General features: G+C 67.7%; 107 protein-coding genes, 2 tRNA genes and 1 pseudogene (1 of these 110 cut by a window edge). 28 read left to right on the plus strand and 82 right to left on the minus strand.

The window, feature by feature from the left end; genetic code table 11:
* Positions 1–669: 669 nt before the first annotated feature.
* From tyrS to argC, 8 genes are read right to left on the minus strand one after another with little or no spacing between them, the layout of a single operon-like run.
* Positions 670–1,935 (minus strand): tyrosine--tRNA ligase, encoded by a 1,266-nt coding sequence (gene tyrS / locus ACQ260_RS15840; protein WP_432560437.1) that lies wholly within the window; start codon positions 1,933–1,935, stop codon positions 670–672.
* A 10-nt stretch (positions 1,936–1,945) separates the two neighbouring features.
* Positions 1,946–3,436: an argininosuccinate lyase gene (argH, locus tag ACQ260_RS15845; protein ID WP_432560438.1), complete on the minus strand. Its 1,491-nt coding sequence runs from the start codon at positions 3,434–3,436 to the stop codon at positions 1,946–1,948.
* A 13-nt stretch (positions 3,437–3,449) separates the two neighbouring features.
* Positions 3,450–3,977: an arginine repressor gene (locus tag ACQ260_RS15850; RefSeq protein ID WP_432560439.1), complete on the minus strand. Its 528-nt coding sequence runs from the start codon at positions 3,975–3,977 to the stop codon at positions 3,450–3,452.
* Positions 3,978–3,979: 2 nt separating this feature from the next.
* Positions 3,980–4,915 (minus strand): ornithine carbamoyltransferase, encoded by a 936-nt coding sequence (gene argF / locus ACQ260_RS15855; RefSeq protein ID WP_432560440.1) that lies wholly within the window; start codon positions 4,913–4,915, stop codon positions 3,980–3,982.
* Positions 4,912–6,123 carry an acetylornithine transaminase gene (locus ACQ260_RS15860; RefSeq protein WP_432560441.1) on the minus strand — a complete coding sequence of 404 codons (1,212 nt, stop codon included), beginning with the start codon at positions 6,121–6,123 and terminating at the stop codon, positions 4,912–4,914. The genes argF and ACQ260_RS15860 overlap by 4 nt, the downstream gene beginning before the upstream one ends.
* Positions 6,120–7,049 (minus strand): acetylglutamate kinase, encoded by a 930-nt coding sequence (argB, locus tag ACQ260_RS15865; RefSeq protein WP_432560442.1) that lies wholly within the window; start codon positions 7,047–7,049, stop codon positions 6,120–6,122. The genes ACQ260_RS15860 and argB overlap by 4 nt, the downstream gene beginning before the upstream one ends.
* Positions 7,046–8,218, minus strand: coding sequence for a bifunctional glutamate N-acetyltransferase/amino-acid acetyltransferase ArgJ (argJ, locus tag ACQ260_RS15870; protein WP_432560443.1), 1,173 nt, complete (start codon positions 8,216–8,218; stop codon positions 7,046–7,048). The genes argB and argJ overlap by 4 nt, the downstream gene beginning before the upstream one ends.
* Positions 8,215–9,249: an N-acetyl-gamma-glutamyl-phosphate reductase gene (gene argC, locus ACQ260_RS15875; protein WP_432560444.1), complete on the minus strand. Its 1,035-nt coding sequence runs from the start codon at positions 9,247–9,249 to the stop codon at positions 8,215–8,217. The genes argJ and argC overlap by 4 nt, the downstream gene beginning before the upstream one ends.
* A gap of 76 nt (positions 9,250–9,325) precedes the next feature.
* On the opposite strand from argC, the gene ACQ260_RS15880 reads away from it, so the two are divergent.
* On the plus strand, positions 9,326–10,549 hold the full coding sequence (locus ACQ260_RS15880; protein ID WP_432560445.1) for a Pr6Pr family membrane protein: 1,224 nt from the start codon (positions 9,326–9,328) through the stop codon (positions 10,547–10,549).
* 10 nt (positions 10,550–10,559) lie between these two features.
* Complete coding sequence (locus ACQ260_RS15885; RefSeq protein ID WP_432560446.1) at positions 10,560–11,510, plus strand: LLM class F420-dependent oxidoreductase; 951 nt, start codon at positions 10,560–10,562, stop codon at positions 11,508–11,510.
* 85 nt (positions 11,511–11,595) lie between these two features.
* Here ACQ260_RS15885 and pheT read toward each other — a convergent pair whose 3' ends face one another.
* The 4 genes from pheT to ACQ260_RS15905 form a co-directional block, all read right to left on the minus strand.
* Positions 11,596–14,094, minus strand: a complete 2,499-nt coding sequence (pheT, locus tag ACQ260_RS15890) for a phenylalanine--tRNA ligase subunit beta (protein WP_432560447.1) — start codon at positions 14,092–14,094, stop codon at positions 11,596–11,598.
* Between the two features lie 34 nt (positions 14,095–14,128).
* On the minus strand, positions 14,129–15,223 hold the full coding sequence (gene pheS / locus ACQ260_RS15895; RefSeq protein ID WP_432560448.1) for a phenylalanine--tRNA ligase subunit alpha: 1,095 nt from the start codon (positions 15,221–15,223) through the stop codon (positions 14,129–14,131).
* A 110-nt stretch (positions 15,224–15,333) separates the two neighbouring features.
* Entirely contained in the window at positions 15,334–16,311 is a 978-nt protein-coding gene (locus ACQ260_RS15900; RefSeq protein ID WP_432560449.1) for a DMT family transporter, read from the minus strand.
* On the minus strand, positions 16,308–16,841 hold the full coding sequence (locus tag ACQ260_RS15905; protein WP_432560450.1) for a P-loop NTPase family protein: 534 nt from the start codon (positions 16,839–16,841) through the stop codon (positions 16,308–16,310). Before ACQ260_RS15905 ends, ACQ260_RS15900 begins: the two co-directional genes overlap by 4 nt.
* Before the next feature lie 108 nt (positions 16,842–16,949).
* On the opposite strand from ACQ260_RS15905, the gene ACQ260_RS15910 reads away from it, so the two are divergent.
* Complete coding sequence (locus ACQ260_RS15910; protein WP_502219711.1) at positions 16,950–20,312, plus strand: PPi-type phosphoenolpyruvate carboxykinase family protein; 3,363 nt, start codon at positions 16,950–16,952, stop codon at positions 20,310–20,312.
* 7 nt (positions 20,313–20,319) lie between these two features.
* Here ACQ260_RS15910 and ACQ260_RS15915 read toward each other — a convergent pair whose 3' ends face one another.
* The 6 genes from ACQ260_RS15915 to ACQ260_RS15940 all read right to left on the minus strand — a co-directional run bounded on the left by ACQ260_RS15915 (position 20,320) and on the right by ACQ260_RS15940 (position 24,346).
* The gene (locus tag ACQ260_RS15915) at positions 20,320–21,141 is read right to left on the minus strand and encodes a TrmH family RNA methyltransferase (RefSeq protein ID WP_432560452.1); all 822 of its coding nucleotides are present in this window, start codon (positions 21,139–21,141) and stop codon (positions 20,320–20,322) included.
* Positions 21,142–21,144: 3 nt separating this feature from the next.
* Positions 21,145–21,516 carry a 50S ribosomal protein L20 gene (gene rplT / locus ACQ260_RS15920; RefSeq protein WP_432560453.1) on the minus strand — a complete coding sequence of 124 codons (372 nt, stop codon included), beginning with the start codon at positions 21,514–21,516 and terminating at the stop codon, positions 21,145–21,147.
* A gap of 45 nt (positions 21,517–21,561) precedes the next feature.
* The gene (rpmI, locus tag ACQ260_RS15925; protein ID WP_432560454.1) at positions 21,562–21,759 is read right to left on the minus strand and encodes a 50S ribosomal protein L35; all 198 of its coding nucleotides are present in this window, start codon (positions 21,757–21,759) and stop codon (positions 21,562–21,564) included.
* A gap of 82 nt (positions 21,760–21,841) precedes the next feature.
* Positions 21,842–22,561, minus strand: coding sequence for a translation initiation factor IF-3 (infC, locus tag ACQ260_RS15930; RefSeq protein ID WP_432560569.1), 720 nt, complete (start codon positions 22,559–22,561; stop codon positions 21,842–21,844).
* 217 nt (positions 22,562–22,778) lie between these two features.
* Entirely contained in the window at positions 22,779–23,774 is a 996-nt protein-coding gene (locus ACQ260_RS15935; protein ID WP_432560455.1) for an alpha/beta fold hydrolase, read from the minus strand.
* Positions 23,771–24,346, minus strand: coding sequence for an SseB family protein (locus ACQ260_RS15940; RefSeq protein ID WP_432560456.1), 576 nt, complete (start codon positions 24,344–24,346; stop codon positions 23,771–23,773). The genes ACQ260_RS15935 and ACQ260_RS15940 overlap by 4 nt, the downstream gene beginning before the upstream one ends.
* Positions 24,347–24,429: 83 nt before the next feature.
* On the opposite strand from ACQ260_RS15940, the gene ACQ260_RS15945 reads away from it, so the two are divergent.
* Positions 24,430–24,876 (plus strand): hypothetical protein, encoded by a 447-nt coding sequence (locus ACQ260_RS15945; protein ID WP_432560457.1) that lies wholly within the window; start codon positions 24,430–24,432, stop codon positions 24,874–24,876.
* A gap of 4 nt (positions 24,877–24,880) precedes the next feature.
* Here ACQ260_RS15945 and ACQ260_RS15950 read toward each other — a convergent pair whose 3' ends face one another.
* The 7 genes from ACQ260_RS15950 to ACQ260_RS15980 all read right to left on the minus strand — a co-directional run bounded on the left by ACQ260_RS15950 (position 24,881) and on the right by ACQ260_RS15980 (position 30,012).
* Positions 24,881–25,354 (minus strand): PH domain-containing protein, encoded by a 474-nt coding sequence (locus ACQ260_RS15950; protein WP_432560458.1) that lies wholly within the window; start codon positions 25,352–25,354, stop codon positions 24,881–24,883.
* Entirely contained in the window at positions 25,351–26,196 is an 846-nt protein-coding gene (gene hisG, locus ACQ260_RS15955; RefSeq protein ID WP_432560570.1) for an ATP phosphoribosyltransferase, read from the minus strand. The genes ACQ260_RS15950 and hisG overlap by 4 nt, the downstream gene beginning before the upstream one ends.
* 46 nt (positions 26,197–26,242) lie before the next feature.
* Positions 26,243–26,509, minus strand: a complete 267-nt coding sequence (locus tag ACQ260_RS15960) for a phosphoribosyl-ATP diphosphatase (protein WP_432560571.1) — start codon at positions 26,507–26,509, stop codon at positions 26,243–26,245.
* 62 nt (positions 26,510–26,571) lie between these two features.
* Positions 26,572–27,813 (minus strand): cysteine--1-D-myo-inosityl 2-amino-2-deoxy-alpha-D-glucopyranoside ligase, encoded by a 1,242-nt coding sequence (gene mshC / locus ACQ260_RS15965; protein WP_432560459.1) that lies wholly within the window; start codon positions 27,811–27,813, stop codon positions 26,572–26,574.
* A gap of 61 nt (positions 27,814–27,874) precedes the next feature.
* Complete coding sequence (locus tag ACQ260_RS15970) at positions 27,875–28,648, minus strand: SCO1664 family protein (protein ID WP_432560460.1); 774 nt, start codon at positions 28,646–28,648, stop codon at positions 27,875–27,877.
* A 13-nt stretch (positions 28,649–28,661) separates the two neighbouring features.
* Positions 28,662–29,267, minus strand: a complete 606-nt coding sequence (locus tag ACQ260_RS15975) for a DUF3090 domain-containing protein (RefSeq protein ID WP_432560461.1) — start codon at positions 29,265–29,267, stop codon at positions 28,662–28,664.
* Between the two features lie 4 nt (positions 29,268–29,271).
* Entirely contained in the window at positions 29,272–30,012 is a 741-nt protein-coding gene (locus tag ACQ260_RS15980) for a histidine phosphatase family protein (RefSeq protein ID WP_432560462.1), read from the minus strand.
* A 223-nt stretch (positions 30,013–30,235) separates the two neighbouring features.
* Here ACQ260_RS15980 and ACQ260_RS15985 point away from each other — a divergent pair, with 223 nt between their 5' ends.
* A complete protein-coding gene (locus ACQ260_RS15985; RefSeq protein WP_432560463.1) occupies positions 30,236–31,066 on the plus strand; it encodes an undecaprenyl-diphosphate phosphatase in 831 nt (276 codons plus the stop codon).
* Here ACQ260_RS15985 and ACQ260_RS15990 read toward each other — a convergent pair.
* Positions 31,063–32,109, minus strand: a complete 1,047-nt coding sequence (locus tag ACQ260_RS15990; RefSeq protein ID WP_432560464.1) for an LLM class F420-dependent oxidoreductase — start codon at positions 32,107–32,109, stop codon at positions 31,063–31,065. The two genes, ACQ260_RS15985 and ACQ260_RS15990, sit on opposite strands and share 4 nt — an antisense overlap.
* A gap of 121 nt (positions 32,110–32,230) precedes the next feature.
* Between ACQ260_RS15990 and ACQ260_RS15995 the strand changes: the two genes are divergently transcribed.
* A complete protein-coding gene (locus ACQ260_RS15995) occupies positions 32,231–32,656 on the plus strand; it encodes a hypothetical protein (protein WP_432560465.1) in 426 nt (141 codons plus the stop codon).
* A gap of 42 nt (positions 32,657–32,698) precedes the next feature.
* Positions 32,699–33,676: an aldo/keto reductase gene (locus ACQ260_RS16000; protein WP_432560466.1), complete on the plus strand. Its 978-nt coding sequence runs from the start codon at positions 32,699–32,701 to the stop codon at positions 33,674–33,676.
* 47 nt (positions 33,677–33,723) lie between these two features.
* On the opposite strand, the gene ACQ260_RS16005 is transcribed toward ACQ260_RS16000, so the two are convergent.
* Positions 33,724–33,809, minus strand: a tRNA-Leu gene (locus tag ACQ260_RS16005).
* A gap of 137 nt (positions 33,810–33,946) precedes the next feature.
* Between ACQ260_RS16005 and ACQ260_RS16010 the strand changes: the two genes are divergently transcribed.
* Positions 33,947–34,159 carry a DUF5703 family protein gene (locus tag ACQ260_RS16010; protein ID WP_432560467.1) on the plus strand — a complete coding sequence of 71 codons (213 nt, stop codon included), beginning with the start codon at positions 33,947–33,949 and terminating at the stop codon, positions 34,157–34,159.
* Positions 34,160–34,185: 26 nt separating this feature from the next.
* Here ACQ260_RS16010 and ACQ260_RS16015 read toward each other — a convergent pair whose 3' ends face one another.
* Entirely contained in the window at positions 34,186–34,980 is a 795-nt protein-coding gene (locus tag ACQ260_RS16015) for a DUF5134 domain-containing protein (RefSeq protein ID WP_432560468.1), read from the minus strand.
* Positions 34,981–35,070: 90 nt separating this feature from the next.
* Positions 35,071–36,465 (minus strand): MocR-like pyridoxine biosynthesis transcription factor PdxR, encoded by a 1,395-nt coding sequence (pdxR, locus tag ACQ260_RS16020; RefSeq protein WP_432560469.1) that lies wholly within the window; start codon positions 36,463–36,465, stop codon positions 35,071–35,073.
* An 82-nt stretch (positions 36,466–36,547) separates the two neighbouring features.
* Here pdxR and pdxS point away from each other — a divergent pair, with 82 nt between their 5' ends.
* Positions 36,548–37,453 carry a pyridoxal 5'-phosphate synthase lyase subunit PdxS gene (pdxS, locus tag ACQ260_RS16025; protein WP_432560470.1) on the plus strand — a complete coding sequence of 302 codons (906 nt, stop codon included), beginning with the start codon at positions 36,548–36,550 and terminating at the stop codon, positions 37,451–37,453.
* A 48-nt stretch (positions 37,454–37,501) separates the two neighbouring features.
* Here the strand turns inward: pdxS and fumC are convergent, their stop codons facing one another.
* On the minus strand, positions 37,502–38,914 hold the full coding sequence (fumC, locus tag ACQ260_RS16030; protein ID WP_432560471.1) for a class II fumarate hydratase: 1,413 nt from the start codon (positions 38,912–38,914) through the stop codon (positions 37,502–37,504).
* A gap of 33 nt (positions 38,915–38,947) precedes the next feature.
* Positions 38,948–41,989 (minus strand): toll/interleukin-1 receptor domain-containing protein, encoded by a 3,042-nt coding sequence (locus ACQ260_RS16035; protein ID WP_432560472.1) that lies wholly within the window; start codon positions 41,987–41,989, stop codon positions 38,948–38,950.
* Positions 41,990–42,066: 77 nt separating this feature from the next.
* Between ACQ260_RS16035 and ACQ260_RS16040 the strand changes: the two genes are divergently transcribed.
* A complete protein-coding gene (locus tag ACQ260_RS16040) occupies positions 42,067–43,347 on the plus strand; it encodes an MFS transporter (RefSeq protein WP_432560572.1) in 1,281 nt (426 codons plus the stop codon).
* On the opposite strand, the gene ACQ260_RS16045 is transcribed toward ACQ260_RS16040, so the two are convergent.
* The 5 genes from ACQ260_RS16045 to ACQ260_RS16065 form a co-directional block, all read right to left on the minus strand.
* Complete coding sequence (locus ACQ260_RS16045; protein WP_432560473.1) at positions 43,340–43,594, minus strand: MurR/RpiR family transcriptional regulator; 255 nt, start codon at positions 43,592–43,594, stop codon at positions 43,340–43,342. The genes ACQ260_RS16040 and ACQ260_RS16045 overlap by 8 nt on opposite strands.
* Positions 43,595–43,677: 83 nt before the next feature.
* Positions 43,678–44,307 carry a hypothetical protein gene (locus ACQ260_RS16050; protein ID WP_432560474.1) on the minus strand — a complete coding sequence of 210 codons (630 nt, stop codon included), beginning with the start codon at positions 44,305–44,307 and terminating at the stop codon, positions 43,678–43,680.
* 158 nt (positions 44,308–44,465) lie between these two features.
* The gene (gene dprA / locus ACQ260_RS16055; RefSeq protein ID WP_432560475.1) at positions 44,466–45,593 is read right to left on the minus strand and encodes a DNA-processing protein DprA; all 1,128 of its coding nucleotides are present in this window, start codon (positions 45,591–45,593) and stop codon (positions 44,466–44,468) included.
* Positions 45,593–47,125: a YifB family Mg chelatase-like AAA ATPase gene (locus tag ACQ260_RS16060; protein ID WP_432560476.1), complete on the minus strand. Its 1,533-nt coding sequence runs from the start codon at positions 47,123–47,125 to the stop codon at positions 45,593–45,595. The genes dprA and ACQ260_RS16060 overlap by 1 nt, the downstream gene beginning before the upstream one ends.
* Entirely contained in the window at positions 47,125–47,496 is a 372-nt protein-coding gene (locus ACQ260_RS16065) for a YraN family protein (protein WP_432560477.1), read from the minus strand. The genes ACQ260_RS16060 and ACQ260_RS16065 overlap by 1 nt, the downstream gene beginning before the upstream one ends.
* Positions 47,497–47,661: 165 nt before the next feature.
* On the opposite strand from ACQ260_RS16065, the gene ACQ260_RS16070 reads away from it, so the two are divergent.
* Positions 47,662–48,522 carry a fumarylacetoacetate hydrolase family protein gene (locus ACQ260_RS16070; RefSeq protein ID WP_432560478.1) on the plus strand — a complete coding sequence of 287 codons (861 nt, stop codon included), beginning with the start codon at positions 47,662–47,664 and terminating at the stop codon, positions 48,520–48,522.
* Positions 48,523–48,575: 53 nt separating this feature from the next.
* Here ACQ260_RS16070 and ACQ260_RS16075 read toward each other — a convergent pair whose 3' ends face one another.
* The 4 genes from ACQ260_RS16075 to rplS all read right to left on the minus strand — a co-directional run bounded on the left by ACQ260_RS16075 (position 48,576) and on the right by rplS (position 50,856).
* A complete protein-coding gene (locus ACQ260_RS16075; RefSeq protein ID WP_432560479.1) occupies positions 48,576–48,887 on the minus strand; it encodes a DUF2469 domain-containing protein in 312 nt (103 codons plus the stop codon).
* Positions 48,884–49,549, minus strand: a complete 666-nt coding sequence (locus ACQ260_RS16080) for a ribonuclease HII (RefSeq protein ID WP_432560480.1) — start codon at positions 49,547–49,549, stop codon at positions 48,884–48,886. Before ACQ260_RS16080 ends, ACQ260_RS16075 begins: the two co-directional genes overlap by 4 nt.
* Complete coding sequence (lepB, locus tag ACQ260_RS16085; RefSeq protein WP_432560573.1) at positions 49,549–50,352, minus strand: signal peptidase I; 804 nt, start codon at positions 50,350–50,352, stop codon at positions 49,549–49,551. The genes ACQ260_RS16080 and lepB overlap by 1 nt, the downstream gene beginning before the upstream one ends.
* A gap of 153 nt (positions 50,353–50,505) precedes the next feature.
* Positions 50,506–50,856: a 50S ribosomal protein L19 gene (gene rplS, locus ACQ260_RS16090; RefSeq protein ID WP_432560481.1), complete on the minus strand. Its 351-nt coding sequence runs from the start codon at positions 50,854–50,856 to the stop codon at positions 50,506–50,508.
* A 186-nt stretch (positions 50,857–51,042) separates the two neighbouring features.
* Between rplS and ACQ260_RS16095 the strand changes: the two genes are divergently transcribed.
* A complete protein-coding gene (locus ACQ260_RS16095; protein WP_432560482.1) occupies positions 51,043–51,813 on the plus strand; it encodes a hypothetical protein in 771 nt (256 codons plus the stop codon).
* 62 nt (positions 51,814–51,875) lie between these two features.
* Here ACQ260_RS16095 and ACQ260_RS16100 read toward each other — a convergent pair whose 3' ends face one another.
* The 25 genes from ACQ260_RS16100 to rsmD form a co-directional block, all read right to left on the minus strand.
* Positions 51,876–52,628 carry a succinate dehydrogenase/fumarate reductase iron-sulfur subunit gene (locus ACQ260_RS16100; protein ID WP_432560483.1) on the minus strand — a complete coding sequence of 251 codons (753 nt, stop codon included), beginning with the start codon at positions 52,626–52,628 and terminating at the stop codon, positions 51,876–51,878.
* The gene (locus ACQ260_RS16105) at positions 52,625–54,613 is read right to left on the minus strand and encodes a fumarate reductase/succinate dehydrogenase flavoprotein subunit (RefSeq protein WP_432560484.1); all 1,989 of its coding nucleotides are present in this window, start codon (positions 54,611–54,613) and stop codon (positions 52,625–52,627) included. Before ACQ260_RS16105 ends, ACQ260_RS16100 begins: the two co-directional genes overlap by 4 nt.
* Positions 54,610–55,278, minus strand: coding sequence for a succinate dehydrogenase cytochrome b subunit (locus ACQ260_RS16110; RefSeq protein ID WP_432560485.1), 669 nt, complete (start codon positions 55,276–55,278; stop codon positions 54,610–54,612). The genes ACQ260_RS16105 and ACQ260_RS16110 overlap by 4 nt, the downstream gene beginning before the upstream one ends.
* Before the next feature lie 166 nt (positions 55,279–55,444).
* Complete coding sequence (locus ACQ260_RS16115; protein WP_432560486.1) at positions 55,445–56,995, minus strand: polysaccharide deacetylase family protein; 1,551 nt, start codon at positions 56,993–56,995, stop codon at positions 55,445–55,447.
* A gap of 114 nt (positions 56,996–57,109) precedes the next feature.
* Positions 57,110–58,696: an ABC transporter substrate-binding protein gene (locus tag ACQ260_RS16120; RefSeq protein WP_432560487.1), complete on the minus strand. Its 1,587-nt coding sequence runs from the start codon at positions 58,694–58,696 to the stop codon at positions 57,110–57,112.
* A gap of 59 nt (positions 58,697–58,755) precedes the next feature.
* Positions 58,756–59,490, minus strand: coding sequence for a tRNA (guanosine(37)-N1)-methyltransferase TrmD (trmD, locus tag ACQ260_RS16125; protein ID WP_432560574.1), 735 nt, complete (start codon positions 59,488–59,490; stop codon positions 58,756–58,758).
* 11 nt (positions 59,491–59,501) lie between these two features.
* On the minus strand, positions 59,502–60,038 hold the full coding sequence (rimM, locus tag ACQ260_RS16130; protein ID WP_432560488.1) for a ribosome maturation factor RimM: 537 nt from the start codon (positions 60,036–60,038) through the stop codon (positions 59,502–59,504).
* A gap of 93 nt (positions 60,039–60,131) precedes the next feature.
* Positions 60,132–60,407, minus strand: a complete 276-nt coding sequence (locus tag ACQ260_RS16135) for an RNA-binding protein (RefSeq protein WP_432560489.1) — start codon at positions 60,405–60,407, stop codon at positions 60,132–60,134.
* 2 nt (positions 60,408–60,409) lie between these two features.
* Complete coding sequence (rpsP, locus tag ACQ260_RS16140) at positions 60,410–60,877, minus strand: 30S ribosomal protein S16 (RefSeq protein ID WP_432560490.1); 468 nt, start codon at positions 60,875–60,877, stop codon at positions 60,410–60,412.
* A 202-nt stretch (positions 60,878–61,079) separates the two neighbouring features.
* A complete protein-coding gene (locus tag ACQ260_RS16145) occupies positions 61,080–61,610 on the minus strand; it encodes a hypothetical protein (protein WP_432560491.1) in 531 nt (176 codons plus the stop codon).
* A 37-nt stretch (positions 61,611–61,647) separates the two neighbouring features.
* Positions 61,648–62,304 (minus strand): sigma factor-like helix-turn-helix DNA-binding protein, encoded by a 657-nt coding sequence (locus ACQ260_RS16150; protein WP_432560492.1) that lies wholly within the window; start codon positions 62,302–62,304, stop codon positions 61,648–61,650.
* A gap of 31 nt (positions 62,305–62,335) precedes the next feature.
* Positions 62,336–63,508, minus strand: a complete 1,173-nt coding sequence (locus ACQ260_RS16155; protein ID WP_432560493.1) for an amidohydrolase family protein — start codon at positions 63,506–63,508, stop codon at positions 62,336–62,338.
* Between the two features lie 42 nt (positions 63,509–63,550).
* Complete coding sequence (gene ffh / locus ACQ260_RS16160) at positions 63,551–65,173, minus strand: signal recognition particle protein (RefSeq protein ID WP_432560494.1); 1,623 nt, start codon at positions 65,171–65,173, stop codon at positions 63,551–63,553.
* 126 nt (positions 65,174–65,299) lie between these two features.
* The gene (locus ACQ260_RS16165) at positions 65,300–70,834 is read right to left on the minus strand and encodes an ATP-binding protein (protein WP_432560495.1); all 5,535 of its coding nucleotides are present in this window, start codon (positions 70,832–70,834) and stop codon (positions 65,300–65,302) included.
* Positions 70,835–70,952: 118 nt separating this feature from the next.
* Positions 70,953–72,116 (minus strand): signal recognition particle-docking protein FtsY, encoded by a 1,164-nt coding sequence (gene ftsY, locus ACQ260_RS16170; protein WP_432560496.1) that lies wholly within the window; start codon positions 72,114–72,116, stop codon positions 70,953–70,955.
* An 84-nt stretch (positions 72,117–72,200) separates the two neighbouring features.
* Entirely contained in the window at positions 72,201–72,389 is a 189-nt protein-coding gene (locus tag ACQ260_RS16175; protein ID WP_432560497.1) for a hypothetical protein, read from the minus strand.
* 224 nt (positions 72,390–72,613) lie between these two features.
* Complete coding sequence (gene smc, locus ACQ260_RS16180; RefSeq protein WP_432560498.1) at positions 72,614–76,168, minus strand: chromosome segregation protein SMC; 3,555 nt, start codon at positions 76,166–76,168, stop codon at positions 72,614–72,616.
* Positions 76,169–76,171: 3 nt separating this feature from the next.
* On the minus strand, positions 76,172–76,849 hold the full coding sequence (locus ACQ260_RS16185) for a GtrA family protein (RefSeq protein ID WP_432560499.1): 678 nt from the start codon (positions 76,847–76,849) through the stop codon (positions 76,172–76,174).
* A 7-nt stretch (positions 76,850–76,856) separates the two neighbouring features.
* Positions 76,857–77,738 carry a bifunctional DNA-formamidopyrimidine glycosylase/DNA-(apurinic or apyrimidinic site) lyase gene (gene mutM / locus ACQ260_RS16190; RefSeq protein WP_432560500.1) on the minus strand — a complete coding sequence of 294 codons (882 nt, stop codon included), beginning with the start codon at positions 77,736–77,738 and terminating at the stop codon, positions 76,857–76,859.
* Positions 77,722–78,462, minus strand: a complete 741-nt coding sequence (gene rnc, locus ACQ260_RS16195; protein WP_432560501.1) for a ribonuclease III — start codon at positions 78,460–78,462, stop codon at positions 77,722–77,724. The genes mutM and rnc overlap by 17 nt, the downstream gene beginning before the upstream one ends.
* 47 nt (positions 78,463–78,509) lie before the next feature.
* Positions 78,510–78,701: a 50S ribosomal protein L32 gene (gene rpmF, locus ACQ260_RS16200; RefSeq protein ID WP_432560502.1), complete on the minus strand. Its 192-nt coding sequence runs from the start codon at positions 78,699–78,701 to the stop codon at positions 78,510–78,512.
* Between the two features lie 74 nt (positions 78,702–78,775).
* Complete coding sequence (locus ACQ260_RS16205) at positions 78,776–79,330, minus strand: YceD family protein (RefSeq protein WP_432560503.1); 555 nt, start codon at positions 79,328–79,330, stop codon at positions 78,776–78,778.
* 91 nt (positions 79,331–79,421) lie between these two features.
* Entirely contained in the window at positions 79,422–79,910 is a 489-nt protein-coding gene (locus ACQ260_RS16210) for a hypothetical protein (RefSeq protein ID WP_432560504.1), read from the minus strand.
* Between the two features lie 71 nt (positions 79,911–79,981).
* A complete protein-coding gene (gene coaD / locus ACQ260_RS16215) occupies positions 79,982–80,467 on the minus strand; it encodes a pantetheine-phosphate adenylyltransferase (protein WP_432560575.1) in 486 nt (161 codons plus the stop codon).
* Positions 80,464–81,051, minus strand: a complete 588-nt coding sequence (rsmD, locus tag ACQ260_RS16220) for a 16S rRNA (guanine(966)-N(2))-methyltransferase RsmD (protein ID WP_432560505.1) — start codon at positions 81,049–81,051, stop codon at positions 80,464–80,466. Before rsmD ends, coaD begins: the two co-directional genes overlap by 4 nt.
* Before the next feature lie 156 nt (positions 81,052–81,207).
* Between rsmD and ACQ260_RS16225 the strand changes: the two genes are divergently transcribed.
* Entirely contained in the window at positions 81,208–81,651 is a 444-nt protein-coding gene (locus ACQ260_RS16225; protein WP_432560506.1) for a pyridoxamine 5'-phosphate oxidase family protein, read from the plus strand.
* A gap of 9 nt (positions 81,652–81,660) precedes the next feature.
* On the opposite strand, the gene ACQ260_RS16230 is transcribed toward ACQ260_RS16225, so the two are convergent.
* On the minus strand, positions 81,661–83,940 hold the full coding sequence (locus ACQ260_RS16230) for an ATP-dependent DNA helicase RecG (RefSeq protein WP_432560507.1): 2,280 nt from the start codon (positions 83,938–83,940) through the stop codon (positions 81,661–81,663).
* A 275-nt stretch (positions 83,941–84,215) separates the two neighbouring features.
* On the opposite strand from ACQ260_RS16230, the pseudogene ACQ260_RS16235 reads away from it, so the two are divergent.
* From ACQ260_RS16235 to ACQ260_RS16270, 8 genes and pseudogenes are all read left to right on the plus strand, one after another.
* Positions 84,216–84,593, plus strand: a pseudogene (locus tag ACQ260_RS16235) (inositol-3-phosphate synthase); the annotation flags it as partial.
* 104 nt (positions 84,594–84,697) lie between these two features.
* A complete protein-coding gene (locus ACQ260_RS16240; protein ID WP_432560576.1) occupies positions 84,698–85,330 on the plus strand; it encodes an inositol-3-phosphate synthase in 633 nt (210 codons plus the stop codon).
* Positions 85,327–86,235 carry an SCO3242 family prenyltransferase gene (locus ACQ260_RS16245; protein ID WP_432560508.1) on the plus strand — a complete coding sequence of 303 codons (909 nt, stop codon included), beginning with the start codon at positions 85,327–85,329 and terminating at the stop codon, positions 86,233–86,235. The genes ACQ260_RS16240 and ACQ260_RS16245 overlap by 4 nt, the downstream gene beginning before the upstream one ends.
* Positions 86,232–87,119, plus strand: coding sequence for a sugar phosphate isomerase/epimerase family protein (locus tag ACQ260_RS16250; RefSeq protein WP_432560509.1), 888 nt, complete (start codon positions 86,232–86,234; stop codon positions 87,117–87,119). The genes ACQ260_RS16245 and ACQ260_RS16250 overlap by 4 nt, the downstream gene beginning before the upstream one ends.
* Positions 87,116–87,718: an EboA domain-containing protein gene (locus ACQ260_RS16255; protein WP_432560510.1), complete on the plus strand. Its 603-nt coding sequence runs from the start codon at positions 87,116–87,118 to the stop codon at positions 87,716–87,718. Before ACQ260_RS16250 ends, ACQ260_RS16255 begins: the two co-directional genes overlap by 4 nt.
* Before the next feature lie 19 nt (positions 87,719–87,737).
* Positions 87,738–88,619: a TatD family hydrolase gene (locus ACQ260_RS16260; RefSeq protein ID WP_432560511.1), complete on the plus strand. Its 882-nt coding sequence runs from the start codon at positions 87,738–87,740 to the stop codon at positions 88,617–88,619.
* Entirely contained in the window at positions 88,616–89,737 is a 1,122-nt protein-coding gene (gene eboE, locus ACQ260_RS16265; protein ID WP_432560512.1) for a metabolite traffic protein EboE, read from the plus strand. Before ACQ260_RS16260 ends, eboE begins: the two co-directional genes overlap by 4 nt.
* Before the next feature lie 2 nt (positions 89,738–89,739).
* Positions 89,740–91,110, plus strand: a complete 1,371-nt coding sequence (locus ACQ260_RS16270) for an alkaline phosphatase family protein (RefSeq protein ID WP_432560513.1) — start codon at positions 89,740–89,742, stop codon at positions 91,108–91,110.
* 300 nt (positions 91,111–91,410) lie between these two features.
* On the opposite strand, the gene rpmB is transcribed toward ACQ260_RS16270, so the two are convergent.
* The 8 genes from rpmB to ACQ260_RS16310 form a co-directional block, all read right to left on the minus strand.
* Positions 91,411–91,599 (minus strand): 50S ribosomal protein L28, encoded by a 189-nt coding sequence (gene rpmB, locus ACQ260_RS16275; protein WP_432560514.1) that lies wholly within the window; start codon positions 91,597–91,599, stop codon positions 91,411–91,413.
* Between the two features lie 113 nt (positions 91,600–91,712).
* Entirely contained in the window at positions 91,713–93,398 is a 1,686-nt protein-coding gene (locus tag ACQ260_RS16280; RefSeq protein WP_432560515.1) for a ribonuclease J, read from the minus strand.
* 23 nt (positions 93,399–93,421) lie between these two features.
* Positions 93,422–94,630, minus strand: a complete 1,209-nt coding sequence (locus tag ACQ260_RS16285; RefSeq protein ID WP_432560516.1) for a PucR family transcriptional regulator — start codon at positions 94,628–94,630, stop codon at positions 93,422–93,424.
* Between the two features lie 2 nt (positions 94,631–94,632).
* The gene (locus ACQ260_RS16290) at positions 94,633–95,178 is read right to left on the minus strand and encodes a GNAT family N-acetyltransferase (RefSeq protein ID WP_432560517.1); all 546 of its coding nucleotides are present in this window, start codon (positions 95,176–95,178) and stop codon (positions 94,633–94,635) included.
* A 202-nt stretch (positions 95,179–95,380) separates the two neighbouring features.
* Positions 95,381–96,136, minus strand: a complete 756-nt coding sequence (locus tag ACQ260_RS16295; RefSeq protein WP_432560518.1) for an LmeA family phospholipid-binding protein — start codon at positions 96,134–96,136, stop codon at positions 95,381–95,383.
* A 21-nt stretch (positions 96,137–96,157) separates the two neighbouring features.
* Positions 96,158–96,907 carry a 4-hydroxy-tetrahydrodipicolinate reductase gene (gene dapB / locus ACQ260_RS16300; RefSeq protein WP_432560519.1) on the minus strand — a complete coding sequence of 250 codons (750 nt, stop codon included), beginning with the start codon at positions 96,905–96,907 and terminating at the stop codon, positions 96,158–96,160.
* Between the two features lie 106 nt (positions 96,908–97,013).
* On the minus strand, positions 97,014–98,360 hold the full coding sequence (locus ACQ260_RS16305) for a M16 family metallopeptidase (RefSeq protein ID WP_432560520.1): 1,347 nt from the start codon (positions 98,358–98,360) through the stop codon (positions 97,014–97,016).
* Between the two features lies 1 nt (position 98,361).
* Positions 98,362–100,572: a polyribonucleotide nucleotidyltransferase gene (locus tag ACQ260_RS16310; RefSeq protein ID WP_432560521.1), complete on the minus strand. Its 2,211-nt coding sequence runs from the start codon at positions 100,570–100,572 to the stop codon at positions 98,362–98,364.
* 308 nt (positions 100,573–100,880) lie between these two features.
* On the opposite strand from ACQ260_RS16310, the gene ACQ260_RS16315 reads away from it, so the two are divergent.
* On the plus strand, positions 100,881–102,614 hold the full coding sequence (locus ACQ260_RS16315) for a substrate-binding domain-containing protein (protein WP_432560522.1): 1,734 nt from the start codon (positions 100,881–100,883) through the stop codon (positions 102,612–102,614).
* 51 nt (positions 102,615–102,665) lie between these two features.
* Here ACQ260_RS16315 and rpsO read toward each other — a convergent pair whose 3' ends face one another.
* Complete coding sequence (rpsO, locus tag ACQ260_RS16320) at positions 102,666–102,929, minus strand: 30S ribosomal protein S15 (protein WP_432560523.1); 264 nt, start codon at positions 102,927–102,929, stop codon at positions 102,666–102,668.
* A 195-nt stretch (positions 102,930–103,124) separates the two neighbouring features.
* Between rpsO and ACQ260_RS16325 the strand changes: the two genes are divergently transcribed.
* On the plus strand, positions 103,125–103,583 hold the full coding sequence (locus tag ACQ260_RS16325; RefSeq protein ID WP_432560524.1) for a GatB/YqeY domain-containing protein: 459 nt from the start codon (positions 103,125–103,127) through the stop codon (positions 103,581–103,583).
* A gap of 7 nt (positions 103,584–103,590) precedes the next feature.
* Here ACQ260_RS16325 and ACQ260_RS16330 read toward each other — a convergent pair whose 3' ends face one another.
* Positions 103,591–104,313, minus strand: coding sequence for a glycerophosphodiester phosphodiesterase (locus ACQ260_RS16330; RefSeq protein ID WP_432560525.1), 723 nt, complete (start codon positions 104,311–104,313; stop codon positions 103,591–103,593).
* Between the two features lie 123 nt (positions 104,314–104,436).
* Between ACQ260_RS16330 and ACQ260_RS16335 the strand changes: the two genes are divergently transcribed.
* From ACQ260_RS16335 to ACQ260_RS16345, 3 genes are read left to right on the plus strand one after another with little or no spacing between them, the layout of a single operon-like run.
* Positions 104,437–105,435 (plus strand): CPBP family intramembrane glutamic endopeptidase, encoded by a 999-nt coding sequence (locus ACQ260_RS16335; protein ID WP_432560526.1) that lies wholly within the window; start codon positions 104,437–104,439, stop codon positions 105,433–105,435.
* Positions 105,432–106,607 (plus strand): sensor histidine kinase, encoded by a 1,176-nt coding sequence (locus ACQ260_RS16340; RefSeq protein ID WP_432560527.1) that lies wholly within the window; start codon positions 105,432–105,434, stop codon positions 106,605–106,607. Before ACQ260_RS16335 ends, ACQ260_RS16340 begins: the two co-directional genes overlap by 4 nt.
* Entirely contained in the window at positions 106,604–107,209 is a 606-nt protein-coding gene (locus ACQ260_RS16345) for a response regulator transcription factor (protein WP_432560528.1), read from the plus strand. Before ACQ260_RS16340 ends, ACQ260_RS16345 begins: the two co-directional genes overlap by 4 nt.
* Before the next feature lie 111 nt (positions 107,210–107,320).
* Here ACQ260_RS16345 and ACQ260_RS16350 read toward each other — a convergent pair whose 3' ends face one another.
* Positions 107,321–107,704, minus strand: a complete 384-nt coding sequence (locus ACQ260_RS16350) for a hypothetical protein (RefSeq protein WP_432560529.1) — start codon at positions 107,702–107,704, stop codon at positions 107,321–107,323.
* Between the two features lie 237 nt (positions 107,705–107,941).
* On the opposite strand from ACQ260_RS16350, the gene ACQ260_RS16355 reads away from it, so the two are divergent.
* A complete protein-coding gene (locus tag ACQ260_RS16355; RefSeq protein WP_432560530.1) occupies positions 107,942–109,066 on the plus strand; it encodes a cysteine desulfurase family protein in 1,125 nt (374 codons plus the stop codon).
* Between the two features lie 10 nt (positions 109,067–109,076).
* Here the strand turns inward: ACQ260_RS16355 and ACQ260_RS16360 are convergent, their stop codons facing one another.
* The 5 genes from ACQ260_RS16360 to ACQ260_RS16380 form a co-directional block, all read right to left on the minus strand.
* A complete protein-coding gene (locus tag ACQ260_RS16360; protein WP_432560531.1) occupies positions 109,077–109,655 on the minus strand; it encodes a DinB family protein in 579 nt (192 codons plus the stop codon).
* 70 nt (positions 109,656–109,725) lie between these two features.
* On the minus strand, positions 109,726–110,262 hold the full coding sequence (locus tag ACQ260_RS16365; protein ID WP_432560532.1) for a hypothetical protein: 537 nt from the start codon (positions 110,260–110,262) through the stop codon (positions 109,726–109,728).
* Between the two features lie 41 nt (positions 110,263–110,303).
* Positions 110,304–110,380: transfer RNA gene (locus ACQ260_RS16370), tRNA-Val, on the minus strand.
* A gap of 43 nt (positions 110,381–110,423) precedes the next feature.
* Positions 110,424–110,888: a redoxin domain-containing protein gene (locus ACQ260_RS16375; RefSeq protein ID WP_432560533.1), complete on the minus strand. Its 465-nt coding sequence runs from the start codon at positions 110,886–110,888 to the stop codon at positions 110,424–110,426.
* On the minus strand, positions 110,885–111,310 hold the full coding sequence (locus ACQ260_RS16380) for a DUF3052 domain-containing protein (protein ID WP_432560534.1): 426 nt from the start codon (positions 111,308–111,310) through the stop codon (positions 110,885–110,887). Before ACQ260_RS16380 ends, ACQ260_RS16375 begins: the two co-directional genes overlap by 4 nt.
* Positions 111,311–111,507: 197 nt before the next feature.
* Here ACQ260_RS16380 and aceE point away from each other — a divergent pair, with 197 nt between their 5' ends.
* Positions 111,508–114,253, plus strand: partial view of a pyruvate dehydrogenase (acetyl-transferring), homodimeric type gene (gene aceE, locus ACQ260_RS16385; RefSeq protein WP_432560535.1) — the 5' portion only. Its footprint extends 23 nt past the window's final position; the window shows 2,746 of its 2,769 coding nt (coding positions 1–2,746); it begins with the start codon at positions 111,508–111,510; its stop codon lies off the right edge, out of view.

The following is a 114,253-nucleotide window of genomic DNA, read 5'->3' on the forward strand; positions in this document are numbered from 1 at the left end:
GCAGAAAAGGTCCCAAAAAAGTGCATATGACGTAAAAACACGCTGTTGAGTTCTCAAAAACCGTACACACACCGCGCAAACCCACCACACTCAGTGCGATGACCCCGCTTGGGGCAACCAGATCAACTTTACCTTGCCGCTTCGCTGGAGTCAAATCCCGCTCGCTAGCCCGGCCCGGAGTTGTTGACTCTCCGGAAGTCTTCTCATTGCTGGATTACCAGCGCCGAGGCGACTTGCCTTACTTTAGCGGAGAGACTCGCCGGATTCAAATCCTGACTTTGCTCTTTCCGCTGACCTATTCGAGGTTTCCCCCGGACAGGAATTCCTACATTATCCGCCGGTTTCGCCGGAGTCAAACTCGGCATTACCAAGCATTTTGCCAATCCATTAATGGGTCGGCAAAGACCGATTTTCTGGCTATTTGCCAGCCGATCGGTTGCCAGGATTGTGTAGGCAATCCCAGCACCGCGCACGACATTCGAGCCCGACTGAGCGGCTTCAATTGGAAGACACACTCGTCCGACACGATCGTTGTGGTTGGAGGTTGGCCCGGAGGTGCTGTCCGACTTTCGTCGTGCCCCGTTCAGGCCTTGGTGAACATTACGGATTGCCCGAACGCGTGTCAACTCGGGCGCATGTGGGGTGCGTCACAGTGAACTGAGGGCGTCCTCAGCGCGCCAGCTCTACGAGTCCGACGGTCTTCTTCCCCCGTCGGAGCACGGCGAAACGGCCGTGCAACAGGTCGTCGCCGGTGAGCCGCGCCTGGTCATCCGTGACCTTGACGTTGTTGAGATACGCCCCACCCTCCGTGATCGCACGCCGAGCAGCGCCCTTGCTCGGCACCACGCCGGCCGCGACCAGCGCATCGACGACGAGCGGCAGGTCCGCACCCGACTCGAGGACACCGCCGCCAACCTCTTGGCGTACCCCCGACAACGTCGACTCGTTCAACGAACTCAGCTCACCTCGGCCGAACAGCGCCCCGGCTGCCGCCGCCGCAGACTCCCGCTCAGCGACGCCGTGCACCAGGTCGGTGATGTCATCGGCCAATGCCCGCTGGGCGGCCCGCTTGTGGGGCTCCTGCGCCAGCTGTCGCGCGAGGTCGTCGATCTCGTCACGACTGCGGGGCGAGAAGACCTTGAGATAGTCGACCACCTTGGAGTCCTCGGCGTTCAGGAAGAACTGGTGGAAGGCGTACGGGCTCGTGAGCTCCGGATCGATCCACACCGTTCCGCTCTCGGTCTTGCCGAACTTGGTGCCGTCGGCCTTGGTGAGCAGCGGTGTGACCAGGCCGTGCACGGTGGCTGCCTCGGTCCGCCGCGTGAAGTCGATCCCTGCAGTGATGTTGCCCCACTGGTCCTGGGCGCCGGTCTGCAGGGTGCAGCCATAGCGGCGGAACAGCTCGCGGTAGTCCAGCGACTGCAACAGCACATAGCTGAACTCGGTGTACGAGATGCCCGTCTCCAAACGCCGCGCCACCACGTCACGGTCGAGCATCCGGTTGACGCTGAAGTGCTTGCCGATGTCCCGAAGGAACTCGAGCGTCGAGATCTCCGAGGTCCAGTCATAGTTGTTGACCAGCCGGGCCGGGTTGGGCCCGTCGAAATCGACGTAACGGCTCACCTGCTCGCCGAGCCTGTCGACCCAGCCCGCGACGACCTCAGTGCTGTTCATCACGCGCTCGCCGGTCTGCTTCGGATCGCCGATGAGGCCGGTCGACCCGCCGACGAGCAGGATCGGGTGGTGGCCGTGTGCCTGGAGGTGGCGGACGACGATCAACTGGACCAGGTGTCCGATGTGCAGACTCGGCGCCGTCGGGTCGAAGCCCACATAGGACGTGATTGGCCCCGCATCCAGATGCGCCGACAGCGCCTCGGTGTTCGTCGAGTCGGCCACCAGGCCCCGCCAGATCAGTTCGTCCAACAACGCATTCACGGCGCACACCTTATCCGCGACCGGGTACGCCCCAGCTGCCTGCCCATGCCTGTCCTTGCTGCAGCCTGCGGCCGACTTCGTCGAGTTGCTCGGCCACGCGAACAGTCGCCGTTCCCCCGCGCCCGACTCGGCTGTTGACCGAACCCTCCACCGTGAGCACCTCGAGCACTCCGGGAGTCAGCTCGGGCGCGATCCGTGACAGGTCGTCGGCGGTGAGGTCGCCGAGCTCGATCCCCCGTTCTTCGCAATAGCGGACGGTGGCGCCGGCGATCTCGTGCGCGTGCGCGAACGGGACCCGCTCACGCACCAGCCAGTCGGCCACATCGGTCGCGAGGGAGAACCCACGCGGTGCCAACTCCGCCATGCGCTCCGGATGGAACGTCAGCGTCCCCAGCATCCCGGCCATCGCTGGGAGCAGGACGTGCAACTGGTCGATCGTGTCGAACACCGGCTCCTTGTCCTCCTGGAGATCCCGGTTGTAGGCCAGCGGCAGGCCCTTCAGGGTCGTCAGCAACCCCGTCAGGTTGCCGATGAACCGGCCCGACTTCCCGCGGGCCAGTTCGGCCACGTCGGGGTTCTTCTTCTGCGGCATGATGCTCGATCCCGTGGACCAGGCATCCGACAGTGTCGCGAAGCCGAACTCGACGGTCGACCACAAAATGACCTCTTCGGAGATCCGAGAGAGATCGACGCCGACTTGGGCGAGCACGTACGCCGCCTCCGCCACCAAGTCACGCGCAGCCGTGCCGTCGATCGAGTTCTCGGTCGAGGAATCGAAGCCCAGCTCGGCGGCCACCAGCGCCGGGTCGAGACCGAGGGACGTGCCGGCCAGTGCAGCCGACCCGTAGGGGCTCACCGCAAGGCGCTTGTCGAGATCCTGCATCCGCTCGATGTCACGCAGCATCGGCCAGGCGTGGGCCAGCAGGTGATGGCTCAGCAGCACCGGCTGTGCCGACTGAAGGTGTGTGCGCCCGGGCATGATCGTCGGGCGTTCCAAGTGCCGGGTCGCCTGCTCGACCAGGGCGGCGACGACCTCGGCGAGCTCGTCGGCCAGCGTCCGGAGCTCGCGCCGCAGATACATGCGCACGAGGGTCGCAATCTGGTCGTTGCGCGACCGCCCGGCCCGCAGGCGCCCGCCGAGCTCGGGCCCGACGCGCTCGATGAGGATCCGTTCCAGGGCCCCGTGCACGTCCTCGTCGGTGGGCGCGGGCCCGATCGGCTGTGCTCCCTCGCGGCCCGGCTCGAGAACGTCGGCGAGCATCTCACCCAGCCCCGCGGCGAGCCCCGCGTACTCCTCCTCGGTCAACAATCCCGCCGACCGCAACGCCTTCGCATGCGCAAGCGAGCCGCGCAGATCGAACTCGGCCAGTCGCCAGTCGAACTGCGTCGACTGGCTCAGCGCGAACATCGCCTCGGTCGGGCCGCCGGCGAACCGGCCGCCCCAGAGCCGCCCCTCCCCCGCATTCGAGTCGGCAGGGATCTGGTCTTCGTGGTTCTGCATGGGTTCCATTCGGTCAGGGCCGGGGTTCGGACAGGTCGAGCAGTCTGGTGGCCACGTCGTCCCCGCCCTGGGGATCGCGGCTGATGATGAGGACGGTGTCGTCGCCGGCGATCGTACCGAGGATGCTCGGCCATGCCGCCCGGTCGATCGCCGAGGCGAAGTACTGCGCCGCTCCCGGCGGCGTTCGCAGCACGGCGAGGTTGGCGGACGACTCGGCGGAGATCAGCAACTCCCCGCACAGGCGGGTGAGGCGGTGTTCGGCGGCCTGGGACACCCCGGCCTGGGCCGACCGGTCGCCGCCCTCGCCGGGGACGGCGTACACCAGCGAGCCATCCGCCACCCGGATCCGCGTCGCGCCCAACTCGAGCAGATCCTTGGAGACCGTGCCCTGGGACACGCGGATCCCCCGCTCGGCGAGCAGGTCCGCGAGCTCGGTCTGGGAGCGGATGTGACCGGCGATGATGAGCTCGGTGATCGTCGCCTGACGTGCCGTCTTGGTCACCGCGCCGACGGCGCGGGTCGAGGCGACCTCGTCAGACATGGTCATGACCCCCGCGCCGCCCGATCAAGGAAGGTGAGGATCGCCTTCTGGGCGTGGCGGCGGTTCTCCGCCTCGTCCCAGACGACCGCCTGCGGTCCCTCGATGACGTCGGTGGTGATCTCCTTGCCGCGATAGGCGGGCAGGCAGTGCACCACGATCGCGTCCCGGTCGGCCTTGGCGACGAGTGCGGCGTTGACCTGGTACGCGGAGAAGGCCGCCACTCGGGCTTCGTTCTCGGCCTCCAGTCCCATGCTCACCCACGTGTCCGTCGCGACGACGTCCGCACCGTCGACGCACTCGGTCGGCGAGTCCGTCACCAGCACCGATCCGCCCGTCGTCGCGGCGATCTCCGTCGCCCGGGCAACGATCGCCGGATCTGGCTGATAGCCCTCGGGCGCCCCGATGCGCAGATGCATGCCCGCGAGCGCCCCGCCGAGGAGATAGGAGTTGGCCACGTTGTTGGCGCCGTCACCGACATAGCCGAAGCGGATGCCGGCCAGGCGATCCTTGCGTTCGGTGATCGTCAGCAGGTCGGCCAGCAGCTGGCAGGGGTGGAAGCTGTCGGTCAGCGCGTTCACGACCGGCACGGTGGCGTGCTCGGCCATCTTCTCGATGCGTTCGTGGGCTCCGGTGCGCCACACGATCGCCGCCGCATGGCCGCTGAGCACCTTTGCCGAATCGGCGATCGACTCACGGACCCCGATGCCGGCAAGACGACCGTCCACCAGCATCGGGTTGCCCCCCATCTCGGCGACACCGGCGTGGAAGGAGAGTTGGGTGCGCAGCGTCGGCTTGTCGCTGAGGATCGCAACAGAGCGCGGGCCCTCGAACGGTCGGTGCTTGAACGGCTCGGCCTTCATCTCGGCCCCGAGCGCGAGGACCTCCGCCTGTTCGGCGGACGTGAGGTCGTCGTCGGCCAGGAAGTGGCGCAGGGTCATGGGGTGCTCCCGTCGAGGATGTCGGGCAGTGCCGCGACGAACGTGTCGAGTTGTTCGGCGGTGACCACCAACGGCGGCGCGATGCGGAGCACGTCCGGGCGCGGTGCGTTGATGACGAACCCGAGGTCCATCGCCCGGTCATAGGCCCGGGGCGCGATCTCGTCGGTGAGCACGATCGCGCGCAGCAGACCGCGTCCGCGTACCTCCTTGATCCTCGGGTGCCCCAACGCCGCCACGCTCGCGGCCAGGTGTTCCCCCATCGCGGTCACATGGTCGAGCAGCCCGTCGCGCTTGATGATCTGGATGACCGCGAGCGCAGCGACCGACGCCACGGGGTTGCCGCCGAAGGTCGAGCCGTGCGAACCCGGCTGGAGCAGATCCGCTGCCTGCCCGGTCGCGACGCAGGCCCCGATCGGGAAGCCGTTGCCCAGCCCCTTGGCCAGGGTCACGACGTCCGGGACCACACCGTCGTGCTGCGCCGCGAGCCACTGGCCCGTGCGGCCCATGCCGGTCTGCACCTCGTCCAGCCACAGCAGGGCGCCGTGGTCGTGGGCGATCCGCTGGGCGTCGACCAGGAAGCCCTCGGGCGGCACTACGACGCCGGACTCGCCCTGGATCGGTTCGATCAGGACCGCGGCGACCGTGTCGTCGACGGCCGCCTCGAGCGCGGCGGCGTCACCGAAGGGGACCCAGGTGACGTGGCCCGGCAGCGGCTCGAACGGCTCCCGGTATTTCGCCGTGTGGGTCAGCGCCAGCGCCCCCATCGAGCGGCCGTGGAAGCAGCCCTCCATGGCGACGATTCGGGTGCGGCCGGTGCGTCGGGTCAGCTTGAACGCGGCCTCGTTGGCCTCGGTGCCGGAGTTGGCGAAGAAGACCTTGGCCTCCGTGCCCGAGTCCCCCGTCACCAGCGTGGTCAACTGCTCGGCCAGGGCGATCTGGGCCGGGGTGGCGAAGAAGTTCGACACGTGCCCCAGGGTCGAGAGCTGCGCGGTGATCGCGCCGAGGATCTGCGGGTGCGCGTGGCCGAGGGCGTTGACGGCGATGCCGGCGAGGAGATCGAGATAGCGCTTGCCCTCGACGTCCCACACATAGCAGCCCTCCCCGCGGGTGAACACGCGCTTCGGCGGGCCGAAAGTGTTCATCACCGCATGCTGATAGCGCTCGGTGAGCTCCGCCCCGGAGCCGCCGGGCAGGATCAGGTCGCTCATGCGTTCGCCTCCTTGGCCAGGTCGATGGTGGTGAACCGACCGCTGAGGGTGACCTCGCTGCCCATGCCGGAGTCGGTGAAGATGTCCAGCAGCAGCACGTGCGGGACCCGGCCGTCGATCACCGTCGCCCGGTGGACACCGCCCTCGACGGCGGCTAGCGCGGCCTCCATCTTGGGCACCATCCCGGACTCCAGGGTCGGCAGCATCTCGCGCAGCTCGGCCGCCGAGATCGCCTCGACCAGCTCGGGGTTGTCGGGCCAGTTCCGATAGAGCCCCGGCACATCGGTCAGCATCACGAGCTTCTCGGCGCCGAGCGCCACGGCGAGCGCCGCGGCACCGGTGTCGGCGTTCACGTTGTGCACCACACCGAGGTCGTCGGGGGCGATCGACGCGACGACCGGGATCCGGCCGGCGTCGATGAGGTCCACGACGGCGTCCGGTCGGACGTGGGACACCTCACCGACTAGGCCGAGATCCACGTCCTCGCCGTTCAGGACCAAGCCCTTGCGGGATGCCGTGAAGAGGCCGGCGTCCTCACCGGACAGGCCGACGGCGAGCGGGCCGTGGCTGTTGATCAGCCCGACGAGCTCGCGGTTCACCTGCCCCATGAGCACCATCCGGACCACGTCCATCGCCTCCGGGGTGGTGACCCGCAGGCCACCGCGGAACTCCGAGGCGATATCCAGCTTCTTGAGCATCGCCGAGATCTGGGGCCCGCCGCCGTGCACGACGACGGGGCGCACGCCGCAGCGGCGCAGGAACGCGATGTCCTCCGCGAAGGCCTTCTTGAGCTCGTCGTCGACCATCGCGTTGCCGCCGTACTTGATCAGCAGGATCTTGTCGCTGTACTGCTGCAGCCACGGCAGCGCCTCGATGAGGACACGGGCCTTCGTGTCGGGCGTGAGGTCGGCGAGGATGTCGGTCATGACGAGTACTCCGCGTTCTCCTTGACGTAGTCATAGGTCAGATCGTTGGTCCACACCGTGGCCGTGTGGTCCCCGGCATGCAGATCGACGAGGACCGTCACCTCCCGCGGGCCGAGGTCGACCAGCGCACGGTCCTCCCCGATCGCGCCGCCCCGGCAGACCATGACGCCGTTGAAGCTGACGTCGACCTCGTCGGGATCGTACGCCGCAGCCGTCGTCCCGAGTGCGGAAAGGACCCGGCCCCAGTTGGGGTCCTGGCCGAAGATCGCGCACTTGAACAGGTTGCTCGCGGTGATCGACCGGCCGACCGTCACCGCATCCTCCTCCGTCGCGGCGTGGACGACCTCGACGGTGATGTCGTGACTGGCGCCCTCGGCGTCCGTCAGCAGTTGCTGGGCGAGGTCGTGGCACACCGTGGTCAGCGCCTCGGTGAAGGCCGTGGTGTCCGGGGTGACGCCGGAGGCGCCATTGGCCAGCAGCAGCACGGTGTCATTCGTCGACATGCACCCGTCTGAGTCGACCCGGTCGAATGTGACGCGAGTCGCGTCGCGCAGTGCCGCGTCGAGGGTCGCGGAGTCGACGGCGGCATCGGTGGTCAGCACGACGAGCATCGTCGCAAGGCCAGGGGCGAGCATGCCCGCGCCCTTGGCCATGCCCCCGATCGTCCAGCCGTCGGCGTGGCGGGCGACGCTCTGTTTGGACACCGTGTCCGTGGTCATGATCGCGGTGGCGGCCTCGGCGCCGCCGGTTTCGCCGAGCGCCGCCGCGGCGGCGGGGATCCCGGACTCGAGGGCCGCCATGGGCAGGCGTACGCCGATCAGACCGGTCGAGCACACCGCCACGTCGGTCGGGTCGCAGTGGAGCGCCTCCGCCGTCAGCATCGCCATCCGCCGCGCGTCCGCGTACCCTTCGGTCCCCGTGCACGCGTTCGCGCCCCCCGAGTTGAGCACGACAGCCCGGAAAGCGCCCACGTCGACGGTCCGCGACCACTGAACGGGCGCGGCCTGGATGCGGTTGGAGGTGAAGACGGCCGCCGATGCGTACGCGGGACCGAGGTTGTGGACCAGCGCCAGGTCCGGGTTGCCGTTGGCCTTGATGCCGGCCCGGATGCCCGCGGCCGCGAAGCCCTGCGGCGCGGTGACCCCCGTGCTGACCTGTTCCGCGGTCATGGCGCCACACCGATCTTGGGCAGCCCGGTGGTCTCGTCGAGACCGAGCGCAAGGTTCATGCACTGCACGGCACCACCGGCGGTGCCCTTGGTCAGGTTGTCGATCGCGGCGATCGCGACGAGCCGCTGGGCTGCGCGGTCGACGGCGACCTGGAAGTGGATGGCGTTGGAGCCGACGACGTTCTGAGTCTGCGGCCACTGCCCCTCGGGGAGGAGATGGATGAAGGGTTCGTGGTCGTACGCCGCTGCGTAGGCCGTCCGAACCTGCTCGATCGTCGTCTCCGGATCGACCAGCGGCGCCGTGCAGGTGGCGAGGATCCCGCGCGCCATGGGCACGAGGACCGGCGTGAACGACACGGCCGGATGCACCGCGCCCAGCCGCGTCAGATTCTGCCGGATCTCCGGCGTGTGGCGGTGGACGCCGCCGACACCGTATGCGGACGCCGAGCCCATGAGCTCCGAGCCGAGAAGGTGCGGCTTGAGCGCGCGCCCCGCGCCGGACGGCCCGGACGCGGCGACGACCACCACGTCGGTGCAATCGATCAGTTCGGCCGTGACCGCGGGCATGAGCGCCATCGTGACCGACGTGGGATAGCAGCCGGGCACTGCGATGCGGGTCGCGCGGGCCAGCTTGTCGCGCTGGCCGGGAAGCTCCGGGAGCCCGTAGGGCCACGTGCCTGCGTGGGCCGTGCCGTAGAACTCCTCCCATTCCTCCGCGGACTCCAAGCGGAAGTCGGCGCCGCAGTCGAGCACGAGCACGTCATCGCCGAGCTCGGCCGCGATCGGGCCGGACGTGCCGTGCGGAAGTGCCAGGAGGACCACGTCGTGGCCGAGCAGGTTCTCCCGCGTCGTCGGCAGCACCTCGCGGCCCGCGAGCGGAGTCAGGTGCGGCTGATGCTCACCCAGGCGCGAGCCCGCGCTCGACCCGGCGGTGAGTGCTCCGATCTCGACGGCAGGATGCTCCAGGAGCAGTCGGAGCGCCTCGCCCCCGGCGTACCCCGTGCAACCGGCCACGGCAACCTTGAAAGACATGCGCATAACTATGCCATAGATCGAATAACTAGTCGTTCAGGTCCCCTGCGGCACCTCGCACCCTAAACTCACGGCCATGGAGGAGGACCCCACCGGACGGCCGCTCGACGCCCGCGATCTCGATCCGGACCAAGAGCGCACCGAGGCGCTCGCTGCTCTGCTGTCGGCCGAGGATACCGGCATCCAGAACACCGGCCAGATCTCGATGGCGCTCATCGGCATCATCGCCGCCTACCTTCCGGTGTCGCTGTTCGCCGTCTATCAGGGCTATGGCAACGAGATCCTTGCGTACCTCCCGTTGCCCGTCGTCCTCCTCATGTTCTTCCACATGGTGCAGATCGCCGCGATGGCGCGGCGTACCCGCTCGGCGGGACTCGTCGAACACGAACTGATCAAGACTGCGGGACTGGAGGCCGCGTACTCCCGCGGCTGGCTCGGGACGCCCGCTCGCAACCCGATCATCAATCCCTATGCGATCGCCGCCGAGAAGGGCGACCGGTGGATGTCCCGCTATGTCGCGGCGGTGCTGCCGGCGGTCGGGTTGTATGCGATCGGGATCGCCTATACGTGGTTCCTGTGCTCCGAGGCCGCCCGACTGAACCCGGACTATCCGACGCGCTTCTGGGCGGTCATCGTCCCGCTGTTGCTGAACCTGCTGCTGTGGTCGGTGTTCCTGGATTCCGCGATGAGCTATTTCACGCCGCGCTACAAGATCAACATCTGGGTACCGATCGCAGGACTCGCCGGCATCTGGCTGCAGGCGAACTTTCCGACGCTGCAGACCGAGCCGTACATGTATTTCAGCCTCCACAGCGCTGCCCTGCTCACCCTCGCCGCCATCCTGCGGCCGTGGCGCTGGCCGTGGCGCGACGTCATCGCCCGCGCCGGCATCGCGGGCATCGTCGTGTCTACCATCGGGTTCTGGCTGATGATCTTTCCCGAGGACCGATTCCGCTCACCCGAGGCGATGGTGTGGGCCAACATCAGCATGCACTTGGTGCTGCCGGTCGTCGTCCTGCTGGCGGTCTGGTATCGCCGAAGTCCCCTCACCCCACTGTCCTGGCGGCAGGTCGCGTGGGTCCTGGCGTTCCCGGTGGCGTATGGATTGTTGGTGCTGTTCACGCATCTGGGGTTCGGGGTGCCGGTGCCGTACAGCTTCCTCGACCCCAACCGGGACGGGCTGGGTGTCACGATCGCCACCTGCACGCTGACGGTGATGGTCTTCCTCGTGGTCGCGAGCCTGGAGCGGTTCATCCTCGCCGTGCGCGAGCCCGTGGAGGACGAGGCAACGACGTCATAAGCTCGGCACCATGACGCGCCTGGGTTATCAGATCCCGAACTTCACCTATCCCGACACCAACAGCAGCGGGCTGTTCAAGGCGATCAGCCGGCAGGCGATCGAGGCCGACGCCGCCGGCTTCGACACGGTCCTGGTGATGGACCACTTCTATCAACTGCCGATGCTGGGTGCGCCGGAGAACGCGATGTTGGAGTGCTACACCGTTCTCGCCGCATTGGCCCAGCACACCGAGCGGGTGCGTCTCGGGGCCTTGGTCACCGGCAACACCTATCGCAACCCGACGCTGCTCGCGAAAACGGTCACGGCCCTCGACGTGGTGTCCCAAGGCCGTGCGCAACTCGGCATCGGTGCGGGTTGGTATGAACTGGAACACGACTCCCTCGGCTTCGAGTTCGGCACCTTCACCGACCGGTTCGAGCGTTTGGAGGAGGCGCTCCAGATCATCATCGGCATGCTGCGCGGTGAGCGCCCGACGTTGGCCGGGAAGTGGTATCAGGTCAACGACGCCGTCAACTCTCCCGCCCCGGTCGGCCAGATCCCGATCATGATCGGCGGCGCTGGGGAAAAGAAGACACTGCGGATGGTGGCGCAATATGCCGACGAGTCCAACCTCCTGTGCGGCATCGACGACATCCCGCGCAAGCTCGCGGCACTGGATGAGCACTGTGCCCGGCTCGGCAGGGTTCGTGCCGAGATCTCGGTGAGCTATCAGATCAGCGCCTGCATTGCACCGACGAAGGAGCAGGCCGAGCGGGAATACGCCGACGCGATCACTCATATCCCCCAGCTGGAGGCACGCCGACCGAGCGTCGTCCTCGGCGGCCCCGACGAGGTTGCCGAGGCCGCGGCCAAGGCGATCGAGCACGGGGTGGACGGATTCACCGTCAACTTGCCCGCGAACGGTCACATCGAGGGCCGTGTCGCCCTCCTCGGGGAGACGCTCGCACCGTTGCTTGCGTGACGAATACCGCAGGAATTGACCACTCGTTCCAAGAAATCGGCGCGACACGCCGTGTCGGGCGAATCGAGTGGTCAATTCTTGCGCATCACGAGCGGAGAACCGCTCCGCACGCCGCGCCCGCAGCCGCCACCGCGGCGTCTCGGGCCGCGATCGCCTCGGCATCCTTCAGGGTGCGACCGATCGCGCGGAACCGCAACGCGTACGCCAACGACTTCTTGCCCGCCGGGATCTGCTCACCGACATAGATGTCGAACAGATGGATCGACTCGAGCAACTCCCCGGCCCCTGAGCGGAGGGCAGCCTCGACCGCAGCCGAGGGCACGTCGGCATCGACCACGAGCGCAACATCCTCCTTGGCCACCGGGAATGCCGACAAAGGCGCGATGGTTCCCGGCCCGGGCACGCCGGCGAGGATCGCGTCGAGGTCGAGTTCGACGGCGGCGGCACCTTGGCTGAGCGCGAACTCGGCGATGACGTTGGGATGCAACTCACCCGCATGGCCGACAACCTCGCCATTGAGCACAACCTCCGCACACCGCCCCGGATGCCACGGCACCTGGGCTCCACGGCGACGCTCCAGCGTCACGCCCAACGCCTCGGCGAGCGTGTCGACCACTCCCATCGCGTGCCGCCACGTGACGGGTTCGGCGGGCGTGTTCCAGTTCTGCGGGACCCAGTTGCCGCTGAGGAGCACCCCGATATGCCGCGGCTGGTCCGGCAGCGCGGCTGCGAACTGGCCCCACTCCTCGTCGGTCGGTCGCCGGTCAACGGGCGGCATCGGTGCAGCCGGTGCACCGGGCTTGGCGCGATAGACCGAACCGATCTCGAACAGGGCGAGATCGTCCAGGCCGCGGCTGAAGTTCCGGCCCGCGGCAGCCAGCAGACCCGGCAGCATCGTCGTCCGGAGACAGGGCGCGGTCTCCGCGAGCGGATTGGCGAGTCGCACGAACCGGCGCCGGGGGTCATCGGCTGGCACCGCGAGCTTGTCCAGATCCGCCTCTGCGGCGAACGGGAACGTCAACAACTCGACCAGTCCGGTCGTCGCGAGAGCAGTCACGACCGCGCGCCGGCCTCGCTGCGCGCGGGTCAGACCACGCCCTCCGGGAGCCGGGGGGATGATGCCGACGATCTTGTCGAGGCCGACCTTCTGGCCAACCTCCTCGACATAGTCATAGGGGTCACGGAGATCCGGTCGCCACGTCGGCGGCGTCACCGTCAGCCGGTCACCGTCCTGTGTGACTTCGATCCCGGCCCCGGTCAGGCTCCGGATCACGGTCTCCGTGTCGACGGGCATGCCGAGAATGGCCTCGGACAGGCCGGCATCGATTGTTGTGCTCGGTGGGGTCGGGACCTCACCGACCACCGTGACCGCAGGGTCCAGCGCACCTCCGCCCAGTTCGGCAAGGAGACGCGCCGCCCTCAGCGCGGCGGCATAGGACGCCCCCGGGTCGACGCCCCGCTCGAAGCGACGCGACGCCTCCGACGGAAGTTTCTGGCCGCGCGACGTGCGGGAGATCGACGCGGATTCGAACGCCGCCGCCTCGATGACGACCTCGGTGGTCGTGTCGGACAGCTCGGTCTTCGCCCCACCCATCACGCCGGCGAGGCCGATGGCGCCCGAGTCGTCGGCGATCACGAGATCGTCGGGGCTGAGCGTGCGGACCTGATCATCCAGCGTCGTCAGCTTCTCCCCGGGCTTCGCTGCGCGGACCACGATTGCGCCCTGCAGGGTCGCGCCGTCGTAGCCGTGGAGTGGTTGTCCGAGTTCCATCATCACGAAGTTGGTGATGTCCACCGCGAGCGAGATCGAGCGGACTCCGGAGGCGACCACCCGACGCTTCAGCCAGTCCGGGCTCGGCCGGCTCGGATCGAAACCGGTCACCCGAGCCGCGACGAAGCGGGTTCCGCGCGGGTCGTCGAGCCGCACGGGCACGGTGCCGTCGACAGGCTCATGATGCTCGGAAACCGGATCGGTGAACGGCACATCGAGCGCCTGCGCGACCTCGCGAGCCAACCCGCGGATCGAGAGGCAGTGGGGCATGTCGGGGGTCACTTCGAGCTCGAAGATCACGTCGTCGGCACCCAGGAGCGGCATGGCTTCTGCCCCGATCTCCGCCGCGTTCCCGAGCACGATGATGCCGTCGGTGCCATCGTCGGGCAGGCCGAGCTCGGTTGACGAGCAGATCATGCCGTCGGAGACGTGGCCATAGGTCTTTCGCGACGAGATCGCGAACCCACCGGCCAGCACCGAGCCGGGAAGCGCGACCACCACGTGATCGCCCGCGGCGAAGTTGTGCGCACCGCAGACGATGCCGCGGCCAGGACCGCCGTCAACGCCATCGCCGTCGACATTGTGCTCCGGGCCTACGTCGACCTGACACCAGTTGATGGTCTTGCCGTTCTTCTGCTTCTCGGGCTGGACCGCGAGCACGCGACCAACCACGACCGGGCCGGTCACATCCGTGCCTGCCTGCACGCCGTCGACCTCGACGCCCGCCCGGATGAAGGCATCGGTGAGGGTGGCGATGGAGGTGTCGGCGGGGATGTCTGCGTACTCACGGAGCCAGGACAAAGGGGCTTTCATGAAAGACCGCTTCCTTGAGAGTTGTCGGCGCGCGTCAGCGCGCGATGCCGGAGAGGGAACGGGAGAACCGGACGTCGCCCTCGACCATGTCGCGCAGGTCGGTGGCGCCGTTGCGGAACATCACCCCGCGGTCGATGCCCATGCCGAACGCGAAGCCGGAATAGACGTCGGGGTCGATGCCGCAGGCGATCAGGACGCGCGGGTTCACGACGCCGCAGCCGCCCCACTCGATCCAGCCGTTGCCGCCGCAGGTCCGGCACTCGTCGTCCGCGCCACGGCAGATGAAGCACTGCAGGTCCACCTCGGCGCTGGGCTCGGTGAACGGGAAGAAGTGCGGGCGGAACCGGGTGGTCACGCCACCGAACAGCTCGCTGGCCAGGTGGTCGAGCGTGCCCTTGAGGTGCGCCATCGAGATGCCCTTGTCGACGACGAGGCCCTCGACCTGATGGAAGACCGGGAGGTGGGTGGCGTCGAATTCGTCGGCACGGAACACCTTGCCCGGGCACGCGATATAGACCGGCAGGTCCCGCTCGATCAACGTGCGGGCCTGGACCGGCGAGGTGTGCGTGCGCATCACCATGTGGTTCTCCACCGGCTCGACGAACAGCGTGTCGGCCAAATAGCGCGCGGGGTGGTCCGGCGGAAAGTTGAGGGCGTCGAAGTTGAGCCACTCGGCCTCGAGCTCCGGGCCTTCGGCGATCTCCCAGCCCATCGCGACGAAGATGTCCGAGACGAGGTCCAGCATGCCGGTGATCGGGTGGATCGCGCCGCGCGGGGTGAGTTCGCTGGGCAGAGTGACGTCGACGGTCTCCGTTGCGAGGCGCCGCTCGAGTTCGGCCGCGGAGATCTCGGCGTCGCGCTGCTTGAGCGCCTGGTTCACGCGGCCGCGGGCCTTCCCGACACGCGCGCCGGTCTCCTTGCGCGCGGCGGGCGGCAGGGCGCCGATCTCGCGGTTGGCGAGGGCCAGCGGGGAGCGCTCGCCGGTGTGCGCGATCCGGGCCTCCTTGAGTTCCGCCACGGTCGTGGCCTCGGCAAAGGCGCGGATGGCCTGCTCGACCATCCGGTCCACCTCCTCGGCGTTGAGTGGCGTGACCTGGACTGGGTCATAACTCGTATTCGGCCCGGACATGGGCTCCCCTCGGATCGTTGCGTACGCCCGCGATCGGACCGCGAGCACCGGTCAGTCTAGGAAGAACCGAGTCCGACCGCGAACGGGTTCCAGGCTGAGCGGACGTCCTGTCATCCTGCGGACTCGGTCGGGGCTTTCGTGGCGGCGTACGCGGCCCACGCAGCCGCGACCAGGGTGACGACGACACCGACGAGAAGGACGGGGGTGAGATATCTCCGCATCGCCGGATCGAGCGCATCGAACACGAGGGCGCCGCTCATCTGTCCGGCCAGCGTCATCAGCATCAGCAGCAACACGCCGAGATAACGCACCACCACGGAACTGTTGGCGACATAGAGCACGCCGAGGAGCCCCGCCAGATAGGCCCACCACGGCGCCCCGCCCCAACTCGGCCAGGTCATCGCCCCGCTGAGCATCCGCACCACGCAGATGGCGACGAGCGCCACGGTGCCCCAGGTGAAGTTGATCCAGGTCGTGGCCATGAAGTTGCGGCTGGCGACGTTGAGCCGGCCGTTGTACGCGGCCGACATCGCGATGGCGGCACCACCGGCGACAGCCGCCAGGACGGGCACGACGACTGCGGGACCGGTGGTGCCCAATCGGCCGCTGACCGCCAGTGACACGCCGACCAGCGCGAGGAGCACGGCACCGATCCGGGCCAGGGTGACGTGCCGCCGGCCGGCCGGCCCGAGCCCGAACTTGTCGATCAGCAGGGCGGCGCCCGTCTGGCCGCCCACGGCGCCGATCATGAACAGCGCGACCCCGGCCAACGGCACTGCGAACGCCTGCGCCGTCACCCACGATGCTCCGAAGAAACCCGAGAAGAAGACCCACGCCCGCAGGTGCTGGGACCGGAAGGCCCGATAGGTGTTGGCGAGACCCGCTCGCGCGGTGCGCATGAGCAGCCCGAGAGTGAGCAACGCCCAGCCGGACGCGAACGTGAATGTGGCGGCCCACAGGGCGTCACCCGTGTGGCCGGCCATCCGGCCGTTGAGTCGGGACTGCGCCGCCAGTGCCATGCCGCCCAGGAAGGCCGTCAGGCACGAGAGATAGAAGGCGCCCCCGTGGGCCGGCCGTGTGGAAGTCACCGGACCAGTGTGCACCGAAGCCAACGATCACGCTCTCTGCGGGACCTCAGGCGGACTATGCGCAGGTGGGGATGCGCTGCGGCGATGTTCGGCATCAGTTCCCGCAGTTGGTTTCTCGTCCGGATGCCCCACCTGATGATGTGATCGGGATCGGTGAACACCGTGTGCAACGGGGCCTCGAGGTTGCCGTTCCACAGTTCCTCTCGGCGCAGGCGACGGAGGATCGTGCGGCGGGTGAGCTGGGCGAGCGTGACCGCGGTGGGCAGGTCCAGCCACACCAGCGTGTCCGCACGCGCGGCGATCTGCTCCCGCACGAGTCGATATTGCCATTCGATCACCCATTCCCGCCCCGCGAGGAACGCCTCGACCTCGGCTACGAAGTTCGCCCGTGGCTGCCACCCGGGACCATGGAACAGCGCATCGATCTCGACCCGCGGCAGATCCAACCGCTCGGCGATCCTCGTGGCCAGGGTCGTCTTGCCCGACCCGCTGACCCCGGCCACGGTGATCCGCCGGGGATTCCAGTCCACCGGATCGTCCGCGCCCAGGTAACACCCACCTATCCCCCGACCGAACACTCGCGAACAACCTTCCCGGAAATCACCAGTGACGGCGACCACCTTTGGATAATGGGCTCCATGACTCCCCCTGCCGATGTCATCGATGCCATCAACGTCCGTCTCGCGCTCCTCGGACTGCCCCAGACCAACGGCGCCGCCAGCCGGACGACCGACCTGGTCGGTCCGCTGCTCGCGCGCAGCCAGGAGTGGAGCCGCAGGCTTTCCTATCGTCTCTCCCCCGCCGATGCACGCATCGAGCGCTTCGTCGACGATTATCTGTCAGACGTGGGCACCCGCCCCGAGCTGCCCCGGCGCACGCTGATCCTCGACACGGCCGGTCTCGCCCGAGAGCTCTCGCTGCCGGTCGATGCTGACGAGTTCAGTTCGGAGCTGGTTCACAGCTATCGGCTGGCGAACGGTGTGCTGCACAACCCGTTCAACGACCGCCGCACCACCGCGGGCGTCTTCCACATCGCCGAAGGCGGTCTGCCGATTCCGGACGACAAGAAGGCCGTGCCCAAGGAGACCTTCGCGCGCCTGCTCGACCTGGCAACGAAACCGCCGGCGGAGTCGATGGTCCTGCCGTTCACCGCGAACGAGCCCGACCCTGCGCGCTGTTTCGTTTCGTTGCTGCTGCGTCCGCTGGTGATCCCCGGGGTGCCGGGGTTCACGCGCGAGCAGCGCATGGAGATCCGGTTCATCGCACCGGGCGGTCTGGTGTCCAACCTGGACTTCGTCGAAGGCATCTTCGGCAACGCGGGCGACCCCCACCTCCCCGAGCATGATGCCTCGCTCGATCCGGCCTCGTGGACCGGGCACACGGGTTGTGTGATCCTCGCGCCCCACCTCGTGCGGGTCCGCAAGGTCGATGTCGGCCTCCCCCACGTCGCGGACGCGACCGACCGCCAACGCCGGGACGGCATGTGTTGGGAGGACGAGGACGAGCTCTATAACGACGGTCAGGCGTTCAAGATCTGCGCCCGCGACGAGCGTGGGGTCATCGTCACTGTGATCGCCGACAACTATTTCGGCTATTGCAAGAAGGAGGTGAAGACCCAGATCAGCTATGCGGCCAACCTGGCCGGGTTCGCCGAGGAGGAGCACTCCGGTGGTGCGCTGGTCTTCCCTGCCTATGACGAGGGCAGTGAGTTCTATGACAAGTACGCACGGGATGTCTGGAGGATCGCCGAGGTCCTGGCGAACGACCCCGACCGGTGGGACCTCCAATCCGAGGGGCACGCGATCGACCGCACGGACGAACGCCTGATCCTGGTGCCCGAGCACGCCCGCTACAGCCTGAGCGCCCGCACGGTCAGCTGGGGCACGGGTGCGGACGCACGTTCGATCCCCCTGCGTGCGGACCGCCGCTATTTCGGTCCGCACGGCTTCTGCGTCGAGATGCACCAACTCCCGTCCGACCCGACGCAGTGGACCCTCATCGGAACGTCCGCGGGCTCCACGAACTGCCACAAGCCCAGCACCGTCTCCGGCGGCGGCAAGTCGGAGATCTCCAAGGCACTGACCGACGCCATCCTGCCCAGCCACGCCTATGTCGCCGATTTCGAGGCCGACATGGACGCGGTCGCCGAGCTCGTCACCCATGACTATTCCGAGCGGTTCGCCGACCCCGTCCGGAACGGCGTCGATCACCGCGACGTGCTGAGCGACAAGCGCTCGATGGGCAGCGTGGTCAAGCTCCTCACCTGCTCGCCCGACTTCAACGACGACTACAACGCCTGGCTCGAGTCGATCCCGATCCATGTCAAGGAACTGCTGTTCGTCGTCAAGCGGTCCTATCGCCCCGAGTGGGGTGACGACTGGCGCTCCCACTTCTCGGTTCGCCGGCTCAACGGTCGGCAGGGCAACGTGCTCAGGCTCGACAACCAGCGGGTCGTCGTCAGCATGCTGCGCGTCGGATTCCACCCCGATGGAGCTTGGCGGCTGTTCTCCCTGCGTCCGGACTATGCCCCGGCGAGCAAGATCCAGACCGAGGACGACATCACCGCCTCGGTCGTCGTGCCCAGCGAGCCGGACCGGTCGCGCAAGTTCGCCGAGAACTGCGAGCGGCTGCTCTTCCAGCGACCGGACGATGCCGTGCATCGCGGCTATGACGAGCAGGCCGAGGCGGATATCGCCAGCCCCGGCACCTTCCTGTCCAACTTCGAGCCGCTCACCACCGAGCAGGCCCGCGAGATCCGTGCCGATGCGGTCGGCTTCAGCCAGTTCACCCAGCCGATGCAGGACCTCATCACGCATGTCTCGGACAGTGCCGACGCCTCGTGGTTCGTCTGCTCGTCCGAACCGCGGTTGGTCAACGGCAAGCCGTCGAAGAACCCGCGCTATCTGCAGGTCCGACCTGACCTTGCCAACCCGCTCGCGGTCAGGACCGCGGATCTGATGACCCATCTGCGCTACAAGGTCCCCACCGATCAGCCGCTGCCGAGGCCCGTCGAGCTGGTGGCCGCGGGTCGGCGCAACAACCCGCCGGAGGCCGGCGTACCCCCTCTGTGCAGCTTCAACCCCCTCCACTATCTGGAGCTGCCTGAACTCTTCATGGAGTTCATCTCGTCCATGACCGGCAAGTCGCCGTCGACGACCGGTGCGGGGTCCGAGGGCGCGCTGACCAAGAACCCGTTCAACGCGCTGCCCACCGCGCTGGACCTCAACGCGGCCCTGCTGTCGTTCGTGCTGACCGGTTATGACGGCTGGATCTCCGCGGCCGGATGGGTCGGCCCGAAGGTGCGCGTCGACCACGACATCAGCCTGCTCGTGCCCGAGGTGTTCTCGCGGATGAGCAACGCCGAGCGCGAAGCGTCCTCGATGATCGAGAACGGCTTCTTGGAGAAGGTCGAGGACTTCGAGTTCGAGGGCCGCACCGTCCTGGCCAGCCGGCTCGGCTATCGGATGACGCAGCGCTTCGCGAACATCTTCTTCGCCCGGATCTTCATGCATCCCGAGGTGGTGTTCACCGAGGAGATGTTGCGGCCGGAGCTGCAGGACCTCGGCGCATATGCCGAGTCGATGGACACGATGGTGAAGACGCACGAGCGCGTCGCGCAAGCGTACTTCGCCGACGGCACGATCGACCTCGCCTGCCCGCCGCTGAGGGCGCTGCTGGAGATCATGGCCCACGGCGCGACCGCCGACGGGCACACGCTCGCTTCGCCCGAGGTCCGTGCGATGTTCACGCGCGATGCAGTGCTCGAGAGTGACTGGTATGCCGAGCGGCTCGACGCCCAACAGCGCGAAGCCATCCGTCTGGCCGATCAGGGCGTCGCGGCGCTCGAGGACTTCATCAACAAGCCGGACACCGAGCAGGTCGTTGCCCGGTTGGGGCTGAAGGAGCGACTCTCGGCGATGGCGGTCGAGGCGGACCGGGTTGCGACGGCGCGTTATCGGGAGTCGTTGGTGGGTACGCTGGGCCGCCAGCCACTCGGCTGAGCCCGCGTCACCTGCGCTGCGCGGATCCGGTGGCGTAGAGACAGACTGCGGCCGCGGTCGCGAGGTTGAGGCTTTCCGCTGCGCCCCAGATCGGCACGGCGACGCGTCGGTCGGCGAGGGCCGCGTGTTCGGGCGGCAATCCCCACGCCTCGTTGCCCATGACCCAAGCGGTCGGCCGTGCGAGTTCACCGGCGTCCGCCAGCCGGTCGAGTTGGTCGGCGCCGCCGCCCTCTGCGGCCAGCACCTGCAGGCCGCGTCGCTTGAGCTCCGTGATGGCGGCGGCGAGCGGCACGCCGGTGATCACCGGCAGATGGAAGATCGACCCGACGGACGCCCGGACCACCTTCGGGTTCGTGACCTCGACCGAGTCCGCGGACAGGATCACTGCATCGGCGCCGAACGCGTCGGCGCAGCGGATGACGGTCCCGGCGTTCCCGGGGTCACGGATCTGCGCGCACACGACCACGAGTCGCGCGTCGGCCGGCAGGTCCGCCAGGGTGGCCGGGGGCCACGAGCAGACGGCCACCACGCCCTGTGGGTTGATCGTGTCGGTGAGTCGGTTGAGTTCGGGTTCGGCGACTGAGTACGCCGGGATCGCTGCCCGGGCAGCAGCATCCACCAGGTCTCGGACGCGCGGGGACGGCACGACGTACAGCTCGCGGACTCGCGCGTACTCGATCGCCTCACGGACTGCCTGGGGGCCCTCGGCGAGGAACTCACCCGACTCGACGCGATGCTTGCGCTGGGTGAGACGACGAACCGACCGGAGCCTGCCCCCACTCGCTGGTGGGAGCGCTCCGGCCGGTTCGTTCGGTGTGCCAGTGGCCACCGATCAGGCCGCGGCGCCCGCGGCCTGGTTCGCCTTGGCGACCTCGACCAGGGCGTTGAACGCGGGGGCGTCGGTGACAGCCAGGTCGGCGAGGATCTTGCGATCCACCTCGACACCGGCGTTCTTCAGGCCGTTGATGAAGCGGTTATAGGTGATGCCCTCAGCGCGGCACGCCGCGTTGATCCGCTGAATCCAGAGCGAACGGAAGTCGCCCTTGCGCTTGCGGCGGTCGTTGTAGGCATAGACCAGCGAATGGGTGACCTGCTCCTTGGCCTTGCGATAAAGGCGGGACCGCTGCCCGCGATAGCCGGAGGCCTGCTCCAGGATCTCGCGGCGCTTCTTCTGCGCGTTGACCGAACGCTTGACGCGTGCCATGTCGGTTGTCTCCTATGTGTGAAAAAGTCGGTGGTGGGGATGGGCTCAGAGCAGGCCGAGCAGCTTCTTGGCCTTCTTGGCGTCGCCCTTCTCGAGGACCGCGTCGCCGTCCAGGCGGCGGGTGCGACGGCTCGACTTGTGCTCGTTGAGGTGCATCTTCCCGGCACGGCGATGCATCACCTTGCCGGAGCCCGTGACCCTGAACCGCTTCTTGGCACCGGAATGCGTCTTCATCTTCGGCATGCTGCCGCTCCTTCTTGGGCACGGTGGACGTGCCATCGATATGCGTCCCGCGAGGGAATGACCCCGCGGGTGGGACTCACGATCAGAGATCGATGTCCGGGTCCATGTTGTCGGCGGGACCCTTCTTTTTCTTCTTCGGCGGCTCGGCGGCTGCCTGTGCTCGACGCTCGGCCTGGTGCTGGTGCTCGGCCTCCTGGTCGGCCGAGCGCGCCGCGGCGCGCTGGTCCTTTTCGGCCTGGACATCGGCGCGTGCCTCGGTCTTCTTCTTGGTCGGGCCCAGCACCATCAGCATGTTGCGCCCGTCCTGCTTGGGAGCGGATTCGACGAACCCGAACTCCTCAACGTCATCAGCAAGTTTCTTCAGCAGGTTGAACCCGAGCTCCGGTCGGCTCTGCTCGCGTCCGCGGAACATGATGGTGATCTTCACCTTGTCCCCGGCCTTGAGGAAGCGAACGACGTGGCCCTTCTTGGTCTCGTAGTCATGGCCGTCGATCTTCGGGCGGAGCTTCATCTCCTTGATCACGGTGTTCGACTGGTTGCGGCGGGCGCTGCGGTCCTTCTGGGCCGCTTCGTATTTGAACTTGCCGTAGTCCATGAGCTTCGCCACCGGTGGGCGAGCCATGGGCGCAACCTCGACCAGATCAAGATCCGCCTCACGGGCCAGCCGCATGGCGTCCTCGATCCGGACAATGCCGACCTGCTCGCCGGCCGGGCCGACGAGACGGACTTCAGAGACGCGGATGCGCTCATTGATGCGTGGTTCGGTGCTGATGTGTCCTCCAGTTTGAGTCGTTGTCGACAGGGTTTCGCAGCGCCCTGGTCACCCCGGCAACGACAAAGGCCTTCGCCGAAGCGAAGGCCTGAAAACCGGACCGATCAATCGATCAGCCGGTGCCGACCTGCCAACTGCACAAGGCGTCGGAAGGTGGGAGATCAGGTCTCCGCTTTGAAGTGATTCGCGCGCGACGAATCAGTCGGCGGCCATCTTAACCGATGACCGCGCCGGCCACCTAATCCAATCAGGCGGCCGGGGAACCCGGTCGCACGATCCGGAGGTCGGGGCGGGCACTGTCGGCCCCGACCTCGGGGAGGTCGACCACCGTGCCGGGCAGGACTTGGTGGGCATCTGCGTACAGATCCTCCGCCGTGCCCGAATCCAGCGCGCCCGGCAAGCCCTCGGCCAAGAAATCCAGGAGAAGCGCGTGGACCGCCACGGGATCGTCTCGCTGCGCCCAGTGCCCGACCCCGGGCAGGAGCTCGAGCTGCGCGTTCGGGAACAGCCCTGCTGCCTTGACCGCATCATTCGACGGGAAGATCATGTCGTGCTCCCCATGGATGAGCAGGACGGGCTGGGTGATTTCCCGCAGCCGGTCGCTGAAGTCGGTGCGGTTGCCCAGCGGCCCGAGCTCATGCCGCTGGAACTCGTTGAACGTGGCCAACGCCGGCGTTTCCAGCGCCGCGTTCCGGACGCCTGCGGCCAGCTCGTCGGAGATGACCGAATTGGTCAGGACAGCCGTGAGGCCGAAGCTGACAAGGAACGGGTTCCAGGAGGTCCACTGGATCGACTCGATCAGGCCCGGCATCCATGAGCCCATCATCATGAGCGGCTGGGCCGCGAGGGTGCTCTGATAGCCATAGCTCGCCACGAGCGCGAGTTTGCGCACTCGACCCGGACGCGCCAGCACATGGCCGATCGCCATCCCGCCGCCCATCGAGACGCCGGCGAGATCATATTCACCCAGTTCGAGCGAATCGATGAACTCGTTGACGTAGGCGATCTGGTTGGCCATGGTGGCGTAGCACCGCGGGCGGGGGCTGCGGCCGTATCCGGGGTGGTCGGGCGCAATCGCGCGATAGCCCTGCTCCGAGAGCAGCTGCAGCGTCGGCCCCCAGGACAGTGCCGCATTGTCGGCACCGCCGCCATGGAGGAGCACCACGGGATGGCCATCGGCCGGTCCTGCTTCCAACCAGGACACCCGGGTGCCGGACGGCAGCGTGGTCTCGGTGCGAATCATGGCTTCTCCTGTCGATCGGGGACATGGTCAGCGGCCTCGTGGCCGCCGGCCGGCGCGAGCCAGCCGAAAGTGTCATCGGGAAGCCGGACCAGCCGGCGGCCCAGCGCGAGGTTCTCCAGGACGCTGCCCTCGATCACGATCGGGTCAGGACCCGCGAGATCGACGATGACTGTGCCGGCGCTGGACTGGGTCGCCGTGTCGGCGACGACATCCAGCGTCGCCGGCACGGGACGTGCCTCGGGGTTCCACGCCGTGAGCGAGTCGACCCCGGTGAAGGCCAACATCGCACGGCGGCCGTCCCCCTGTTCCAGCAGGACGGCTGCCATTTCGGCGTGGCGTTCGGGATCATGCTGCATGGTTTCGTCTCCCGAGGCGAGCAGCGGCACCAGCAGGCGGGACAGGCACAGTTCGACGACTGCATCGAGATAGACCGCCGCCTCGGGGGATTTCGCGGCTGCCGCCAACGCGTGCCGTGTCTGGGCCGCGGGCCTTCCGTCGTCGTCCGCGAATTCCTCGGAATAGCCACCCAGACTGCGATTCTCGCCGAACCCGGGAGGCAGTTGTGGACTCATGACCGTTGACGGTACACCGAATTCAGGGTGCCCAAGGGGACTTCCCGATGGGTTGGGGTGCCCTCAGATGAAAGGGTAGGTCCATGAACCTCGTCCTTCCCGCCGCCTTATCACTCACTGCGCTGGCACTCGTCGTGGCCATCGTCCTGTGGCTCCGAGGCCGTCGTGGCCGTGCGCTGCAGGCCTTCGGGTTTGCTGCGCTGCCCGTCGGGCTCTATCTCACCGGACTGCTCGGCATGGTGTTCGATGCCGCTGCAGCGCTGGGACGCTGGGCGGGCCAGCTGGTGTTCAATCCCGCCGTCTGGGCCGGACTGGGGCTGCTGGGGCTGGCGGTCGTCCTATGGGTGGTGGGTGGCTTCGTCGCGCGGCGTACGCGGGGTCGCCGACCCGTCGAGAAAGCCGCGGACCGGAAATCGGTGGAGAAGCGGACCTCGGGTCGAACCGCTCCCGCAGCCCGGAGCGGAGGGGCCACCGCGGACAACGAGTTCGACGAGATCGAGGAACTCCTGCGCAAGCGCGGGATCGAGTGAGGTCTCAGCGCCCGCGAAAATGCGCGTGCAGCGCGCGGAGTTCCGCCACGGCCGCGTGGGCGCGGTCCTTGTCCGTGGTCTGGATGCCGATCATTTGACGGCGGACCGGGTCGTCCTCGGTGCCCGCGAGCATTGCGTACGCCCACGGGTCCCCGTGCCGATATTGGATCTCGCCGATCTCATCCCAGTGGAGACGCCGGATGGAGATCGCGTTGCGGATCTTCAGCCCCTTTTCGTCCGCGACCACAACGCTCATGCCGAGCCCCATCATGAACCCGATCAGCACGAGCCCGATGACGATCAGCGTGAGGATCTGGAAGTTGTTGAAGCGGTCGCGGATATGGGCGTCGAGGGAGTACCAACCGAAGATGCTGCCCCCGATGATCGCCAGGGAGAACCCGATGGCCCAGATCAGCAGGTTGCGCGCGCGGTAGGTCTTGGGCAGTTCCGGCAGCCCCGCGGGCCGCTGGCCGGTCACAGTCGGCAGGCGGCGATGTCGGTGACCAGGATCGCGCGGGCGCCGAGTTCCCACAGATCGTCCATCACGGCCTGCGCCTCGGTGCGCTTCACCATCGCCCGCACGGCGACCCATCCATCGCGGGCCAGCGGGGACACCGTCGGCGACTCGAAGCCCGGGGTGATCGCCGCGGCTTCATCGACGATGGCCTCGGGACAGTCATAGTCCATCATCACGTAGTTCTCCGCCACGAGCACCGCCGACAACCGTCGCTGCAGCCGCTCCAAGCCGTTGCGGACCGGGGTGTCATCACGCTTGATGAGGATCGCCTCCGAATGCAGGATCGTCTCGCCGAAGACCTCCATGCCGGCCTGCCGGAGGGTCCGCCCCGTCTCGACGACATCGGCGATCGCGTCGGCGACACCCAGGCGGATCGCGCTCTCGACGGCGCCGTCGAGTTTGATCAGACGCGCCGTGATCCCCCGCCTGCCCAGGTCCGCCTCGACCAGGCCCGGATAGGACGTGGCGATCCGCTGACCCTCGAGGTCGGGGATGTCCCAGTGCAAGTCGGCAGGGGCTGCATAGCGGAAGCGGGTCGCCCCGAACCCGAGCGGCATGACCTCCTGGGCGGCCGCGCCGGAATCCAGCAGCATGTCCCGGCCGGTGATCCCGACGTCAAGGGTGCCTTCTCCCACATAGACGGCGATGTCACGCGGACGCAGATAATAGAACTCGACATGGTTCGCTGCGTCGGTCAGCACCAGTTCCTTGGCGTCGGAGCGCTGCCGATAGCCCGCCTCACGCAGCATCTGCTGAGCGGCTTCCGAGAGCGATCCCTTGTTGGGCACAGCGATCTTGAGCAGTGGCCGGTCGTTCACGGCGCAATCCAATCTGCGGGTGGTGCGGGGATCAGAGGTGGCGATAGACGTCATCGGGCTCGAGGCCCAACGCAAGCATCATCACCTGGAGGTGATAGATCAGCTGGCTGATCTCTTCAGCGGCTTCTTCGGTCGACTGATATTCAGCCGCCATCCAGACCTCGGCGGCCTCTTCGACGATCTTCTTTCCGATCGCGTGGACACCTGCGTCGAGCCGCTTGACGGTCGACGAACCCTCCGGCCGCGTCCGGGCGATCTCGGTCAGCTCGGCGAACAAGCCGTCGAAAGTCTTCACGATGCCCCACCCTAACGCGTGGTGCGCCCGGCGCCGACCGCGTTTCGCGCCGGGACTCGAGTCCGTCAGACGCGCACGCCGAGCAAGGCGTCGGCCAGCGCGGTCACGAGAGCCGGGGCGTCGGTGTCGTCGCCGTCGACCGCCAACGAGGCTGCGGCCCACGTGTCGATCGCGCTCAGCGCACGAGGTGCGTCGAGGTCGTCCGCCATCGCGGTGCGAACCTCGGCGATGACGTCATCGGCCGGGAGCGCGGCGGACAGCCCGGTGGCCTGTCGCCACGCATCGAGACGCTGCTCGGCCTCGACCAGCAGTGCGTCGGTCCACGACCAGTCGCTGCGGTAGTGGTTGGCCAGCAGCGCAAGGCGAATCGCCATCGGATCGGTGCCGGCGGCGCGCAGCTTGGAGACGAGCACAAGGTTGCCCTTGGACTTCGACATCTTCTCGCCGTCGAGACCCACCATGCCGGCGTGGACGAACGCCTCGGCGAAGGGCTCGCCGGTCGCGACCACCGCCTCGGACGAGCTCATCTCGTGGTGCGGGAAGGCAAGGTCGGAGCCACCCCCTTGGACATCGAAGGTCGAGCCGAGGAAGTGTTCGGCGATGGCTGCACACTCGATGTGCCAGCCGGGGCGACCGCGTCCAAAAGGACTGTCCCAGGCGGGCTCACCGTCGCGCTCCAGCTGCCACACGAGGCAGTCGAGCGGGTGGCGCTTGCCGGCGCGCTCGGGGTCGCCCCCGCGCTCCGCGAAGATCTTGAGGGCCGTCTCCTCGTCCAAGCCGGCGACCTGACCGAAGTCAGGGTCGGAGTGCACCGCGAAATACCAATCCCGGGGCTCTTCGGCGAGCTGATAAACGGAGTCGGAGCCGAACTTGTGCAGCAGATCCACCACGAGCGGAATCGACTCGACCGCACCGATGTAGTTCTGGGGCGGCACCACGTTCAGTGCCCGCATGTCGGTGCGGAACAGCTCGGTTTGATCCTCCGCCAGCGCGACCCAGTCGACCCCGGTGGCGTTGGCGCGTTCGAGCAGCGGGTCGTCGATGTCGGTGACGTTCTGCACATAGTGAACGTCGAGACCTTGGTCCCGCCAAGCACGCAGCAGCAGGTCGAAGCTCACATAGGTGTTCGCGTGCCCCATGTGGGTCGCGTCATAGGGCGTGATGCCACACACATAGAGCCGGGCGGTCCCGGATTCGGGTCCGACCACCTTGAGTTCACCGCTGGCGGTGTCGTGCACGCGCACGGGATTGAACCCACTGTCGGGGCGCGGGAGTGAGGGGACCTGGGGAGCGTGCCATGCCTGCATGGCGCGAGCCTAGCGAGCGGCCCGGACAGCCGCACGGCCTCGTGCCGGTGGTCGGTTCGGCTCAGAGCGGGGGCCAAGGGATCGATGGCCAGGCTCCCGGCGGCAGCGGGAAGGTCCCCTCGGTGAGGATCCGGAGGCAGCGCGCTTCGTACGCTTTCACCTCGGCCTCCGTGACCAACTCCGCCAGTTCTTCGCTGGCGACCAAGGCCGCGGCCACGAGGTCCGTTTCCGCCGGGGTGAGCTCGTCCCCGGCCCAGCCCCACAACACGGTGCGCAGCTTGTCCTGGACGTGGAGGCTCACACCGTGGTCGACCGCCCAGATGTGTCCACTGGCGTCGACCAGGATGTGCGCACCTTTGCGGTCCGCATTGTTGATCAGCGCGTCGAACAGCGCCATCAGGCGGAGCTGCGGCTCATCGCGGTGGATCACCGTGACGGGTCGTTCGTGGGCATCGAGGCCGTCGACGACGTCGAACCAGCCCTCCGGTGTGCGCCCCGAGCGCACCAGATCGACGACCGGATCCGCGTCGTCGTCCACGTCGATCCACGCCTGCAGCGACCCCGGACCCATCGGACCGTCGACGAGAACCGTGGCGGGCACAACGTCGAATCCCGCGGCCGCGGAGACGCGATAAGCCGCCACCTCGCGCTCCGCCAGCGTGCCATCGGGGAAATCCCACAGGGGGCGCTCACCACGAACGGGCTTATAGACGCAGGACAGCACCCCCCGCGCGGACGTGAGTTCACCGAGGAACGTCGCATTGGAGGCCTGCACGAGACGGCCTGTCAACTCCAGGTCGCCGTCGGTGAAGATCGCGGGGTCGAGAAGGTCCAAGGCCCGGGGACGCTCAGAAGAGGGGTCGTCGATAGCCATTGGCGCGCGGACAGATGTGCCCATCGGGATCGATCGGCTGCTGACAGAAGGGGCAGGCCGGGCGTCCGGCGGCGACAAGGGCCATCGAACGAGCAACGAAGTCCCGCGCCGCTGTGGGGGCGATCCGCACGATCAGCACCTCGCCCGCGCGCTCCGCCTCTGCCCGCGCGAGCGCCTCCGCCGCCTCATCCGCACCGGCGGTGTCGTCGACCTCGATGTCCAACTCCTCTTCGGAGACGGAAAACATCTCGATGACGATGCGGGAGTCCGACGGGTCCCACGCGATCGTCATGGTGCCGACCCGGAATTCTTCGGTGATCGGGGCATCCAAGGGCTCGTTGTCATAAGCGGTGTCGCGCTCCGGTGGGACTGACACCAGTCCCCCACTGAGTCGGGCGATCTCGGCGAGCACCCGGTCCACGTGTTCGGCCAAGACCGACACCTGTTGCTTCTCACACGTGACGCTGGTCAGCCGGTTGCCCTGGCGGGCCTGCAGAAAGAAAGTCCGATCGCCCGGTTCGCCGACCGTGCCTGAGACGAACCGATCGGGTGCGTCATATCGGTGCTCGACAATGGCCATGAGCTCAGCCTACGCGAGGTTCGTCGGTGCCCTCGGCCGCTCGGGCGCCGGTCTCCGGCCCGCCCGCGACTCCGGCTCCGCCCCCGACCGCTGCGTCGTCCCCGGCCTCAGCCGGCGGCACCAGCTTCGCCAGATCGCCGGACAGGGAGTTCATGGTGACGACATAGGGACGGGCATCGGTATAGCGGATCACCGACACCGACGCAGGATCCACCATGATGCGCTGGAACGCGTCGAGGTGCATGCCGAGCGCGTCGGCGAGGATCGCCTTGATCACGTCACCGTGCGAAACCGCAACCCAGGCCGCGTGGTCCCCATGGCGTGCACGCAACGTCCTGTCCCAATCGCGCACGGCCGCCACGGCCCGCGCCGACAGGGCGGTCATGGCCTCACCGCCCGGAAACACGGCGGCGGACGGCTGCTGCTGGACCGTCTTCCACAGGTCCTCGCCGGCCAGTTCCTTCAGGCTCTGGCCCGTCCAATCCCCGTAGTCGCATTCGGTCAGCCGGTCGTCCACCTCCGTCGGGATTGCTCGATCGCCGAGCATGACCTCCGTGGTCTGCCGGCACCGCAGGATGGGTGAGGCGATCGCCGACACGAGGGGCACCTCAGCCAGGCGTACGCCCGCGGCAACGGCCTGCTCCCGGCCGGTCTCATCCAACTCGACGCCGTCCGAACGGCCCGCCAGAATGCCGGCCGTGTTGGCGGTCGACCGGCCGTGACGCACGAGGAACAATGTCGTCATGTTCGCCACCCTATGCGGGGGTTTCCCGCCGACCCGCCCCCACCCCGCACGGGAACGGCTCGCTGCCTGGGCGCGGCCGTGCGCGACCATGCTTGCCCGCGTGAAGGACGCCGCGCGGACTCAACGATGGCACAAAGGGACGGAATGGACGGCCGACAGGTCTAGTGTGAGCGCGGCTCCATTCACCCTGCGGGAATCCTCCCGCCCACGACTAGGACGGCAGATGAACTGGTTCGACGCGATCGTCCTGGGCATCGTCCAGGGCCTGACCGAGTTCCTTCCGATCTCATCCAGCGCACACGTGTCGATCGTCGGTCAACTCCTGGGCGGAGTGGACCCAGGCTCGGCCTTCACCGCCATCACTCAGCTCGGCACCGAGACTGCCGTGGTGCTCTATTTCGCCAAGGACATCGGCCGCATCATCAAGCACTGGGCCCTGTCGATCGTCGGCAAGATCCCGCGCAACGACCCTGATGCCCGCATGGGCTGGCTGATCATCGTCGGCTCGATCCCGATCGGCGTCCTGGGCCTGCTGTTCGAGAACGCCATCGACCACAACCTGCGCAATCTCTGGATCACCGCGGCCATGCTCGCCGGGTTCGGCCTGGTGATCGGGGTCGTCGACCACTTCGCGAAGAACGAGCGGACGCTCGACAAGCTGACGGTGAAGCACGGCATCCTCTATGGCTTCGCACAGGCACTGGCGCTGATCCCCGGGGTATCCCGTTCGGGTGGCACGATCGCGGGCGGTCTGGCGATGGGCTACAAGCGTGAGGCCGCCGCCCGCTATGCGTTCCTCCTGGCGATCCCGGCCGTGTTCCTGTCGGGTCTGTACAAGCTCAAGGACATCCCCGGCGACCAGACCGCCGCCTGGGGCCCGATCATCGCCGCGACCGTGCTGGCCTTCTTCGTCGGCCTCGCCGTGATCCACTGGCTGCTGCGCTATATCAGCACCCACAGCTTCAAGCCGTTCGTGATCTATCGGCTCATTTTGGCGGCCGCAGTCGTCGTCATGCTGCTCACCGGTGTCCTCGACCCGCTGCCGCAGGGTTAACCGCGACTCAGTCCACGGTGGGCCTCAGCGAGCGTCTCCAGAGCGGCGAGCTTGTCGTCAATGCTCCGGCCGACCGGAGTGGCGGCACACGTCGTCAGCCCGGAGTCCGCGAGCTCGGCAAGCCGGTCGGTCAGACGCGCTCGGTCACCGAGCAGGGACGTCCGGTCGATGAACTCCGTCGGGACCTTCGCCATCGCCTCGCGTTGGCGTCCGCCGAGATAGAGGTCCTGGACCTCCGCGGCCGCGGTCGCGTACCCCATGCGAACCGCCAGGTTGTTGTAGAAGTTGTTCTTCCTGCTGCCCATGCCGCCCACATAGAGCGCGGCGTAGGGCCGGACCGGGTCGGCACAGGCCGCCGCGTCGGGACCCACAACGAGCGGAAATGACGCCTGAACGTCGAAGTCCTCGAGGTCCTTGCCGGCCTTGGCACGTCCCGCGGCGATAGCCGCGAGCTGCTCCGGCGCGAACTGCGGCGCATAGAAGAGCCCCAGCCACCCGTCGAACAACTCACCGGCCAGCTCGAGGTTCTTCGGCCCGACCGCGGCCAGATAGAACGGGACCGGGGCGACCGGGCGCACCATGAGCTTCAGCCCCTTGCCCTCTGAACCGGGCAGCGGCAGCGTGAAGTGCTCGCCGTCGTGCTCGACTACTTCGCGATTGAGCGCTTTGCGGACGATCTCGACATACTCGCGAGTACGCCCCAGCGGTTTCGCGAACGGCACGCCGTGCCACCCCTCCGACACCTGCGGCCCGGAGACCCCGAGGCCGAGGCGGAAACGGCCGCCGCTCAAATTCTGCAGACCGGCCGCAGTCATCGCGGTGTTCGCCGGCGTACGCCCGGGAATCTGCATCACCGCCGAACCCACTGCGATCGTCTCGGTTTGCGCGGCGAGCCAGCTGAGCAGGGTGACGACATCCGCGCCATAGGCCTCGGCAGCCCACACCGAGTCGAACCCGAGTTCCTCGGCCCGTCGGGTGAGGCGCAGTTGGTCCGCCGGGGTTTCGCCGCCGACCATGTAACCGAGATTCAACGCAAGACGCATGCGGGCATTGTGTCAGGGCTCGTGGACTGAGCCTGCTCGACCGGAGCACAGAAGCAGGTTGTTCCCTGACCTCGCAGGCGGCCGACAGAACCAGTCCGCGCCCGACGAGGTCCAGAACAGCATGAAGCGATTCCTCCTGGTTATTGCGCTCGCCGTCGCGACCACGGCGTTCCCGGGGTGTACGCCGGACTCCGCCGGACGGGTCTGGTCCCCCGTCACCGACGTCGACGATCCGGGCGGCCCCGGAACCGGGTTCACCCTGCGCCTGCCGGGAGATGAGCCAGCGGGCATCGTCGAGCGGGTCGACCCGGACGAGTTCCTGCTCGTCGGAGTGCACTATGACGCCTGCCATTGGAGCGATCCGCGCCTGGTTGGTGCCGGTGCGGACAGGGTCGAGGTGCAACTGGTGGAGTTGCCTCGGTACTGCGTTCAACCAATCCCTCGCCTCGCGTGGTTCGCGCTGGCGTGGTCAGATTTGCCCCGAGCGGTGACCCTCGTCGATCCTGCTGGCGAGCAGACCATGCTGCGGGACCGCCGGCGCGTCTGACGACGGATCGAGCCATCGAAGCGATCCGTTAGTGTTCCGAGCATGCGCAGACGGGTGGTCGGGAACAGCGGCCTGGAGGTGTCCGAATTCGGCCTGGGCACCATGACCTGGGGACGCGACACCCCGCCCGAACAGGCACGGCATCTGATGCGCACGTTCCATGAAGCCGGCGGGACGCTGATCGACACCGCCGCTGCCTATGGCAACGGTGATTCGGAGCGCACGATCGGCGCCCTCATGCGTGCCGACGTGGTCCGTGAGGATCTCGTGATCGCCACCAAGGCGGGATTCGTCCTGCGTGATCGGCAACGAGTCGTCGACACGTCCGCGCGGGCGCTGCTGCTGGATCTCGAGGACTCGCTCCGCCGTCTCGGCACGGACTGGATCGACCTGTGGCAGATCCACGCATGGGGTGCCGCTCCGCTTGAAGAGTCTTTGGCCGCGATGGATTCGGCGGTGGCCGCCGGCAAGGTCCGCTATGCCGGGCTCTCGAACTTCATCGGCTGGCAGAGCGCACAGGCCGCCACTTGGCAGCAGGCCTTCCCGGGCCGGACGCCGATCACGTCGAATCAGGTGGAATATTCGCTGCTCGCCCGTCGGGCCGAGGTCGAGGTCCTCCCGGCGGCGCGGGCTCTGGGCATGGGCTTCTTTCCCTGGTCACCACTGGGGCGCGGTGTCCTGTCCGGAAAATACCGTCATGGTGTCCCCCGCGACTCACGTGCCGCCGGCCACTTCGCCTGGTTCGTCGAGGCTTATCTGGAAACACGTTCCCGCGGCATCGTGGAAGCGGTGGCGCGAGCGGCGGAAGGGCTGGAGTTGACTCCGCTGCAGGTGGCGCTGGCCTGGGTCCGGGATGCTCCCGGCGTGACCGCCCCGCTCCTGGGGGCCCGCAACACGGCCCAGTTGGAGCAATGTCTGGAGACCGTCGATGTCGAGTTGCCCGACGCGATCATCGCGGCGCTCGACGACGTGTCCGGCGGGCCCGCGATGGGACGAACAGCGCTGGAAGTCGAGGAGTGATGCCAAAACGGCCCGAATCCCCTGAAGGATTCGGGCCGTTCGTTTTGTGTCCGAGAGAGGACTTGAACCTCCACGCCCTATAACGGGCACTAGCACCTCAAGCTAGCGCGTCTACCAATTCCGCCACCCGGACTCGGGTCTGCCGGTCACCCCGGCACAGCGAGAAACTATAGCAATCTCCTGCCCCGCGCGCGAACTGAGATCCTTCGGCGACCGAATGCCGGGCAACTGCCTAAGATCGTCGGAACATCCGGCTGCGTGAGGAGCGTCGTGACGAGGTACGAGCGGGATCGGCCAGGGGTGGAATACGAGATCGAGCAGGTCCGCATCCCCCACACCTGGTCGCGCAACGCGGTGCGCCGGCTGCTGACCGATCGCGCGGAGTACGGCGGCTGGGAACTCATGCGGCTGCGTCGTTATCGCGACGGCACCCGGGATGTGTGGGTGCGCCGCAAGATCATCCGGGTGCGCGCGACCCTCTGACGCACATCCATGGGAAGGCCGGACCCTCAGAACGAGAGGTAACGGAAGAACGGCAGCAGCGCGACCATCAGACCCGTGCTCATCCAGAACATGCCGAAGTTCATCGCGAAATCCGCGAGCGCGGCCAACCGAGGATTGCCGGCGACATAGTGGCCGTGCCCCGCGGCCTCATGCCCCGCGTGGTCCTGGATGATCCTGCTCGGCGCGATCACGTTCTTGAGGTTCCACAGCGCCGCGGCCAGCAGATAGGTCATGAAGGGGATCCCGATGATCGCGATGAGCATCGCGTTGTCTCCCGGTCCGGCGGTCTGCATCGGCATCGGGCCCGGCGTCGCGACCGCGTGGTCCATGGCGTGCCCACTGTTCCCCATGGCATGTCCGCCGTCGCCCATGGTGTGCCCCTCCCCCATGGCTGGCCCGCTGCTGCCGTGGCCCATACCCATCGCCATGTGGCTGAGCATGGCGGCGAGGTGCCAGGTCATCGCGCCGAACATGGCGGCATGCCCGAGAGCGTGCCAGCCATGTCGACGGGCGGTGCCGCCGGCGGCGAGGCCGCGTACCCCCAAGTAAACGAACCACAGCACAAAGACACCGAAGAAGCCGACCAGCGCGGGCAACGGAATCGCCGACACGAACGGCTGCCACCAGGTCCTGGCAACCATCAGGAGCATCACCACGGACATCGCGAGATGGGCAAGATTGGACACCAGCGTCGGGCCGGTCTGTTTGCGGGCGAGCTGATAGAGCGACCAGATCGTGCTGAACGCGAACAGCAACAGCAGTCCGACGAACTTCACCGGCATGTCGGTCAGGGTGAACATGGGCCTCCTTTTGGCAGTACGCCCACAGATGTCGCGAGAAGCGGTCGATTAGTTCCCACGCGTGATGCAGATCACACGATGGACGCTCGCTCAGCCGCCGCGGAGCACGTCGGCGATGACCGCCAGACCGCGAGCCAGTTCCTCGTCCGCGATCGCGCCGAAGCCGAACACGATGCCGGGCGGTGACTCGGTCGTCGACCAGTACGCCGACAGTCCGGTCACCAACACCCCCGCATCGGCCAGGCGCGCGAGCAACTCGGGCTCGGTCAGGCCGGTGCCGACGCAGTCGACGACTGCGTGCAGACCGCCGTCCATCGGGCGCACCGCCGCGCCCGGCAGCCCCTCCAGCCCCGTCACGACGAGCGCCCGCCGGCGCCGATAGAGATGGCGCATGCGTTGGGTGTGGCGCGTGAGGCCGCCTGCGGTCAAATAGTGGCCCACCGCTCGCTGAGTCACAAGGGACACCGGCATCCCGCGAGCGGTCCGTTCCGCGGCGACGGGGCCGATCAGGGGCCCGGGCAGGACGAGGAATCCGGTGGCGAGTGCCGGGCTGAGCGTCTTGGCGAAGGTCCCGAGCAGGACCACGCGCTCGCGCTCGTCCATGGCGGTCAGCGCGGGCAGGGGCTGGGAGGTATACCGCAACTCCGAGTCGTAGTCGTCTTCCACCACCCAGACCCCGTGTCGGTCGGCCCACTCGAGCAGTGCCTGCCGCCGGTCGATCGGCAGCGAGCCGCCCAGGGGATATTGGTGACTCGGGGTCACCAGCACCAGGTCGGGTGCCCGGTCCGGGAGCAGGTCGGTGATCAGTCCGTCACGGTCGGTCGCCAGGGTGACCAGTTCGGCACCCGCCCTGGCCACCACCTGCCGCAGTGAGGGATAGCCGGGCTCCTCAACGCCGACCCGGCGTACTCCCAGCGCACCCAGCAGAAGCGCCAACCCTTCCCTTCCGCCGGCGGTGACCGCGATCCGGTCCGGCGAGCGCACCACGGCCCGCATCCGGCGCAGGTGCTCAGCGATCGCGTGTCGCAGCGGATCACAGCCGAGCGTCGGGACCGGGACATCCAGTGGCTCGTCCGCCGCCCGGCGCCAGGCCGAGCGCCACGTGGCGTCCACCAGCGAGGACTCCATTGGCCGGCCGGGTCGCAGGTCGATCAGAGTGGGTGCGGAGCAGGTTGCGGGAGGGTGCTCCGGGCGCAGGTCGGCAGCGGGCGGGCGGACCGCGCGCACCTTCGGGTTCACTCGCGTCCCCCGCCCGCCGTGGGCGACGAGCCAGCCTTCAGCGAGGAGTTGTTCGTACGCGGCCACGACGCTGCCCCTCGAGACCCCCGCCCGGGTCGCGAGCGCGCGGGTGGACGGCAGCGGGTCCCCCGCCGTCAGGACGCCTGCGGCCAGCAGTCGGCGGATCTCCGCCACGATCTGGTCGGGCAGCGGGCCTTCTCCGCGCCGGACGCGGATCGGGAGCGCTGTGTCCGGTGTGGTGCGCACGGTCCCCCTTGAAAGTGGTCCATTGATTGTCGCTGCATTGTGGATCTGGATCGGACCATTATCCGTGGCGGATGATCGGGCCGTGACGACTGAGACAACCGACACCGGAACCACACTCATGAAGCGGGAACTCCCGGACGCCCTCAAGGGCGGCGTGATCATGGACGTGGTCACCCCTGAGCAGGCCCGCATCGCCGAAGCCTCCGGCGCCGTGGCGGTCATGGCGCTCGAGCGCGTGCCCGCCGATATTCGCGCCCAGGGCGGCGTGGCGCGCATGAGTGACCCCGACCTCATCGAGGGCATCATCGGAGCCGTGTCCATCCCCGTGATGGCGAAGGCCCGCATCGGGCATTTCGTCGAGGCCCAGGTGCTGCAGCAGCTGCAGGTGGACTGCATCGATGAATCGGAGGTGCTCTCCCCCGCCGACTACACGCATCACATCGACAAGCACGCGTTCTCGGTGCCGTTCGTGTGTGGCGCGACCAATCTGGGCGAGGCACTGCGCCGGATCACCGAGGGCGCGGCCATGATTCGCTCCAAGGGCGAGGCCGGCACCGGGGACGTGTCCGAGGCGACCAAGCACCTGCGCACGATCCGGGGCCAGATCGCGCAGCTCCGCGCGACTCTCGCGGCGAATCCCGACGAGCTCTATGTCGCGGCCAAGGAACTGCAGGCGCCCTATGAACTCGTCCACGAGGTCGCCCGCCTCGGCCGGCTCCCGGTTGCGCTGTTCACTGCCGGCGGCGTCGCGACTCCGGCGGACGCGGCGATGATGATGCAGCTGGGCGCGGACGGCGTCTTCGTGGGCTCCGGGATCTTCAAGTCAGGTGATCCGGCCAGGCGGGCCGCGGCGATCGTGCGGGCGACTGCTCGGTTCGACGACCCGGAAACCGTCGCCGACGCCTCCCGTGGCCTCGGCGAGGCCATGGTCGGCATCAACGTCGCCGATCTCCCGGCTCCGCACCGACTGGCCGACCGCGGCTGGTGAGCCGGCGGTTCGGCCGATTCGTCGTGGTGACGTTCCCGCGGGAACGTCTCACGACGCGTGCGAACCGGTCATGTCAGCCGGCACGACCCAGCGATCGAAGTCCTCTCCCGTGAGCTCGCCGGAGGTGACCGCGGCTTCCCGCAGCGTCGTGCCGTCGGCGTGCGCCTGCTTGGCGATGCGCGCTGCGGCGTCATAGCCGATGTGCCGGTTGAGCGCGGTGACGACCATCAGGTTCTTGTCAAGATTCTCGGTGATCCGCGCACGGTCGGGTTCGATCCCGACCGCACAGTGATCGGTGAAGGCGAGACAGGAATCCGCGAGGAGCCGGATCGACTCCAGCACCGCGTGCGCCATGACGGGCTTGAACACGTTGAGCTGGAAGTTGCCCTGCGAGCCGGCGAACGCGACCGTCGCATCGTTGCCGAACACCCGGACCGCCACCATCGTGAGAGCCTCCGACTGGGTGGGGTTCACCTTGCCGGGCATGATCGAGCTGCCGGGCTCGTTGGCGGGGATCGTGATCTCGCCGATCCCGTTGCGCGGGCCGGAAGCGAGCCAACGGACGTCGTTGGCCATCTTCATCGCCGCACCGGCCAGCGTCCGGAGGGCGGCAGAGACTCCGACCAGTCCGTCATGCGCCGACAGGGCCGCAAAAAGGTTCGGCGCCTGCGTGAACTCCAGTCCGGTCTCGGCACTGATCTTCTCCGCCGCGAGGACGCCGAAGTCGGGATGGGCGTTCAGTCCCGTTCCGACGGCGGTGCCGCCGATGGCGAGTTGGCGTACCCCCTCCTCAGCCTCCCGCACCATCTCCAACGCCTGGTCGAGCTGGGCGACCCACGCTCCGATCTCCTGACCGAGGGTGATGGGCGTTGCGTCCTGCAGGTGGGTGCGACCGACCTTGACCACGTCACCGAACTCGATGGCCTTCGCTTCGAGCACGTCCCGCAGGCGGGTGACAGCCGGATAGAGACGTTCGGTGAGTTCGAGGGCGACGGCAATGTGCATCGCCGTCGGGAACGTGTCATTGCTCGACTGTCCGCGGTTGACGTGGTCGTTGGGGTGCACGGGCTGCTTGGTGCCGAGCGTCCCGCCCGCGAGTTCGATCGCCCGGTTGCTGATGACCTCGTTGGCGTTCATATTCGACTGCGTGCCCGAGCCGGTCTGGAAGACGACGAGGGGGAAATGGTCGTCGAGCGCGCCGGCGATCACCTCGTCGGCGGCGCGGACGACCAGAGCAGCCACATCGTCCGGCAACTCTCCGAGCTCGGCGTTGGCCTGGGCGGCGGCCTTCTTGAGCACCCCGAGCGCGCGGATCATGGGTCTCCCCCAGACGAACGTGTCCCGGCCGATCGGGAAATTCGTGATGCTGCGTTGGGTCTGCGCACCCCAGTAGCGATCGCTCGCGACGGGCATCTCCCCCAGGGAGTCGGTTTCGATCCGGGTGGACTCATTTTCGCTCATGCTGTGACGTTACCCACGCAGACACCTGTCACCTCAGCCGCCGGTGATCATCCAGCCATAGACCTCGTCGGTGAACTGCCATTCGGGTGGCGGCGCGACCATGCGTCGCCACCCGGCGATCCAGCGCTCGCGCACTGCATCAACATCGTCAAGCCACTCGACAGGAGCCGGAGGAATCGGCATGTCAAGGTGATCAAAGACAAAGTCGAGATAGAGATTTTCGCGTTGTCGGTCCTGTGGATCCGAGAACAGGGCGCGGGACTCTTGGGCATAGCTCTTGTCGCCGATGAGTTCTGCGATCGCGACAGCGAACCGTGCCTTGTCCCCCCGGCGCCCGCTACCGTGGCGTTCTCCGATTTCAGTGAGCCGATCCCAGAGCACTTGGGCATCGGCGAATCCACCCGCCACGGCCCACGGACCCACGTGGGAGATCAGGCTAGCCGTCAGCCAGGCAGTGGAATAGCGATCGCGGAAGCGCACCACCTCGTCCAACTCCGGCAGCGCAAGACCTTGACCGGCTCGCAATTGCCGCCAGACAAACTCGGATTGAAGCTCCATCTGGAAGCGGTAAGACTTCTTTGCGGCGATGTGTTGCGCCAATCGGTCCCGGGACCTCTCTGCGGAGACCGTGAAATTCCCGTGCGCGTCTTGGATGGCCGTCCAGCAGTGAAACGAGTCGGGCGGGTCGAACTCAAACAGTTCTCCCCACCGCAGAGCGCTCGTGAGCGTCCCCGCGTGCTGCGCCCGGATGAGCCCTGTCGGCTTGCGCCAATCCCCACAGTTCCGGTCGTACGGATCTGTGAGCAAGGCCTTCCCGAGCGCTACTGCCTCGTCGTAGCGCCGCAGGCTGCGCAGTGCGTACATCGTCCACAGATCAGCCCGAAACCGGACGCGGTCGCTGACGGCTGTCGCAGAGATGTCCTGCAGCGCGGCGAGTCGCACATGGAAATCCTCCACGCCCAGCCATCGGTAGATTTGCACCAATCCATGCAGCTCGCTTCGGCCGGTCGTCCCCTCGAGACTGGGGAGAAGATCCCGCTGGTATTTGTGGGAGGGCGTCGAGAGGAATGCCTGTTTCACCCACTCGATGTCGAGGTCGTGCTCAAGACACACCTGCACAGCGAACGTGTGCAGATGCATCAGTTCTGCATGACGTTGGTGCTGCTTGGCGTCTGAGCGCGCCTCTGCCAAGGCGATCACCAGTCGCTTCGCGGCATCGCGACTGTCCTCTGCATCCCAGCCGCCGTCGACGTCGCTGCCGGCCGCCCGGATCGCATGACGGAGTTCGTCGTGGATTTTGTGCGGAAAGAATGGATCCCCTGTGGGGCCGACGAGGCTGGTTCGAAGCAGGCGGACCACGGAACCATGTCTGATCGCAGGATCGCACATCCGCAGCGTTTCCGGGCTGAAGCTGGCAGTCACTGCGGCCGCTTGCAGAGCAAGCTGCACATCGCTGGGCAGGTGCTCCAAGAGCCGTCGCACCAGCGTCGGGAAGGAGCCACGCAGGTCGCCATAGGTGAGCGCGACCTTCCCGTGCTGGCGCCGTTCGTGGATGAGGTTAATCAGGATTTCAATGTGCAAGGGCCAGCCCTGGGTCCCCTTAGCCAGCCGCGTCAGGTCACCCTCGCCCAGATCCCACTCGACTTGGTCGAGCGCATTGCGCAGGGCGAGTTTCGCCTCGGCGACCGTCAGGTGAGCCAGCAGATGCTGGCGCGGCTCGTCGTCGTCGGGTGCGAATCGCAACAGGGTCGGCCACCGCTCGGGACCGAACCAGCGCAAGTGCCGACTCTCCTCGAGGTGCCAGGTGAGCGGTTCCCGTCCGGTCACCACGAAGAGACACAACGGCAGGTGCACCACGAGCGCGTTGATCATCTGCTCGGCCGTCCGGCCCTGGGGCGTCTGAATCTTCTCGAACGTGTCAATGAACACTGCGATGGTCGGGCGGTCGGATGCCGGCAGGTCTTCCAGCACACGCGTCACGCAGTCCATGATCCGGGGGCTGATGAGTGGCCAGGATTCAGCCTCGGCACCGCGGCGCTCGATGAGGTCGACCAATGCGGCAAGACCGGCGCGGTCACCCAAGAGCCGGCTGTCCAGCATCCTGGCCGCGGCAAGAATCTGGCGCACTGCCGCAATGGACACCATGCTCGGCAGCACGGCCATGTTGAGCTGATGGGCCAGCAATTGGAGACGCTGGACAACCAGCGCCTGCCGGCCCCGCACGGCGGGATCGTCGCCCAGTTGTCCGAGGGTAACCGCGTACAGCGCAGCCACAGCTACATCGAAGGCGTTGAATTCGACGCCGGTCTGAGAGAGGGTCTCCTGGAAACGGAGCAGGAATTCGATCAAGTGCGGCTGGTCACCGTCAAGGTTCCACCGCACCGCATGGGCTGTGCGTGGCGGGACACCCCAAGGATCGTCGCTCGGCAGCACCCCTGATATCCAACGCTGGAGCCGGCGAGACAGTCTGCTCTTGCCCTGGCCCCCCACGCCATAGAAGGTGAGAAGGTTCTCGTTGACGGCCCGTTCGGTTCCGGTGGTGGCCATGGTCCGCAACAGGCGTTCGAGTGACACCCGCAGGGCATCGCGTTCCGGCAGCCGGTTCACGAACAGGGTGACGGTCTCGGTCGCGTCGGGATCGATGGGGAGCGGTTCGGCACCGGACGGTTCCTGCGCCACGTGCAGACGCCGCTCTCCGGCGAGACCCGTGATCAGCCCTGCAGGCGGGTGGTCCGTGTCCGGCCACGGGATGGCCTGAGGCAGCCGGAGGAAGTACTCAAGTCCTCGCGGGCTGTCCGCAGTGATCCGGAGCCAGAGAATAGGTTTGCCTTTTCCGTCGGCAAGCTCAAGCTCGCGCATGACGTGCGGGCTGCGATCAGCGTCCCGCTCGAAGATCAGCACGAGATGGGTGCACCACTCGATCCCGCGCACGATCTCGTCCGGCCAGAACTCGCCGGCGGCGATGGAGTCACGCATGTACCAGAACTCGTGCCCTGCCTCGGTCAGGTAGCCCACCAATCGGTCGGCCACGTCGAGCTGACTGCTGGCAACGCTGACGAAGATTCGCTCCCCCACGGTCGCACGATAGCGAGCACCTATAGTTGAAGGCTGAAGGACTTCGGGACGCGGGGCGGAGGTAAGCGGTGCGCAGCATGTTCGCCTCGCTGGCCGTCCCCAACTATCGCCGCTATTTCTTCGGCATCCTGACCTCGAACACCGGCAACTGGATGGGCCGCACTGCGTTGGCGTGGCTTGTGCTCATGATCCTGACCGACCAGGACGCGACCGCCCTTGGTGCGGTGACCGCGCTGATGTTCCTGCCGTCGCTGCTGCTGAGCCCGGTGGGCGGTGCGCTGGCCGACCGTTTCTCCAAGCGCCGGCTCATGATCACGACGCAGAGCGTGATGGCGGTGAACACCCTCGCGCTGGGACTCCTGATCGTCACCGGCCACGTGGCGCTCTGGCATGTCGCGGTGTGTGCGCTGATCGACGGCACGGCATCGGCGGTCGACGCACCGGCGCGGCAGGCGTTCGTGTCGGAGCTGGTGCCGAAAGAGCACCTGCCGAATGCAATCGGGCTCAACTCGACCAGCTTCAACACGGCTCGCCTGCTTGGGCCCGGCATTGCCGGTGTGCTGATCCTGCTCATCGGCACTGGCGGCGTGCTGTTGTTGAATGCGGTCACCTACGTCGGCGTCATCGTGGCTCTCGCATCCCTCGACCGGTCCGCGCTGCATCGCACGGAACGGAAACCTGGTCAGGGCGGCATCCTGGTGGGGTTGGCGTACATCCGTCGACGCCCGTACATCGTGCTCATCCTGACCATCGCCGCTGCAATGGGTCTGTTCGGCCTGAACTATCAGATGACGAACGTGATGATGGCGGGGATGGAGTTCGGCAAGGGGGCGGGCGAGTTCGGCCTGCTGGGCACGGTCATGGCGGTGGGTACGCTGACCGCCGCTCTGCTCGCGGCACGCAGGAAGCGGCCGCGCCTACTGGTGATCATGGTGGCGATGGGCGTGTTCGTGCTCAGCACGCTGGCGAGCGCGGTGGCCCCGACCTATTGGTTGTTCGCACTGTTGCTCGTCCCGTGCGGGCTGTCCGCGATCACGGTGATGATCACCTGCAATTCGTTGCTGCAGCTCAGCACGGACGCGGCCTTCCGGGGACGCGTGATGTCGGTGTATCTGTTGCTGTTTCTTGGCTCCACGCCCTTGGCCGCGCCCGCGATCGGATGGATCGGGGACACCATGGGTCCCCGCTGGACGCTGGGCATCGGCGGGTTGGCATTGGCGGTGGTGTGGCTGGGCGCCGCGTTCTATCTCGCCCGTGCCGAGGATCTATCGGTGCGGCTCGATCTGAGTCGTTGGCCGTGGCCGCTGGTGGTGCTCCGGGGTGAAATCACCGAGGAACAGGGCCACGAGTTCAGCTGACCGCTTGGTGCTGTGGTTCGCTGATGAGTTCGGCGTAGAGCGCTTCGCGCAGGTCGCCGTAGCCGTCGAAACCCACCGAGTGGCAGAACCTCACCACCGACGCCTCGTCGGTGTCGCACAGGTGTGCCAACTCGGCCACGCGCAGGCGCACGACGGTCGCCGGCTCTGTGACGACGATGCGGCCAACCCGCTGGGCGGACCTCGGCAGGAAAGCCAAGCGGGCCATGATGTCGGATCGGATGCTCACGACTGTTCACCCTTCTCGAGGATGTTTCGACGATAAGCGTCAACAGCAGTTGTCTCCTGTCGGTTCCCGCTGGGCGGCACGGCTCACTGGTGAGGCGGTGAGCGGAGTTCCTGCGGCATCTGCAGACCGTTGGCACGCAATTCCAGGTCGGCGAGCGCCATGATCACCGGCCACTGCTGGGCCCGCCAGTCGCCGATCGGATCCGCGCTGATGCGGGCAAGTTCGTCCACTGGTTGATTCGCCATGGCTCGCAGTGCGAGCAGTTCCAGGTCCGATGAGGAGTCGAGGAGTCTGTCCATCGACGTCGAACGCCGAACGAACCGCAACCGGGCGGGCAACCACACGAGGAGCAACAGCCCGACCGGTGCCACGAACAGCAGGACTCCGCACAGGACCGCGAGTCGTTCAATGGTGCGCACCTGATCCTCCGCAGCAGCCACCACCTGATCGATCGAGCCTCCGGCGGCGTCGAAAGGTTTGCGCAGTTCGCCACCGGCAACCGGGATGCCCCCGGCCGAATCGCCGGCCGATCGGAAGTCCTCTCGCATCCGGGCGGCGGCCGTGGCGGTCCGGCGTGCTGGTTCGGCAACCGCCATGAGCGCGGACCACACCGTGTGCGCGATCCACGCCCAGAGTCCGATCCATGCCACGACGAACACATCGGTGAGAATCTGTCGTGTCCGTCGGCCACCCGACTTGGCATAGAGGGCCATCGCGTCAGCCGTTCCCGTCAGAGCGAACGAGGGCCGCGGCAGGCGTTGGCCCGCGCCCTGACGCGGCCCCGGGCAGGCGGAGATCGTCGTTCGTGACGGTCGCGCGCATCATCAGCATGCGTGCACGCTAATCCATGCTGTGCACCACGGAGCCGTCCTCACCCGACCGATCCCGAGCGGAGCTTCCAGAGCGCACCGTGGCCCTCCTCGACCAGGCCCAGTTCCTCAAGTTCACCAAGTGCCCCCAGCGTGCTCATGAGGTCTCGTCCGCAGGATGCAGCGATCTTGTCCGCGGACAGTCCCTCGCTGCCCGGCACTGCTTCGAAGACTTCGGTGAGTGCATCGCCGAGGTCGTCCACCACCCGTCTCGGCCCTTGTGGGAACTGCAGCGTTTCCTGACCCATCGGGGCGACCAGTTCCATGACCTCGGCCACGTTGGTCACGAGGTTGGCACCCGTGCGGAGTTGAAAATGCGGGCCCTCCGACTGTGCCGAGGTGATGGGCCCCGGCACCGCCATGCGGATTCGGCTCAGCTTCTCCGCCCAACCGAGCGTGCTCTGCGCACCCGAACGAATCCGTGCCTCCACCATCAATGATCCGACCGCCAGGCCGGCGATGACGCGGTTGCGGCCGAGGAATCGCGGCCGACTCGGACGCTCGCCGGGCGGCATTTCCGACAGGAGAATGCCGTTGGCGCGGATCGCCTCGAACACCCGGGCATTGCCCCGCGGATAGGGCTCGTCCAAGCCGCTGGCCAGCACTGCGATCGTGCGACCCCGGACTGCCAGGGCACCCCGGTGGGCGCAGATGTCGATCCCGTAGGCACCCCCGGACACGACCGTCACACGACGCGTCGCCAGTTCGGCCGCCAGGTCCGCCGCAAGCGCCTCGCCGTAGCGCGTGGACATCCGCGTGCCGACGATGGCGACACTCCCGTTGGCCCACTCCGCCAGATGGCCTGGGCCGGCCGCCCACAAGCCGAGCGGGCGTGCGTGCACCTTGTCCTGTTTCACGTGCGTAAGATCGTCGAGCTGCTCAGGCCATTCGGCATCCCCCGGCATGATGAACCGCAGGTGCCGCTGCTGCATCGCCAGCACTATCTCGCGCAGTCTGCCGCTCTCCAATCGCCGTCCCCACCGGGACGCTCGGCGCGGGCCCCACAGCGAATGCCACACCGCCTCGGCGCCCTCCGCCGCCACGAGGTCGGCCAAGGCCTTGTCTCCCGGCTCGCTGACGGAAGCCAGCGCCATGCGCGCCATCCGCTCGTCTCGAACCATGCCGGTCATCACGCCGCCCCTTCCAGACCCGGTTCGCCCCGCCGCAACGCCAGGGCAAGACGAATATCCGTGCGTGTCGGCACGTCCTTCCCGGCCAGATCGGCGATCGTCCAGGCCAAGCGGAGACTCTTGTCGACGCCGCGTGAGGAGAGGCTTCCCCTGCGCACCGCGTCGTCGAGCAACTCCAGCCCATCGGGCAGCGGCAGCACCGAACGCAGTGCGGGACCAGGCACCTCTGAATTGGTCAACCACCCGAGACCCCGGAACCGGCGGGCCTGACGTGCCCGCGCCTCGGCAACGCGGTCCGCCACCGTCCGGCTGGACTCGGAGGCCACCAGATGGCCTTGGATCTGCGACCGGACCAGCGGCATGAGGTGCTGGTGGATGTCGATCCGATCGAGAATCGGGCCGGAGAGCCGCTCCCGATAGTGCCGGATTCTGGCCGGCAGGCACGTGCAGTTCCCGCCCGGAGTCTCCGCGTGCCCGCAAGGGCAGGGGTTGGCGGCCAGGACCAGCTGAAAACGGGCCGGATAGCACGCCTGGTGCAGGCTCCGACCGATGGTGACGCTCCCCTGCTCCAGCGGGGTGCGAAGCGAGTCGAGGACCTTCGGCCGGAACTCGGCGGCTTCGTCGAGAAACAGCACACCGCGGTGCGCCAGGCTGATGGAACCGGGTCTGGCCACGCCAGGTCCGCCACCCACGAGACTGGGGATCGTGGCGGAGTGGTGCGGATCCGAGTAAGGCGGTCTGAGATCGAGATCGGACTGCGACGTGGCACCCGCCAATGAACGCACCGCGGCCACCTCGAGCGCCTCCGCCGGTGTCAGGTCCGGCAGCAATCCCGGCAGTCGCTCGACCAACATCGTCTTCCCCACACCGGGTGCCCCATGCAGAAACATGTGATGGCGACCGGCGGCGGCGACCTCGATCGCCCACTTGGCCTCCGCCTGACCGACCACGTCGGCCAGGTCCGGGCGTTCCGTCTGCAGCCCGCCACGTCGTGACGGTGTCGGCGGCGCGGGCACCGGCCGACCGTGCATGAGGTCGACCAGTTCCGTCAGTGTCGCCACACCGATCACGTCCATGCCACCCACCAGCCGTGCTTCATGCACTTGGCCGGCCGGCACCACCGCACGCGTGAACCCGTTCAGTTTCGCGGCCAACACGCACGGCAGAAGGCCTCGCACCGAGCGCACCCGGCCATCGAGCCCCAACTCCCCGAGGAGGACCGCATCCGCCAGAGAACGGCTCGGCGCCACACCGCTGGCGCCCAGAATCGCGGTCACGATGCCGATGTCATAGTGGCTGCCCGACTTCGGCAGAGTCGCCGGCAACAGGTTGATGGTCAACAACCGATCCGGCCACGGAAATCCGGTGCTGTCCACCGCCGCACGACATCGATCCCGGGATTCATAGAGAGCGGCGTCCGGCAGCCCGACCAGCACGGTCCTCGGCAGACCCCGCCCGGTGAAGGCCTCGATCTCGACCATGTGCCCGTCCAGCCCGGCCAGAGCGACGGAGGTAGCGCTCGCCAGCCCCATCACTCGATCCCCCGCACGTGCGTGACCTCGATGTCCCGGCCCCGGACCGCAAGAATCCCGATGGCGTCCAGGCGGATGCGTCGGGTGGACACCTTGCGTTCCCGCAGCCACATCGCCGCGGCCCGCCGCAACCGTCGCACCTTCTCGTACGTGATGCCCTCCAGCGGCGTGCCGAAGCCCGTCCCCGTCCGATATTTCACCTCGCAGAACACCAGAATGGTTTCCCCGTCGACCTCGTCCACGGCGATCAGATCGATCTCACCCTCCCGACACCGCCAGTTGCGATCGATCACGAACATGCCGGCCTCGGACAGGACCTCTTCGGCCCATTCCTCCCCTTGCGCCCCCAGACGCTGTTTCACACCAGTCATGCCGACACCGTGCGGGATTGACCCGGGTCCGGATCACGGAAGACGCCCTCCTGTGGACAGCGCTCACGAGCACGTCCGGCCTGGGGACAACTTCCCGACCCGGTCCGTCGGATCGCCGGTCGACAGGCCATGATGGTGGGCAAACCCGAAGAAGGAGTTTGCCCGATGCGCATTGCGAATGTTGCCGACCGTGCCCACCTAGTGCTCCCGGCCGGGGACGGCACCGACCGACTGCTCGATATCGCAGAAATCTCCGAGCAGCGCTTCGGTCCGTCCCTGAGCGCGCTCTATGACGCGTGGGACGAGTTCCGTTCGTGGGCGGACGATGCCTCGTTCGACGCCGAGGCAGGTCTTCCGGTCGACCGCACCGCGTTGCAGGCGCCCTCCCCGCGGCCTCGGCAGGTCTTCGCGATCGGCCTGAACTATGACGAACATGCTGCGGAGTCCGGGTTCGAACCCCCGACCGACCTGCCCCCGGTGTTCACCAAATATGTCTCCGCCTTCACGGGTCCCGACACCGAGGTCCAGATTCCGTCCGGCGGCAACGTCGACTGGGAAGTCGAACTGGTCGTCGTCATTGGCAGGCAGGCCCACCGGATCGACGAGGACTCGGCCTGGGGCCACGTCGCGGGGGTCACGATCGGACAGGATCTCTCCGAGCGCATCACCCAGCTGCGAGGACCTGCGCCCCAGTTCGGTCTCGGCAAATCCTATCCGGGCTTCGCACCGCAAGGGCCCTACCTCGTCACCCCGAACGAGCTGCCGGACCGTGACGATCTCGAGATCGGGTGCCGGATCGACGACGAGGTCGTGCAATGCGGCCGCACGAAGGAGATGATTTTCAACGTCCCGGCACTGATCGCAAAGATCTCCGAGAACGTCACTCTCTATCCCGGCGACATCATCTTCACCGGCACCCCTGCGGGCGTCGGGCTCGGCCGCACGCCGCAGCGTTTCCTGGTCGCGGGCGAAACCCTGCATACCTGGATCGAGGGCATCGGCGAAATGACCCAGCGCTTCGTCTGAGAACACACAACGGCCGTCCGGGCAACTCCCGGGCGGCCGTCCTGTGCAGGGGGTCAGGACTGGTCCGGCACCTGCAGATCGCTCTGGACGATCTCCTCGATCGACACGTCCCGAAAGGTCAGCACCTTCGCGCTCTTCACGAACCGAGCCGGGCGATACATGTCCCACACCCAGGCATCACCCATGGATACCTCGTAGTACACGTCCCCGCCCTCGGACCGCACCTTCAGGTCGACGGCGTTGCACAGATAGAAGCGGCGCTCGGTCTCCACGGCGTACTTGAAAATGCCGACAACCGACTTGTACTCCTTGTACAGCTGCAGCTCGAGACCGGCCTCGTACTCTTCCAAGTCTTCGGAACTCATGATTGCCCCACTCTAACCCTGTGATCGCGCACGGTGCGGACCACGTTGTCGAACCGCAGGCGGTGCTCCGGACAGGGTCCGTGCTCATCCAGTGCGGCTTGGTGCACGGGCGTGCAATAGCCCTTGTGCACATCGAATCCGTACGCAGGCCACTGCTCGGCAAGTTGCACCATGATCCGGTCACGGGTGACTTTCGCGACGATCGAGGCTGCTGCGACACACGCCGCGACTCGATCCCCCTTCCAGACCGCCAGACCGGGCGCCCCCAATCCGTCCACCCCGAACCCGTCGGTCAGCACGTAGCGCGGTGCGACATCGAGGCGCAACAGGGCCCGCCGCAAGGCCTGGATGTTCGCCACATGCATGCCGAGCCGATCGCATTCCGCCGGGCTGAGTGCCACCACCGACCAAGCGGCAGCTTTGTCGACGATCTCCGCGTACGCCCGCTCCCGCTGCGGGTGCGACAGGAGCTTGGAGTCCTTGAGCAGCGAGATCCGACGCGACGGCGTATCGGTCAGGACCACCGCAGCGGCCACCAGCGGTCCGGCACAAGCACCACGGCCGGCTTCGTCGGCTCCGGCCACCGGGCCCAGTCCCGCTCGGGTGAGGGCCCGTTCGTAGCCATACAGACCCGAGTCCCGGCGGATCACGAAACGAGCCATCAGCAACCTTCACCGACGTGCACGAGCTGGGCCTCCGCCGGAGCGGGCGCCGCAGGCTCCGGCACTGCGGCGAACACCTCCGGCGTCGTGAACTGCTGGATCCGGCTGATCGGTGCCATGACCAGCGTCACCGTTCCCACGACGGAGTCGACGGGGATGAAGGCAGCAGCACCGGGCGGTCCGCCCTGCATGGAGACATCCTGGAGATGGCAGCGCGAGTCGCCCGAAGCATTGCGGTGATCGCCCAGGACGAAGATGTGCCCGGCAGGCACCACCACCTCGAACGAGACCTCGGCCGCTTTCACCACTCCCGTCTCGTCGGCGAACAGGTACGCAGACTCATCCAGCGGCTGATCGTTGATCGTCATCCGGCCCTGGTCGTCACAACACGCGACGCGGTCCCCCGGCATGCCGATCACCCGCTTCACCAGGTGTCCCTCGGCCGAGCTGGGCAGCACGCCGACGAATTCCAGCGCCCGCCGCACCGCATTGGGTTCCCGCGGAGGGCCCAGCCAGCGATTGGTGTCCTGGAAGACGACGATGTCGCCGCGCTTGAAGTCGATCACCCGCAGCGCCACGATCTTGTCATTGACCTGCAGAGTGTTCAGCATCGAACCGGAGGGGACTTCGAACGGCTGGAACACGAATGCGCGCAAACCGGTGGTCACCAACAGGCCGATCACGACGATCGCGACCAGCTCGAGCAGGAAGGCCCCGAGGCCCTGTTTCGGTTTCGCCGCCTTGCGAGCGCCCTTGGATTTCTCCGCCTGCGCCGAGGTATCGGCATTCGTTGCGTCGTTCAGGCCGACTCCTCGGGGGACTGTCCCGTCCGCTCAACGCGGCATCGGGGGACTGCACTCGTTCGCCACAAACACGATGAGGCGGTGACAACCACCGCCTCATCCTCTCACATGGCCACCGGGATCCCGTTGATCGAAATCCGTCCCGGCAGCGGATCAGTTGTCGCGCTTCTCCTTGATCTTGGCAGCCTTGCCGGAGCGGCCGCGGAGATAGTAGAGCTTCGCCCGACGAACGTCGCCACGCCGGTCGACCTCGATCTTGTCGATGATCGGGCTGTGCAGCGGGAAGGTGCGCTCGACACCGATGCCGAAGCTGACTTTGCGCACGGTGAAGGCCTCCTGGACTCCACCACCGTTGCAGGCGATGACCACACCGGCGAACACCTGGATTCGGGAGCGGTTGCCCTCGACGACCTTCACGTGGACCTTGACGGAGTCGCCCGCGCGGAACTTCGGATGATCGGTCCGCAGCGAGGCTTGGTCGAGATCGGTGATCAGCTTGCTCATAGTTCGTTTCCTTGCCGGTGCCGCAGGTCACCGTCGCTGAAGATTGTGGGAGTCGCAACAACTCGAGCGAATCCCCCCACGGCAGGAGACTCGGCTGAGCAACAGCGAGAGATTCTGCCACACGCCGGTCGAGGTGACCAAATCGCAACGGTACGCGGGGGCCCAGCCCCCGGTTAGGCTCGGTCCATGAAGTCCCGTCTGTTTCCTGCTCTGGCCGTGGCTGCCGTCCTTGCGCTGACCGCATGCTCGGGCGAGCCCGCCGCCACGGAAGCCCCGCGACCGGAGGCTGCGCCCGTCGACACGTCGGTCCTGCCACCCCAGAGCGGCGCGCCGGCCCCTGACGACCCGACGACGCCACCGGCGGGAGCGGTGACCGCGGACAATCTGCCGGTCGCCGAGGACCTCCAGTGGAACGACACCGCTGACTGGCGGACTGCCGAGACCAGCGTCGGTGGAGGCACGGAACAGTTGTCCGTCTGCCAGCAGAACAGCATCGAGTCCCTGGGCGGCAACGCCGTCCAGGTGCGCACGTTCACTCTGTCCCCCGCCGGCGGGCAGGCCGACGGTGAAGCGGTCGCGGTCGCGATGAGCTTCGACAGCAGGGAGTTCGCCGATCAGGGATATGCCACGGCCCAGGAATGGCTGGCCGACTGTCAGCGCGTGCTGGCCGCCCAGGAACGGACCGACGGCCGCCAGGTCATTTCCCCCATTGAGGTGAGCGTCCCCAGCGGTCGCGCGCAGGTGACGGAGTGGTCCTATCAGGCACCCTCGACCGGGGCCGATTCCGGTGAGTTCGAGAGCCAGGGTCTGGTGCAGCAGGGTGACCGCGTGGCGCTCGTGGTGATGCGGACGCCGGGCCAGGACAACAACTGGGATGTTGAGCCGGGCGGCCCGGTGGGCGAGCTGCACCCGATGATCAGGACGCTGCCCGCCGTGGCCGACAGACTCACCCGCTGACGACAAACGGGCGCCGCAGCCCCCCAACAGGGAGGGTGCGGCGCCCGTCGTTGCTTGCTCGCTCAGCCCTTGGTGAGGGCCTTGAACAGATCGCGGTTGAGCCGCGAGATGCTCTCCAGCGGGATGCCCTTGGGGCAGACCGCTGTGCACTCACCGATGTTGGTGCAGTTGCCGAAGCCCTCGGCATCGTGGGTGGCGACCATGTTGAGGACGCGGTTCCACCGCTCCGGCTGGCCCTGCGGCAGCAGGCCGAGGTGGGCCACCTTGGCCGATGTGAACAGCATGGCGGAACCGTTCGGGCACGCGGCGACACAGGCGCCGCAGCCGATGCAGGTGGCGTTGTCGAACGCGTGGTCGGCGTCCTTCTTGTCCACCGGCAGGCTGTTGGCGTCGACCGCCGAGCCCGTGGGCGCGGAGATATAGCCACCCGCCTGGATGATCCGGTCGAAGGCCGAACGGTCGACGACCAGGTCGCGCAGGACCGGGAAGCCCTCTGCCTTCCACGGCTCGACGGTGATGACGTCACCGTCGTTGAACTCCCGCATGTGGAGCTGGCAGGTGGTGGTCTGATAGGTGGTCTGGCCGCGGCCGTGGGCCACGCCGTTGATCACCACACCACAGGTGCCGCAGATGCCCTCGCGGCAGTCCGAGTCGAAGGCCACAGGGTCCTTGTTCTCGGCGGTGAGCTGCTCGTTGAGCAGGTCGAGCATCTCCAGGAACGACATGTGGTCGGAGACTCCGTCGAGTGAGTACTCCTCCATCCGGCCCTGGGTCTCGGTGTTCTTCTGGCGCCAGATCTTGAGGGTGACCTTCACTTGTAACTCCGTTGCTTCATCTCGACGAACTCATATTCCAGCGGTTCCTTGTGCAGGATCGGCTGGCCACCGGTGAACTCCCACGCGGAGACGAACGCGTACTCGTCGTCATGGCGCAGCGCCTCACCGTCTTCGGTCTGGGATTCGGCCCGGAAGTGACCGCCGCAGGACTCACGACGCACGAGCGCGTCGATGCACATCAGCTCACCGAGCTCCAGGAAGTCGGCGACCCGACCGGCGCGCTCGAGGGTCTGGTTCAGCTCCTCGGCCTCACCGGTCACCTTGACGTCGCGCCAGAACTCGTCGCGCAGGTCACGGATGAGACCGATCGCCTTGCGGAGCCCCTCTTCGGTGCGCTCCATGCCGCAGTATTCCCACATGATGTGGCCGAGCTCACGGTGGAACGTGTCGACGGTCTTCGAGCCGTTGATCGACAACAGCTTCTCGACCCGCTCGTTCACGCTGTTGACGGCCTCGACCACGGCGGGTGCGGAATCGTCCAACTGGTCGTGCTTCACGTCCGCCAGATAGTCGGCGATCGTGTTCGGCAGCACGAAGTAGCCGTCGGCCAGACCCTGCATGAGGGCAGACGCACCGAGGCGGTTGGCACCGTGATCGGAGAAGTTCGCCTCACCGGTCACGTAAAGGCCAGGGATGGTCGACTGCAGGTCGTAGTCGACCCAGAGGCCACCCATCGTGTAGTGCACCGCCGGATAGATGCGCATCGGCACCTCGTACGGGTTCTCACCGGTGATCTGGGCGTACATGTCGAACAGGTTGCCGTATTTGGCTTCGACCGCCTTGCGACCCAGCCGCTTGATGGCATCCGCGAAGTCGAGATAGACACCGCGACGGCCCTGGCCGGGCACCTCGGGGCCGACACCGCGACCCTCGTCGCAGACATACTTCGCGGCGCGCGACGCGATGTCGCGGGGCACGAGGTTGCCGAACGACGGATAGATGCGCTCGAGGTAATAGTCGCGATCGGCGTCCGAGATCTGACGGGGATCCTTGGTGCAGTCCGCTGCCGACTTCGGGACCCAGATGCGGCCGTCGTTGCGGAGGGACTCCGACATCAGCGTCAGCTTCGACTGGGTCTCCCCGGAGACCGGGATGCAGGTCGGGTGGATCTGCGTGTAGCAGGGGTTCGCGAAGTACGCCCCCTTGCGGTGCGCCCGCCACGTCGCCGTGACGTTGCAGCCCATGGCGTTGGTCGACAGGAAGAACACGTTGCCATAGCCGCCGGTGGCGAGGACGACGGCGTCGGCGACGTGGGCTTCGACCTTGCCGGTCACCATGTCACGGGTGACGATGCCGCGGGCACGACCCTCGTGCAGGATGACTTCGAGCATCTCGTGACGGGTGTACATCGTCACTGTCTTGGCGTTGATCTGGCGCTCCAGCGCCTGGTACGCACCGATCAGGAGCTGCTGGCCCGTCTGGCCACGCGCATAGAACGTGCGGGACACCTGCACGCCACCGAAGGAGCGGTTGTCGAGGAGACCGCCATACTCACGGGCGAACGGGACGCCCTGCGCGACGCACTGGTCGATGATGTTCACCGACACCTGCGCCAGGCGATAGACGTTCGACTCGCGGGAGCGGTAGTCGCCGCCCTTCACGGTGTCATAGAACAGGCGATAGACGGAGTCACCGTCGTTGCGATAGTTCTTGGCCGCGTTGATGCCGCCCTGCGCAGCGATCGAGTGCGCTCGTCGGGGGCTGTCCTGATAGCAGAAGCACTTGACGTTGTAGCCCGCCTCGCCCAGCGTTGCGGCACCGGCGCCGCCGGCCAGACCGGAGCCCACCACGATCACCGACAGCTTGCGACGGTTGGCCGGGTTGACCAGCTTGGCCTCGAACTTGCGCTTGTCCCACCGCTCGGCGATCGGCCCGGCCGGCGCCTTGCTGTCGAAGATCGGATCGCCCTCGACATAGACGGCGTCCGCGTCGAGGCTGCCGCGGGTCTCGAGTGTCTCGGTCACAGCGTGATCCCTCCAAAGAAGATGGCAATCGGTCCGGCGACGAAGCCCAGGACGATCGCCAGCGCGATGATGATGGCAACGGTGTTCCAGATCGCGCGCGACTTGGGGCTGGTGTTCGCGCCCAGCGTGGCGAACGCGCTCCAGAAACCGTGCCGGATGTGCAGACCCACCGCAATCATCGCGATGAGATAGCTGATCAGGACGAGGGGCTGCTGGAAGCTCTCCACGACGCGCGGGAAGATGCTCGCCGCACCGGGGGCCGTGTCAATCACCGGCACCGTGAAATGCAGGATGTGATAGATCACGAACAGCAGGATCGTCACGCCGCCCCAGCGCATCGTGTAGGACGCATAGGAACGCTGGATCGCCTTCGAATGGGCGTAACGCCGGCTGCCGCCCGAGGCCTTCTTGGCCCGGGACCACAAGGTGAACGCCGACCAGATGTGCACGAGGATGGCCGCGAGGAGGACCACCCGGACGATCCAGAGCAGACCGTTCTCCGGCAGCAAGGGCTCACCCATGACCCGCAGGTGGTGGGCATAGGCGTCATAGGCGTACTCGCCTGTCGCCGTCTTGCCGGCGAACATCTTGAGGTTGCCGTACATGTGGATCAGCAGGTAACCCACCATGACGAGACCGCTGAGGGCCATCCAGAACTTGCGCATAACAGATGAGCGCGCTGCCCTCTGTTGAACTGTGAGTGTTGGTGTAGTTGTCGCCACGGGGCCACCTTAATCCCAACGCAGCACCCGACAGGCCCCATCCCAACAGAATCCATCAGGTCTCGGGATTCGTTACGAATCCTGTTGTCAAGGTCACATTGGCCGGGGCTCACCCTCGGCAGTCGAACCCATTCTGCGCCCGGCTGGTGATGTTGCAGTACGCCCGTCCCGCCTGATAACCCGGACTGCTGTTGAGTGACAGCTCCGACACCGTGACCAAAGTCACGTCCTTTTGCTGAAGCCCGGCGAGGATCTTCGGGGCTGCCGCGACCGTGCTCGGGTGGATGTCGTGCATCAGGACCACCGAGCCCTGCTGCAGTCCCTTGCCGTTGACCACGGCGTTCTCCGTTGCGGCAGCGTTCCGCGTACGCCAGTCGCTGGTGTCCACATCCCACTGGATGATCGCAGCCCCGGTGCTGCGAATCACCTCGTCAACGGTCTTGTTGTGTGCGCCGTAGGGCGGACGGAAGATCATTGGTTTGCGGCCGTAGGCCTCCTCCAGCACCGCCGCGTTCTCGACGATCTCCTTCTGCAGCCGGGCGGCGCCCATCTGCGACAGGTTGGGGTGGCTGAACGAGTGGGAGCCCACTTCGTTGCCGTCGGACGCCACCTGTTTCGCAATCGTCGGATTGGCCTGGACCATCTGACCGAGTTGGAAGAACGTCGCCGGAGCCTTGGCTTCGATGAGCGCGGCGAGGAGTTTCGGGGTCTCGGTTCCCGGCCCGTCGTCGTAGGTCAGCGCCACGCACTTCAGCCGGGTGCAGTCCGGGCCGACCGCCGTGGAAGGCCGCTGCGGCGTCGTTGCATCCGCGGGGGTCGCAGCGGGCGTGGGAGCAGGCGTGCTCGCACCGTCGGTCGTCGGTTCGGTCTCCGGGAGAACGCCGGGCGGCGGAGTGCCATCGAAAGCGGTGGGCGAATGCGACGCACTCTCGGCCCGCTTGCCGAACTCGGAGAGAAGCGGCTGCGCATCCCCGGCCCGCACGGTCACCGCGACCATCTTCTTCTTGTCGAGCACCCCAGGGGCGAACTGGGCGACCAGATTGCCGTCGGGGTCGAACCCGAGCATGGGCCCGTCTCCTTGCGGGGCAGCGTCCGCCGCCAGCGCCGCGGCGAGCTTTTCCTTGTCCACCTTGCGTCCAGCCGCAGCGGCGACTTGTTCGGTGAAGGCGCCCCATGCGGACTCCTGGATGAGCGCCGGTGAGGAGAACACACGTTTGGTCGCCGCGTCATACCACACCATCGAAGGCCTGCTGATGTCTCCGGCTTCGGTGCTCCAGGTCGGCGTGACCACGATGCCCAGGGTTCCTGGACCGGACGCCACGACGCGATAGCCGATGTCGACCTTGGTGGCCTTCGCCCATGCCGCCTCGCGGAGCCCGCGCTCGCGCAGGACCTCCATCGCGGACGTCATCTGGCGGGCGGTCGTCACGACCGGCACCTCGGCCCGAACGTTCCGGGATTCATCCGAATAGACCGTCGGCAGCAGGCCGGCGACCAAATTCGGATCGACTTGGGCGAACTCCGCGACCGCCTCGTCCGCCGCGGTGACCGCGGCGCCTTGAGATGCGGCAGTCCGTTCGGCGGGCTCGGTGCCGCAGGCGGTGAGCGTCAGGCCAAGGACGGCGGCAGACGCAGCAAGCGTGCGCAGGGGGGTACGCAAAACAATGCCTCCGATGCTCGAATCTCGAGCCATGGTAAGTGTCGGAAGGGACCGTTTCCGTGATTGACGCCGCGTGGCGGCACGGGTTTCCGGATGCGCCCCCCGGCGCGCAGGTCAGGCCGGGCCCCACAGATCGATCATGGCGGTGGCCGGCTGGAGCAGCGGACTGACGCCGCCTCGCTCCTCCACCACAGCTATGGCCGCGTCCGGCACCCAGAGCGGGATGACCGGCAGTTCCGTCGCCAGCACGTCGTCGGCCTCCGCGTAGGTATCCCGTCGCTCGGTCGCCACCAGCTGCGAACGGCCCCGGTCGAACAGTCCGTCGAGGTCCGGATTGCAGTAGCCCGACGGCACACCGCAGGCCACCCACTGCCCGACCTGCACGGGATCCGGCACTGCCATGCGATAGCTCTCGATGACCCCGTCCACCGCAGGATCGGCCCACACGGCCGCTCGCTCCCCGACCGGACGGACGGTGATCGTCGCGCGGATGCCGACACGGGCAAGGTCGGCGACGATCGCCTCCCAGGGGCCGGTGGCGAGGTCATCCGTCAACGCCACCAGCGTGAGTGTGCGGTCATCGGACCAACCGGTGGCGGCGAGGAGGTCCTGTGCCGCCGCGGGATCCGACTGCCACCGCACTCGCTCCGGCGAGGTCGCCCAGTCCGGCGAGAACATGACCGAATCGACGACACGGCCATGCCCGCCGAGGTGTTCGTCGAGAATGCGCTGTCGGTCGATCGACTGGATGACGGCCTGTCGGAAACGGATATCGGCCAGAGGACCGCGACCGCTGAGGCCGACCACCCGGTCACCGGGCGCAGTCAGCTCCCGATAACCCGCCGGCAGCCGGTCCAACTGGCTCGATGAGATCTCCAGTGCCAGGTCCAGCTCGCCGCGCTCCAGCGCGGGGACAACCTGATCCGGGGAGACGACACGCCCCACGACTTTGTCCAGTCGGGTGAAGGGCCTGAACTGGGGATTGGGTTTGAGGACAACACGATCGTCGCCTTCCCAGGCATCGAAAAGATAAGCACCGGAGCCGACCCGAGGCGCTCGGAACAACTCCGGCCGACCGAGATCCTGTCCGGCATAGACATGGCGGGGCAGGACCAGCACGCCGGTGAGCTGGGCAATGAAGTTCGGGTCGGAGTCGAGGAGACTGATCACGACACCGCGCGAAGTTTCGGCGACGATGCCCGAGACATGGGACGCTCTGCCCTCGTGAAAGTCCCTGGCGCCCTGAATCCGCAACAGGGCGGGCAGGGCTGCGGATCGGCTGCCGGGCCGGAGATGCTCCTCCAGGGTGAACAGGAGGTCAGCGGCCCCCATCCGGGTGCCGTCGCTCCAGAAGGCATGCTTGATCGTCAACAACACGGTGCGGTCGTCGTGGATGCTGCCCCACCAGTCGGCCATCCGCGGCAGGATCCGTCCGTCGACCGAGCTGACCAACGGCTCGAAATGGGCTGCAGCGAGCAGATGATCCGGCGCGCCGAGCGGGGCGAAAGGGTCGAAGCCGGCCGGTCGGCCGGGCAACTGGAAGGTCATCGGCCCCGTCGGGGCGCTCGTGGCGGCACGTGCCGCGGCCGCTCGCTGGGGGGTCACCGGGCCGCACCCGCTGAGCAGCGCAAGGGTGAGCAGGGTGCCGACGATGGCCACGACCGCCGTGCGGACGCGGGCGCGAGCGGACTGGCCTGACATCAACGCTCTTCCTTCCAAGTCGATCGGGACGACGTGCTGCGGTCGACCTGCCGGACATACTAGGGCGCGGTCCCGAGACTTCCGTCCTGCTCGTTTCCCGGGTCGGACTCCGGCAGCAGATCCGGTCGGCGCGCTCGGGTCAGGGCCAGCGCCTGTTCACGCCGCCAAGCGGCGATCCGGGCATGGTGCCCGGACAACAGCACCTCGGGCACGGCCAGCCCGCGCCAGAGCGGCGGCTTGGTGAACACCGGATATTCGAGCAACCGGTCCTGCCCCTCGGAGTGCGACTCCTCGAGCAACGACTCCGGATTTCCGATCACCCCGGGGATGAGCCGGACGATGGCCTCGATCATCACCAGAACAGCGACCTCTCCCCCATTGAGCACATAGTCGCCGAGGCTCACCTCGCGCACCCGAAGCTGCTGCTTGGCATGGGCCATCACCCGGGCGTCGATGCCCTCGTATCGCCCGCAGGCAAACACCAAGTGGGATTCGCCGGCCAGCTCATAGGCTGTCGCTTGGTCGAACAGATCGCCGGATGGCGTCGGGACCACCAGCACCGTCTCGGGACCCACGAGCGAATCCAGCGCCTCTCCCCAGGGCTCCGGCTTCATCACCATCCCCGCTCCGCCTCCATAAGGAGTGTCGTCGACGGTGCGATGTCGGTCGTGGGTCCAGTCCCGCAGATCGTGTACGCCGACCGTCACCTTCCCGGCGTCGATCGCCTTCCCCACCAGGGACAGCGACAACGGAGCGAAATAGTCCGGAAAGATGCTGACGATGTCGAGCCGCAGGGAGGTGTCGGTCACCGGTCGTCCTCGTCCACCAGCAGACCGCCGACATCAGCCAGCGTCAATGTGCCTGCCTCGAGATCGACCGTCGGGACGAGCGCCTCCACGAACGGCACCAGCCGTTCCTCCCCGGCGGTGGTGCGGACCACGAGCAGGTCCTGGGGACCGTGCTGAATGCGGCGTACCTCACCGCCGACCTGTCCATCGGCGGTAAGCACGGTCAACCCGACCAGATCCCGGTCCCAGAACTCGCCTTCCCCGGCCGGAGGCTCATCCTCGGGGACGTCGGCGAGGAGGACCAATCCGCGCAGGGTCTCCGCCGTGGTGCGGTCGGGCACCTCGTCGAAACGGACAAGAAGTCGACCGGAGTGCCAGCGGGCCGCGTCGACGGTGAGGCGGCGTTGGCCGCCCTCCTCGCGCAGGACGGTGCCCGGCACGAAGCGCCGGTCCGGTTCATCCGTGCGGGGCTCGACGGTGAGTTCGCCACGGATGCCGTGCGCTCGGCCGATCCGGCCGACGACGACCTCGACGCTGGGCTGGGATTCGGTCACTGTGGAACTCCTGGCTGGGTCGAAGCGGAACGGCGCGGGATGGAACGCGAACGCCCCGCTGCTGGGTAGGCAGCGGGGCGTGGAGTGCGCGGGTCAGCGGCGGCCGCGGCCGCGCTGGCCACCGGTGCGCGGGCGACGGTCGACATCGAGGAAATCCACCCGCACCTGATCGCGGCCCGCGAGCGCTGCGACCACCGTGCGGATAGCCTGCGCCGTGCGGCCCTGTCGGCCGATCACCTTGCCGATGTCCTCAGGGTGGACCCGGACCTCCAGCATGCGTCCCCGGCGCAGATCCTTGTCGCGGATGCGCACGTCATCAGGGTTGGCGACGATGCCCCGGACCAGGTGTTCGAGAGCGTCGGCGAGCATGCTCAGGCCTGCTCGGCGTCGGCGGACTCCGCCTCAGTGGCGGCGTCCTCGTCGGCGGACTCGGCCTCGGCCGGGGTCTCTTCCTTGGCCTCGGTCTTCTTGGCCGAGAAGGCCTCGACCGTCGGGGAGCCCTCGCTGTTGGCGAGCGCCTTGTTGAAGATCTCGGTCTTGTTCGGCTTCTCCGCCTGCGGGTCGATGCCCGACGGGGAGTCCTCACCGCTGAACTTCTGCCAGTCACCGGAGCGCTTGAGGATGGCGACGACAGCCTCGGTGGGCTGGGCGCCGACGCTCAGCCAGTACTGTGCGCGCTCCGAGTTGACCTGGATGACCGACGGGTCGTTCTTCGGGTGATAGAGCCCGATCTCTTCGATCGCCCGGCCGTCCCGCTTCTTGCGGGAGTCCATGACGACGATGCGATAGTGCGGGGAGCGAATAGCGCCCATCCGCTTCAGACGAATCTTGACAGCCACGTGGGTGGAATCTCCTGGTATGCGTCCCCGATGCATCGGGGGAGGTCGGGTGAGGCTCGACCACCGTGTGGGGCACAGCGGAGCGGGTCTCGAAGGGATCCGGACCGTGTGGGGTGAGAGGGCACCACACAGCACAGACGCGCCCGCCATTGTGCCACACGGTCGCGGACCCACGGAAATCCGGAACCAGCCGTGCCGTGCCTCAGGACAGCAGGCCCAGACACCAATGGGCGGCCCCGGCGCCTGCCGCACCGATGAGCAGGCTGGTGAACGTCCCCAGGATGAAGCGCTCCGCCGTGCCGTCCGCGGCCCTGAGGTCGGGGTAGCGTGCCAGCCCTTTGACAGCGACGATCGCCGCGATGCCGGCCGGGAATCCGGCGAGCAGGGTGGCGCTGGCCCCAAGCCTCTCGAGCCAGCCGATCGCTCTTCCGCCCCGCAGCCTGGCGCCCGCCGCCTCGATCGGGGACAGCCGTTCGGCCTCTGGCACTGCGACGATTCCGGGTCCCGGCAAGGGGCCTGCCTCCCCGAGATCCGCACCCGCCGCGATCGCTGCGGCGTCCTCCGTCGGCCCGAGCACGCTCGTGTCGCGCTCGGGAGCCTTCGGCGTCTGCGGGCTCATCGCACCGGCCCAGCGAAAGACCCAGCGCACGACCGGGTCGCCGCCGAAGACCGCAAGCAGCGTCCAGGCGGTCACAATCCCCCACCGCGCGAGGGTCCACCAAGGTTCACTCACGACCGCCACCCTAGGAGCAGACACCTCGGAAACGGTCTCATCCCGATCCACCACGGTCCTGGACAGCCGCGAGGAGACTGGTGACCAGCTCAGCCCCGCGTACTCCCTCACGCCACCCCGCCCGACCCAGACGTTGGCTGACCGCCGACTCCGACACGCCCAACCGCTCCGCGACCTGTGCCTGCGTCGCGCCGTCGGCCATCGCGTCGACGACCTCCCAGCCTTTGTCGGTGCGGCGCGTCAGGAGAGTCCGGAACAGGATCAGCGCGGCCTCGGCCAGGTGTCCGGGGGCCACGTCGTCCCTCCGCGCGCTCCGCAGCGCCAGGCGTGCGGGCGCGCGGGCTGCTTCGTCGATGGCTTGGCGTGCTGAGAGGTACGCAGATCCGCGCGCCTCGCGGGTGCTCGCAACGGTCCGGTCCTCCACGTCGCCGAGTCCGATACCGATCCGCCAACCGGGCTCCTCGAACCGACGGGCGGCATCGAGCCGGGCGAGGCCGGCGACCAGGTCGGTGACCGCCGATGGCTCCGCCAGGAGCCCCTGCACCTCGTCTCCGGCGGTCCGTTCGAAGCCGAGCACCACCCCCGCCAGGGAACGGGTCAGGTCAAGGACCTCTTCAACTCGGTCGGGCTCACGTCGGCTGCGCCGTTGATCGACGTTCACCACCCACACGCCAGTTAAGGCATTATCCTTCATATCGCTAGATTAAGGCATTTCCCTGGAACCGTCAGCACACGACGTGTCCGCGAAGGACCACGCGCGACGGCGCCTGCAGGACCCGCAGATCGGCTCGTGGGTCCGACGAGAACACCACGATGTCCGCCGGTGCCCCGTCGGCGATTCCTGCGAATCCGAGCCATTCGCGGGCGCGCCAAGATCCTGCGCCCAGTGCGAAATCGGCGCCGCCGATCTCGGCCAGCATGGCCATTTCGCGACCGATGAGGCCGTGGGGCACGACGCCGCCCGCGTCGGTCCCGGCGAACATGCGCACGCCGGCCTCCAGCGCAGCCCGATAGGTCTCGTGCCGCCGGTCATAGAGCGAGCGCATGTGGTCGGCATAGATGGGGAACTTGTCCTGACCGGCGTCGGCGATGCCAGGGAAGTTCTCGAGGTTGACCAGGGTGGGCACCAATGCGACGCGGCGCTCCGCCATCATCTCGATGGTCCGCTCAGTCAGCCCGGTCCCGTGTTCGATGCCGTCGATGCCCGCCTCGAGATAGGTGTCAAGGCCCTCCTCGCCGAAGTGGTGGGCTGTGACCCGGCATCCCAGTTCATGGGCACGAGCGATGGCTGCGGTGACCTGCTCGGCCGGCCACAGCGGACCGAGATCGCCGGTGTCCCGGTCGATCCAGTCCCCGACGAGTTTGATCCAGCCATCGCCCCGCGCAGCCTGGCGCTCCACCTCGGCGACGAGGCTCTCCGGCTCGATCTCCTCCCCGTAGCCACGGATGTAGCGCCGCGGCCGCGCGATGTGACGGCCGGCGCGGACGACTCGGGGCAGGTCCTCCACATCGTCGATCCAGCGAGTGTCGCCGGGCTGTCCGCAGTCCCGCAGCAGGAGTGCACCCGCGTCGCGATTCGTCAGTGCTTGTGCCTCGGCGGTCTCCGCAGGCACTTCGCCGTGCTGATCGAGACCGACATGGCAATGGGCGTCGACGAACCCAGGCAGCAGGAATGCATCCCGGCAGATCGTCGTGGCGTTCGCCACCGGTTCGAAGCGGATCAGCCCGTCGACCACCCACAGATCACGTGCTTCCCCCTCGGGGAGCAGCACACCGTGCAGGTGGAGCCGTGGCCTTTCCGCGTTCGGGTCGATCCGCAGATGCGGCTGCGGGTGTGCGTGCAGATGTCCGGGACCGTGCGAGTGGAGGTGACCACCCTGGGAGTGCATCGCTGCCATGTCGGCCAGTCTGCCCTGCCCGTCACGTCCGCGGGGCCGGGGTCACTTCCCCTGGTTCTTGAACATCTTCTGCAGTTCGGGCGGCAACTCGAAGTCGGTGGCGGAACCCTTGCCCATGCCTTTGAACTGGTCGGGATCGAACCCGTGCCCGCCGAACGCGGCCGCAGGATCGACAGCGGGTTCCGGCTGAACAGGCTCGGGTGCATTCCGCTTCGCCGGATTGCCGGAGACGCCACGCTTGTTCTTGGCGGCCTTGCGCTGCTGTTGCTTTGCGCGTTTGCTGACGCCACCGGTCGCGCCCGGCATGCCGGGCATCCCCGGCAGGCCCGCGGGCATCTGGCCGGTTGCGAGTGCGGACATCATCTTGCGAGCCTCGAAGAACCGGTCGACCAACTGGTTGACGTCGGAAACCGCTCGCCCGGAACCAGCCGCGATGCGGGCGCGGCGCGAGCCGTTGAGGATGCGGGGATCGTCACGTTCGGCGGGCGTCATCGACAGGATGATGGCCTCGATGCGGTCGACCTCGCGCTCGTCGATGTTGGCGATCTGGTCCTTCAGCTCGCCCATCCCGGGGAGCATGCCGAAGATCTTCGACAGTGGCCCCATCCTGCGGACGGCTTTCATCTGCTCGAGGAAGTCACCGAGACCGAACTCCGTGCCGCCCTTCGACGAGATCTTCGCGGCTGCCTTGCGCGACTGTTCCTCGTCGAACGTCTTCTCGGCCTGTTCGATCAGGGTCAGCATGTCGCCCATGCCGAGGATCCGGGAGGCCATCCGCTCGGGGTGGAAAACGTCGAAGTCCGTCAACGCTTCGCCGGAGGAGGCGAACATGATGGGTTTGCCGATCACCCGCGCGATCGACAGCGCCGCGCCACCGCGCGCGTCGCCGTCCAGTTTGGTCAGCACCACGCCGTCAAAACCGACGCCGTCAGCAAACGCCTGCGCGGTGTTGACCGCGTCCTGACCGATCATCGCGTCGACGACGAAGAGGACCTCGTCCGGATTCACCGCGGACTTGATGTCGGCGGCCTGCTGCATAAGAGTCTGGTCGACGCCGAGGCGGCCGGCGGTGTCGACGATGACGACGTCATAGAGCTTCCGCTCGGCCTCGGCGATGGAGGCGCGCGCGACACGGACCGGGTCACCGATGGTCTCGCCGGACTCCGATGTGTTGCCGGGCTCCGGGGCGAAGCAGTGCACGCCGGCGCGCTGGGCCACGACCTGGAGCTGGGTGACGGCGTTGGGTCGCTGGAGGTCGGCTGCGACCAGCAGAGGTGAGTGGCCCTCGGACTTCAGCCAGGCAGCCAGCTTGCCCGCCAGGGTGGTTTTGCCCGCACCCTGCAAGCCGGCGAGCATGATCACCGTCGGCGGCCTCTTGGCGAACCGGATCGTGCGGGTGTCACCGCCAAGGATCGCGACCAGTTCCTCGTTGACGATCTTGACGATCTGCTGGCTCGGATTGAGCGCCTGCGACACCTCCGCGCCCTTGGCGCGCTCCTTGACCGCGGCGATGAACTCCTTGACGACGCTGAGGTTGACGTCCGCCTCCAGGAGCGCGATGCGGATCTCCCGCGCGGTCGCGTCGATGTCGGCGTCACTCAGCTTGCCCTTGCCACGCAGGTTTCTGAAGGTGGCGGCCAAGCGGTCTTGCAGTGTGTCGAACAAGGTGAATCCTCGGTCAATCGGTCGGCGGATCGGGGGGCGCGAGCGCGCTGCTCGTCAAGGTTACCGGCCCGCACCGGAAACCGCTCCTCACGAGCCCGCCGCGAACGCGCCCGTCCCCGCCCGATCTCACCCGAGTCCGTCCGCCAGCGCCTCGATGATCGCCGGGCGCAACCGGTTGGCCGGAATGACCTCGTCGACCGAGCCCACCTCGACGGCGCGGTGGATCGAGTGGACCCCATCGAATTCGGCGGCCAGCTCGCTGATCTTCTCTGCCCTGATCTCCGCACGCAGGTCGGCCAGCTCCACCAGGAGACCCCCACGCTCGCTCTCGGACGCGGTGGCGATTCGGCTGTCCAGCTCCACGATGCGCGGATGGGCAGCGGTCCTCTTGTTCACCTCGTTGGCGAACACCACGGCGGCCGCCGGGGCTCCACCCAGCACGGAGGCGAACGACCCCTCGACCGCCAACACCCGCAATCCCGGGTTGAGTTGCTTGCTGAAGACCACGAACGCCCCGCCGTGATAACGGCTGATCACGCAGAACACAATCGGTCCACGGAAGTTGACGACGGCCCGGCCGATCTCGGCGCCGTATTCCAGCTGCAGCTCCCGCATGGACTCCGGCGAGCCGTCGAAACCTGACAGGTTGGCGAGGATCACCACGGGGCGGTTGCCCGACGCGGCGTTGATCGCCCGCGCAACCTTCTTGGACGACTGAGGGAAGAGCGTTCCGGCCGTCCAGGTCACCGGGCCGTCCGCCGGCAGGAATCCGTGGCGTGGCACGGGGCGGGACTCGATGCCGAGCAGGCAGACGGAGTGCCCTCCAAGGCGGGTGTCCGCGACCACCGCGGTGTCGGCGTCCGCCATCCCGGCCCAACGCTCGAGGAGGTCGGCATCCGCGTCCGCAACGGCTCGCATCACGGTGCGGATGTCGAAGGGCTTCTTGCGTTCCGGGTTCTTGTCGATCGAGAAGATCTCACCGACGGTCTCGAACTCGCCCTCATGCGGGAAGGGAGAGACATCACGGTCGACCGGGTCCGTGGTCTGCCCCCGTCGTGGCCAGCGCTCCCCCGGCGCCACATAGGTGTGTGCATAGTGTCTCATCAGCACGTCGAACGCGCCCGCCAGATCGGGCACCCAATATTGCGCCTGGCCGTTGGGCCCCATCACCCGGTCATAGCCACCGATGCCGAAGTTGTCCTCGGCGGACACCCCACCGGAGAAATCCAGCGACTGTTTGCCGGTGAGGACCATGGCCGACGCGGGCGTCATCACCAGGATGCCGCGCGTGTGCATCAGCATGGTCGCTTCGGCGTTCCAATACGGTTGGGCCCCCACGTTGATGCCGGCCACGATCACGTTGATCTCACCGCCGGCCTGGGTGAAGTCGACGATCCGCTTGAGCGCGGCGGCAACCCAGTCCATGTTCTCGGTGCCGGATTCCATCGAGACCTTGGCGCCGGCCGAGACCGCAAACCATTCGAGCGGGACCTGCAGACGTTCGGCGAGGTCGATCGCAGCGATGACCCGACGGCACTCTGCCTCCGCCAGGGCCCCCAGGGCCCGGGTGGGATCACCACACAACACCACCCGGGTGATGCCCTCGGGATAGAGCTCGGTCGGCGTCGTCACGACGGCCACAATGAGTCCGGTGGAGTTCTGGCCAACCGGCCGAGCAGTGGGCTCGAGCACTCCTGCCTCGGACAGGTCGTACTCGATGATCGTGCCGCCCGGCCCGGCAAGAACCGGTGCGAGCTCATACGGATACGTCAACCCCCGCCGCCGCGCCCGCAGCGCCCGGGCGGCATAGTCGTCCAACGGCTTGAGCGGCTCGTCCGGTGGCGTGATCACGTCCGCGACCACCCCCCGGCCGGGTCGCTGGTGGAAGCGAATGGCCAGGGGCCGCGGCTGCCCGTCCGGGCCCGTGACGCGGCCGGACGTCAGAACTTCCTCGATCCCGGCCCCTTCGGTCAGTGGCGTGATCTTGGCCTGCAAGCGCGTGAGCTGGGCGAGTTCGACGTCCACCCGGGGCCACACGGTGACCCACACGTGGTTGACGTCGAGACGCGAGCCGGCCGCCCCGCGGGCGGTGCGCACCCGCCGGATCGCCTCGAGGCAGTGCTCGACGGCCCGCTCGGCCAGCGGCAGACCCGTCACGCGGCCCTCGGCATCCCGGACAACCGCGAGTTGGCGCACTTGCGCCATGGCCACCAGCCGCCGGTCCTCGGGGTTGGAGCGGGCCACGGCCTCATAGAGCAGGACGTCTTCTGGTGCGGGCAGGCGGGTGAGGTCGAATTCGGTGAGCCGCCACAGGTCGAGTCTTCGCGCCACCATCGGATGCACGCCCCGGATCAACACATCTTCCACGAGCTCGAACGAGTCCTCCGGCCGGCGGCTGCGCGGCCGGAAGGTCAGATAGTCGACCTCGCGCTCTCCGGCGCGGCAGATCGCGACGCTGACGCGGCGGCTCCGGGCGACGAAGGGATGTGCCGCGAGCCAGGCCCGCAGGCTGCCGGCGGCTTCCTCCGATGCGGCCGGAGCGTCCGGCCAGCGCACATAGAGCTCGACCACGTTGTCGATCGCATCGCTCAGGAGTTCCTCGAGCGCGGCCGAGAGGGTGCTGGCCGGATCCCGGAGTTCCGCGACGTCGGCGACCGTGGAGATGACTCGCGTGGGTCCATGGCCTTCGGCGCGATAGGTCGCGTGCACCAGGGGCCGCATGCGGCCCTGTGCTCCGGGGCTGGCGCTGTTGGTGAGGTCCTGCAGCGCGTACTCCTGATAATGCCGCCGGATCAACACCTCCAACATCGGCTCACGCTCGGGCAGGCCATCGACCAAGCGCTCGGCAAGGAAGCCGACCAACTGCTCGGGAATCGTGGCCAGCGCCGCAACCCGTGCGACCCGGTCGGGAAGGTCGTTGTCGGCAAGCTCCACGATCTCTTCGCGCACGCCCGCGAGCGCAGTGCGCCGTTCGGCGTCGACGACCGGTTGGTCGAACCAACGGAAGCGGATGGACCGAGCCAGATCGCCGATCACCGCGAACCGCCGCTGGGTGGCCTTGATGATGCGCTCCAGGAGCGCCCGCAGCTCGGTCTCCCGCTCTGGGCGGGGGGTTTCAGTGCCCCACAGGCTCAGGATCGCGACGGCCACGTCGAGGTCCCAGCCGCGCTGTTGGGCCAGGGCGATGCGGAAGATCGCTTCTTCCAGGACGGGGTTCCGCTCTAGATCGTTGACCCCGTAGTGCCGCAGGACCCGCTCCAGCTTCCGGTGGAACGGCGAGGGCAGTCCGTCGCGTTCGGGATCCAGCCAGCGCAGATAGGCGTGGAAGTGTTCCTTGGCGCTGTGCACCCGCAATTCGGTGTGATCGTCCTCACCGGGCTGGTTGCGGCTCAGCTCGGCGAAATCCGCATACATCGCGAGGAGGGTCTCTTCCGCAGCCACCACGTCGACCCCGCTGGCGGCCAGCTCCGCACGGCAGTCGAGATAGGTGCGCAGCACCTCCGCGTGGTTCGGTGTGTCGTATCCGCGGATCAGGCCGCGGAGCTGGTGCAGCGCGATCTGCCCGCGGGCAGCGGGAGCGGAGTTCGTCGCGGGCGCGTCGGGCAGGTCGAGTTCGATCGTCGAACCGGTCTGCGTGGTTGTGGTCTCGCCGGTGGGTTCGAGTTTGATCAGGGGTACGCCGGTCTCGACCTGGGTGCCGGTTCGCACGAGAAGTTCCTTCACGCGGGCGGCGAACGGAGCGTTGAGCGCGGTCTCCATCTTCATGGATTCCAGCACTAGGACCGGCGCCCCGGCGGCCACTTCGTCCCCCACCGCGACCGGGGTGGCAACAACCAGTGCCGGCGCGGGTGAGCGCAGCATGCCGCCCTCATCGCGGCTGACGCGATGGGCAACCCCGTCGACCTCGATGAGGTGAACGGTGCCCTGGGCAGCGGTGACCAGCCGATGGCGGCGCCCGTCGACCGTGATCCGGCTGTGCACTTCGTCGATCCGCTGCAGTCGCGCCGCGACGGTCCGCGGCTCGGTGCCCTGACCGGAGACAGTCACGTTGAAATGGCCCGGTCCGGATTGGTGGACGGTCGTGACGAAGGTCGTGGCGCCGAGCTTGAGCTCGACCGCTTGGCCCGTCTCGTGCCGGATCTGGGGACGGCCACCGCTGGCCGTGGCAAGGAAGGTTGTGATCTCGCCGCGCTCGGCTTCGACATAGTTCTGGATCGCTGCGGCAACGAGCGCCACGCCCGCGTGGCGTCCGGACCCCAGCCGGCCTTCCTCCCGGACCCTGTCGATCCACCCCGTGTCCGCCCAGATCGGCTCGCCGCGGGTGACCTCGGGGGCGTTGAGCAGTTCGCTGATGAAGCTCTTGTTGGTCGCCCCGCCGTCGATCACGACGGTCGTCTCGGTGACCGCTCGCCGGAGCCGGGCGAGCGCCTGCTCGCGGCTGTCGCCCTGGGCGATGATCTTCGCGATCATCGAGTCGAAGTCGGCAGGGATGGTGTCGCCCTCCGCGACGCCGGTGTCGATCCGGATGCCCGGCCCGGACGGGAACTCCAACCGTGCGATGCGACCGGGGGCGGGCGCGAAGTCGCGGTCGGGATCCTCCGCGTTCAGTCGTGCCTCGACCGCGTGCCCGCGCTCGATCGGACGCTCACCGGTGAGGGGCTCACCCGCTGCAATCCGCAACTGCGCGGTCACCAGGTCGAAGCCGGTCACAGCCTCGGTGATCGGGTGCTCGACCTGCAACCGGGTGTTGACCTCGAGGAACGCGAATGTCCGGGTCTCGGGCTGATAGAGGAACTCGACGGTCCCTGCGCCCGCGTAACCCACCGCCAACGCCAACCGCTCCGCCGACGCGCGGACCTCCGCGGTCTCCTCATCGGACAACAGCGGGGAGGCGGACTCCTCGATGACCTTCTGATTGCGACGCTGCACGGAGCAGTCACGCACACCGAGCGCCCAGGCGCTCCCCTGTCCGTCCGCGATGATCTGGACCTCGACGTGGCGGGCTCCGGTGACCAGCTTCTCGAGGAAGACCACGGGGCTGCCGAACGACCGTTCCGCCTCGTCGCGGGTGCGCTGGAACGCGTCCGTCAGTTCCTCCGGCGAACCGACCTTTCGGATGCCGCGCCCACCGCCGCCGGCAGTCGCCTTGAGCATCATGGGATAGCCGATCTCCTCGGCACTCGCGAGCGCCGCCGCCAGGGTGTCGACGCCGCCCCGGCTCCACGGCGCGACGGGCACGCCGACCTCTTCGGCGATGAGCTTGGACCCGATCTTGTCGCCAAGCTTGCGCATCGCTGCCGCGCTCGGGCCGACAAAGGTGACGCCGAGGCGATCACAGAGCTCCGCGAACGCGGGGTCCTCGGCGACGAAGCCCCATCCGACCCAGGCGGCGTCCGCCCGGGTGCTCCGCAGCGCGTCCTCGAGGACCGCGTGATTCAGGTAGGGCCGCTCCGCAGCCGGTCCGAGCAGGTGCGATTCGTCGGCCTCGCGGACGAAGGCAGCGTTCGCATCCACATCTGTGAAGAGCGCGATGGTGCGGACCGGAGGTTGGTCGGAGCCGGCGAGGGCTCGCTCCTCATTCAGGTCCCGCACGGCATGGATCAACCTCATGGCGGCTTCGCCACGGTTAACGATGGCGACTCGCCCGATCGCAGACTGCATGACATGGCACCTTGCCACAACATGGCCGCCGCCAACATCCCACCCGCCCGCTCATGGCGGCATCAATCCGACCAATCCTGGCGGGCGCGCCCCCCTTCGAGTCAGAACCCGGCCGGGCTCACAGGCCCAGCAAGGCGTCCACGAAGCCCTCCGCATCGAACGGGGCGAGATCGTCCGCGCCCTCGCCGAGACCCACGAGCTTGACCGGGACACCGAGCTCGCGCTGGACCTGGACGATGATGCCGCCCTTGGCAGACCCGTCGAGTTTGGTCAACACGATGCCCGACACGTCGACGACCTCCCGGAAGATGCGGGCCTGGGTCAGCCCGTTCTGCCCGGTGGTGGCGTCGATGACGAGGAGGACTTCGGTGACCTCGGCCTTCTTCTCGATGACGCGCTTGACCTTGCCGAGCTCGTCCATGAGGCCGGTCTTGGTGTGCAGGCGACCCGCTGTGTCGATGATGACGCAGTCGACCTCCTGCTCGACACCCGCCTTGACGGCCTCGAACGCGACCGAGGCCGGGTCCGCTCCCTCTGCTCCCCGCACCGTCGGCACGCCCACCTTGGCGCCCCATGTTTCCAACTGGTCCGCCGCAGCGGCGCGGAACGTGTCCGCCGCCCCCAGCAGAACGTCCTGATCCTCCGCCACCAGGACGCGCGCGAGCTTGCCGACCGTCGTGGTCTTGCCCGTGCCGTTGACGCCGACCACCATCACCACAGCCGGGTTCTCACCTCGACGGGTGGTGTCGAGGCTGCGGTCCATGGTGGGGTCGACGAGCGCGAGGAGTTCCTCGCGGAGAATGCTGCGGGCCGTCTGCGGGTCCTGGACACCCTCGATCTTGAACCGGTTGCGGAGCTTGTCGACGAGTTCGGTGGTGGGCCCGACCCCGAGATCGGAGGTGATCAGGGTGGCTTCGAAGTCGTCCCAGGTCTCCTCGGTGACGGTGCCGCCCGACAGCAGGTTCAGCAGGCCACGAGCAAGAAGGTTGTTCTGTCCAGCGAGCCGTTCCCGGAGACGTCGGAGGCGCGTGCGGGGGGCCTCCGGCCGCTCGACCCGTTCCTCGACGAGGGGTCCGGCGCCCGCGCCCAAGTCCGGGTGCTCCAGGGTTGCGGTGCCTGCACCCGCGCCTCCGGACCCACCGCCTGCGGGACCGGCCCCGAGCTCTTCACGCCGCTGGCGCTCGACGGCACGTTTGCGACTGACGCCGACACTGATGCCGACGCCGATGACCAAGAGGGCGACGACGGCGCCGATAATGATGCTGAGCAAGACGGGATCCACACGCCCATCCTAGGGAGGACCCAAGACAACTCCCCGTCGATCCGAGGAGTGGGGCGAGTCGACGAGACTCACCTCACGGCGATCTCAGCGAAACAGCTTTTCCAGCCGCTCGGGCACTTGGCCCTCGCCGTTCAACGCCTGGGCCGCGCGGGCGAAGCGGTGAGCCAGCGCAGGGTGCTTTTCCTTGCCCTTGCCAGCCATGCCCATCGCGACCACTCCCCAGACGCCGAAGGCAACGACGAGGGCGATGACGGTGAAAATGATCACGCTCATGAGCGAGCCTCCGGAAAAGTTCTGCGCGGGAAGTGCATGTCCGGTTGCCCTGACATGCCACTCAGTGTGACAAATGAGACTGAAGCAACCAAGGCGTGTCGGTCACGATCGAGTCACGCACGTGTGATTCCGCACACGTGCGACCCGGGTGGGGCAGGCGACATCCTAGGGAGCGGGGCTCCCCTCCCGCGCCGTTCGTGCCGTTCCGCGTGACGCGGTCCGCGTCAGGCGCGCAACCGCTGCGAGATGACCGTGGACACGCCGTCACCGCGCATCGTCACGCCGTACAGCGCATCGGCGATCTCCATCGTGCGCTTCTGATGAGTGATCACGAGCAGCTGCGAGTTCTCCCGCAGTTGCTCATAGATCTCGAGCAGACGGCCCAGGTTGACGTCGTCCAGGGCGGCCTCCACCTCGTCGAGGATATAGAAGGGGCTCGGCCGGGCGATGAACAGCGCCACGAGGAAGGCGACGGCGACCAGCGAGCGTTCTCCGCCCGAGAGCAGCGACAAGCGCTTCACCTTCTTGCCGGGCGGCCGCGCCTCGACGTCGACGCCGGTGGTGAGCCATTCCCCCGGCTCGGTCAACACGAGTCGCCCCTCACCGCCGGGGAACAGTCGCGCGAAGACGTGTTCGAAGGCGACCTCCACATCCGCGTACGCCTCCGCGAACACCTGCTGCACGCGGTTGTCGACTTCAGCGATGATGTCCATGAGGTCCTTGCGGGTGCGCCGGATGTCCTCGAGCTGCTCGGACAGGAACTGGTGGCGCTCCTGCATCGCGTCGAACTCCTCGAGCGCAAGCGGATTGATCCGGCCGAGCTGTTTGAGGCCGCGCTCTGCCTTGATGAGGCGCTTCTCCTGGTCGGCGCGGACGAACGGGACCGGGTCCGGACGTTCGTCGTCCTCGGTGAGAGCGGTCCCGTCGCGCTTGGTCAGCACGGGGATGAGGACCTCTGGGCCGAACTCGGTGGTGAGCGTTTCGGGATCGAGACCGAGCTCGGTGAGCGCCCGCTCGGCCAAGGCATCGACCTTCATCTGCTGCTGGGCTCGTGCGAGCTCATCCCGATGGACGGTGTCGACGAGCTTCTGCAGCTCGTCATTCAGTTCCCGGGTGCGGCTGCGTGCGCTCCGCACCGTCTGGTCCGCCGCGTGCCGGGCGGCTTCGGCGCGCTCCCGTTCGTCGGCCGCTGCGGTCCGTGACTCGGCCACGTGGGCCGCGAGGCGTTCGGCGCCCTCTTTCACCGCGCGTGCAGCGGCGGCCTCGATCGCGAGCCGTCGGCGGCGTTCCTCGGCTCGGGCGCGGGCCTGCCGTTCGTGGTGGGCAGCACGCCGCAGGGAATCGGCGCGTCCGGCGAGGGCGCGGACGCGTTCCTCGGACGTGCGCAACGCCAAGCGGGAATCCAATTCCGTCTGTCGTGCGGCCCGCGCCACGTCACCGAGCCGGTCACGCTCGCGGGGGTCGACGTCCTCGTCGATCTCCTCCGTGGACGCTGCGGTGAGCCGTGCCTGGAGATCCGCCAGTTGGGCCGTCGCGCTGTCTCTCGACTCCTCGGCCTTCGCCATCGCGATAGTGAGCCGATCGGCCTCGCCCGCCGCCTGTGTGGCGTTCGACTGCAGGTGCCCGAGTTCCTCGGCGAGGGCAGCCATCACGGCATCGGATTCGTGGAGACGGGCCAGGGTGCGCTCCACCTCGGCCCGCGCGTCCGCGTGGCGACGCTCGCGTTCCCCGATGGTGAACCGCAGGCGTTCGACGGCGTGGTTGGCCGCGACAAGTTGCTGCTCGGCGTCATCGACCGCCGCCTGCACCTCGATCAACGACTGGGCGCCGGACGACCCCCCGGTGGCGAACCACACCGACAGCAGGTCACCGCCACGCGTGACCGCGGTGACTTCCGGGAGCTCACCGATGAGCCGACGGGCCATGGGAATGTCATCGACGACAGCGACCTTGCGCAGCACCCTCGCGAGCGGTGCCCGCAGGTGCTCGTCGCAGGTGACGGCGTCCATCGCATAGCGCGCCCAGGGCGGCAGCGCGGGCCAGGCCTCATCGTCGCCGACAGATCCCCGCAGCACCAGCCCGGCGCGGCCCAGGTCCTCCGCGTGCAGCAGGTCGAACGCGGCGACAGCGGCGTCGACGTCGGTGACGGCGACCGCGTCGGCAGCGGAACCCAGCGCGGCCGCGACCGCTGTCTCGAAGCCCTGCTCGACATGCACGAGCGCTGCAACCGACCCCAGCAGGCCGCTCATCCGGTCCGTCGCCGCCAGGAGTGCCGCGGAGGCGTCCTTGCGTTCGAGACCGAGCCGCAGAGCCTCCAACCGGGCGGTGGCCGCAGCGCGGTCTGCGTTCGCCGCCTGCTCCTCCTGTCGCAGCCGGGCCAGTTCGTCCTCAACCCGGGCGAGTTGGCTCTCGGCGGCTTCGTGGTGTGCGTCCAGGTCTCCCTCACCCGCGTCGAGGCCGGCCACCTTGGTCTCCTGAGCGGTGAACTCTCGCCGGGCGCGGTCGGCGCGCTCGAGGGCAGCGTCCCGGGCGTCCGCGAGGCGGCCCAGTTCTGCGACGACGGACTCCGCCCGGGTGCGGGCCGAGGCGACCTGTCCCTGGAGTCGCGCGAGGCCCTCCCGTCGGTCGGCGATCGCACGCAGTTGGACGTTGATCCGTTTCTCCTCTGCGGCGTGGGCCTCCTCCGCCGCAGAACGCGCCTGTCCGGCCTCCGCCAACTCGGCTGCGCGGCGTTCGGTTTCGACCTGCAGCCCTCGCTCCTCCTCCGCCACCTTGGCGGCATCCGCGTCGAGCTGGTCGGGATCGCGGCCCTGACGCACCTCTCCGGGATCGGCGGATGCACTGCGCAACCGTTCGGTGGCGACTTGGATCGTGGTGGTGACCCGTTCGGCGAGACCGGCGAGGGCGTACCACGTCTCCTGAGCCGCGGTGACCGCGGGCTGAGCGTCCCGCGCGGCTTCCTCGGCCCCCGCCTCAGCGGCCTGCGCGGCGGTCAGCGCGCGCTCGACCTCGTCGCGGCGCAGCCGCAGGGCCGTGTCGTCCTTGAGGTCGGATGCCAGCGCGAGCTGTGCCTGGACGAGATCATCGGCGAGCAGCCTGGCGCGCGCGTCGCGTACCTCCGCCTGAATAACCGCCGCCCGCCGCGCCACGTCCGCCTGCCTGCCCAACGGCTTGAGCTGACGGCGGATCTCGCCGATGAGGTCATTCAGTCGGTTGAGGTTGGCTTCGGTCGACTCGAGCTTCCGGAGAGCCTTTTCCTTGCGTTTGCGGTGTTTGAGTACGCCGGCCGCTTCCTCGATGAACCCGCGTCGACCCTCCGGTGTCGCTTGGAGGATCGAGTCCAACTGGCCCTGGCCGACGATGACGTGCATCTCGCGACCAATACCCGAATCACTGAGCAACTCCTGAACGTCGAGCAGCCGGCAGTGACGGCCGTTGATCGCGTACTCCGAACCTCCGTTGCGGAACATCGTCCGCGAAATGGTGACCTCGGTGTAATCGATCGGCAGCGCCCCGTCGGTGTTGTCGATCGTCAGCGAGACCTCCGCGCGGCCCAGGGCCGCACGACCGGTGGTGCCGGCGAAGATGACGTCCTCCATCTTGCCGCCGCGCAAGGACTTGGCGGCCTGCGCACCCATCACCCAGGCAAGAGCGTCGACGACGTTGGACTTTCCGGAGCCGTTGGGGCCCACGACGCACGTGATGCCCGGTTCGAAGTTGAGCGTCGTCGCAGAGGCGAAAGATTTGAAGCCGCGCAGCGTCAGGGACTTCAGGTGCACGGATCAGTCCTTGTCGGCCTCTGGCGGGCGGCGGCGTCGCCGGTGGAGCCGGATGGTGTCGTCCTCGGGCCGCGGACGGCCGGACTCATCGACGACCTCCGGAGCAACGGCCGACGCCACCATCGGCAATTCGGCATCGGGTTTCAGGCGTTTGGTCCGCACTGCCCGGAAGGTCCAGAGCTTGTTCACGACGAAGTTGATCGGCATCGTGATGATGATCTGGATGAGGTTGGCCCAATAGAGCGCGGTCCGGAAGCCGGTGGAGTCATCCAGGAAACCGAACCAGCCCCGGAGCTCCAGCGGCGAGCCGGGCTTCAGCATGAGGGTGATCAGCGTCTGCCCGACCGCATAGGCGACGAGGCCGGTCGCCAGGAACGGGAAGAACTCCTTGAACCAGCCCGCATGTTTGCCGGACTTGAACGTCCAGGTGCGGTTCAGCTGGAAGTTCCAGATGTTCGCGACAAGGAACGCGACGGAGGTGATGACGTGATACCACCGAATATTGAAATCGGTGAACGGCAGATCGACCGCGACGCCCTGATAATGCGGGAACAGTTTGTTCGCGACCACCGTCACCAGGAGGTTGACGAGGACGCCCGAACCGCCCACCATCCCGAACTTGAACAACTGGATCCAGTTGTGGCGATGGCGGACGAAAACGTAGTTGCCGAATTTATTCACGATCTGTTCAGACTATGCCCGCGCTTCGAATTCCAGCAGCACTGTGCCTGCGTGGCGCACGCTGGCAGCGCGGACAGCGATAGGACGAGCGGTTCATGAAGGCCTCCCGGCGGATGGGCGTGCCACAACGCGGACAGGGCATGCCTTCCTGACCATAGGCGTTGAGTGAGCGGTCGAAATATCCCGACTCGCCGTTCACGTTGACATAGAGCGCATCGAAGGAGGTTCCGCCGACCGTGAGCGCGTCCTGCATGACCTCGCGGGCCGCAGTCAGCACGCCGACGGCGGCCGCCCTGCTCAGCGACTCACCGGGTTTGTCATAGTGCAGCCGCGCCTGCCACAACGCCTCATCGGCATAGATGTTGCCGATGCCGGAGACGACCGTCTGGTCGAGCAGCAGCCGTTTGATCCCGGATCGTTTGGACCGGATCCGCTTGGCCACCTTCTCCACGTCGTACGCAGGATCGAACGGATCCAGCGCGATGTGGGCGATCTCCGGAGGCAGCTCGGCCCCACCCACCGATAGTGCCAATCCGCCGAACATGCGCTGGTCGACGAAGCGGACCTCGTGACCACCGTCGTCGAAGGTGAAGCGGACCCGCGTGTTGCGCGCATCGGGCAGGCCCGGCTCAGCGGTGCGGAACTGCCCGCTCATGCCGAGATGGACGAGCAGGGCATCGCCGTCGGCAAATGGCAGCCACAGATATTTGCCGCGGCGCCGGGGTTCGGTGAAGGTGCGCCCGACCAGTGTGGCGGCGAAGTCTTCGGGGCCGGCGATGTGCCGGCGGACGGGCCTCGGGTGGAGAACCTCGACCATGACGATCGTGCGGCCCACGAGGTGATCGATCAGCCCGCTGCGGACGACTTCGACCTCAGGGAGTTCCGGCACCGTCGTCAGCCGTTCGGACGTCACCGACCGGGGTCGGCGCGGTCGCGGTGGCGTTCTGCAACTCCCCGAAGGCGATGCCGGCGGCCTCCTGCTCCGCGGTCTTCTTGTTGCGGCCGCGACCGGGCCCGCGGCGCACGCCACCCACGACCGCCCAAGCCTCGAATCGCTTGTCGTGGTCGGGCCCGGACTCCAGGACCTCATAGCGGGGGGCACCGAACCCGAGGGCGGCAGCCAGCTCCTGCAGCGAAGTCTTCCAGTCCAAGCCGGCGCCGAGGCTGGCGGCCTTCTCCATCAACGGGTCGAACAGGTGGTGCACGAAGATCCGGGCACCGTCAATGCCATGGCTGAGGAAGCATGCCCCGATGAGGGCCTCCATGCAGTCCGCGAGGATCGAGGACTTGTCGTGCCCACCGGTGGCGATCTCACCCCGCCCCAGTCGCACCAGGGCACCGACCTCCAGCCCGCGTGCGACGTCGGCGAGCGCCCGGGCGTTGACCACCGCCGCACGCAGCTTGGCGAGCTCGCCCTCACTGAGATCGGGGTGGGTCACATAAAGGTGTTCGGTGACCACCACACCGAGCACCGAGTCCCCGAGGAACTCCAAGCGCTCGTTGGTGGGCAGCCCGCCGTTCTCATAGGCGAACGAACGGTGCGTGCGTGCAAGCTCCAAAAGCTGGGGATCCAGGGGGATCCCCAGCTCTGCGCACAACAACTCCACGCCCACGGCGGGGATGGTGTCCTCGGCCGGGTGGAGCTGATCGCCCGAGTGTGTCAGGACTCGATGACCTGACGGCGGGCGGCACGCGGACCATACTGCCCACAGGCCGGGCAGGCGGTGTGCGGCAGGTGCTTCTCACGGCAGGTCGGGTTGACGCAGGTCACCAGAGTCGGCGCCGAGGTCTTCCACTGCGCACGGCGGTGCCGGGTGTTGCTGCGGGACATCTTCCGCTTCGGAACGGCCACGATTTTCTCCTAGTCGAACGGGCACCGTCCGGCAGCCGGCTCGGTGCCGGACGGTCGGTGCGCTGTGGTGGGTTTCAGTTTTCCTGGTCGCCACGCCAAGCGGCCAGATCACCCCAGCGGGGATCGATCTGATCGCCATGGTTGTGGTCGGGCTCTGCGTTGAGGTTCTGGCCACACGTCTGGCACAACCCCGCGCAGTCCTCCCGGCACAACGGCATGAACGGCAGCTCAAGCACCACCTCGTCACGGACCAGCGGCTCGAGATCGATTAGTTCGCCCTCGATCCTGCTGGCCTCGACATCGTCCGGTTCGACGCCGGGATAGAGATAGAGCTCCTGGACATCGATCTCGAGTGGAAACTCGATCGGTTCCAGGCAGCGCCCGCACTCCCCCGCGACGCTGACCGTCGCCGTGCCCGTGACCAAGACGCCCTCCACCACGGACTCGAGCCGAAGATCGAGTGCGATGGGCGACGCCGGTGGTACGCCGATTATTTCGCTCCCGATGCCCTCCGGCGCGGGGACGGTGGTGTGGAGTTCCCGCAGCGCTCCCGCCTGACGTCCCAGATCATGGGTGTCGATGACCAGAGGGCTGTGCCTCGGATCAAGCGGACGAACTGATGGACTCATCACTGCCTTCCCAGCGCATGACGGCATCGCGTCGTCATAACCGACGCCCCACCTTACAGTCCCCGTCGGACCGAGGCAAAACGAGGAACGGTCAGGGGTTGTCGTCGTTCCTCAGGCCCAAGGGATCGTCGTCGAGCGCCGACCGCTCGGCGAGCCGCTGGCGGGCGGTCGCCACCTGGCTGGTCGTCCGGTGCAGTTCTGACTCGAACGACGCCATGCGGGAATCGATGAAGAGGTCGGTCTCGCGCCGCAGGTCGGCGCATTCCCGTTCGGTGTTGCGCCGCAGCTCACCGGCGATCTCCTGCGCCTCGCGCACGATCTCGTGGTCCTCCGCCATGCGGGTCGCCTTGGCGCGCGCCGCGGAGATGATGGCCTCGGCCTCGGCGTCGCTGTTGGCGAGCAGGCCTTGGGCGCGGCCCAGTTCCTCCGGCAGCGCCGCCCGGATGCGGTCGACCAGATCCAGCAGGTCGGCGCGGTTCAGCACACAGGATGCGGACATGGGGACGCTCTTGGCCTGCGTGATCATGTCGCGGAGCTGGTCGAGTCCCCGGCCCGCCTCGGTGATCGGCTGGTCTGTCATCGATGGCCTCCAGTTGTGAAGTGTGAGCGGGTACGCACGAAGTGCGCGGACGGCTGAGTCGTGCCCGCGGCTCAACCGGTGCGTTCGGCCAGCTTGGCCTGGACGCGGGCCGCGACCGACGCAGGCACGAGCGCACCGACGTCGCCGGACAGGGTGGCCACCTCCCGGACGAGGCTGGACGAGACGAAGGACCACTGCGGCGCGGTCGGGAGGAAGATCGTGTCGACGCCAGTCAGATGACCGTTCATCTGCGCCATCTGGAGCTCGTAGTCGAAGTCGGCCCCGAACCGCAGCCCCTTCGCGATCACGCCGATGCCCTGCTCCCGGCAGAAGTCGACGAGCAGCCCGGAGAATGTGGTCGCGGTGACCCCGGGCAGATCCGCCGTGCACTCGGCGATCATCCCGACCCGCTCCTCGGGGGTGAAGAGGCCGTTCTTCGCCATGTTGTGCCCCACCGCGACCACCACCTCGTCGAACATGGCGGCCGCGCGCGTGACGATGTCGAGGTGACCGAAGGTGACCGGATCGAACGATCCGGGGCAGATGGCTTTCATCAGGTTTCCTCGAGCTCGGCGAAATGCAGGGTCGTCTCACCGTATCGCCGGGACCACGCACGCTCCACCGCCGGTGGCCACTCGGGGTCCGGACTGCGCCGTGACCGTTCCACCACGATCAGACCGGCCGGCAGGATCCAGCCGTGGGCGGCGAGCAGCGCCAACGCCTCCGCGAGGGCGGCGTCCGACACGTCGTAGGGCGGGTCGAGCCAACCGACATCGAATCCCGTCCCGTCGGGCCCGGCCGACAGCACCTGCGCGACCCGGCCGGTGCGCACCGTCACGTCGAGCCCGGTGGTCCGGGCGTTCGTTCGGATGAGATCGGCGGTCTTCTTATCCGCTTCGACCAGCCAGACCGGAGCAGCGCCGCGGCTAGCGGCCTCGAGTCCGATCGCGCCGGAGCCGGCGTACAGATCGAGAAAGGAACGCCCCGCGAGCGCCTCGTCGACGGCGCTGTCGGACCAGAACCACGATCCCAGTGCGGAGAACAGCGCCTCACGCACCCGGTCGGTGGTGGGGCGGGTCAGCGAGTGGGCTGGGGCTGCGATGCGGTGGCCCTTGGCGGACCCGGCGATGATGCGGCTCACCTCGTCACCGTAACGGCTGCGGCCTCGCACCACTGCGCCGTCCTGACTCGGCAATGGACATTCCCTCCGCACGACCGCGCGGGGCCGCGTAACATCCGTCCTAACCGCGGCGATAGTTCGCCCGGACGGATTTCGATCCAGGAGGAGCAGCCCCACATGACCCACCAAATCATCCCGGTCACCCAGTTGTCGGAGGACGAGAGCTGGGCCCTGCTCGCCGGCCAGCCCGTTGGGCGTTTGGCCACGAGCGTGGCGGGGCGTCCGGATATCTATCCGGTGAACTACGTCCTCGATGACCACACGGTGGTGTTCAAGACCGAGCGGGGCAGCAAGCTCCTTGAGCTGACGATCAACGACCGGGTCGCCTTCGAGGTGGACGACTGGCGGGAGGGCCTGGGCGGGTGGAGCGTCGTGTGTCGGGGGCAGGCGGAAAAGATCGAGGACCCCGACGAGCGCGAGCGAGCCGAGGAACTGCCCCTGCATCCGTGGGTGCCCACCCCCAAGACCGTCTATGTCCGGATCGTGGTTGACGACATTTCCGGCCGATCGTTCCGGTTCAACGCCGAGGAGGCCGCGCCCGGCATCGAGCTGGGGGACTGACCGTCCCGGTCAGCCGCGCTCCAGCCACTCGCCGGCTGCGTTCTCCTCGAGCTGACGGACCGCATCGGCCACACCGGGGTGCCGCAGCTCCGGATCGCGATCGGCCCACTGTTCGGCCAGGTCCCGAGCCTGTCCGATCAGTTCGGTGTGCTCGAGCACGCGCAGCAACCTCAGACCGGATCGGGCCCCCGCTTGGGCTGCGCCCAGCACATCGCCCTCTCGTCGCTGGGCCAGATCGGCCTCCGCGAGGGCGAAACCGTCCCGGGTCGCGGCGACCGCCATCAGCCGTTCCGCGGCTAGGCTCTCCCGCCCGGCCCTGGTCAGCAGGACGCAGAGACCCGGATGCGCGCCCCGGCCGATGCGCCCGCGCAGCTGATGGAGCTGGGAGACGCCGAACCGGTCCGCGTCGCTGATCACCATCACCGAGGCGTTCGGGACGTCGACCCCGACCTCGATGACCGTCGTGGACACCAGCACATCGAGCTCGCCGGCGGCGAAGCGCTGCATCACCGCGTCCTTCTCCTCCGGCGGCAGCTGCCCGTGAAGGGCTGCGACCCGGAGGCCGTTCAGCGGTCCCCCGACCAAATCCGCATGGAGATCGGTCACGTTGCGCGGCTCGATTGACTCGGTCTCCTCGTCCAGCACCTGCACGCCCTCGCCGGTCTTGTCGCCGGAGGTGATCTTGGGGCAGACGATGAACGCCTGTCGTCCGTTCTCGACCTCGGCGACAACGCGCGCCCAAGTGGCAGCCACCCATTGGGGTGTCACGGTCTCGGCGATGACCCGGGTGACGACCTCGCTGCGCCCGGCGGGGATCTCCCGCAGGGTCGAAACCTCGAGATCGCCGAAGACGGACATCGCGACCGTCCGGGGGATCGGGGTCGCGGTCATCACCAGGACGTGCGGTTTGCTCTCGGCCTTTTCGTTCAGAGCGGCTCGCTGCTCGACGCCGAAGCGGTGCTGCTCGTCCACCACGACGAGGCCGAGGTCCGCGAACGTCACCTGCTCGGACAGCAGGGCGTGGGTCCCGACGACGATGCCGGCCTCCCCCGAGGCGATCTGCAGGAGCACGCGTCGCTTATCCGCGGCCGACATCGAGCCGGTGAGCAGCGCGACCGAGGTCGCGCCTTCCCCGCCGAAGAGGCCCCCTCCTTCTGCCAGATCACCGAGCTGGCCGACGATCGTGCGGTGGTGCTGCTGGGCGAGCACCTCGGTCGGGGCCAGGAGCGCCGCTTGGCCGCCCGAGTCGACGACGGCCAGCATCGCGCGGAGCGCGACGAGGGTCTTCCCCGAGCCGACCTCGCCCTGCAACAGGCGCTGCATCGGGTGGCCCCGGGCGAGGTCGGCGAGGATCTCCGCCCCGACCTGCTGCTGGCCGGCAGTCAGTTCGAACGGCAGCCGGGCGTCGAAGGTGCTCAGCAATCCGTCGGCCTTGGGTGCACGTGGCGTCGCGGGCTGGGCCATCGCGATCCGGCGGCGGTAGGCCATCGTCGCGAGCAGTCCGAATGCCTCGTCGAAGAGCAGCCGCTGCCGCCCGAGCCAGGCCTCAGCACGGGTTCCCGGCCGGTGCACCCAGTTGAAGGCCGTGGCGAGATCGGGCAGTCGGGTGCCCTCCGGTGGCTCGTGGTCGATCGCGAGGTCGGCCCGGGCCAGCGCCGTCACGTCGACCCCGTGCACGATCTCCTCCGGCAAGGGGTCCGGCAGCTCCCGACCCAGGTGATCGAGCACGAGCTGGATCGTGCTGGCGACCGTCCAGGTGCGCAGTTTGGCGGTCGCGGGATAGATCCCGATGAGCCCGGAGCGGCCCGCCAGCTCGGCCATCTCCACGTTCTTCTTCGAGCCGGCGATGATCCGGCCGTTCGCATCCAGCGTGACGAAGTCGGGGTGGGTGAGCTGCAGCTGGTTCCGGAATTCCCCCACCTTGCCCACGAACAGGCCGCGCTGCCCGGGCCGGAGCCGGGCTGCCATGAACCCCGGGAACCACTGATGTCCGCGCGGAGGAATGAAGAACGTCATCGACAGCGACGCGGTCCCGTCGGAGACCACGGCGCTCAGCCGATTGGGATGCTGTTTGAAATCCACGACGTCGGCGATGAAGGCGGCCTCGTCACCGACGCGCAGGTCCTTGAGGTGCGCGTCCTCGGCGCCCTGCAGATAGCGCCTGGGGACCAGCCTCGCCGCCTCCCCGACCGTGCGCACCCGCAGCGGCTCGAACAGCTTCGCGGTGCGGCCGCCGACGACGGTCTCCAGCCGCGCCGCCTGTGCGCGAAACGCCTCGGTCTGCCACATGCTGGTCAATCTAACTGCCGCTCCCGACACTGTGCCGCATCGGCCGCACCGCGCCGGTCATCGACCGATTCCTGACCGACGCGATAGGCCTGCGGGTCCGTCGGATGCGGCAAGACACGGAGTCCCGACCTGACCGCCGTGGGCCCGACCGCGGGATACCCTCGCCTCTGGCAGGTTCGTGATCGAGTGGGAGATGAGGGGCGAGGACAGTGCACGCCGAGCCGGAAACACAAGGGGCTTCACCACAGACCACCGGCCGCGTCGGCCTGTGGCTCGTGGGCGGACGAGGATCGATCGGCGTCACCACGGCGGTCGGGGTCGCGGCGATCGCCCACGGCATCGCCGACCTGACGGGGTGCGTGACCGCCACCCTGGAACTCGCGGATCTTCCGCTGATCGCAGCCGACCGGCTCGTCTTGGGCGGCCACGACATCACCCTGACCCCCATCGTCGCCCGCGCGGAGCAACTGGCTGCGAACGGCATGCTCCCGCACGCTGCAGTGACCGCTGCCGGGGACGACCTGACCCGCTTCGAGGCAGAACTCCGCCACGGCGTGACGGCTCACGACCAGCAGTCACAGGCCGCCATCGTCGATCGCCTCGCGGGCGACATCACGGATTTCCAAGCGCGGCACGGCCTGGACCGCGTGATCGTGGTCGACGTGTCCTCGACCGAACCGCACCCCGAGGACCGACCCGAGTTCCATGACGCAGGCCTGCTCACCGAGGCCCTCGGCGATCCCCAGCGCTGGCCGCGATCCGTGCCGGTGCCCCGTTCGCCTGCTTCACACCATCGGCCGCGCTGGGCCTGCCGGTGCTCCAGGATCTGGCGGCGGACCGAATCCCCTATGCCGGTCAGGACGGCAAGACCGGCCAGACCCTGCTGCGGACCGCGCTCGCGCCCACGCTGACCCGACGGGGCTTCCGGGTCCTGTCCTGGGCCGGCACCAATGTCCTGGGCGGCGGTGACGGTGCCACGCTCGCCGATCCTCACGCGGTCAGCAGCAAGCTGACGAGCAAGAACCGCGGGCTGCGCTCCCTCGTCGGCGACCACGTCGTCACCCCGCTGCACATCGACAACGTGCCCGATCTCGGCGACATCAAGATCGCATGGGACCACATCCACGCGGAGGGCTTCCTCGGCTCGCGCATCACGCTCCAAACGACGTGGACCGCCCACGACTCGATGCTCGCCGCTCCGCTGGTCATCGATCTCGTGCGCCTGCTGGACCTGGCCGACCGCACGGGCGTGCGCGGACCGGTCGGTGCGCTCGGCTTCTTCTTCAAGGATCCCTGGGGTTCTGACGTGCACGACTATGCGCTGCAGGCGCAAGCGCTCTATGCCTGGGCGCGCGAGCGCGCCACGACCGCACGGGAGATGGCCCGATGACCGACCGGACCGCTCCGGCCAGCGGCGCGGAGAAGGCCAGGGTGGTCGCGGAGCTGCTCCGCGCGCCTGCGGCGTTCAGCGCGATCGGGGATCCGCTCGTGGGGGCGTTCTCCGGTGGCCCGGTCAATGGCCGCCAGCTGATGTTGCCCCTCACCTCGGTGCTCATCTATGCCGGTGGCATGGGCTTGAACGACTGGGCGGACCGCGAGATCGACGCCGAGGAGCGGCCCGAACGACCGATTCCTTCGGGACGCCTCACCGCCGGCGAAGCCTTTCGGATCAGCACCGGCCTGATCGGCGCTGGTGTCCTCGTCGCCGGCTTGCTGAACGGCCCACGGGGCTTCGGCCGGGCTGCCGTCCTGGCCGCGACCGTCGCGGCCTACGACACCGTCGCGAAGGACACGCCGGCGGGGGCGTGGGTGATGGCGGCCTGCCGCAGCCTCAACGTCCTGCTCGGCGCCGGCTCGTTGCGTGCAGCGGTGGCCCCCGCGCTCACGGTCGGGGCGCACACGGTGGCGGTCACCGAGCTGTCCAAGGCCGAGGTCCATGGCAGCGACCCCACGCTCCCCGCCGGCGTCCGGATCGCCGTTGGTGCCGTCGCCGCGGTCACGCCGGTGACCGGCCGTTGGTCCGACCGGCCGGTGCTGAACGTCCTCGGCCGGGCCGGGGCCGCGGTGTCGGCGTACCGCTATCTCACCAAAACCATCCCCCCGCTCAACCGTGCCGTCGCCGAACCCACCGGGGCCCGGATCCGCGACGCCGTGCGCTCCAACCTGGGCGCGCTGATCCCCCTGCAAGCCGCCCTGATCGCCCGGACCGGCAACGTGGTCCCAGCGCTCGCGGTGGCCGCCCTCGAGCCGGCGCAGAAACAGGTCATCCGGCGTCTGCGGGGGGACACGACGTGACCGGTCCGGGCGTGTCGGAGGCACCGTTCTCGGTGGGGTACGGCACCAACGGGTTCGCCGACCACGACCTGCCGGACGCGGTGCGGGTGTTGCGGGCGGAGGGGTACGCGGGTCTCGCGCTCACCCTCGGTTTTCAGCATCTCCACCCGTTCGCGCCGGATTGGGAGCGGCGGGCCGACGCAGTGCGAGAACTCATCGGCGACTGGCCGCTGATCATCGAGACGGGCACCCGTTTCCTGCTCGATCCGTTCGTCAAACACCGCCCGACCCTCGTCGACGAGGAGGCCGGACCGCGGCTGCGGTTCCTCGAGCGCGCGATCGAGATCGCGGCCCGCACGGGCGCGGACTGCGTCTCGCTGTGGTCCGGCACGCTTCCCGCCGGCACCGCCGAGGAGGTGGCGTGGCAGCGGCTCACCCGACGGATGGCCGGCCTGGTGGACACCGCGGCGGCGGCAGGCGTGCTCCTGTCCTTCGAACCAGAGCCGGGCATGGTCGTCGAGACCGTGGCCGATGCGCTCGCGCTCCGGGCCCGCCTCGGCGACCCGGAGATGCTCGGCGTCACGGTCGACCTGGGGCACTGCGTCGCGGTCGAGCCCGACGGTGTCGTGGGCGCCCTGCGGCAGGCGGGCCCGCTGCTGCGCAACGTCCAAGTCGACGACATGCTGCCCGGCATCCACGAACATCTGGAGCTCGGCACCGGGGACCTCGACCTCGTGGCCGCCCTCGCGACGCTGGTGGAGGTCGATTATCACGGTCTGATCGCGATCGAGCTCCCTCGCCATTCCCACGACGCCCCACGCCTGGCGGCGAGTTCGATGGCTGCGCTCGACGCGGCCTGGGAGCACGTGACTGCCGCCGCCAACCCGACCGGGAGGAACCCATGAGCAACGACTGGCTCGACCAGGTCACCGCGGAGATCGCGGAGGATCCACAGCGCATCGAACGACACTTCCCCGCAGTCGGCCGCAAGGTCGGCCGGGCTCCCCTCCACCCCGACATCGACCCGCAGGCACTGCGCGGTTCCGTCGACGACGTGGCCCGCGCCGGTCTGGTGACCACAGTCGTTGACACCGCAGACCCGGCCACCGCGGCACAGATCCTGACCAACCTCTATCGGCACGGCGACGATGCCGAACGCCGCGGGGTGATGCGGGGGCTCGCCGCGATCAACGCCCCCGAGTCCCTTGTGGCCACCGGCATCGAACTCGTCAACGACGCTCTGCGCACCAACGACCCGCGCCTGGTGGCAGCGGCGATGGGTGAGTTCGCGGGGCGCCACCTGCCGTCGGTGGAGTGGCGCGGCGGCGTGCTCAAGTGCCTCTTCATGGAGATCCCCCTGGTGGCCCTGGCCGCTGTCGAGGACCGCCGCGATGCCGATCTGAAGGTCCAGGCGGAGAACCTGGCCACCGAACGCCGCGCCGCCGGGCGCACCCTCTCGCCCGACCTGACCGCACTGATCGACGACCGACCCATCCCTGCCTGACGCACCAAGGAGCAGAACCATGCGCATCTTCGACCCGCACATCCACATGACGTCGCGGACGACGGACGACTATGAGGCGATGTACGCCGCCGGTGTCCGCGCTCTCGTCGAGCCCGCGTTCTGGCTCGGCCAACCGCGCACCTCGGTGGAGTCGTTCGTCGACTATTTCGACTCGATCATCGGCTGGGAGCGCTTCCGCGCCCTGCAGTTCGGCATCCGTCACCACGCGACGATCGCGTTGAACCCCAAGGAAGCCAATGACGAGCGCTGCCGGCCGGTGCTCGACGTCATGCCGCGTTATCTCAACAAGGATGGCGTGGTCGCGATCGGGGAAGTCGGCTATGACAACATCACGCCGGCCGAGGACGAGGTGTTCGCCGCCCAACTGGAGTTGGCGAAGGAGTTCGAGCTGCCCGTGATGGTCCACACGCCTCACCGCGACAAGCACGCCGGCACCCAGCGCACGCTCGACGTGGTGCGCGAGGCCGGGCTCGAGCCGGGCATGGTCGTCGTCGACCACCTGAACGAGGTCACGCTGGCGCCGGTCAAGGAGGCCGGATGCTGGATGGGCTTTTCGGTCTATCCGAACACCAAGATGGACGAGGACCGGATGGTCGAGATCCTCAAGCAGATCGGCACCGACAAGGTGATGGTCAACTCGGCCGCCGACTGGGGCCGCTCCGACCCGTTGAAGACTCTCAAGACCGGCAGGGCGATGCTCGCCGCCGGATTCACCGAAGAGGACGTCGACAAGGTGCTGTGGCAGAACCCGGTCGAGTTCTACGGACAAAGCGGTCGGCTCAACCTCGATCCGGTTCCGGGCTTCACCGACGAACTCGCGCCCGCACCCGGCGCGGACACGTTCGAGGGCAACTCCGTCCTGCGCGGCCCGAAGTCTTGACCGCGATCGGCTACTGCACCAACGTTCATCCCGCCGAGGACCTGGCCGGGTTGCTCGACCAGCTTGATGTCCACGCCGGCCCGATTCGGCAGCGACTGGGCGTACCCCTGCTGGACGTCGGTCTCTGGCTCCCCGCCCCCGTGGCCGCCGAACTGGCCACGCACGCGGGCGCACGCGACCGTTTGCGGGAACGGCTCGCCGCCAACGGACTGACCGTGCGCACGCTCAACGCGTTCCCGCACGCCGGCTTCCATGCCGACGTCGTGAAGCGCGCCGTCTATCTCCCTCGGTGGGGCGATCCGGAGCGCACCGAGTTCACTATGCACTGCGCCGAAGTGCTGGCCGATCTGTTGCCCACGGACGGGGTCGGCAGCATCTCCACCGTCCCGCTCGGCTGGCGCGAGGGCTGGGGACCGGCGGAGGACGCGGCCGCGGAGCGTGAACTCGCGCGCGTGGGAGCGTTTCTCGCCGAGCTGTACGCCCGATCCGGGCGTCGGGTGCGTCTCGCGATCGAGCCCGAGCCGGGTTGCGCGCTGGACACAGTCGCCGACGTCGTGGCGTGGCTGCGACCACGGGTGGGGTCCGGGACGCTCGATCCCGCGTACATCGGTATCTGCCTCGACACCTGTCATCTCGCGGTCTCCTTCGCCGACCCGGCCACCGAGATCCGGGGCGTCCACGCGGCGGGGCTGGCCGTGGTCAAGGTCCAGGCGTCGGCTGCACCGGAAGTGCCGGACCCGAGCGACCCGCGGCAACGGGAACTGATCGGCCGGTTCGTCGAGCCGCGCTATCTGCACCAAACCAGGGAGCTCGCTCCGGACGGAACCGTGCTCGCGGTCGACGACCTGGATCTGGCGCTCGCCGAGTTGCCCGGAAACGGTCCCTGGCGGGTGCACTTCCATATCCCCGTCCACGCCGATCCCGCTCCCCCGCTGCGGTCCACGCGCGACACGATCGTGACGTGCCTGCGGGAGCTGGCGGGAGCGGGGGCATACGACTTGGAAGTGGAAACGTACACCTGGGCGGTTCTGCCGCCCGACACCGCCGGGGTCGATCTGGTCACCGGCATCACCGAGGAACTGCGCTGGCTGCTCGCGGCCGCGGGAGAAGAGGATTAGGAATGGCACGCGTGCTGCTGTTGGACGTCGTCGGGCTGACCACCAAAGCACTGGCGCACATGCCCCGCCTGTCGAAGCTGGCGCGGTCCGGGACGCAGCAGCGCCTGGACACGGTCCTGCCGGCGGTGACCTGCTCGGTTCAGTCCACCATGCTCACCGGACGCATGCCGGCCGAGCACGGGATCGTGGGCAACGGTTGGTATTTCCGGGACCTCGGCGAGGTCTTCCTCTGGCGGCAGCACAATGCGCTCGTCGAGGGCCCGAAGGTGTGGGACACCGCCCGTGCCGAACGGGGGTCGTTCACGGTGGCGAACATCTGCTGGTGGTACGCGATGGGCATGGACGTCGACATCACCGTGACGCCGCGCCCGATCTATCACGCCGACGGTCGGAAGTCGCCGGACTGCTACACGCGGCCGCCGCTGCTGCACGACGAGCTGACGCGGGAGCTGGGCACGTTCCCGCTGTTCCAATACTGGGGCGCCGGCGCCTCCATCAAGTCGAGCCAGTGGATCGCCGCGGCGACCCGACGGACGATCGAGCAGCACGCGCACGACCTGGTGATGGCTTATCTGCCTCACCTGGACTATGACCTCCAGCGGTTCGGACCCGATTCGCCCCAGGCGGAACGGGCTGCTGCCGAGTTGGACGAGGTGATCGGGGATCTGCTCGACTGTGCAGCGGAGCACAACATGGTGGTGCTGGCGGTGTCGGAGTACGGCATCGCCGAGGCCAACCAGCCCGTCGATATCAACCGGCTGCTGCGGCGGGCGGGACTGCTCGAGGTCTACAACTCCGGTGGCCATGAACTCCTCGATCCCTGGACCTCACGGGCGTTCGCGGTGGCCGACCACCAAGTCGCCCACGTGTATGTCCGCGATGCCTCGGACCGCTCCCGCGTGGCGGCCATGCTGGCCGAGCTTCCCGGGGTGGACGAGGTCCTGGACCGGGAGGCGCAGCAGCGTTATGGATTGCATCACGAACGGTCCGGCGACCTCGTCGCGGTCGCTGACCCGGGCGCCTGGTTCACCTACTACTACTGGCTCGACGACGCTGTCGCCCCCGACTTCGCTCGCGGTGTCGAGATCCACAAGAAGCCCGGCTATGACCCCGCCGAGCTCTTTCTCGATCCCGCCGACAAGCTCGTGAAGGCCAAGGCCGGGCTGAACTTGTTGAAGAAGAAGATCGGGCTGCGGTATGCGATGAACATCGTCCCGCTCGACCCGACGTGGGTGAAGGGTACGCACGGCCGCCTGCCCGGCACCGACGACGCGCCTGTCCTGATCAGCTCCCACGACCTGCCCGGCCTCGACGGGGAGTCGGTGCCGGCGAGTTCGGTGCACGACCTGATCCTCGCGGCCGCGCGGCGCTGAACCGCGCGGCGCTGAACCGCGCGATTCCGCCCGGCAACGCCTGCGCGATCGCCGATGAGCGGTCCAGCCCCTGAGATGTCCCCGTACAACGCCCGGCAACGCCTGCGCGATCACCGATGAGCGGTCCAGTCCCTGAGATGTCCCCGCGCAACGCCCGGCAACCCCCCAGCGCGGATGCCGCGCCGCATACGGGTACATCTCAGGACACGGACGGCCGCCGGCCCGGCCGCGGGACCAGGTCGCATAGAAAAAGCCCGCTCCCTCATCGGGGGCGGGCTCCTTCACGGAAACGGGCAAGTGTTAGCGAGCGGCGACCTTGCCGGCCTTCAAGCAGGAGGTGCAGACGTTGACGCGCTTGGCGCTGCCACCGACAACCGCCTTGATGCGCTGGATGTTCGGGTTCCAGCGGCGCTTGGTCTTCTTCTTCGACCAGGGCTTGTTGTTGCCAAAGCCCGGGCCCTTGGCACACACATCACATACGGCAGCCACTGGAGTCTCCTCGTCAAAGAACAGGTTTATGCATGACAACGGTCCGCAACCGCGAACCGGCAACCGTGCGATTCTAACCACCGGCCCCCGGCCGCGCAAATCTCCCGTTGCGTTCAGGCGTGGATCACCAGCGGCACGATCATCGGGCGCCGGCGATAGGTCTTGTTGACCCAGCGTCCGATGCGGCGCCGCACCACCTGCTGGAGCCGGTGGGTGTCATCGACGCCTTCTGCCATCGCCTGCACGAGCGCACCGGCGATCTCGTCGCGGACCCCGTCGAACACCGCATCGTCCTCGACGAAGCCGCGGGCGTGGATGTCCGGGCCGGTGATCAGTTGACCCGTGTGGGGGTTGACGACGGCGACGACCGTGATGAACCCCTCGTCACCCAGGATCCGGCGGTCGGTGAGTTCGGTGTCCGACAGCGCGCCGACGGTCGAGCCGTCGACGAAGACATAGCCGGTGTCGATGCGCCCCACGGCCGAGAGATTGCCCCGGTGCAGGTCGACGACCTCGCCGTCCTCGACCACGATCGTGTGCTCGACCGGCACGCCGGTGGCCTGGGCCAGCTCGGCGTTGGCGATCAGGTGCCGCATCTCGCCGTGCACCGGCATCACGTTGCGCGGCTTGACGATGTTGTAGCAATAGAGCAACTCACCGGCCGACGCGTGCCCGGAGACGTGCACCAGCGCGTTGCCCTTGTGCACGACCTTGGCCCCCAAGCGCGACAGGCCATTGATCACCCGCGACACCGAATTCTCGTTGCCGGGAATGAGCGAGCTCGCGAGGAGCACGGTGTCCCCCGGCTGCAGTTCGATCGCCGGGTGTTCCCGGTTAGCCATCCGGGACAGCGCCGACAGGGGCTCACCCTGGGAGCCGGTCGAGACGATCACGACCTCCTCGGGCCGATAGTCCTCGACGTCCTTGAGATCGATCAAAGTGTTGCCCGGGACCCGCAGATAGCCCAGATCGCGGGCGATCGCCATGTTCTTGACCATCGAGCGACCGACGTAGGCGACTTTGCGGCCGTGCCGCACAGCCTCGTCCAGAACCTGCTGGACCCGATGGACGTGGGACGCGAAGCACGCCACCACGAGCCGCTGGCGGGAGGCCGAGAAGACCCGCTGCAGAGCCGGCTGGATGTCCTTCTCCGGTGTGGTGAACCCCGGCACCTCGGCGTTCGTGGAGTCGACCATAAACAGGTCGACGCCCTCCTCGCCGAGCTTCGCGAACCGCCGGAGGTCGGTCAGGCGCCCGTCCAGGGGCAACTGGTCCATCTTGAAGTCACCGGTGTGGAGCACGGTGCCGGCCTTGGTGCGGAGGAACAGCCCCACCGCGTCGGGGATCGAGTGATTGACCGGGATGAACTCGATCTCGAACTCATCCAGCAGGACGAGCGAGTCACCGTCGATCTCCCGCAAGTCGGTGTTGCGGACGCGGTGCTCCCGCAGCTTTTCCCGCACGAGGGCGAGCGTCAGCCTGGTCCCGAACACCGGGATGTCATTGCGCAGCTTCAGCAGATAGGGCACGGCACCGATGTGGTCCTCGTGCCCGTGCGTCAGCACCAGCCCGACGATGTCGGCCAGCCGGTCGCGGATGCCGTCGATGCCGGGCAGGATCAGGTCCACACCGGGGTGGTCGTCACTCGGAAACAGGACGCCACAGTCGATCAGCAGGATCTTGCCGTTGACCTCCAAGGACGCCATGTTCCGCCCCACGTCGCCCAGGCCACCCAGCGGAATGACCCGCAACGTGTCGGGTCGGAGCTTGGGGGGCGTGCGCAAACCTGAAGAAGACATGCGGGTCACGCTATCCGACTGGCTCACAGCGGGAACAGTTTGAGCGCCTGCACGGCGGAGGCGACCTCGGCGAGGTCTGCGGGATCGGAAAGATCCACGCCGACGACCTCTTCGATCCGGTTGATGCGATAACGCACCGTATTGGGGTGACAGAACAGCGCCTGGGCCGCGTCGGCCACCGACCCTTTGGCCGCCAGCCAGTGCTCCAGGGTCTCCACCAAGGGGACGCGTGCCTTTTCCGGCAGGGCGAGCAGGTCACCGAGGACTGTCTCGATCAACATTCGAGACGTGTCGGGTGAGGCCGCGACCAGCGCCGCGAGGGGGCTGTCATCGAGCTGGCGCACACCGGACTCACCGGTGGGAATCGCGGCCATCATCAGACGTGCGACATAGACGCCGTGACTGGCATCGGCGAGCGCGGTGAACACCGCACTCACTCCCACCCGGCCCTCGGCCAAGTCCTCCAGCACTGCCAGCACCGTGGCCACGTCGTGTTGCCGCAGGGACACAACACCGACCTTGAGGTCCGGGGTCAGGCGCCACGCGGAACCAAGTCCGCGCCGCCTGAGCCGCGCGTACACATCCGGCAGCGGATCCTCTCCCGCCGACGCGGCCACAATCGCCACGAATCGGCCCTCGAGCGGCAACTCGAGCCGCACGGCCGCCCGCCAAATCTCGTCGCGGCCGCGAAGGTAGCCCTTGAACAGCGCCTCGAGCGTGGCCGCCCGCTCGGCTTCGCGTTCGACGAGGAGTTCTGCGGCACGTTCCTGGTACGCCAGAATCGCGATCCTCGAGACCTCCTCCAGCCGCCCGAACATCTCGCCCGCGAGCCCGACAACGATCGCCGGATCGGTCCCTTGGGCCAGTGCGGCGCTCTGCACGTCCTGCCACAACTCGGCGACGGTGATGCGATAGGCCTCGAGCACGGCATGGAGAGGGACACCTTGTTCTGCCCGCGCCCGGCCGGTGTCGCCGGGGCTGATGCTGCCCGGTGGGGTGCGGGTGCCGGAGATCGACGCCAGCAGATATTCGAACTGCCCCGTGATCGACGCGCGCAGGCCGAGCTGCGGCAGATCCCCATAGCCGGGGAGTTCACCGACCAGGCGAGCTTCGGTCCGGTTGACGAGCTCCAGGAGGTGGGCATGGACGATGGGGACGACCGACCGGAGTTCTTCATCGGCGCGGTCAGGCAGTCCGGCAGCCAGACCGCCCTCGGCATCGTCGGACAGCATGGTCAGTCCACCGCGATATCGGTGTGCAGCCGGATCTGCTTGAGGCGCACGGAGCCGTCGGCCAGGCCGATCTCCCGATGGCTGCCGTCCGCCGCCCAGCCGGAGTCGGTCAGGAACGCGCGCAGATCGTCGTCGGTGCTGCGCACCCAACAGGTGGCGAGAGCAAAACCGTCGGCCCGGAGCGTGTCCACGCAGGCATGCAGCAGCCGTGAGCCATGTCCCTTGCCTCGGGTGTCGGGGGCGATGATGAATTCGGCGATCAGTCCGTCGTTGCCGGCCGCCGCGTCCGGGTCGTCGCTCGGCATGGTCGTGGCAAATCCGACGACAGCACCGTGACTCACCGCGACCAGCACCCGACAGGCGGCCAGGGGCGGCCGGGTGATCGCACGGTGCCAGGCCTCGGCGATCTCCTGTTCACTGAGCTCGGCCAGCAGTGCGGGTGCGTCAGCGAACTCTTCCGCCCAGACCTGCATCTGCAAGGCTGCGATATCGGCAGCTTCGACCGGGAGCGCGAGGCGGACGGAGTCGGGCAGGTCGCTGGAAGTCACGTCGGCATCGTAGACGAGGGAGTGAAGCACACATCGCGTCGAACCGAGAACGGCCCGGAATTGGATGACGGCCGGTGGCCATGAAACTGATCGAATGACCACCGTCCGTCTGACCACCAGCTTGGCAGCAAAGGCGTCGCCTGAAAAGATCCTGAGCCGCCCCCAAAAGTGCGGCCATCAAGTGGACGGGGCGTTATTGTGGTCAGTCGACCAATCGGACGTCGGCTCCGCTGAGATCCAATTCCAGATGGGTACGCCCCACTCTGAGGTCGCTCGCTGTGAGCTCCATCGGCAGGCTGAGGTCAACGGGAGGCACTGACTCCTGCGCGATTCGCTGCACCACATCGTCCGGGATCCGATAGCTCCCCACGATCACCTGCGGCTCGCTCAGGTGCACCCGTTGTGTCGCAATGTCGAGCACCGGCCGTGCGCTGATCACGAACGGTACCTGCTGACCATAGAGATCGGCGGTGATGTCGACCTGAACGCGACCCCCGGCCTGTGGAGTGACGGTTGCACCGAGCTGCTGGGTGACTTCGGCCCAGGTGACGCCCGCGGATCCGGTCAGGCGCTCGCCGGTGATGCGCCGGAACCGATCTGCCGTGCGCACGCCACGCAGATCGAGGTCCATCCGGTCCACCAGCAGCGGTCGCTCAGCGGTGCCCGCCGGAATGCCCCGCCCGCTCAACCGCACGTGATCGAACCGATTGACCGCCACCTGGGTGAGGAAGGGGATCCCTTCGATCCTGACCGAGGGGTCCTCCGCCAGGTCCAGTTGGGTGCGCAGCACCTGGCCGACCCTGTCCTCGACCTGCCGCACGGCAAGCCTGTCCCCGACCCCGAGCAGGGCCAGCACGAACGCGACGACCACCAGCGTCGCGACCGACCGGCGACCTGATGACCGCCGCGGCCGTTCCTCCGCTCCGGCCGGCGACCGCCGGGTCCGCTGTGTGCGCATCAAGATGTCTGGGTGCGCGGCTCAGTCCGTCTCGGACTCGAGACCCAGGATGGCCTCGATGCCGAGCGTGAGACCCGGCCGGCCGACGACCGCGCGGACCGCGGCGAGCACGCCGGGCATGAACGACGTCCGGTCGAACGAGTCGTGGCGGACGCTGAGCGTCTCGCCCTCCGTGCCGAACATGACCTCCTGGTGGGCCACCAGTCCCTTGAGGCGGACGGCGTGGACACGGATGCCGTCGATGTCCGCGCCCCGCGCGCCCGACACCTCGGTCTCCGTGGCGTCCGGGATGGGTCCCGCACCAGCAGCCTCCCGAGCCGCCGCAATCTTCTGCGCGGTGGTGGTGGCGGTCCCGGACGGGGCATCCGCCTTGTTCGGGTGGTGCAGTTCCACGATCTCGACCGAGTCGAAATAGGGAGCAGCCCGCTTGGCCATGTCCATCATCAGCAGAGCGCCGACGGAGAAGTTTGCGGCGATGATCACGCCCACGTCGGGCTTGGCCGCGAGCCAGCCCCGGACCTGCTCGAGCCGCTCCGCGGTGAAACCCGTGGTCCCGACCACGACATGGATGCCGCGCTCGATGCACCACTGCAGGTTGTCCATGACAGCGTCCGGATGCGTGAAGTCGACCACGACGGCGGCAGCTTCCGCGTCCTCCTTGGGATCGCCGAAATCTATGCCGGCGAGCAGTTCGAGGTCCTCCGCCCGGCCCACCGCCCGACAGACCTCGGCACCCATGCGACCGTTGGCACCAAAGACAGCAACATCCATGTTCGTGCGCTCCCGTTTCATCGTGATCGAACCGGTCCCACCCTAACGTCACCGGCGGACACGACCACCTCGGGACAAAGCTGCGGGAACTGACGTCACCGACGCGTCACAGCCAGCGCTGCACCAGGGTCGTGAGGCGTGGTCGGCTCACCTTGGCGCCGACCACCGCGAGCACTGGTCGTGCCGCGAGGACATCGGCGGCGGCCCGCTGGACGTCCGCCACGGTGACCGCCCGATAGGTGGCGATCACGTCATCCAGCGTTCGGAAATCACCGAGGAGATCGCCGGCGCCGAGGCGACTCATGCGGGCACTGGATCCCTCCAGAGCGAGGAGCAGCTGGCCGGTCACCTGGCCCTTGGCCCGTTCGAGTTCGGCCTCGGTCACACCGTCGCTGATCACATCGGCGATCACGTCACGCACGATCGCCGCGATCTCCGGCACTCGCTCCGGAGCGCTGCCCCACTCGATGGTCAGGCAGCCGGCGTCGGTATAGGCCGTTTCGCTCGCGTCGATGGAGTACGCCAAACCGCGGTGCTCGCGGACCTCCACGAAGAGGCGCGAGCTCATCCCGCCGCCCAGGATCGTCGCCAGCAGGTTGAGCGCCGGGCGTGTCGCGTTGAGCTCGCCAGGGGCGCTGAACAGGCCGGGTGAGCGGAATCCGAGCACGGCCTGTGCGTGTTCAAGGGGGCGGCGATGGAGCAACACCGCGGACTCGACCACCCGGGACCGGCCGGCCGGAAGGCGCGGGCTCGGTGTGCTGGCCGCAATCTGCTCGGCGAACGGTGTCAACGCCTCGACGAGGCGGTCGTGATTGACCTGTCCGGCTGCTGCGACGACGATGCCGGGCCCGCGATAGTGCCGGCGCCAATACGACGCAATCTGGCGACGCTCCAGCGCTTCGATGGATGCGGTGGAGCCTATGACGCTCCGTTCGAGGGATGATCCGGCGAACAGTCGCCCGGTCGCCAATTCGTGGGCGACCTCCGCGGGATCGTCGTTGTGCATGGCGATCTCGTCGAGGATCACCGCACGCTCCGCGTCCACGTCGACCGACCGCACGAGGGAGGACCCCAGCATGTCGGTCAGCACATCGACCGCAACCCGCCGATCGTCATGCAACACCTGCGCATAGAAGCATGTGTGCTCCTTGGACGTATAGGCGTTGATGTCGCCGCCCACTTGCTCGATCGCCGCAGCGATCTCCTCGGGCCGGCGCCGCTTCGTGCCCTTGAACAACACGTGCTCGAGAAAGTGCGAGACCCCGTGCAAGTGCGGGGCCTCATGACGGGAACCCGTCCCGACGAAGAAGCCGACCGCGAAGCTGCGGCTGCCCGGAATCCTCTCCGAAACGACACGGAGGCCGCCGGACAGGGTGGTGCGCACGATCTGTTCCTCCGGAACAGCCGAACTCGCACCAACCCCACCGGCGACCTCCGGGAGTTGGTCAGTCACCTCAGGCCTCGGTCGCGGCCTCGGCCTTCTCGTCCTCGATCACCGGGACGAGCGACAGCTTGCCCCGGTCATCGATCTCGGAGATCTCGACCTGGAGCTTCTGCCCCACCGAAACGACGTCCTCGACGTTCTCCACGCGCTGCCCACCGGCGAGCGCCCGCATCTTCGAGATGTGCAGGAGGCCGTCCTTGCCGGGCAGCAGGGACACGAACGCGCCGAAGCTGGTCAGCTTCACGACAGTGCCGAGATAGCGCTCGCCCTTCTCCGGCATCGTCGGGTTGGCGATCGCGTTGATCATCGACCGCGCGGACTCGGCGGCGGGACCGTCAGCGGCACCGATATAGATCGTGCCGTCGTCCTCGATGGTGATGTCGGCACCGGTGTCGTCCTGGATCTGGTTGATCATCTTGCCCTTGGGGCCGATGACCTCGCCGATCTTGTCGACCGGGATCTTGACCGTGATGATCCGGGGCGCATAAGGGCTCATCTCGTCCGGACGGTCGATCGCCTCGGTCATGACCTCGAGGATCGTCAGCCGGGCCTCACGGGCCTGCAGCAGCGCGGCCGCCAGCACGTCGGCGGGGATGCCGTCGAGCTTGGTGTCGAGCTGGAGCGCGGTCACGAAGTCCTTGGTGCCCGCGACCTTGAAGTCCATGTCGCCGAGCGCGTCCTCGTCACCGAGGATGTCGGTCAGCGCGACATATTCCGTCTTGCCGTCCACGTCCTCACTCATGAGACCCATCGCGATGCCCGCGACCGGCGCCTTGAGCGGAACACCGGCGTTGAGCAGCGCCAGCGTCGAGGCGCACACGGAACCCATGGAGGTGGAGCCGTTCGACCCGAGCGCCTCGGAGACTTGGCGGATGGCGTACGGGAACTCCTCGCGATCCGGCAGCACCGGCACGAGCGCCCGCTCGGCCAACGCACCGTGGCCGATCTCACGACGCTTCGGCGAGCCGACGCGACCGGTCTCGCCGGTCGAATAGGGCGGGAAGTTGTAGTGGTGCATATAGCGCTTGGAGTCCTCGGGGGCGAGGGTGTCGAGCTTCTGCTCCAGGCCCAGCATGTTGAGGGTGGTGATGCCCAGGATCTGGGTCTCGCCACGCTCGAACAACGCGGAGCCGTGGACACGGGGAATGATCCCGACCTCGGAGGACAGGGTCCGGATGTCACGCGGGCCACGCCCGTCGATGCGCACCTTGTCGGTGAGCGTGCGGCGGCGGACGATGTTCTTCGTCAGCCCCTTCAACGCGGCACCGAACTCCTTCTCCCGCTCGGGGAACTGGGGCGCCAGCTTCTCGGTGACCTCCTGACGGATGGCGTGGGTCGCCTCGTTGCGCTCCTCCTTGCCGGGGATCTGCATGGCCTCGCGGATCCGGTCAGCGGCCTCGGCCTCGACCGCGGCATAGAGGTCGTCGCCATAGTCCACGAACACCGGGAACTCCGCGGTGTCCTTCGGGAACTGGGCAGCCAACTCGGCCTGGGCATCGCAGAGCGCCTTGATGAACGGCTTGGCGGCCTCGAGGCCGCGACCGACCTCGTCCTCGGTCGGCGCCGGCTTGCCCGCCTTGACCAGGTTCCAGGTCTGCTCGGTCGATTCGGCCTCAACCATCATGATCGCGACGTCGCCGTCGGCGAGCACCCGGCCGGCGACCACCATGTCGAACGTGGCGTCCTCGAGCTGGTCCACGGACGGGAAGGCGACCCACTGGTCATCGATCAACGCGATCCGGACGCCGCCGATCGGGCCCGAGAACGGCAGTCCGGCGAGCTGGGTCGACATCGACGCGGCGTTGATGGCAACCACGTCATAGAGAACGTCGGGGTTGAGTGCCATGACGGTCACGACCACCTGGACCTCGTTGCGCAGGCCCTTGACGAAGGACGGGCGCAGCGGCCGGTCAATGAGGCGGCAGGCGAGGATCGCGCCCTCACTGGGGCGTCCCTCGCGGCGGAAGAAGGAGCCGGGGATGCGGCCCGCCGCATACATCCGCTCCTCGACGTCCACGGTCAGGGGGAAGAAGTCGATCGCGTCACGCGGAGATTTCGCGGCCGTGGTCGCCGACAGCAGCATGGTGTCGCCGTCGAGATAGACGGCGGCGGAACCCGCGGCCTGGCGAGCGAGCAGTCCGGACTCGAACCGCACGACGTGCTTGCCGAACTTGCCGTTGTCGATGATGGCTTCAGTGAATTTCAGGTCAGATCCCTCCACGGGATTCCTTTCAGGTGGTGTGATCACACGCACGCACAGCTGATCCGTCTGAGCGGAGGCCGGTCTTCGATCGAGGTCCGCGGGAGCGCGTTGGAACAGGCGCGCCCGAAGCCCACTACCGAGGACCGAGGACTCCCGAATCAGCCGGGCGATGCGATCTCGATGATGACTATGTGCAATTGTCCGAGTTCAAACCTACCCGAAACTCATTCGGACGGGCACCGCGCCCGCCGCGCGCGACTGGGCCAAGCGCCTCAGGTCATGATTTGCTAGACGTGCGCGATCGGACGTTCAAGCAGGAGGCCCCAGTGTCGAACAGTGACACCCGTCCGGCCACACCCGGCGGAACCTTCCGGACGCCGGCGCGAAAAAGGGTCTTCCTCTTGGTCTCCCTCGCCCTCCTGTTGGCGATCACTGCCGGCTGCGGGGTCGGCGGCCGATCCGACGAACACGCCGGAGACGGCGAGGTCGGCGGCACCGGCACCTGCCCCGAACATGCCACCGTCCTCGTGGACCCCTCGCTGCTCGCGGTGATGGACAAGGCAGTGAACGACTACGGCGAAGGCCTCGGCGCCGGTTGCGTTCCGATCACGCTGGTCTCCCGGCCGAGCCCCGTTGTCGCAGAGAAGGGCCTCGGCGGCGCGGACGCCTGGATCCCCGAAGCGAGGGTGTGGCAGGAACGTGCCCAAGCTCCCGACGTGGCCGAGGCTCCTGCCTACAGCATCGGCTGGTCCCCCATCGTGCTGGTCGCGCCCCATGCGATGACCGACGCCCTCGACGGAACATCCCTGACCGGGGACACTCTGGTCGACCTCATCACCGCCCGCGCAACCTTCGCCGACCACGGACACCCGGAGTGGGGCCGATTGAAGCTGGTGCTCCCGGCGCCTGCAGAGTCCACGATCGGCGCACTGGGATTCCTGTCGCTCGCCCACCAGGTCGCGGGCGGCCAGCGCCTGCCGGACAGTCCGACATCGGCCACCGGCGATCAGCGGCTCATGGCGTCAGTGCAGTGGCGCACCGTCGCGGAGGTCCCGCCCGCCGAGGTGAGCGAACATCTGGCGCCCGACCCCAGCGATGCCCCGATCGCACTCGGCGTCGGGCCACGGATAGGCGTGACGACCGAAGCAGTGGCGCTGAGCCAAGCCGCTCAGCACGACCTCAACGCCTGGCACATCGACGGGGCCCGGAGCGGGGTGCGCATTGCGCTCATCGGCGGCGGCACTCCGCAAACCGATGGGTTCGTCCGGTGGCTCAGCGCTCCCGAGGGCCGGTCGGCTCTGCTGGACGCCGGCCTGCGGGTGGGCGACCGCGCTCCCACCGCAGAGCATCTTCGAGCCATCGGCCTGCCCGATGAAGGCGTTTCCGAACCCACGCCGCTGCCCCCCACGACCATGACTGACGCGGCCCAGGCCTGGGCGGCGTTCAGTCACCGTGCCGCTACCTTCACCGTGGTCGATGGATCAGCCTGGATGGGCGACGAGCTCGGCGACAGCGGCGTACGCAAGATCGATGCCATCACCGCAGCCGCCACCGAGAGCTGGTCGACCTGGCCACCCGGGTCGGTGACCGGCCTGATGACCTTCCACACGTGGGCGAACGGGGACCCCGCGTTCCACGAGATCACTCCGCTGCAGTCGACCTCGACTCCCGAGTTCCTGGCGAACATGGCCGACAATCTCCACGAGTTCGAGCACATCCGGCCCAGCGGAGGATCCCCGCTCTACGAAGCGATCTGGACGGCGTACGCCCAGATGGAACGCGACTATCGCCCCGGCTTCACGAACACCGTGATCGTCGCGAGCAGCGGCTTCAACGGAGGCTCGAACAGCACGATGACGGCCGATCAGCTGATCGAACGGATCAACGCATCCGACCCGTCGAAGCGAATCAACCTGGGTCTGGTCGTGTTGGGCACGGACGCGGACTTCGCCACCGTGGAGCGCATCGCCGAGCAGACCGGCAACCGGGCGTGGCTGGTCCGCGAACCGGAGGACGCCGCTCGCGTGCTGCCGGAGATCCGATTCGCATTCTCCAACTAACGCGAAAAGCCCCGGGAGATCCCGGGGCTCAGCGACGTTCGATGCACTGCGTCAGCGGCGCAGACCGAGACGCTTGATCAGCGCACGGTAGTGCTCGATGTCGTTCTTGGCGACATAGTTAAGCAGCCGGCGACGCTGGCCGACCATGAGCATCAGCCCACGGCGCGAGTGATAGTCACCCTTGTGCTGCTTCAGATGCTCGGTGAGGTGGGCGATGCGCTTGGTGAGCAGCGCAATCTGCACGTCCGGAGAGCCGGTGTCACCGGGCTTGGTCGCGTACTCTTCAATGATCTTCTGCTTCTCTGCGGCGTCCATAAACGCTCTCCTTCCGGTTTCCCGTTGCGCGGCGCTCCCCCATCTGGAACCTGCAGGGAGCTCTTGGTCATCCGCGGCCGTCGTGACGGCAACCTGCCAGACACTACCAGCCCGCGTCGACGCGCCCAAAATCGCTTGTCGCGCGTGGGACGATGGTGCCCGCATCATTCCCGAAACGACAGAAGGGCCAGTGGCATGGCTGAACTCAAGGACCGACTCCGCGCCGACATGATCGCGAGCATGAAGGCCAAGGAGGCCGACACCACCAAGGTGCTGCGCGCGGTGCTCGCTGCGATCACCACCGAAGAGGTCTCCGGCGACCAGGCCCATGAGCTCACCGACGCCCAGGTGCAGGCTGTCGTCACCAAACAGGTCCGACAGCGCAGGGATTCCGCGGAGGCCTATGCGGCGGCCGGCCGTCAGGACTTGGCCGATGTCGAGTTGGCGGAGGCCGAGATCCTGCAGGTCTATCTCCCGGCCCAGCTCAGCGATGAGGAGCTCACCGCCATGGTCGAGACCGAGGTGGCGGCCGCGGGCGAGGTCACGATGAAACAGATGGGTCAGATCATCAAGGCCGTGAACGCCAAGGCTGCCGGCCGCGCCGATGGTGGCCGGGTGGCCGCTGCGGTCAAGGCCAGGTTGCAGAAGGGCTGACGTCCACTCAGCCCTGCAGCACGTCAATGCCGACATCGGGATGGTTGGTGATCACCGCGTCCACGCCAGCGCGGATGGCCGCCCCGATGTCGGCTCGTGCGTTCACCGTCCAGACGTGGACGTCGATCCCGGCCGCGTGCGCATAGTCGACCAACCCCGGCACCCGGAGGAAACCCCAGTGCGGGTGAATCGCGGCCGCGCCGAAATCAACCGCATATTCCCACGGCAGATAGATCCCGTCTGACAGCAGCAAACCCACGGGCGTCGCCGGAGCCAACTGCTGCACCGTCTTGAGACTCCAGTGGTTGAACGACGAGACGATCACCCGGTCAGCCATGCCGCTGGCCTCGATGACGTCCAGGACCGCCCGCTCCAGCCCGGGATAGAACTCGAGCAGATTCTTGAGTTCCACGTTGACGACCATGCGCCCGGGCCGCACCTGGGCGAACACCTCGGCCAGCGTCGGAACCCGCGTACCCTCGAATTCCCCCGACCCCCCACCCGCGTCCGCGCGTCGGATCTCGGCGAGGGAGAGTTCGGCGACGGGCCCGGAGCGGTCGGTCGTCCGATCGAGGGTTTCGTCGTGGATCACCACGACCTCGCCGTCCGCGGTCAGCTGGACGTCCAGTTCGATCCCGTCCGCCCCCATCCGTTCGGCGAGGGCGAAGGCGGGGAGCGTGTTCTCCGGTGCGTACGCCGAAGCTCCCCGGTGGGCCCAGATCTGCGTCATGGTCCAGAACTTAGCCCCGGCGACAGACCCGTGACATCTGTCATGGCAACCGGCTGATCGATGCACACAAACCGGTGATGCGCGGCACCGGCGTACCCACGATTCCCGGCGGAGGCTTGAACCATGAACACTTCACCCCAAGTCCTCGCCACGCCGGCAGCCCACCAGCACATGGTCGGCCGGCCCGACGCTCCCCCACCCACTGCGTCGGCCCCGCACGAATATCAGCAGCGGATCGCGATCGAACGGCCCAGGGCCTGGCGCGGCATCGTCGCGCTGGTGCTCCTCATGCTCGGCATGCTCGTGTTCGCAGGCATCTTCGGCGTGGCCGCCGTCGGGATCGAGTTCGCCGTCCGCGGCGAGATCACCACCGGCATGACCCCGTTCACACTGGCCGGCGGCATGCTGGGTCTCGCGGCGATGACCCCGTGGAGCATGGCGCTGCAGAAGTGGTTCTTCAAGGTGCCGGCCGTTTCCCTCCACTCGGTCGTCGCCCGGTTCCGCTGGGACGTCTTCGGGCGGTCGGTCGCGATCCTGATTCCCCTGTGGGCCCTGGTCCAGGTCGTCTATCCGAGCCTGCTCCCCCAGCCGACGGCGGCGTACGCGTCGGGCGACGCGCTCGCCTTCGTGGTCATCACGCTCATGTTGGTGCCGCTCCAGTCGATGGGTGAGGAGTACGCGTTCCGTGGCCTTGCCTTCCGCATAGCGGCCAGCTGGGGTCGCGGTCCCCGAACCGGGCTGGTGATCGGGCTCGTGGTGAGCAGTTTGCTGTTCATGGTCGCCCATTTCGCGCTGGATCCGTGGCTGAACGTGTACTACTTCACCTTCGGCGCCGCGCTCTGCCTCATCACCTGGCGCACCGGTGGGCTCGAGTCCGCCGTCGTGCTCCACGCGGTGAACAACGTCGTCGCATTTCTCGTCGGCGTGACCCTCCGGCACGACCTCAACGCGGGATTAGACCGCTCCGCCGGGGTGGCGTCCCCCGTCATGCTGATCCCGTGCGCTCTGCTGGTGATTGTCGCGGCGATCGTCTGGTGGCGTACGCCCCGACCGGCACTCTCCCCGCCCGCACCGGGCGCAGAACTTGCCCACCCTACTCCCACGGGCACCCTGGCAGAATGAAGCTGATGCAGGACTCACCGGTGATCAGCGCACGCAGATTCGAACTCTATGTGCGCTGGTCGCTGTATCTCCTCATGGCCTATCTCCTGGTGCAAATGGCCGGTTTGACGCTCGGTGCCTCGTCGAACCGGTTCACGTTCCTCGGGTCCCTCGCCCTGCTCGCGCTGTCCGTGGTGGTGACCGTCTTCAACATCAAGGCCGCCCGGCACAGTCTCGACCGGGTGATGCGCGATCGGCCCGCGCTGTCGGCGCGGTTCATCGTCGGATGGGTCGCCGCGGTCGCCGCCGTGACCATGGGCACCTTCTGGCTCCTCTGGGAGATTCCGGGCGCGATCGTGCTGGCGATCGCCCCGGCGGCGTGTTCGATCGCCGCCGTCAGCCCGACCTTCACCATCCGCACCGCCGCCGTCGTGAGTCTCGCCGCTGTCGTTGTGGGCGGCGTGGTGACCTTCCTGGGCATTCCCCAGACGATCGCCGCCCTGATCCTTCTCCTGGTCTTCATCTGGTCCGCTTGGTCCAGCGGGTGGATGCTGCGAGTGCTGCGTCAGTTGCAGGAGGCCAACGAGACGGCCGCGGAGCTGTCGGTCGCCGAGGAGCGACTGCGGATCTCGCGCGACCTGCACGACGTGTTCGGCCGGACCCTGGCGACGATTTCGGTCAAGGCCGAGCTGGCGGCCGAGCTGTCCCGGCGCGGTCATCACGAACGTGCCGCGGACGAGATGGCCCAGGTCCGCCAGATCGCCAACACCGCCGGCGCGGAGGTTCGGCGCGTGGTGCGCGGCGAGCGGCGCGCCGGCTGGGCCGACGAGATCGAGGGGGCGCGGGCGCTCCTGTCGTCGGCCGGCATCCGATGTGTGATCGCGGGTGAGGAGATTCCGGAGCGGTACGCGGAGACGCTCGCCTGGGTCATCCGCGAAGGCGTGACCAACGTGCTGCGCCACTCCCGGGCCACGCAGGTCAGCATCACGACAGCGGTCGAGGCCGACGAGGTCGCGCTCACCCTGACCAATGACGGAGCGAGCGGGCCGTCGAACGCCGCGTCGACCGGCACCGGGATCGCGTCGATGACCCAACGCCTGCAGGAGGTCGGTGGGTCACTGGAGCACGAGCTCGACGGTGACTGGTTCCTGCTGACCGCATCCATTCCCGTCTCACAGGAGGTCCCCGCATGATCCGCGTGTTGCTCGCCGACGACGAGAACCTCATCAGAGACGCGCTCGCCGGCCTGCTGTCGCTGGAGGATGACATCGAGGTGGTGGCGCGTGCGGCCTCGGGACCGGAGGCGCTGGCAGCGGCGACGAAACACCGGCCGGATGTCGCGTTGCTGGATCTGCAGATGCCGGAGCCGGACGGCATCGAGGTCGCGCGGCTGCTGGCGACCGAGCTTCCGGAGTGTCGCTGCATCATCGTCACCTCGCACGGGCGTCCGGGATATCTCAAGTCCGCGCTCGCCGCGGGCGTACGGGGCTTTCTGCCTAAAACGGTCTCGGCGGCGACGCTCGCCGGTGTCGTGCGGACAGTCGCCGCAGGCGGGCGACATGTGGACCCCGAGTTGGCCGCTGAAGCGATCGGCGCGGGTGACTCGCCGCTATCCCCCCGTGAGGCAGATGTGTTGGCGTTCGCCCGCGATGGTGCGCCCGTCGACGAGATCGCGGTGCGGGCGTCGCTGTCCAAGGGAACGGTCCGCAATTATCTGTCGGCCGCGGTGGCGAAGCTGGGGGCGGTCAATCGACACGAGGCGGTGCAGATCGCGTCGGACCGGGGCTGGATCTAGGCGCGGGTGCGAAGCCGGGGACTGGGTTGCGGTGCGTCGGAGAAAAAGGTGCGGCCCACACCGGGGTTCGAAGACCCGCCCGGTGTGGGCCGCGCTCAGGTGGGGAAGAAGTCAGTTGCTGAGACGCTTCTGGTTGGCGGTGACGCGACGCGAGAACGGCGTGAGTGCGCGATCACTGGCCTTGGCAGCGCGGTTGAGCATGCGCTCGGCGGCCTTCGGATCGGTGAACATGGTCGGCCACGCCTGAGCCATCGTCCCGGCGAGCTGGAACAGCACGCGGGAGGACTCGTTGACGGCGTCCATCTTCTCGGTGAACATCCGCTCAACTTCCTTGCGGTTGGTCGCCGTGTTGCCGTTGGCCGCGAGCATCGACAGCCGCAGCCCGATGACCTGCTGGGCGGTGAACGCGATGGTCATGGCCTTGGTGGACGCCTGCATCATCGAGTTGATCCACGCCGGGGCGAGGCCGAAAGTGGGGATGCTGAAGTTGCTCAAAATGATCATCCTTCTGGGATTGGTGATTCGATGAAAGGGGTGCGCTTATTTGCTGCGTCGGCGTGATATCGAACCACGCAGTAACAACTATGATCGACCGGCACCGGAATCGCGCGATTCGTGCCGCAGCACGGAAACGACGCCCCCGCCGCGACCGCTCCGAGGGGCTGTTCCACTCGTTTCGCTGGCCTTCTGTAGCCTGCTGGTTTCCCCGCCCTGACTGACTTCGGAGGGCTTATGACCGACGTGCTCTATCTGGATCACAACGCGACGACGCCGGTAGCGACCGAGGTCGCCCACGCGATGTGGCCCCATCTGACGACCGAGTTCGGCAACCCGTCCAGCGCAACGCCGCACGGGCGTCGTGCCCGCGCAGCGGTCGATCGCGCCCGGGAGCAGGTGGCGGCGCTGATCGGGGCGGAACCAGACGAGATCATCTTCACCGGTGGCGGCACCGAGGCGAACAATCTCGCGATCCGTGGCGCCGCGGCCGTCGCCTCAGTGCGGGTTGCGGTGACGTCGGCGATCGAGCATCCGGCGACTGTTGCCCCGCTCGCGCATCTGCACGCGGAACACGGCTGGCAGGTCCATGAGCAGCCCGTCGACGCCGAGGCGCGGGTGCTGCTCGATGCGTTTCCCGATGGGCCGATCGGCGTCGGGACCCTGATCCTCGCCCACAACGAGATCGGGACGCTCGAGCCCGTCGCGGAGTTCTCCACACGGGTCCAGGCGGCCGGCGGAGTCGCGCACGCCGATGCCGCGCAGGCGGTGGGGAAAGTCCCCGTCCTCGTCAACGAGCTGGGCGTCGATCTGCTCAGCATCGCGGGCCACAAGCTGTATGCGCCCAAGGGCGTCGGGGCCCTCTATGTCCGGCGCGGCACGTCGATCGCCCCTGTGGTGCGGGGTGCGGGTCAGGAGCGTGGTCTGCGCCCGGGCACCGAGAACGTGGCTGCGATCGTCGGCCTGGGTGCCGCCGCCGAGTTGGCCGGTGGGTTGCTGGCGGCGGAAGGCGTACGCCAGACCGCGCTCCGGGAACTCCTCTGGGACCGACTCGCCGCGGGCATCCCCGGACTCATCCGCGTCACGCCTCGCGAGGAGACACTGCCGAACACCTTGATGGTCGCGGTGCCGGACATGATCGGCGCTGACATTCTCGAGGCAGCGACGAGCGTCGCAGCCTCGACCGGCAGCGCCTGCCATGCCGGCGTACACACGCCGTCGGGCGCCCTGCTCGCCATCGGACTCGCTCCAGAGGCTGCGCTCGGGGCGCTGCGACTGTCGGTCGGCCGGTCGACCACCGAGAGCGAGATCGAAGGGGCCGCCGTGGCGCTGGCCGGCGCCGCTGCCCTCCAGCGCGGCTGAGTCCAGCCGCTCAGTCCCGGAAGGACTCGGCGACCGCGGTCAGTCGATCGACATAGCCCGACCACCACGCTGCGTCCTCCGGCGGCAGGTTGGCGTACGTCGCGGAGAGCCCGGCGGCACCGTCGATGCCCTCGCGCAGGATGTCGGCCTGACCGGCATGACGAGCGGTCTCCTGGATCACGTGCACGAGGATCCGCCGCAGCGTCGGATGGCGTCGCTCCTCGGGCCACCACGGCACGGTTGCGGTGGTCTCGAGAGGGAGCTCGGTGATGGCGGCATCGCTGTGGGCCGCCACCCGGCGATAGAAGTCGATGACCCACTCGGCTGATTCCGCCGCGGTGGCCCACATGTCGGCGTTGGGTTCATCGCCATACATCCACGGGGTGGGTTCGACTTCGCCCCGGCCGAAGCAGGTCGCGAGATACCCCTGTTCCACTGCGGCGGTGTGCTTCACCAGCCCGAGCAGATTGGTGCCGGTCGGTGTCCTCGGCAGTCGCAACTCTCGCTCGTCGAGCCCATCGACCTTCCACAGCAGCGCCTCCCGCTGCCGCCGAAGGTAGTCATGCAGCATCGCCTTTTCGGAATCCATAGGCGGACCCTATCCACGGTGCCGAGAGCCAGCCAGCGGCTTTTGGGGCGTCGATCCGAGCCTCGGACACTCACTGGTGCGCTGGCACGACCAGCGCCGCCCCCAACGCGACCGCCTCGACGATTGCGAGCACGATGGCGATGTGGGCCGCCCGCCACGAGCGCTGGGCGGCGTCCACGACGAGGGCCAACAGCGCTGCCGGCAGCGCGCCGAATCCGATCAGCATGGTGAACACGGCCGTGAGATGCCAGAAATCACCCGGCGGACGGGGCGACGCGCTCACCTCGAGCAGCCACCAGGTCGCGTACCCGGCCAGCACGGCCACGCCGACACTCAACAGGGTCGGCCGGCGTCTGTGCAGGAGCGCGGCCACCGCCGGCGCCAAGCACCACGGGACCAGCATCACCAGGTATTCCTGGGGGATCGCCAGCAGTTCCCCGACGGTCGGCGCGGCCGGCGGCGCGAACGGACCGAGGTGGGGGGCGAACGGCGCCTGGACTCGCTGTCTGATGAAGAAGATCACCAAACCCAGGAATCCGGACAGCCCCACCAGGAGATGCAGCACCCAGTGGCTGACGGAGAAGCGTGGAGCAGCGGCTGCGCTCATATCACCCAGCATTCCATGTGGGTGGGATGCAGCACGCTTCTTGGTGGGCACAGTCGGACTCGAACCAACGACACCCTGCTTGTAAGGCAGGTGCTCTAACCAACTGAGCTATGCGCCCCGGCGACAGATCTTGCCACAAACCCCTTCGGACAAGGAATTCGTTATCGGTCCGCCGCCAGTTCCCGGGCTGCAGCGAGATGAGCATTCATGTCGCGGGGCTGGCCAAGGTTCTGCACGGTCCGCCAGCGCACGGTGCGGTCCTGATCGACGAGGAACGAGCCGCGGAGAGCACAGCCCCGGCGGGCATCGAAGACCCCGAACCTCTCTGCTATCGCTCCATGGGGCCAGTGGTCGCTGACCAAGTCGAACGAGAAGTGCTCGGCATCGGAGAACACCCGGAGAGCGAACATGCTGTCGCAGGACACGGCAGCGAGCCGCACGCCGACGTCACGCAGCGGACGGCGCATCTCGTCGAGGGCCCGCAACTCGCTGGAACAGATGCCGGTGAACGCGAACGGATAGAAGAACACGAGCCACGCGCTTCCCGCACCGATCGTGACCGACTGGCCGAACTGATTGACTCCGTCGAAGGAGTCGACTCGATCACCGACCGCGAGGGCGGTCACCGACGGTTCCCTTTGGGCCGGACCAGCTTCGTCGCGGTCCAGTCCTGGGACACCGAGGCGTTGGTTGTCGTCTGCGAGAGCCCGGCCGTGATCGCTGCCTCGGAAACGTCTGCGGGATCCACATGGCCGTCCCGACCGACCTTCGGGGTCAGCAGCCAGACGACGCCGTTGTTGGACAGGTCGGTCAGTGAGTCGACCAGACCATCCACGAGATCCCCGTCGTCATCACGCCACCACAGCAGCACGATATCGACGGCCTCCATGGCCTCCTCGATCAATTCGGCGTCGATCGCATCCTCGATGGCGACGCGCAGGTCATCGTCGACGTCGTCGTCCCAACCCAGCTCCTGGACGACCAAGCCCTCACTGAGCCCGAGTTTCTCGGCTGCGGACAACGCCTTGCCTCCTGCCGTTGTGGCCACCAACGAACTCCTGTCCTGTCTCTCGCCCCAACGGGCGGTCGACCCCGAGGTGACTGGAGTCAACACTGAGAATCGTGCCACGTCTGCGCCCATAAGGCACCCCCGACCGCCTGCTAGGCGTCGGGTGACACTATGGAAGGAGACTCTTCGAACTTTCAGCCACGTTCGACCCAGCGTCGGGAAGGAGCCGCACCGGCATGTCAGGAGAACGCCCCGCGATCAATGCCGAAGGCACGGCCTATCAGCTCCCGGACATCGACCCAGAGGAAACCAAGGAGTGGCTCGACTCCCTCGACGCCCTTTTGGACGCCGACGGCCCGAACCGCACTCGGTTCATCATGCTGAAGCTGATGGACCGTGCTCGTCAGCGGCAGGTCGGGCTGCCGAGTTTGCGCAGCACTGACTACATCAACACGATTCCACCCGAGGATGAGCCACGCTTCCCGGGCGACGAGGATCTGGAGCGCAAGATCCGCCGGTCGATTCGCTGGAACGCCGCGATCATGGTGTCCAAGGCCAACCGCAAGGGTCTTGAGGTCGGCGGTCACATCGCGACCTATCAGTCGGCCGCCTCTCTCTACGAGGTCGGCTACAACCACTTCTTCCGCGGTCGGGATCATCCCGGTGGCGGGGATCAGATCTACGTCCAGGGCCACGCCGCCCCGGGCATCTATGCCCGGTCCTTCCTCCTCGGCCGACTCAGCGCGGACCAACTCGACGGTTTCCGGCAGGAGCACTCCCGCGGACCCGGTCGTGGTCTGTCCTCCTATCCGCACCCCCGATCGATGCCGGACTTCTGGGAGTTCCCGACGGTGTCGATGGGCATCGGTCCGCTCAACGCGATCTATCAGGCGCGCTTCAACCGTTATCTCGAGCACCGCGGCATCAAGGACACCTCCCAACAGCACGTCTGGGCATTCCTCGGTGACGGTGAGATGGGCGAGCCGGAGTCCCTTGGCGCCATCGGCGTTGCTGCTCGGGAGGGCTTGGACAACCTGACTTTCGTGATCAACTGCAATCTCCAGCAGCTCGACGGTCCCGTCCGCGGCAACGGCAAGGTCATCCAGGAACTGGAGTCCTTCTTCCGCGGCGCGGGTTGGCACGTCATCAAGGTCCTGTGGGGACGGGACTGGGATCCGCTGCTGGCGCAGGACACCGACGGCGCCCTCGTGCACAAGATGAACAGCACGCCGGACGGCCAGTTCCAGACCTACACAGCAGAGAGTGGGGCATACATCCGGGATCACTTCTTCGGTGACCCACGCCTGTCCAAGATGGTCGCGGACATGAGCGACTTGGACCTGGAGCGGCTCTCCCGCGGCGGACACGACTATCGGAAGGTGTACGCGGCGTTTCAGTCGGCGTTCAGCCATCACGGCCAGCCGACGGTGATCTTGGCGCAGACCGTCAAGGGTTGGACCATCGAGTCGTTCGAGGCGAAGAACGCCACGCACCAGATGAAGAAGCTGACCAGCAAGGACCTGAAGGCCTTCCGCGACCGGATCAAGATTCCGATCCCGGACGCGGACCTGGAGGACGCCAATAACCCGCCCTACTACCACCCGGGCGAGGACTCCGAGGTCATCCGCTATATGCATCACCGGCGGCGTCAGCTGGGCGGTTTCGCGCCGCGCCGGATCGTCAAGCCCCGCCAACTCGAGTTGCCGAAGGACAAGCTCTACAAGCCCCTGCTCGTGAAACCCGGGACGGACGAGAAGGTCCCGAGCGTCGCGACCACCCAGGCGTTCGTCCGACTGTTGCGCGATCTGATGCGCGACAAGGACTGGGGCGAGCGGATCGTGCCGATCGCGCCGGACGAATACCGCACGTTCGGCATGGACTCGATGTTCCCGACGAACAAGATCTACAACCCCGCCGGCCAGACCTATGAATCCGTGGACCGCAAACTCCTGCTGTCCTGGAAGGAGGCCCGCAAGGGTCAGCTGCTGCATGAGGGCATCTCGGAGGCGGGTGGCCTGGGGTCGTTCACGGCCGCAGGGACGTCCTATGCGACGCACGGGGAGCCGATGATTCCGGTCTTCCTGTTCTATTCGATGTTCGGGTTCCAGCGCGTCGGTGACTTCATCTGGGCCGCCGCCGACCAGTTGACCAGGGGCTTCCTGATCGGCGCGACCGCCGGTCGCACCACATTGACCGGTGAGGGACTGCAGCACGCCGACGGCCACTCGCCGCTGCTCGCGGCCTCGAACCCGGCGGTGGTGCACTATGACCCGGCGTTCGGGTTCGAGATCGCCCACATCGTCAAGGACGGTCTGCGTCGGATGTATGGCTATGGCCTCGACGACCAGCACCCCAACGGCGAGGACATCTTCTACTACCTCACCGTCTACAACGAGCCAGTCCCGCAGCCCGGCCCGCCGGACGATCTGGACATCGACGGCCTGCTCAAGGGGATGTATCTGTTCTCCCCCGCCCTGGGCAACAAGCAGCACGCGCAGGCCCAGATCCTCGCCTCCGGTGTCGCGGTTCCGTGGGCACTCAAGGCGCAGCAGATGTTGCGCGACGAGTGGTCGGTCGACGCGGCCGTGTGGTCGGTCACGTCGTGGAACGAGCTTGCCCGGGAGGCCATCGGCGTGGAGGAACGGAACTTCCGCCACCCGATGGAACCCAACAAGACGCCCTATGTGACCGAGAAGCTCGCCGACGCCGATGGGCCAGTCATCGCGGTCAGCGACTATCAGCGGGCCGTGCCGGACCAGATCCGCCCTTATGTCCACCACGAGTGGCGTTCGCTCGGCACGGACGGTTTTGGCTTCTCCGACACCCGCGCCGCGGCACGCCGGTTCTTCATGGTTGATGCGGAGTCGATCGTGGTGGCGACGCTGGATGCTTTGGCGCGCAATGGCAAATACCGCGCGGAGGCGCCCGCGGAGGCCTTCCGACGCTACAAGGTCGACGATCCGCAGGCCGTCGGCCACGTCA

It is taken from the genome of Ammonicoccus luteus (assembly GCF_050880385.1).
In the GTDB taxonomy this organism is placed as follows: domain Bacteria; phylum Actinomycetota; class Actinomycetes; order Propionibacteriales; family Propionibacteriaceae; genus Enemella.

Excerpts from the sequence above, each read along its gene's own strand:
- argH (WP_432560438.1), bottom strand. The coding sequence starts at position 3,436 with ATGCAGAACCACGAAGACCAGATCCCTGCCGACTCGAATGCGGGGGAG.
- ACQ260_RS15850 (WP_432560439.1), bottom strand. The coding sequence starts at position 3,977 with ATGTCTGACGAGGTCGCCTCGACCCGCGCCGTCGGCGCGGTGACCAAG.
- argF (WP_432560440.1), bottom strand. The coding sequence starts at position 4,915 with ATGACCCTGCGCCACTTCCTGGCCGACGACGACCTCACGTCCGCCGAA.
- ACQ260_RS15860 (WP_432560441.1), bottom strand. The coding sequence starts at position 6,123 with ATGAGCGACCTGATCCTGCCCGGCGGCTCCGGGGCGGAGCTCACCGAG.
- argB (WP_432560442.1), bottom strand. The coding sequence starts at position 7,049 with ATGACCGACATCCTCGCCGACCTCACGCCCGACACGAAGGCCCGTGTC.
- argJ (WP_432560443.1), bottom strand. The coding sequence starts at position 8,218 with ATGACCGCGGAACAGGTCAGCACGGGGGTCACCGCGCCGCAGGGCTTC.
- argC (WP_432560444.1), bottom strand. The coding sequence starts at position 9,249 with ATGTCTTTCAAGGTTGCCGTGGCCGGTTGCACGGGGTACGCCGGGGGC.
- ACQ260_RS15880 (WP_432560445.1), top strand. The coding sequence starts at position 9,326 with ATGGAGGAGGACCCCACCGGACGGCCGCTCGACGCCCGCGATCTCGAT.
- ACQ260_RS15885 (WP_432560446.1), top strand. The coding sequence starts at position 10,560 with ATGACGCGCCTGGGTTATCAGATCCCGAACTTCACCTATCCCGACACC.
- pheT (WP_432560447.1), bottom strand. The coding sequence starts at position 14,094 with ATGAAAGCCCCTTTGTCCTGGCTCCGTGAGTACGCAGACATCCCCGCC.
- pheS (WP_432560448.1), bottom strand. The coding sequence starts at position 15,223 with ATGTCCGGGCCGAATACGAGTTATGACCCAGTCCAGGTCACGCCACTC.
- ACQ260_RS15910 (WP_502219711.1), top strand. The coding sequence starts at position 16,950 with ATGACTCCCCCTGCCGATGTCATCGATGCCATCAACGTCCGTCTCGCG.
- rplT (WP_432560453.1), bottom strand. The coding sequence starts at position 21,516 with ATGGCACGCGTCAAGCGTTCGGTCAACGCGCAGAAGAAGCGCCGCGAG.
- rpmI (WP_432560454.1), bottom strand. The coding sequence starts at position 21,759 with ATGCCGAAGATGAAGACGCATTCCGGTGCCAAGAAGCGGTTCAGGGTC.
- ACQ260_RS15935 (WP_432560455.1), bottom strand. The coding sequence starts at position 23,774 with ATGATTCGCACCGAGACCACGCTGCCGTCCGGCACCCGGGTGTCCTGG.
- ACQ260_RS15940 (WP_432560456.1), bottom strand. The coding sequence starts at position 24,346 with ATGAGTCCACAACTGCCTCCCGGGTTCGGCGAGAATCGCAGTCTGGGT.
- ACQ260_RS15945 (WP_432560457.1), top strand. The coding sequence starts at position 24,430 with ATGAACCTCGTCCTTCCCGCCGCCTTATCACTCACTGCGCTGGCACTC.
- mshC (WP_432560459.1), bottom strand. The coding sequence starts at position 27,813 with ATGCAGGCATGGCACGCTCCCCAGGTCCCCTCACTCCCGCGCCCCGAC.
- ACQ260_RS15975 (WP_432560461.1), bottom strand. The coding sequence starts at position 29,267 with ATGGCCATTGTCGAGCACCGATATGACGCACCCGATCGGTTCGTCTCA.
- ACQ260_RS15980 (WP_432560462.1), bottom strand. The coding sequence starts at position 30,012 with ATGACGACATTGTTCCTCGTGCGTCACGGCCGGTCGACCGCCAACACG.
- ACQ260_RS15985 (WP_432560463.1), top strand. The coding sequence starts at position 30,236 with ATGAACTGGTTCGACGCGATCGTCCTGGGCATCGTCCAGGGCCTGACC.
- ACQ260_RS15990 (WP_432560464.1), bottom strand. The coding sequence starts at position 32,109 with ATGCGTCTTGCGTTGAATCTCGGTTACATGGTCGGCGGCGAAACCCCG.
- ACQ260_RS15995 (WP_432560465.1), top strand. The coding sequence starts at position 32,231 with ATGAAGCGATTCCTCCTGGTTATTGCGCTCGCCGTCGCGACCACGGCG.
- ACQ260_RS16000 (WP_432560466.1), top strand. The coding sequence starts at position 32,699 with ATGCGCAGACGGGTGGTCGGGAACAGCGGCCTGGAGGTGTCCGAATTC.
- ACQ260_RS16015 (WP_432560468.1), bottom strand. The coding sequence starts at position 34,980 with ATGTTCACCCTGACCGACATGCCGGTGAAGTTCGTCGGACTGCTGTTG.
- fumC (WP_432560471.1), bottom strand. The coding sequence starts at position 38,914 with ATGAGCGAAAATGAGTCCACCCGGATCGAAACCGACTCCCTGGGGGAG.
- ACQ260_RS16040 (WP_432560572.1), top strand. The coding sequence starts at position 42,067 with ATGTTCGCCTCGCTGGCCGTCCCCAACTATCGCCGCTATTTCTTCGGC.
- ACQ260_RS16050 (WP_432560474.1), bottom strand. The coding sequence starts at position 44,307 with ATGGCCCTCTATGCCAAGTCGGGTGGCCGACGGACACGACAGATTCTC.
- dprA (WP_432560475.1), bottom strand. The coding sequence starts at position 45,593 with ATGACCGGCATGGTTCGAGACGAGCGGATGGCGCGCATGGCGCTGGCT.
- ACQ260_RS16060 (WP_432560476.1), bottom strand. The coding sequence starts at position 47,125 with ATGGGGCTGGCGAGCGCTACCTCCGTCGCTCTGGCCGGGCTGGACGGG.
- ACQ260_RS16065 (WP_432560477.1), bottom strand. The coding sequence starts at position 47,496 with ATGACTGGTGTGAAACAGCGTCTGGGGGCGCAAGGGGAGGAATGGGCC.
- ACQ260_RS16070 (WP_432560478.1), top strand. The coding sequence starts at position 47,662 with ATGCGCATTGCGAATGTTGCCGACCGTGCCCACCTAGTGCTCCCGGCC.
- ACQ260_RS16075 (WP_432560479.1), bottom strand. The coding sequence starts at position 48,887 with ATGAGTTCCGAAGACTTGGAAGAGTACGAGGCCGGTCTCGAGCTGCAG.
- ACQ260_RS16080 (WP_432560480.1), bottom strand. The coding sequence starts at position 49,549 with ATGGCTCGTTTCGTGATCCGCCGGGACTCGGGTCTGTATGGCTACGAA.
- rplS (WP_432560481.1), bottom strand. The coding sequence starts at position 50,856 with ATGAGCAAGCTGATCACCGATCTCGACCAAGCCTCGCTGCGGACCGAT.
- ACQ260_RS16095 (WP_432560482.1), top strand. The coding sequence starts at position 51,043 with ATGAAGTCCCGTCTGTTTCCTGCTCTGGCCGTGGCTGCCGTCCTTGCG.
- ACQ260_RS16110 (WP_432560485.1), bottom strand. The coding sequence starts at position 55,278 with ATGCGCAAGTTCTGGATGGCCCTCAGCGGTCTCGTCATGGTGGGTTAC.
- ACQ260_RS16120 (WP_432560487.1), bottom strand. The coding sequence starts at position 58,696 with ATGTCAGGCCAGTCCGCTCGCGCCCGCGTCCGCACGGCGGTCGTGGCC.
- ACQ260_RS16135 (WP_432560489.1), bottom strand. The coding sequence starts at position 60,407 with ATGCTCGCCGACGCTCTCGAACACCTGGTCCGGGGCATCGTCGCCAAC.
- ACQ260_RS16150 (WP_432560492.1), bottom strand. The coding sequence starts at position 62,304 with ATGAAGGATAATGCCTTAACTGGCGTGTGGGTGGTGAACGTCGATCAA.
- ACQ260_RS16155 (WP_432560493.1), bottom strand. The coding sequence starts at position 63,508 with ATGGCAGCGATGCACTCCCAGGGTGGTCACCTCCACTCGCACGGTCCC.
- ACQ260_RS16165 (WP_432560495.1), bottom strand. The coding sequence starts at position 70,834 with ATGCAGTCTGCGATCGGGCGAGTCGCCATCGTTAACCGTGGCGAAGCC.
- ACQ260_RS16175 (WP_432560497.1), bottom strand. The coding sequence starts at position 72,389 with ATGAGCGTGATCATTTTCACCGTCATCGCCCTCGTCGTTGCCTTCGGC.
- ACQ260_RS16205 (WP_432560503.1), bottom strand. The coding sequence starts at position 79,330 with ATGAGTCCATCAGTTCGTCCGCTTGATCCGAGGCACAGCCCTCTGGTC.
- ACQ260_RS16210 (WP_432560504.1), bottom strand. The coding sequence starts at position 79,910 with ATGACAGACCAGCCGATCACCGAGGCGGGCCGGGGACTCGACCAGCTC.
- ACQ260_RS16225 (WP_432560506.1), top strand. The coding sequence starts at position 81,208 with ATGACCCACCAAATCATCCCGGTCACCCAGTTGTCGGAGGACGAGAGC.
- ACQ260_RS16230 (WP_432560507.1), bottom strand. The coding sequence starts at position 83,940 with ATGTGGCAGACCGAGGCGTTTCGCGCACAGGCGGCGCGGCTGGAGACC.
- ACQ260_RS16245 (WP_432560508.1), top strand. The coding sequence starts at position 85,327 with ATGACCGACCGGACCGCTCCGGCCAGCGGCGCGGAGAAGGCCAGGGTG.
- ACQ260_RS16255 (WP_432560510.1), top strand. The coding sequence starts at position 87,116 with ATGAGCAACGACTGGCTCGACCAGGTCACCGCGGAGATCGCGGAGGAT.
- ACQ260_RS16260 (WP_432560511.1), top strand. The coding sequence starts at position 87,738 with ATGCGCATCTTCGACCCGCACATCCACATGACGTCGCGGACGACGGAC.
- ACQ260_RS16270 (WP_432560513.1), top strand. The coding sequence starts at position 89,740 with ATGGCACGCGTGCTGCTGTTGGACGTCGTCGGGCTGACCACCAAAGCA.
- ACQ260_RS16280 (WP_432560515.1), bottom strand. The coding sequence starts at position 93,398 with ATGTCTTCTTCAGGTTTGCGCACGCCCCCCAAGCTCCGACCCGACACG.
- ACQ260_RS16285 (WP_432560516.1), bottom strand. The coding sequence starts at position 94,630 with ATGCTGTCCGACGATGCCGAGGGCGGTCTGGCTGCCGGACTGCCTGAC.
- ACQ260_RS16295 (WP_432560518.1), bottom strand. The coding sequence starts at position 96,136 with ATGCGCACACAGCGGACCCGGCGGTCGCCGGCCGGAGCGGAGGAACGG.
- dapB (WP_432560519.1), bottom strand. The coding sequence starts at position 96,907 with ATGGATGTTGCTGTCTTTGGTGCCAACGGTCGCATGGGTGCCGAGGTC.
- rpsO (WP_432560523.1), bottom strand. The coding sequence starts at position 102,929 with ATGGACGCCGCAGAGAAGCAGAAGATCATTGAAGAGTACGCGACCAAG.
- ACQ260_RS16325 (WP_432560524.1), top strand. The coding sequence starts at position 103,125 with ATGGCTGAACTCAAGGACCGACTCCGCGCCGACATGATCGCGAGCATG.
- ACQ260_RS16330 (WP_432560525.1), bottom strand. The coding sequence starts at position 104,313 with ATGACGCAGATCTGGGCCCACCGGGGAGCTTCGGCGTACGCACCGGAG.
- ACQ260_RS16335 (WP_432560526.1), top strand. The coding sequence starts at position 104,437 with ATGAACACTTCACCCCAAGTCCTCGCCACGCCGGCAGCCCACCAGCAC.
- ACQ260_RS16340 (WP_432560527.1), top strand. The coding sequence starts at position 105,432 with ATGAAGCTGATGCAGGACTCACCGGTGATCAGCGCACGCAGATTCGAA.
- ACQ260_RS16345 (WP_432560528.1), top strand. The coding sequence starts at position 106,604 with ATGATCCGCGTGTTGCTCGCCGACGACGAGAACCTCATCAGAGACGCG.
- ACQ260_RS16355 (WP_432560530.1), top strand. The coding sequence starts at position 107,942 with ATGACCGACGTGCTCTATCTGGATCACAACGCGACGACGCCGGTAGCG.
- ACQ260_RS16360 (WP_432560531.1), bottom strand. The coding sequence starts at position 109,655 with ATGGATTCCGAAAAGGCGATGCTGCATGACTACCTTCGGCGGCAGCGG.
- ACQ260_RS16365 (WP_432560532.1), bottom strand. The coding sequence starts at position 110,262 with ATGAGCGCAGCCGCTGCTCCACGCTTCTCCGTCAGCCACTGGGTGCTG.